We start from the raw sequence: 115,343 nt of genomic DNA on the forward strand, positions 1-115,343 counted from the left end.
AGACCACGACGAGCTTGGGCAATCTCCCTGCCGGTGTCGTTGGCAATCCGGCTGGCAATGCTGCCCCTAAGGTTGCCTCCGGACCTGTCAAGGCAGGCTCGGTCGGCTCGCCTGTAGCCGGTGATCCCGCCACTGGTTCCTCAAGCGGCGCGATCAACCAGACCACGACCAGCTTGGGCAGTCTCCCTGCCAGCGTGCTTGGCTATCCGGCCGGCAGTGCTCCTAAGGTTGCCATCGGAGCTGCCAAGGCAGGTTCACCCACCGACCCAATTTGCGTTGTCGCTGACAACGCACATAGCTCGGCGGTTCATGAACTCGCCTCGGAATCAAGTCAACTGAATCGTGCAGTGATGCCATCGGTGGATATAAAGGACCTGGCAAAGATCAAGGTGACACGTCCCGTCTACGACGTGCCACAGGCCGAGATCGATGCACAAGTCAAGCGGCTTGCCGAAGCAGCTCGCATCTACAAGTCCAAAGCCGGTAAAGCAGCCAGTGGAGACCGCATCACTGTCGATTATGTCGGCAAGCTTAGTGGCCCCCTTTCTGGTGGTACGGGTACCAATCAGCTAGTGGTGCTCGGCTCGAAGAATTTCATGCCGGACTTCGAGAACCAGCTGGTCGGAGCCAAGGCTGGTGATGCAAAGAAAGTCACCGTGACCTTCCCGAAGGACTATCGAGTTTCATATCTGGCCGGCCAAAAAGCGACCTTCGACGTCAATGTCAAGGACGTGGCCAAGCCTGAAAAACTCGAAATCAGCGACGCAACTGCTAAGGCTCTCGGCTTCGAGTCGCTGAAGCGGTTGAATGAGACGGCACGTAGCCAGATCGAAAGGCAGTTCGCTCCGGTTACGCGCCAAAAAGTGAAGCAGCAGTTGCTTGAGCAGCTCGTGACTTCTTATAAGCTCGACGCACCTTCGCAGCTTGTACAGGTTGAGTTCAACACGATCTGGGCACAAGTTGGTCGCGATCTCAAAGCGTCGGGAAAGACCTTCGCTGATAAAGGTACGACCGAGGAAAAGGCACGTGCTGAGTATATGCAACTCGCCGAACGGCGCATCCGTCTAGGGCTGATCCTCGTAGCGATCGGCAATAAGGCTGGCATCTCCGTTTCGGACGAGGATTTGCAACGTGGCTTGGTCGAGCAGATTCGCCTCCTGCCGGCTAATCAGCAGCAGCAGGTGCTTGCGCGCTATGGCTCTGATCCCGCCATGTTGCAGGCGCTGCGCGAATCGGTGTTCGAAGACAAGGTGATTAGCTACATTCTCAGCCAAATCTCCATCACCGACAAGAAGGTAAGCAAGGAGGCGCTGATGGCTGCGAACGTGCCACTCGATACCCCAGCTAAGGTGAAGCTCGCCAATAAGGCTACCATCAAGAAAGACTGATAGAATAGCTGGCTCAATTGCTTATAAAGGCCGCCTTCGGGCGGCCTTTTTTTGTAAGCGACACGCTGAGCGGGGCGGCGGCAAGCGCGGCCGTTCAGGCGTCATCGTTCCTCCCGGGCTCAGCGTCGCCGTCACTTGACTGGATGTAGTCCACCTCAGCGAAATTTTCTCCCTGGCCGTTCCCACCGCTCGCGCTGGGATCTGGAATCGTCGACCTATCTCAGCAGGGCGGCTCTAGACGTGGGGAAGAGGCTAGGGAGCGATGGGGTAGCAACCTAGCCGCGGCCACAACGTCATCGCTGCGTCCGTCAAAGAGCTCACGATGGAAACTCCAGATGCCATCTTAGAGCGGTTCAGCTTTTCGCGGAATCTCCGAGCCGCTCTATCTCTTTGTTTTCACGCAATTCCGACGGGAAACGGCTACGCACTTTTCCTGAAATTGCTTAGAATTGCCGACGACGTATCGTCTCCGCCAGCTCGGCAAAGGCTTCGGTAATTCCGCTGCCGGTTTTGGCACTCACCAATTTGACGTTTGGCTGCGCGAGCCCTTCAAGCGGTGCAGTCCCACCCGCGAGATCGATCTTGTTCACAAGGGCTTTGTAGGGTCTCCCCGGGAAGCGCGACTCGAAGTTGCTGGCTAACTCGTTCATGTGTGTAACCGTCTGGGGGCGCGTAGCATCCGACACTATAATCGCGGCGGAAGCGCCGGCTACGTAAACGGTATCGAAGATGCGCGTGCCGAAATCGCCATCCGTGTCCCAAAGCACCAGGCGTACCGGTTCACCTTCGCCAACCGTCGGTGCCGGGACATCGTAACTGAGAACCTCTACGCCGAGCGTTGTCTTGTATTGCCCGTCGAAGCGATCATGCACCAGCCGATACAAGATCGACGTCTTGCCAACACCCATATCCCCCAGCAGCATTACCTTTTTTGTGAGCATCATTGCGCAGGTTCAGTTTGAAATACGTTCTCGAAAGTGACTCGGCGATTTGCACTGCCGCCTGCATTCATTTTGTCAGAAATTGGCATTGCCGCCGAGCGGGAAACAACGAATAATCGCTCAGGCGCGATACCCAGGGCTTTCAATCTTTCCATCACTGCCTCAGCCCGCTTACCGGCGAGCGCCTTGTTACTTTGCTCCGATCCGCTCTCGTCGGCATAGCCGACGATCCGGATCCTCAGATCGTTGCCCGCAAGCAATTCCGCTAATAGCGAAACTTGTTGGGCGGCTTCTTCGGGATTGGCAAATTCGCTACCTCGCCCAAAAAAGATCGCGGTTCTAGCCATGAAGCGATCGAGCCGCTGGGCAGGAGAGTCGACAATGGTCTGCAGTGCCGCAAATTGCTGATTTCTGGACGTCGCTTCGGCTACAGTCGCGGTACGCGCTTCCTCGATACTTCTTTGCAAGCGAGATTGCAGATCGGCATATTGCTTGCTCAGGTTTGCATATTGCTGATCTTTGGATTCTGCAGCCGCGGTGGCTGCAGCGCGCATTTCCTCGTTGCTCGCCCGCAACCGATCGAGAGCCTCCTTGAGGGCCGCAACATCGGCATGCAACGTCGCAGACTGTTCCAGCCCGGGCACTATGCCCATTCGGTTAATGACCGTGTATGGGGCAGCCGCCTTGGCCAGAGCGTCGACGACGGGGACGGGATCCAAGCTGCTCGGTTCAATGCCGGAAATCGCGAGGCTGCGATTGGCGTGGTCGAATTGCAGCTGCAATGGAAACGACGCCAGCAGTGGCTGCTGCTCGACAAGCTCCTGCAAAGCCGCGTTGGTTCGATGCTCCAGACTCGTCCGGGTCACGAAGCCTGCGGCTAGCCAAACGAAGAGCATAACGGCGAGGGCGGCAACCGTCAGCAGGATCACCTTCCCGTTGGGACTCGTCTTTTTGTCAGGCTGAAGATCGGACTCAATGGCCGCCGCAAACGGGGCAAGCTTTGCAGCATCGCTGTCCGCACCGTTATTGATATTTTCGATCTCGTTGAAGAAAAGCGTACTGATCCGAGCTTCGTCGGCGGGACGTAGAAGGCCGGTGCATTCCGCCGCGAGGATGAAGCGCGGTGACGCGCTGAGCATGATTTCTCTTCCGCCAAAGTCGAGCTTCTGCAGATTGCCTTCGCCAGCCAGAGCGTGAACGGAAAACTCCAATATTGCCGCGACCATTGCACTCAGCAGATCCGCGCGCTCGTCGTGGGTTCCCTCCGGTGTCCATTCCGCCACGAGGCGCCCGGCGCCACGTTCGATCAGCAGCAGTCGGCTTACACGTGGCGGATTGGAATTTGCCAGCACGAATTCGCTGATCGGACGACCAGTCACTAGCGACTTGGCGCGTCCAATCCAAAGCTCCATTGAGGTTAGAGTGTTAAGACGCTGCTCCAGAAATGCAAGGAGCTGTTTGAAGGCGTTCGCTACCGCCGCGCTTACCATCCGCCCGGTAATGGGGTAAAGCGCTTCGACCATCATATCGCGCGAATTCGCAATTTCGCTCCTAATGGCGGAAACAACGGAGGGCGCGATGGCATTCGCAAGGTCGCGGGGGCGGTTAACTTCCGCCCGCTCTAGGGCCGCTACCAATATGTCGGCGGTTGCCGCCTCAAGACGGTCGGCGCCTCCAAGATACTGTTGCAGAAAATTGACATCCGCCTCCAAGGTATCGAGGCGGGCCTCTTCTGATTGGAAGAGCAATGTCTTGAGCCGCTCGATCTCACTGTTATGGCCGATGTTACGGGCCATGCTATCTTCCTGTGCTGCCGGATCCCAGCCTGCTGATCGTCGCGCCGAGTTCCGAGATCGCCGCCCCGACATCTCGATGCGAAGCGAGACGGTTCTCTTCTGTCGTCCGCTCGAGCTGCTGCAGCTTTTCACTCACCGATGCCAGCTCTTTTGAAAATTCCGCCTGAAGCTGCTGGATGACGGCCTGCATCTCTTCGCGCAAACTCGCCAAACGGCTCTCGATGGATCGCTGCGCTCCACCAAACAGGAGATCACGAACCTGATCGATCGTCGCTTCGGCGTTTGCCATCATTTCCTCCGCGCCGGCTGAAGCGGCACCATTCAAACGCTTGTCATTCTGTTCGCTTCTCGCCATGAGTACCCTCGTGATTTTATTTTCCCCGATTGAAGCTGCCGCGATTCAATCAATGCTAATCTAATATAAAAAGATAACTAATCCCAGCATAGTCAATTTGTAAAAACTGGCACGTGAAAAACAGCACTAAATTTCAGTTAATTTATTGTTTTCACAGCTAATTCAGTCCTGTTTCGAACGCCGCACTTATCTAGGATTGTGCTCACGTAATTCTTCACCGTTCCTTCCGCAAGATGCAGTTGTGTGCCGATCTCGCGATTGCTCTTGCCCGCGATAACGAGGCCGAGAATCGCATTCTCACGTTCCGTCAAAGTACCGCGAGCGGGCAAATTTGTCGGGTGGTTCCGTGGTCGCAGCCGCTTAAACTCATCGAGAATGCGTGCGGCCACGCTCGGCGAAAGCATTGCGCGGCCCTCTACCACTGCTCGGATCGTTGTCGAGATTTCGTCGATTTTCGCGTCTTTCAACAGGTATGCTTTCGCGCCGGCGCTGACCGCCTCAAAAATCAGGTCGTCGGTCTCGAACGTGGTCAAGACAACGATATTGACATTCGGAAACTCGCGCAGAATCCGGCGCGTTGCTCCGATGCCATCGATCCGGGGCATCTGCAGATCCATCAAAATGACATCGGGCCTGTATCGGCGCGCAAATTCGATCGCCTGCTCGCCGTCCGCCGCCCCGCCCACGATATCGAAATCGTCGTTCTGCTGGGCAAGGAGCGTGATAAGCCCCTCTCTGATCAAAGTCTGATCCTCAGCGATCAGCACGCGCAGCTTTTCCGTTACTTCAGCTTCTGCCGTCATTCTCTCCATCCCATGGTATTTCCACGCTGGCACCCGCGAGGCTGCTTGACGGTTGCGTCGTTGAGGAGAGGGTTGCGGGCAATGATATTCGCACCAGCGTACCCTTTCCGCGTTCGCTTTCCACAATGCAACTCCCTTTAGCAAGCGCCGCAAACTCGGCCATTCCGATCAATCCGAAATGCTCCGGCTTGGGAACCGCTGGATCAAATCCGGCGCCATCGTCGCGGATATCAATAACGAGCTTTTTGCCTTCTGCATCAGCCTCCATGGCCGCACGAAACTGAACATGGCGTGCTTTCGCATGCAGTTCGATATTGTGCAGCGCCTCATGCATGATGCGCTGAACCGTCGATCCGTGACGATGGAGCTCAGTCCGCACCTCATCATCGATATCGGCGGATATATCGATGCCGGTCTGTCTTGCGAAATCAGACAGTATGCTCTCGATGCCAGGCGCCAGCTCGAATTCGTCTGGCATCCGCAAACGGGCAATGGCGTTGCGCGCGCCGGCCAAGCCGCTGATAGCTGCCTGTTCCGCGATCGCAAGACTGTCAGCCAGGCGAGTGGGATCGGTCTCCAGAAAGTGTTGGGTCAGCCGGATTTGGGTCAGAAGCGCAACAATAGAATGGGCAAGAGTGTCGTGAAGATCGCGTGCGAGGCGAAGCCGGGTGCGCGCTATTGAAGCAAAGTGTACTTCCGAACTGGCGGCTTCGAGTTGCTGTTCTATCAGCCGTCGGCTGCGACGTTCGCTTTCGAGGAGGGTTTCGATTTCGCGAGCGGCAAAATCGGGTGTCACGACTACCACATAATGCAGTCGATCCTTATGCCAAAGGATAACTGCCGTCAGAGGCTGATCCAGTCCAGATGAAGCGTCACGCACCCGCGAAAAGGTGATGACACCCCGTCGCCCTTCGGCCAGCGCGAGCAATTCTGCTTCCATCCCCACCAACAGCATGCATTGGCAGCCATCTTCTCCAACTGCAGGAAGCCACTCGACCAGGCGCCCGAACTTGCGCTTAATCGTCCTGTCAGCCCCGATAATGGCAAGTCCGATGACATCGGCTTCGGCAGCCGACACTAACTCAGCTGTAAGGTCAATCATTCGTCCCCAAATCTGTGTGCAGATGGAAATTCAATACCTTAGGCAAATTTTGAGTTCGCTGCAAGCGACTATGACTTTCGTCACTATCGATTCTGACCTTCGCCATATGTGCACATTCTTGAAAGTGTCTAGGCTCGCAATTACTCATCTGCCCGCTGGGAGTTGCGCAATTTGATTCATGGCAAAAACAGAGTCTCTTCCGGCATGGCAGCTTGTCAAGGAGTAGAATCGCTCCATCGCATTCAGGCAATCAATGAAGGCATAAGCAATTCAGTAACAAACCACCGGAAGATGTAGCTAGAGCTTTCTGCGTTGGTGGGCGTCTGACAAGTGGCAGAAACGGGAAGACGTTCACAGCGCAGCTGTACCAATACTCGTTTGAGGAGGCATGAATATGGCTAAGTGGGATGAATTGATCGCAAAATATGCAGATGACCTGACGGGAAAGTGCGGCATATCGGTAGATATGGATCTGCTTGCAAAAGTGACCAAGGGTTGCGGCCCGGCGATCTATAATAGTGACGCGGCCATTGTCTCAGCCACTGACAAGGAAGAGATGGAGCGAATTAAAACGAATTTTCTCACGAAGAAACTCGGGCTGGTGCCCGATGCTGGAATGGAAGCAGGTATTGAAGCGGTGGTCGAGCAATATGGCCGCTCCAACCGCCACAAATACCGTGCTGTCTTCTACTATCTGTTGGTAAAGCACTTCGGGCGTGAGAGCGCCTATTCCTAGTCGCGTGGCGATGCCATCTCGCCACCCTTATAGGGAGAAAACTGCTTTCTAAGGATGTGCAATTGCCGATTTCGCTGTCGGTTTCTTCTCTTTACCTGCCGTCGCTGACCTTAAAGGACCTTGCAACAGCGGGTAGGTGAGAAAGCAGTTCCACTGCGGCATTTCAACAACGCCGTGGTCATTTTTTGATTTCGCCTTGATCTTCTTTGCGTTGGTCAAGGCGGTGGCGGTCCAGTCGGCATACGAGGTGCTGGCTGGGCCGACTACACGGACTAACCCATATCTCCGGCAGCTCCAGCTTCTCGTGGCATGCTGCAAATAGCGCGCAGCAATGTTGATACCCATTATATGCCGTTCAATGGTGAGAAATGAGGATGAGAAACAAGCCATCAATCGAAGAGATCAGTTCGAACAGTGTGTACGAAGCACGCTGGCTGCTTACGCCTATTCTTGCATTGGCTCTTATTGTCGCTGCCGTTGGCATTTTTGGATGATCTTTGGAATCATTGATGAAGAAGAATTCTACGGTGCGGGCTAAGATCAATCACCCAAGCAAAGATCCGTCGGAACCAGGATACGAGGACGAATGTGAATTCGCTCTGGAACCCTCTGTTTCCATGCTTGTTGATGAGGCTGTTGCTGCTGGTTGGCAGCTGCGCTATGTCGTATGCGCCGTCATCTTGGTGGCTGCCCAGCGCTTCTCCGAAGCTGAAGAAAAAGATGGGCTAGAGCACCTTCATTCCTGACTTATATTTGACCAGCAACAAAGTGTGTTCAGACTAGATTTGTGATCATCAATACTATTGCGATTTTTATCTATAATTCAAATCCAACATCAATGCGAAAGAGGCAGAAAGTATTGAAAAAGGGGAGATCCATTTGATGTATTTAGGAGCAAGTGTCACGAGCGTGAAGACCACTTAGATCTTTCTGCTTTAAGAAACACTGAAAAACCATACCCATGACCCGTTCACTTCATTAGCGAGAATTCCGTTGTCTGAAACTTATCCTCGACTGCTTGAACTCACCCGCAACGTCGTCTGTTCGTTCGTCGCGAATAATTTCATTGCGCACGACGAGATTCCCGATCTCATTGAAGCGGTCCATATAAGTTTGGCAGACATCATGGGTGCTGAAACCGCTAATGCAATTCCTAAAGAGCAAAAACCCGCCGTCCCAATCATCCATTCCGTAACGCCGGACTACATTATTTGCCTGGAGGACGGTCAAAAATTTAAATCGCTGCGTCGCCATCTCCGTGTCAAGTTTAACCTGAGCCCTGAACAATATCGCGCCAAATGGGGATTACCCCGCGACTATCCCTTAGTCGCACCTAACTATGCCGTCGTACGATCAAGAATTGCCAAGCAGACCGTGTCAGAGCTCACCTCATAACGGAATCTTCGTCCCATTGAAGATGCTCAACGGGGATCTCCTACTTCAATGCACCATATCTTCTGCGGCATGACGGCGGTTGCACCAACCGGTATCCGAGATGACCTTCGTCATGCCTAGCAATGACCTACGGCAGATATCGTACCGTCTCGACCGATGACAGACTGTTCCTTGTCGAAAGGTGATGACAGCGCTCGAGAAGAAAAGAGCTGCGGTTCTTGCTGAGTAGAAAGTCCGCGCTTCCGCTTATCTCACAGAATAGAAGCGCTATGCGGGAATGCCAAGGTTGACCAATCGGGATGGGCAACGATCATGACATGTGAGCATCAGATAATTTCCTTAGCCGACGGCGAATTTCCGGTAAAAGAGTTGCATGGCATGGGTCTTCTGGAGACCTGCCAGACATTGGGGACAAGTGCTGGTCGCAATTGGAAAAATATTTACGTTTCGACGCAGATCGAAGCTCCTTACGAAAGCTTTTTTCGGGCGAGCCCGCACCTCTTCGTGGGCTTGGTGCGATCGGGATCTGCAAAGATAACTTTTAACGTCAGTGGGGAAGAGGGAAGTACAAACCTGCGATCAGGCCAGGCACTCATCGTTCCACCTGGTAAGAGCTTCAAAATAAATCTAGGCGGTTATATCCATACAACGCATATCTACATCAGAAACTCCTTTCTGAATGAGGTCGTAGCCGAGATATACCAACGCGACCTAACATCGGTTGCCTTCAATACCGAAGAAATGATTCAGGATTCCTTGCTGGAGGGCTTGATCACCGCCATCAGCGATGCGGTGGAATTCGACCCTCGGCTGTCTGGCAGTTATGCGGAACATTTTGCCCGCGCGTTTTCCTGTCATATCCTCCATCGCTATTCCACATTGGGACCATTGCGCGAAGGGCCCGAGATCGTCATGAAACCTGGAGGAAGGCGCTTTGCCCATTTTCGGGCATTGATCGAGACGCACCTAAATCAGAAATTGTCCTTGGCCGACATGGCCGCCGGCACTGGAATGACTACGGGACATTTCGTACGGGTTTTCAAGGAATCGACCGGTATGACACCTCATCAGTATCTGCTGAACTGCAGGGTGGAGCGTGCAAGGCATCTTTTGGTCAGAACATCGCTACCAATTGTTCAGATTGCATCCGAATGCGGCTTTGCCGATCACGTGCATCTTACCAGGGTGTTCTCAAAGATGGTGGGACAACCGCCGGCGACGTTCCGCAAGACGATCGTGAACAGAGAATAGATCAAAGGTAATGGCAATAAGCGGCGCTGCAACGGCGCCGCTTTTATCGTGATGTCAATGATCGAAAGCTCGGTGAAGCATGTCGACAGCAGCATTGGATCTGGCTGTTTCGGTTTCAATGCTTCGGACGACGTTCATCCGTTTTGGAATCCAAGTTCTCTGCCCGACTATCTGGTCGGGCTGAACGCAGCGAGTCTCTTTACCTTGTAGCTAACCTCTAACACGGCTGGTTTAGACTTCGTGTTAGCGAAAACGTCCTGGGTTGGATTGCATCGAGGTAAAATGCTCATAATCATGGCATGTATCCTCGCCGGCGGCACGCGATTACATAGCAGCTGGCGTGTTGCAGCATTGATCGTCATTGATGACGGACGCAGCGATCATGGGGCCGCCGAGCGGACCTATGCCGTTCACTGTGACGGTGTCGCCGGGATGCACGGTGAAAGCGATCGAGCCCCTCAATTTTTGAGGCAGGCGGACCTGCGTGCCATCGATCAAGAGGAGACCGTCGATGTCGCCTCCAAGAGTGAACGTATATCGTGCCACCGTTCCATGGGTTATTGGCCGATGTAAATTGGAAGGTATTCTCGCAAGTACCCGCCGACTTCCCTGCCGCTCCGATCGGTATGCTTCTGCACGAAAACAGATAGCTGCGGCCGCGATTTGCATTGCGAGGGTCATAATGAAGGGGAATACGGCTATAAGCATAACAAAGCCTCCCACGTCGAAGAGTGCCAATTCGGCTTAATAAATCCTCTACCGGAATAAACTCCGATGTCTTTTAGACTACGATATCTCGGGAAATGCTGACACCTGACGAAAGTCAATATCGATAGTGACGAAGGGAACAAGCTTAGCTTTGCTATACGTGCGGCAGATATTTCTCAAAGAAAATCGAAATTATAATTTCGATCCGTGAGATCGCTCCAAGTTATATTTAATGGCGCCGAGCTTGGACCTGCCGTATTCATCATGCATCCTTGAAGAACGTTGCAGCAGTCGGTGTTGATTTGCGCTGAGAGCTGATGGAGTTGTCTAATCACGGCGGGGGGCTCTTTCCGACATCACCGTGATTTTCGCAACAGAGCCCTTATTGTTCGTATCCTCGACGAGCTGAGGACGCAACGGGTGCTATTCGGTCCTTCGGGTATGCGACGGTAAGCAGCCGAAAGTCTTTTTATATTCTCTTGAAAAGCGCCCGAGATGTGTAAAACCCCATTTCTTTGCCACTGCTGCAATAGAAATGGTTAGATCGTGGTTGAGTAGATCGCGATGGGCCGCCTGCATGCGCAGATTGGCTAGGTAATCCATGGGAGTTGTCATCCGAAAATCTCTAAAGCCCCGCTGAAGGGAGCGCACGCTGACCTGGCTGGCCGCGGCAATATCATTGATCGAAATGGGGCGTGAAAGATTGGATTGAATAAAGTCCATTGCTTTCTTGACATGTCGTGGCGCCGGCGCTGTGGCCGTCTTCTTCAGTTCGGCCGAGTAGCGATGTGGAACGGTTTCGAGTATGAGGCTGGTCACCGAGTTAAGAATGTTGGACTGGGTGAGGGGTGCGAGACCCAGTGTGGCATCACGGGCTAATCCCTCAAATGTCAACCCGACCAGATTACGCAGCAGTTGGCCAGGTCCCGATGCGAGATTGATCTCAGGAAGGAAGTCGAGGCGACCGTCAATCGGAACTTCCAGAATACTGGTGAGGTGATTGATGACCATCGTTCGATCAAGCATGACCACGAGATGCCGGCGCAATCCGTTGATGCTGACGTCGCAATGCGGCTCGCCGTCGTGTATGTGCGCATGCGAAGGACCCGAGCAGTAGTTTTGCTTATTTATGTCGATGTGCGCACCGCCATGAAGGGGAATGAACACAATGAATTTGCCGCAATCGGCTTGACGACTTAGTTTAAATTGACCGTCGTATTCGCAAGACCCAAACGATATCATGCCGGCCGACACAAATTCGCACCGGAAAGAAATTGGCCCTATAGACTGAGCTTTAACCAGTATGGGCGAAGTGGGTGTGGAAAGGGCATTTGACAAACTTTCGATATCATTCCCCGTATAAAAACGGACATCGGCGACAGGGGGTGGCCACTTACCTGATGATTGCATACTTGCTCCGTGTTTTAGTTGCCGGTCCTTGAGCGAAGTCTGTCGTCGGTAATTCAAAACGACATGCAGTCGCCTTTCGTAAGGTTATATAGTTTCCTTTCTAAGAGTGACCAGGGTGTTCGCAGGTTCCCTCCTGCTGATCGCAGGTGAAATGCGGAATTCGTTGAAAAGTACGTGATTACAATGGCTTAGATCTTGGCTCGATAGTGAAAAATTGATCAAACCTGCGATATGTTACCGGAGCAATGACAGTGTGACCTATAATGTCGTTAGCTCCAGAGTATCTTTATGGCCATTTTCGCGCGGTAGAATATACCACAAGGTGGGTTATGCGGAGCGGCGCAGCTAAAAAGAGCCGTTTCATATCTTAAAAGCACGCCAGGACTTCATAAATTTCTTCTAGTAGTTGTATTGTCGCTGGATATTGCATCATTTAGGAGAAAACAAACGCCCTCCCACTTGCCGTCGCTATGACAAATACGAAAACTCTGGCCACTTTGCGCCAACATTCAAGCTTTGGTTCTGATGTCATCTGGACGTGCCCTTATTGGGCCATATGTAGCCAATCGCGCATTAACAGGGCCGCATAGCTGCGAACAGAGGTATCTGTGATGGTTATTTGATGATCAAGTGCGTGATTGATTGATGAGTGTTTAAAGCGATTGGACTATCATAAGGACCTCCAATGTTGGATCTTCCTGTCGATAAATTGCGATCATCGACTTCCGGCCCCTTCGTACGCAAACCCTTTCTCTTTTCAAATAAACTATATGAGAAAATCCATACGTTCCTAAGTGGCAGAAGGCTGGAGGCATCAGCGTTATTCCTCTGTATTCTGCAATTATATTTGAGGCGATTTACAGTCGAAGAACAAATTTCGATCGGCTTTATCAAGTCGAAAAATACAGGCGACCGATGCGATTACATAGATCGGCTGTCCATAGACGATATGAAATTCGATACGCCTTATGATCTGCTTGAACATATTCAGGCGATTTTAAACGATCTTTCCAGAAAGAAATTTGTCGGAATATCAGTGTCGAATGTAGAGGAAACTGGCTCTACGCACACTCACGCTTCTGATGATTTGCAGGTTCTCTTTTCCTACGGGGTATATACCGCTGATCTCTCCGATTCATCAGGCATTCTCAATCGCGATTGCTCAAACACGTATGAACTTTACCTTGATGTTGTCGAGAGTGACAGTCAGTTTGTGCTATCTATCTGGTATGATTCAAGCCTTTTTAATGTCGACAGCATTGATAGAATATACGGTCAATATATAAACTTTCTGGAAGAAGTATTGGAAAATCCGAATCTCCATTCGGATGATTATTCGATATTACCACCTGCAGAGCTTTCGTTTCTGGTTCACGACTTGAACATGACCAAGTCCGATTATCCAGAAAACTTGTGCTTCCATGAGCTTTTCGAAGCTCAAGCCAGAGTGATACCCGACGTATCTGCTGTCATGTTCGAGGAGCAATCACTTACCTATAAAGAATTAAATGATCGAGCCACGTCTCTTGGAAAATGGCTGCAGCGAAGAGGGGTGGGACCTGGCATTCTGGTCGGACTTTGCGTCGAACGTTCCCTGGATATGGTCGTGGGGCTCTTGGGGATACTCAAGGCGGGTGGCGCCTATGTACCGTTGGGGCCGAATTACCCTCAGGACCGATTGACGTATATGGCGCAGGACAGCGGTATCGAGCTGATCCTGACCCAGGAGCATCTGATATCTCACGTTACGACATGGGCAGGTGAGCAAGCACAAGCGGTAGCGCTGGATCGCGACTGGAATGTCATCGTCGGTGACATACCGAGCAGTGAAGGCTTGCGAAAAGATGTGCGGCCTGACGATCTTGCATATCTGATGTATACCTCGGGAAGTACGGGCAGGCCGAAAGGAGTGATGATTCCGCACCGGGCGCTGACCAATTTTCTTGTTTCGATGGGTGAGCAACCCGGACTGAACAGCATAGACAAGCTTCTGGCAGTTACCACCTACTGTTTCGATATCTCGGGGCTAGAGCTGTATCTGCCTTTGTTGAAGGGCGCCCAGTGCTTCATTTGCAGCGAGGATGTTGCTCAAGACGGCAAGAGATTGCTGCAGGAAATACGCAGGATCCAGCCGTCCGTGATGCAGGCAACTCCCGCGACATGGGCCATGTTGTTTCACGCCGGCTGGAACAATGAGGAACGACTGAAAGTCTTGTGCGGCGGCGAGGCGCTTCCGGAAACGTTGAGGCGAAAGTTCATTGCCGCCAACTGTGATGTCTGGAATATGTATGGGCCGACAGAGACGACGATCTGGTCGACCTTGCGGCATCTCGGCGCTGATGGTCACGCCAATATCGGCAAACCGATCGCCAACACGCAGATCTATATTGTCGACCAGAAGCTCCGCGCGGTTCCCATCGGCGCTCCGGGCGAACTCTGCATTGCAGGCGATGGTCTGGCAAAGGGCTACTGGAACCGGCCTGACATTACCGCTGAAAAATTCATCGACAATCCCTTTCCCGGCAAATCGAAGCTTTACCGGACAGGCGATCTCGCACGCTGGCGTGCCGACGGGACCATCGATTATCTCGGTCGCATCGACCATCAGGTCAAAATCCGAGGGTTCCGGATCGAGCTTGGGGAGATCGAGGCGCGATTGAATCAGCATCCGGCGATCCGCGATGGTGTGGTCGTCGTGAAGACCCATGAAGAGACGCAGCATCTGGTATGCTATTACATGACGAAGACATCCGAGGAGCTGGAGCCGCAGTCATTGCGGAAACATCTCAAGGAACATCTTCCCGATTATATGGTGCCTCATCTGTTCGTCCACCTGCAGGCCCTGCCGCTGACGCCGAACGGGAAGACGGATCGCAAGGCGCTGATGGAGCGTGAGCTGGAGCTGTCGCGCTCCGAAACGACGCCGCCTGAATCGCCGTTGGAAAGGCGAATCTGGTCGATCTGGAAGGAAACGCTCCACATCGGCAACATCGGTGTGGACGACGGCTTCTTCGATATCGGCGGCACATCGGTCTCCGCCACTGCCCTGGTTGCACGGATTAATCAGGCTTTCGGCTGCGATATGACGCTGGCCACGCTGGTGTCCCACACGACAATCGCGGCGCTGGGCCGCTATATATCGAGTATCGCCGGAGATCAGGAAAACCGGGGTCAGCCGATTGTCCAGGAGAGCGAGGTTCGGCCGAACCCGGATGACGGGGATGTGGCGGACGCCATTGCGATCGTGGGAATGGCCGGGAAATTTCCAGGCGCGGATGATCTTGAGATATTCTGGGAGAATGTGGAGCAAGGCCGCAACTGTATCGTCGAGGTTCCCGAGACGCGCTGGCGCTGGCAGGAACATTATGGAGACCCGGTAAAGGAGAGGGGAAAGACCAGAATAAAATGGGGAGGATTTATCGAAGGCATCGATGAATTCGATCCGTTGTTTTTCGGCATCGCTCCCCGCGAAGCAGAACTGATGGACCCGCAGCAGCGGCTGCTGATGACCTATAGCTGGTTGGCCCTGGAACACGCCGGTATCGCGCCGTCCAGCCTGTCCGAGCAAACGACCGGGGTGTTCATCGCCGCGTCGGCTGGGGAATACCGGGATTGCATCGCGGTCGATGCGGAAGACAGCGCCTATGGCGTCACCTCCGAATCCACGGCAATGATCCCGAGCCGCATATCCTACACATTCAACCTGCACGGACCGAGCGAGCTATGTGAAACCACGTGTTCCTCATCGCTGGTCGCCGTTCATCGTGCCATCCAGTCGATGCGCAGCGGCGAATGCGAGCATGCCATCGTTGGCGGGGTGAACTTGTTGCTCTCGCCCAAGGGTTTCAGCCGCTATGAAGCCATGGGGCTGCTGTCGCCGCACAATGAAGTGAAATCCTTCCAGTCCGGCGCCAGCGGCTATTTGCGGGCCGAAGGCGTCGGCGTCGTGGTGCTGAAGCCGCTGAAGAAGGCGCTGGCTGATGGAGACGTCGTCTATGCCTTGCTGAAGGGATCGGGCGTATCCCACGGCGGCAGAGGCATATCGCTGACATCCCCGAATGGCGAAGGCATGAAGTCGGCGATGATCCGTGCCTACAGTGCGGCCGATATCGACCCCAAAAGCGTCGCCTATATCGAGACGCACGGCATCGCATCGCCGGTTGGCGACAGCATTGAAATCGATGCGCTGAAATCCGGATACAGGAATGTGGCTGACCGGTATCCGATGAGTGCCGAGGCCGCACCCGTCTGCTATCTCAGCTGCCTTAAACCGACCATGGGCCACGGCGAGATCGTCTCCGGCATGGCGGCCCTGATCAAGGCGGCCCTGGCTCTTCGCCACCAAGTCATTCCCGGTCTCGCACGCTTCACCGGTCTCCACGAAGGTCTTTCCCTTGCCGGAACGCCCTTCCAGATAAGCCGCCATAGCCAATCCTGGGATATCCGCTACGATGACGCCGGCAAGGCCATCCCTCGCCGGGCCAGCATCAACAGCTATGGCTTTGGTGCCAGCGCCCATCTTGTCCTGCAGGAATATCCCTCAGTGTCGGAGGAGGCAGTACCTTCGGCGGGATCGGCTTCCCCTGAAATCATCATTCTTTCGGCGAAGACCAAGGAGCGGTTGGCGGTGATGGCCGGCAATCTGCGAGCCTTCCTTCAAGCAAACCCAAAAACTGCTTTGCGCGATCTGGCCTACACGCTTCAGGTCGGACGCGAGGCTATGACCGAGCGTCTGGCAATTCTCGCGAAGGATGCGGATGAGCTGATACGCGGGTTGGCCAGCTTCGCCGAGGCCACCAATGCCTCGAACGTCCTGTCCGGCACCGCCCTTGACAACATTGGCAATCGTCGCGGCTCGGTAGCCGACGTGATCCGAGCCTGGTCCAACCGGGATCTCGGCGCGGTGGCACGCGCCTGGGTCAATGGCGCCGAAGTGTTATGGGCAAGACTGGAGCGGGATGGCAAGGTCCGCAAGCTGGCTCTGCCCACCTATCCGTTCGAGCGAAAAGCATATTGGGCAGGCAGGCAAAGCCCGCCGGCGGCAGAGGTGAGCGCCCCCATGAAAAAAGCCAGCACGAAGAAACGCATCTGCGTCGTTGGAGCCGGTCCCGCCGGACTGGTCATGGCCAAATCATTGCTCGAGGAAGGGCATGAACCGGTCGTCTACGAGGCCAGCAATACGTTCGGCGGCGTATGGAATCTGCGAGAACACAAGAATTCGGGCGCCTATAAGAGCACACGGTTTCAGAATTCCGCCGATACCAGCTTCTTTTCCGATTTTCCCCCGAATGCCGAACAGGGGCTTTTCCCGGGCGTCAAGCAAGTTCGCGCCTATCTGGAAGCCTATGCGGATAAATTCGGTCTGAAGCGGACGATCCACTACCGCAGTAAGGTCATAGCCGTCACCGAGGCGGGCGAACGGTGGCGCGTGGAGGTGGAGCGAGGAGGCGAACGCGAGGTCGACCATTTCGATGGCGTTGCCCTGTGCCATGGCCGGTATCACCACCCTGCCTTTCCCGCCGTGGAAGGGTTGCGCGACTTTCGCGGAGAGGTGCTGCACTCGGGGCAGTATTATGACAACCGCGTCTTCGAGGGCAAACGTGTCCTGGTGGTTGGCAATGGTGTCAGTGGTATGGACATCGCCGAGGAGGCCAGCCATGTCGCCAGCGCGGTCTATTGGTCGATGCGCTCGTTGAAGTTCGTCCTGCCGCGCATGGTCGGCTACCTGCCGAATGATTTCATCTCGCCGGCCAACCTGCTGATATCGCCGGATAACAGCATCATCCTGGAGCGCTTGAAAAATTCGATGCCCGATTACTACGCCGCTTATCGCAAGAGCGGCCTGTTCCCGGATGTCGAGGATTTCAGGGCAAATCCCTTCGTGCATGTCAATGACGGCGTCATCCAGCGCGTGGCTGATGGGGCGATCCGAACCTTCGTGGAAGACATAGAACGGTTTACCCCGAACGGATGCATGTTCAAGCGCTCGGGAACGGTGCTTGATGATCTTGACATGGTGGTGATGTGCACCGGCTACGACGATGAAAGGTCTTTCGACTATGTGAAGCAGTTCTCGGTGCAAGACGATTTTGCCATGGGGCTGTTTTATCGCCGCAATCCGAGCCTCGTGAATGCTTACGGCATTCAAAATGTCGGAACGACGGGCACCCTGCCATATCTGGAGATGGTGGCGCGTTGGTATGCGCAGATCATCTCTGGCAGGTATCAGCTCAGTCGCGAAGAACTGGATTGGCGGATCGACAAGCGGGATATCGTCGTCGCGCCGCTGTCAAATGTCATCATCGGACTGAAACTCGGCTTGCTGCCGAGGCCGGAACAGGAGTTTGCGGCGTTCTGGCGTTGTCTGAGCACGCCGTCTTTCCCGCCCATGTACCGTTTGCGCGGTCCGCACACCGATCCGCAGGCAGAGGCTGTAGTTTCCAGATCCATCCAGCGCTCCTTCATTCAGCAGGACGACCAGGACCCGGCGCTGCAGAAGGTGAAATATCGCTTGCTGGCCGGCCTGGGCGATCAGGCCATGCGCGATCTGCTGGGACGCCAGGAAATCACCGCCGACGATTATCGTCAGGCACAGGACTATCGGCACGATCCCATCGTGCTAACCTGGGATACGCAGTTCATCAAACCGGCCCATGGGAGCGCGGAGGCAGTCGAGGAACGATCGACCGCGAGCGATGTGGATGATGGCGCAACCGTCGATGCCGCCTTCTTAGACGAGATCAAGCGCCTCCTGGCACAAACGCTGAAACTCGAGCCGCAGCAGATCGGGTTCGAACAGAACCTCAGCAACTACGGATTCAGCTCCGTCACCCTGACTGCCTTTTCCCAGAAGATCACGGAGGAGTACGGCATTCGTCTGGCACCTGCGACCTTCATGGAGCATCCGACGCTGAAATCGCTGAGCGCCTTCATGTATCAGCGTTTGCCGAGCCGCGAAACCAACGAGCGTCCAGAGCCGCTTACGCCTCGCCCGGAGGACGTCCGCATGTCGGCCAAGGCCGAGCCAGTGCGGATATCCGCTCCATCTGTGCCCGGCACGCAGGATCGGGATATTGCCATAATCGGTCTGGGCGGCAAGGTGCCTGGTGCACGGGACCTGGGTGAATTCTGGCGCAATCTCCTGGCGGATAAATCGCCGATCACATCCATCCCTCGGGATCGCTGGTCCTGGGAAGATTATGACGGCGATCCGGAGCGGGCGGACAAAACGGATTGCCATCGTGGTGCCTTCATCGACGAAGTAGGCGATTTCGACCCCCTGCATTTCAAATTGTCCCCGCGAGAAGCGGTTTTCCTGGACCCGCAGCATCGCTTACTGCTGGAGGCGACCTGGGAAACCCTGGAGAATGCGGGCTATGCTAAGAGCGGGTTGTTCGGAAAGAAGGTGGGCTGCTTCATCGGCGTCGAGCGGCAGGATTATGCGAACAAGATCCGGGCTTTGGGCAATCCGGCCGACGGTTATTTGAACACCGGAAACAGCCATGCGATGCTCGTCAACAGGGTTTCGCATTATTTCGGCTGGAAAGGACCGACGCTGGCGGTCGACACGGCCTGCTCAAGCTCGTTTACGGCGCTGCACGTCGCGCTCGCAAGTTTACAGAACGGCGATGCCGAGCTGGCTTTGGCGGGTGGGGTAAACCTGGTTCTGGCGCCTGACGTTTTCATCTGCAATCGCAAACTGGGACTGTTCACCGGCGAAGACCACGTCAAACCCTTCGATCGGGACGCCACGGGTCATTTTTTCAGCGACGGTCTCGGTCTGGTCCTTCTGAAGCCCCTCGCTTCGGCTGAGCGCGACGGCGACCATATTTACGGCGTCATCAAGGGTATGTCGGTCCGGCATGGCGGACAGGGCGTGATGCTGACCTATCCCAACCCGATTTCGCATCGGGAAGTCATCGAGGAAGCATTGCAGCAGGCGCGGCTGCAACCCTCGGATATCGATTATATCGAGGGGCAGGGAACGGCCAATCCGGTGACGGATATCGTCGAGCTTAAAGCCTATCACCAGGTCTTCTGCCGGGACGCCAGGCCGGTGCCGATTGGGACGATCAAGGGTCAAATGGGGCATTTCGCCGGTGCGTCCGGAGTTCTCGCCATCATCAAGGCGCTGCTATCGCTGAAAAACAACCAGCTCATCAAGGTGGAGAATTTCGAGGCGCTGAATTGGGAACCGGAAGACGAACCGTTCTCATGCGAGGTTCTGAGCCGGCATCGGCCTTGGCCGTCGAAATGGATGCAAGGCAGACAGGTTCCTCGGCGGATTGGCGTTCATAATTTCGGTTTCGGTGGCGTAACCGGCCATCTGGTCTTGGAGGAGCATCTTTCTGCCGACGGTGACAAACCTCGGACCGACAGGGGCGAGGAGCTCGTCGTTCTGTCGGCCCGAAAGGCAGATCAGCTTGTTCCCATGGCGGAGCGTCTCCTCCATTACCTCGAAACCAAGGAGCATCGATATTTCGGACTGGAGTCCGTCGACCTTGCCGACATTGCCTATACGCTTCAGGTCGGGCGAGAGCCTTTGGCGAATCGCGTGGCGCTTCTGGCCCAAGACCTGCCGGACCTTATTCGGAAGCTGCGGCAGGTGGTCAAGGGCACAAATCCTCCGGATGATTGCTGGTGGGGTGTCTCCGAAGGGGAAGCCGCCCCCCTAGATGGCGCGGCACTTCGCCGAGCCGGCCTCAGGGAATTGGCGCAATTCTGGCTGCAGGGGCGGGCATTCGACTGGGGTCGATTGTACGATGCATCCACACGCAGAAGGATTGCCCTGCCGACCTATCCTTTTTCGAAGGCGAGGTATTGGGTTGAGGCACCGGATGCCGGTTTTGCAGCGCGATCTTCAAAGGCCCAGCCAGCGTCCACCGCCATGCCGGATGAGGTGAAGGGGATGATCCCGACGCTGAACGGCACGGGGACAATGACGAAACAGCTGCTTGCCTGCTCGGAAGCCTTCGTCGACTACGCCGGGCAGTGTGACGGGGAGGTCCTCGATCTGGGCTGTGCCTACGGAGGGGCGTCCTTGTCGGCACTTGAACGCGGAGCCTGCGTCTTCGCCGTCGACATGGACCCGCGGCATCTCGAAATCTTGACGGATCAGGTGGAAGGTAAGGCCAGAAGCCGGATTACGACGCAGCAGGGTATGCTCCCGGCCCTCGACCTCGAGGATAGCCGCTTTGCGGCAATTCATGCCGGTCGCGTGCTGCATTTCCTGAACCCTGAGGCGCTTCAGGAAACCATGGCCAAGCTGTTCCGGTGGCTTCGGCCGGGCGGGAAATTGTTCGTCACCTGCGATACGCCTTACTTTCCGCATTGGGCCGCGAAATTGGACGACTACGAGGCGGCGAAGGCGGCGGGGAATCCATGGCCGGGATATATCGCCGATCTTGAAAATTTCTTTTCCGAGCGCCACGGCGCGGGCGCCGCCCATGCCTGGGATTCCGGCAGGCACGCGGTGGAAGCATTGAAGGGCGTCGGATCGATCAATCTGATCGATCCGGACATTCTTGGCCGTGAAGCCGTCGCTGTGGGCTTTGAGGTGGAGAAGGTCGGATTCGAGGGCCTGGCTGTTGAAGTGAATGGCGTCAAAATGGCCGGCGGTTTCGAGCATGTCGGTCTGATCGCCGTCAAGCCCCTGACCGAACACGCGGTCGTCTCACAGGCTGAAGGACCGTTGGCGCTAGGGGAGGTCGCAGCCTCAGAGCGTGCCATTCAGATTGAACCTGCCGCGCTATCGAGGTCCATCAAGATCATGCTGGCCGCCGAACTGGGCATTCCAGAGGCCGAAATTCAGGACGAAACCAAGTTTTTCGATCTCGGCCTGAACTCAGCCATCGGGGTCAGCTGGATGAACCGGATCAACGAGGCCTATGGGCTGCCGGTTCCTGCCGCCAAACTCTTCTCCTATCCGACCTTGAAAACGTTCAGCCGTTATTTGCTGGACGAAGGAAAGAAACAGGGCTTGTTCAACAATGCGGCCGATGTCGCCGTATCGCGGCCCTTGCAAAAGGAAATGCCTCATCCTGTTGCGGCTTCAGCTGCCAGCCCCTCTGCCCGCAGGGAAACCGATATTGCGATCATCGGAATGTCCTGCCGTTTCCCGCAATCGCGCAATAAAGCCGAATTCTGGGAAGCCATCAGGAACAAGCGCGATTGCATCGGCGAGGTTCCGGAAAATCGCTGGTCCATGGCCGACTACTATGATGGCGATCGCGAAACACCGGGGAAGACGAATTGCCGGTATATGGGAGCCCTGACCGACGCGGATTGCTTCGATCCGATGTTCTTCCAGATATCGCCCCTGGAAGCCAGGCACATGGACCCTCAGCAGCGACTTTTCCTCGAGGAAGCATGGAGCTGCCTGGAAGATGCCGGCTATGCGACCGAGGAAATCTCCGGCAGTCGCTGCGGCGTCTTCGTAGGCTATGGCAATTATGGGCAGGATCAGATGGCTTCAGCCGTCAACGCGCAGCGCTTTATCGGTGCCAGCCCTTCGATCCTTGCTGCCCGCATCGCATATTTCCTCAATCTGCAAGGGCCGTGCCTGACCATCGACACCGCATGCTCCGCTTCTTTGGTTGCCGTGGCCCAGGCCTGTAACAGCCTGCTCCTGGGCGATAGCGATCTTGCTCTTGCCGGAGGCGTTTCGGTTCTGACCGGTCCCGCCATTCATATCATGGCGAGCAAGGCGGGCATGCTGTCCGATGACGGCCGCTGCTTCACCATGGACCAGCGCGCCAATGGCTTCGTGCCGGCGGAGGGTGTCGGCGTCGTCGCATTAAAGCGGCTGGCGGACGCGCAGAGGGATGGTGATATCATCCACGGCGTGGTTCGTGGTTGGGGCGTCAATCAGGACGGCAGCACGAACGGTATCACCGCGCCGAACCAGGAAGCACAAATCCGCTTGCAGCGGGAAGTCTATGACAAGTTCGGCATCGATCCTTCTGGGCTGCAATATGTGGAAATGCATGGAACCGGAACCAAGCTGGGCGATCCGATCGAGGTCGACGCGCTGATCCAATCCTTCCGGTCCTACACCGACAAGCAGGCATTTTGTGCGCTGGGATCGGTAAAAAGCAATGTCGGTCATACTCTGGCAGCCGCCGGTATCGCTGGCATGATCAAGATGCTGCTGGCGTTCCAGCATCGCCAGTTGCCGCCGACGCTTCATGTCGAGCAGGTGAACGAGCATATCAGCCTTTCGCACTCGCCTTTCCACATCAATACCGAATGCAAGGCATGGGACGTCGAGGCGGGAGAGAAACGCAGCGCCGCGGTCAGTTCATTCGGCTACAGCGGCACCAACGCGCATATTGTTCTCGAAGCCTATGATGATCCGCGTCCGGCGAGTTCCGGCGAGGCAAATGGGCCTCACTTGATCGTGTTGTCCGCAAAAAACCAGGCGCGGCTTCAGGAAGTGATCGAAGCGCTGCTTGCCCATGTCGTCGGCCATGAAATGCTGGATCTTGCCGACCTTGCCTACACGCTGCAGGTCGGCCGCATGGCCATGGACGAACGGATCGGTCTCATCGTCGATTCCAGGGCGGATCTCATCGAGACATGCAAGGCGGTTTTGGCCGGCGGCGAGCCTGCAAATGTCTATCGCGGACAGGCGAAGAAGCATGACGATGTTCTCGCGCTCTTTTCCGAAGACGAGGATATTGGAACGACGGTTGGTCTATGGATGCGCAAGCGCAGATATTCGAAGCTGCTCGCGCTTTGGATCAGAGGCTTCAAGATCGACTGGCGCCGGCTTTATGACGATCTCGCCACCGGCAAGCCCCGCCGGATAAGCCTGCCGACCTATCCTTTCGCCAAGGAAAGATACTGGCAGAACATGCCCTCGAATGTGGTTGCGGGCGAGGCTGCTCCAAAGCCGGCATATGACGAGAATAGCCATTCGGCACAGGCCGGGCGACGGCAGGATAAGGCAAATCCGGAACCCGTCGCGGGAGCAGAAATCGGGCACGGGAACTTTCGCTATCTGTCGAAACAATGGGAACCGGTTCCGGCTTTCCCAACCCCTTCCGTTGGCAAGAGGGTCGCAATCCTGGCGACCGAGGAAACGCAGGTGCTGGCCGCGGAATTGCGTCGGATGCTTCCGGAAAGCGAGATTCTCCATCCTGACGATATCCATGCAAGGCTGGAGCATGCGGAGCCGTCCGTCTCTGGTTTTGCCGGCTGCATCGACCTGATCGGATGCGGACGGGAACGGCACGAATCCCTGGAGTGGCTGGAATGGCTGCGGCGGCTGATTGCTGAAAAGTCCCAGGAACAGCGCATGCTGCTATGCGTCTCGCAAGGACTTGAAACGCATGGCAACGCCAAGGTCAATTTGTCAGGCGCATCGCGCGCCGGGCTGTATCGTATGCTGCAGAGCGAATATTCCGCCTTGCAAAGCCGCCATATGGATGCCGACCCTGAGCTGAACGGGCATGCGCTGGCCAAACAAATCGCCGATGAATTCCGCATTCGCGATCAGATAGCTGAAGTCAGTTATCGCAGCGGCCAGCGCTACAAGGCGGTGCTGAAGGAAGCGATTGCTGTTTCCGGCAGCGGAAAACCGAAGTTCTCAGCGCAGGAGGTGGTGTGGGTTACGGGTGGAACGCGCGGCCTCGGCTTGCTCTGCGCCCAGCACCTCGTCGAACGCCATGGCATCAAGCGGCTGCTCCTTTCAGGACAGGAAAAATGGCCGCCCCGGCATGAATGGCGCGATTGCATCGCGCAAAACCATCCGCGCGCCAGGCAGATGTCTCAGATCCTGGCGCTGGCGGAGCGGGGCGTCGAGGTTCGGGTGATGTCCATTCCGCTGACGGATGAAGCGGCGGTTCGTGACGGCCTGGCCGAGGTGCGCCGGGACATGGGGCCTATCGGTGGGTTGATCCATTGCGCGGGCATGATGGATATGGAGACTCCGGCCTTCATCCGGAAGTCGACCGACGGCTTCCGCCGAATTCTCTCTCCGAAAATCGCGGGACTGGATCTGATCCTGTCGCGGATCGACGTTCAATCCCTGCGTTGCGTGATCCTGTTCTCGTCGGTAGCCGGTATCATTCCCTCGCTAGGCGCCGGTCAAAGCGACTACGCCATGGCCAATGCTTACATGGATTACGTGGCATATGCGCATGCGAAGGCTTGCCCGATCATCAGCATTCAATGGCCTCATTGGGGCGAATCCGAAAAAGGCGAACTGAAAAGTGTGGCCTATGCAGTCACCGGCCTGCGCAGTCATACGCATCGGGAAGGGCTGCAACTTCTGGATCATATTCTCTCCTCCGGCATGGGACCCGTAGTCATGCCGGCTGCAGTTAATCCGGATCAATGGAGACCCGGACAGCTGATGGATCGCAGGATCGGGCAGGACGGGGCTTCTACGTCTCCGAGCTGGCCCGCCAGCAGGGAGATGCCGGCGGTGCAGGCTAGGTCTGAGTTGTCGTTGGAAGCCGTATGCGCTTGGCTGTCGGCGTTGTTTTGCAAGGAGCTGGAAATCCCGGCCGGAACAGTCCAGCCCGACACAGACTTCCATCATTACGGCGTGGATTCCATCCTGCTGTCGCAGCTGACGCGAACCATTGGCAAGGCGCTGTCGCGGCCGATGGACCCTTCCGTCCTCTTCGATCATTCGACCATAGACGCACTGGCTGCATGGCTCATGCAAAAGTATGACGAACCCTTGCGAAAAGTCCTTAGGATCGGGACTGCTGTCGAAACCTACCCGAACGAAGAGCGTGCGGCGACAGCGTCGGATAATGGCATTGCCGAAGCGTCTCGCCTCAGCGCACCCACATTGCGGACCGAAGCTGTGACCGACGTCCGGCCGAATGACATCGCGATCGTTGGCATGTCCTGCCGTTTCCCCGGCGCTCGCGATCTGTCTGCCTATTGGCGTCTCCTTTCCGAAGGCCGTAACGCCATCGCTCGGGTTCCGCGGGAGCGCTGGGGCTATACCTCCTCGTTTCATGCCGGGCTGCTGGAGTCGGTCACCCACTTCGATCCGGATTTCTTCCAGATACCCGAAACGGATGCCCGGCTGATGGATCCGCAGGCTTTGTTGGTCTTGGAGGAAACGCTCAACCTGTTCAGCCACGCAGGATATTCCATGGCGGAGATGAGAGGCACGACAACCGGGGTCTATCTGGGTGCCCGCAGCCGGATACAGGACCCGGACGCGATCGTGCGGCAGGCGAAAAGCCCGATTGCCGTGTGGGGTCAGAATTACATGGCGGCAAATGTCTCTCATTTCTTCGATCTGAGAGGCCCCAGTCTGGTCATCGACACGGCATGTTCCTCCGCGCTGGTAGCCATGCGTTCGGCAATCGACAGCTTGCGCAGCGGCGAAATCAGCTTTGCCGTGGTGGGAGGAGTCAACCTGCTGACGGATGATCTCCCGCACCGCATCTTCCAGCAGCGCAACCTGTTAAGCGCGGAGCCGGTATTTCATATCTTCGATCAGCGCGCGTCGGGCGTCGTGCTTGGAGAGGGCGCAGGTCTGGTCCTTCTGAAAACTAAGGCGCAAGCGGAGAGAGACGGCGATACGATCCACGCCGTCATCAAGGCGCTGGCTATCAACAATGACGGACGGACCGTCGGTCCGACCACACCCAGCATCCAGGCGCAAAAGGCCGTGATGCAGTCTGCTTTGGAAAAAAGCGGCAGGTTGCCCGGCGACATCAGCTTTATCGAGGCGAATGGTTCCGGGTCGGAGGTCACCGATTTACTGGAGTTGAAGGCGATGGAGACAGTCTATCGCTCTTCCGGTCAAGCTCCGTGCGGTCTCGGTTCGATCAAACCCAATATCGGCCATCCGCTATGTGCCGAGGGTATCGCGGGTCTGATCAAGCTTGCCCTGATGCTGAATCACAAGCAACACGTTCCGTTTTTGTCGGGAACGCATTCAATGACCCATTATTCGGTCGATGCCTCGCCGTTCTTCTTTCATCGAACAAACGAGCCCTGGTTCGGCGCCCCTCGCATTGCCGCGCTCAGTTGCTTCGCCGATGGCGGAACCAACGCGCACCTTATCATCGAGGAATGGCACCCTTCGGATGTGAAGACTGCCCGGCGCCACCCGATCCTGTCCCCTCAACTCCATAGAAAAGACCTTCGTCAACTGCCCACTGCGACTGTGACTACCGATAAGGACAAAAATTGGTGGGGCATGCCTTTGCCCGAGACTGCGTAAAGCCCGGACAGTGGGAGAGGTGTAATGGAAAAGCAATTTAATATCACCGGCAATCACCCCTTGCTGAAAAACCATAGAGTCTATGGGCAAAATATACTTTCCGGCTTGGCGTATATCGATTTCATCTACCAATTTTTCCGCGAAAAAGGGTTCCTGTATACACAGCTTGAGCTGCGAAAACTTGTGATCTATGCGCCCCTGCGCGTCGGCGATCAGGAGAGCGTCCAGCTGACGATCTGCTGCATCGAAGCCGGGGCCGGGATCTGGCGTATCCGTGTCGAGGGGCGAACACGTCCGGACGGCAGGCGCCCAGCCGGCGCACCAACGATCCATGTCACCGCAGAAATGCACCGCTGCCAGCCGGTCAGTTTCGAAAGCCGTCTGGATATCGAGTTCGTCAAGGCGCATGCGAAAACACAGACGTCCCTGGACGATGTCTATCGTCGCTTGAGCAGACGTGAGCTCTTCCACTCCGGTCTGATGAAGGCATCCGGGGTGATCTATGGTCACGATGGCGAACAGGTCGTGCAGGTTAGCCTGCCGACAGACGTCCCCGCCTACGCGGAAGACTTCATGTTCCATCCCACGCTCGTAGATGGCGGTGCCGTGGGTGCAGTCTCGTCCTTCCCGGATTTGGCCGAAGACGAGGAGCGCTTGTACCTGCCGCTAGTCTACAATTCCTTCCGGGCCTCTCAATGTTTTAGCGATATGTGCTTCGTCCGGGTGATGAAGGATACCGTCCAGCGTAGCGGCGAATTGCTGTCGATGGATCTGACCTTCTTCAACCGAGCCGGCACGAAGATTGCGGAATTGAATCATTTCGCGGTGAAATTGGTCCGCGATGCAGGCTTCATCGATCCTGAAAGAATGGCCGAAACCCGTCCGAGGGCCGCGGAAAGCCGTACGCAGGTATCCGCCGAAGGCCATTTTTCCGCGAGAAATGACGCCGAACAGGCTGTGATGGAAGCGGTCGCATCGGTCTTGGGCGGTGCGGCGGATGATATCGATCCGGCCCTGGACTTTTATGACATGGGCCTAAATTCGTCCGGCCTGTTGCATGTGGTATCTGCTCTGGAAGAAAGGCTCTCCAGCCAGCTCTCACCAACGCTGCTTTTCGAATATACCAGCGTCACGGCCTTATCGGGCCATCTGCTTGAGGCTCATGGCAACCGGTTCGAGCGATCCGATCAGAGATCAGTGGCGAGACCATCACATCCCCCGGTGCCTGAGGGGGCGAAAGCCCTTGCCTCGTCCGTCTCGAGGGATGCGACGGATATCGCGATCATCGGTATGTCGGGGCGTTATCCCGGCGCGAAGAACCTGCGGGAATTCTGGTCCAACCTGAAGGCGGGCAAGCACACGGTTTCCACTATTCCGGAAACGCGCTGGAACTGGCAGGTGCTCGAGGGGCTGCGTTCCGTTTCCGGCAGGAGCATGTCGAAGTGGGGAGGCTTCATCGATGATGTCGACTGCTTTGACGCGCCGTTCTTCAGGATATCGCCCGGCGAGGCCGAAACCATGGACCCGCAGGAGCGGCTTTTTCTCGAAGCGAGCTGGGAGGCGCTCGAGGACGCAGGCTATACGCCCGACAATCTCGTCGTGCCGGTCGGGCCCAACAAGCGCAAGGCCGTCGGCGTATTTGTCGGCGTCATGCACAATGACTACAGCTTTATCGCGGCCGAAGCCAACAACCAAGGCTATCCGCTACCCATATCGCTAAGCCTGGCGCCGATCGCCAACCGCGTCTCCTATTTCTGCGACTTTCATGGGCCGTCGATGGCGATCGACACGGTATGCTCGGCCTCGCTGACGGCGCTGCATCTGGCGATTGACAGCCTTCGGAAAGGTGAGAGCGAAGTCGCCCTGGCGGGTGGGGTCAATCTCTCCCTGCATCCCAACAAGTATCTGAGCTACGGTCTGGAAGACATGCATGCTTCCGATGGGGCCTGCCGTTCCTTCGGCGAAGGTGGGGATGGCTATGTCTCGGCCGAAGGCGTCGGCGCCGTCTTGCTGAAACCTTTGCACCGCGCCGAAGCCGATGGTGATCATATCTATGCCGTCATCAAGGGCAGCGCGGTGAACCACACCGGAAAAGCGAACGGCATGCATGTCCCAAGCCCCGTCGCGCAGGCTGACGTTGTGGCACATTGCCTGGAGCGCAGCGGCATAGACCCGCGCACCGTCACCTATCTGGAAGCCCACGGCACAGGAACCGCGCTTGGCGATCCGATCGAGATCCAGGGGCTGATCAAGGCTTTCGGCCGTTCCACGCAAGACAAGCAGTTCTGCGCGATCGGTTCGGTCAAATCGAATATCGGACATGCGGAATCGGCGGCCGGTATCAGCGGATTGAGTAAGATTGTCCTGCAGCTTCATCACAAGACGCTTGTTCCCTCGCTTCATGCCGATCCCGTCAATTCCTATATCGATCTGGAAAATTCGCCCTTTTATCTCCAGCGGGAAACCCGGCCGTGGGGGGAGCCCTCGCTTGCCGATGGCGCTCATGAACGGCGTCATCCGCGACGTGCCGGGCTGAGCGCCTTCGGCGCCACAGGCTCGAACGCGCATGTAATTGTCGAGGAGTATATTGCCGTGCCGCTGGCCGGATCCGGGCAGGAATATCCCGTCGGGCCGGTCATGATCGTGCTGTCCGCCAGGAATGACGACCGCCTTCGCGCCTACGCACAAAGCCTGCTTGCCCATCTCGATACCGATCCGCGCTATCAGGCGCAGGACCGGGAGTGGCAATTGCTGGCTGATCTTGCCTATACGCTGCAGGTCGGCCGTCGGGCGTTGCCCGAGCGCCTGGGCTTCGTTGCCGGCTCCCTGCACGAGCTGAAGCACACGCTTGGAAAATTTCTCACCAGCCTGGATGGGCCGACCGATGTTTATCGCGGGCAGGTCAGAGCGGGGCAATCCGCATCGTCGCCCTCGGGCAAGGCGATTGCGGATAATATTTCGATCTGGGCTCGTGAACATCGCTACCCGCAGATTCTGGAAGCCTGGGCGAAAGGTTTTCCTGTAGATTGGGAAGGGGTCTGGGGCGATGTAAAGCCAAGACGCGCCAGTTTGCCCACCTATCCCTTTGCCAGGGAGCGATATTGGATCAAGGACCGGCTCTCCGGTCCCGATGCTCCAGGCTTCCACAAACTGCCCTACCGTGAGCATCGGCAAAAGACGGCGCAGCCGGTCAGCATCAGCGCGAGCGCACAGGTGTCGCCATCCGTATCTGGGCCGGCGGAGTTCGGCGCGTCAGCCTTGAGCGGGAGGGAAAAGATTGCGCTGTTCTTGCAGCGAGTCATAGCAGGGCAGCTCAACACCGACGTCAATCAGGTCGATGTCGAGGCGCCGTTTTTCGATCAGGGCCTTAGCTCTGCCGGCGTGGTCGCATTGATCGCCGCGCTGGCAAGAGACGTGAAGATACAGCTTTCTCCCGCCCTGTTGTTTGAACATGCCACGATCGCGACGCTCTCGGATTATCTGGCAGCCGAGCATCCCGACAGATGCGATCATGTCACCGCTGGCGAATGCCAGTCGATGATAGCGCCGGAGGCGAGCGCATCGGCATCGCTGCCGCCGGGAAGCGATGAATCGCAAGGCGCAAGCAAGCCGCTATCCGAGGGACAGAAAGGATTGTGGGCGTTACAAAAGCGTTTCGCCGAGCTGAACGCTTACAATGTGCCTGTTTGTTTCCGCGTCCAACATCTCGATGGGCAGCTCTTTCGAAAAGCCTGCGGCTTTCTGGTCCAGCGGCATCCGATCCTGAGTGCGGTATTCCAGGTTTCTGGCGGCGCGGTTGGCTATGCCGAACAGCCGGAACGCGAACTTGTTTTCCATCAGGCGGATCTGCGCGGATATCAAGCGGAGCAGATTCACAAGACGCTCTCCGAAACGGCAAAGCAGGCTTTTGATCTTGAACAGGGACCGCTGTTTAAAGCGTCCCTCTTTTCGCTGTCCGACGACGAAACGATCGTTCTGATCAATGTCCATCATATCGTTTTCGATGGTCACTCGATCCTGTTGATGATGGACGAGCTGTTCAACACCTATCAAGACTTGATCGCAGGCCGCGAACCGCAACAGCTTCCGCTATCCGCCACCCATGACGATTTCGTGCGTGAACAGAACGAGTTGCTGGAGAGTGCCGAAGGCGAGACACGCCTGTCGTACTGGAAGGCGCAGCTGGCCGAGCCCTTGCCTGTATTGACCTTGTCCGCGGCACCGCGCCATGCACAAACCAACCCTTTTGCCGGCACCAGCCATACCTGCGTCCTATCTTCCGAGCTGAGCGCGCAGATCAAGCGATTTTCCGAAAGCCGGCGGCTCTATGCATCGACCGTGTTGTTGGGGTTGTTCAAACTGCTGCTGAGCCGCTATTCGGGCCAGGAAGACCTCATTGTCGGAATGCCTGTCAATGAGAGAAACCAGGGCCGCTACCAGGATGTCATCGGTTTCCTCGTCAATATGATTCCGGTGCGCAGTCAAGTCAGGTCCGACGAGACGTTCGAAGCTTTCCTCAGCGCACTTCAGGCAACGATGCTTGATGGGATGATCCATCAATATCCTTTCCCGGCGTTGGTGACGGCGTTAGGAGCGGGCGGTTCGGCGGAGACGGCACCCATCTTCCAGGCCGCCTTCATGTACCAGGACGTTTTGAAGGATATGGCCCGCTGGGACCATCTTTTTCAGTGGGTCGAGGGGATCAGACAGGAAGGCGAGTACGAGCTGGTTCTGGAGGTCGTCGAAGACAAGGAGCGGTTCGTTCTGCACTGGAAATACCAGTGCGAGCGCTATGAGGCGGATACGATCGCCCGCATGGCCGATCACTATGCCCAACTGGTGCAAGCGGCAATCACCGAACCGGCTCGGGCGCTCGACGAATACTCATTGCTGTCTAAGGCGGAAGAGAATCTTTTGCTTCATGACTGGAACGATACCGCCATCGCCTATCCCGCCACGAAGACCGTGGACGCGCTGTTCGAAGCGCGGGTGCGAGAAATGCCGACCGCAGTGGCGCTGGTCCACGGCGATCGCTCGTGCTCTTATGAAGAGCTGTCTCGCCGAGTTTCGCAAATCGCCGGATATCTGCAGGCGCAAGCCCCATCCGCCAACGGACGCGTCGCCATTTGCGTGGAGCGTTCGATCGAGATGGTAGCCGGGCTACTGGGCATTTTGCGAGCGGGTATGACCTATATTCCGCTCGATCCGGCCTTTCCGGAAGAGCGTCTGAAATACATTCTGCGCGATAGCCACGCCGATATCGTGCTGACGCAGACCGCCCTGAAGTCCAAGGTGGCGAAGCTGCTGAGCCCTGCAAAGCCGGAGGAAGCTCCGTCGACGGCGAAGGTGATCGTCCTGGATGAGCCATGGCCGACGCAGCCATCGGTTGTTTCTGGCCGAGAGGATGCCGCCGCCGCTCAGCCGTTGGCCTATATCATGTATACTTCCGGCAGCACCGGACGGCCGAAAGGGGTCATGGTCTCCCATCGAGCCCTCACCAACTTCCTGCTATCGGTCGCCAGGGAGCCCGGCATGACCCGGGACGATAGGCTCCTTGCCGTCACCACATACAGTTTTGACATTGCCGGTTTGGAGCTCTTCCTGCCGCTGATCGTCGGCGGTCAGTGCCATATCGCCGATACTGCGACGGTTCAGCATGCCGAACGGCTGAAGCAGCTGCTCCGGCAAACGAAACCGACGATCATGCAGGCCACGCCCTCCACGTGGAACATGCTGTTTCATGCCGGCTGGCGCAACGAAGAGAGGGTCAAGATCCTTTGCGGCGGCGAAGCCATGCCGACGGTGCTGAAGCAGCGTTTTGACGACACGGAAAGCGATGTCTGGAACCTGTTCGGTCCGACGGAGACCACAATCTGGTCGACTGTCAAGCGCCTGAAAAAAGATGAGCCCGTAAGCATCGGCAAGCCGATAGCCAATACGCAGGTCTATGTGCTCGACAGGCACAACCGTCTCAATCCCGTCGGCGTGCCGGGAGAGCTTTGCATTGCCGGAGACGGGCTGGCGGAGGGATATTGGAACCGGGCGGATCTTACCGCCGAAAAATTCATCGATAGTCCGTTCGCGCCGGGGGCCAAGCTTTACCGTACCGGCGATCTTGCCCGCTGGATGGCCAATGGAGAGCTCGAATATCTTGGCCGCATCGACTTCCAGGTTAAACTCAATGGCTTCCGGATCGAACTGGACGAAATAGAAAGCCACCTAAGCAAGCATCCTGCCATACAGGAAAGTGTGGTCATTCTACAGGACCGCGGAGATGTGAAGCGTCTGATCGCTTTCTACGTTTCGGCCCGACACTCTGGACAAGCGCCCGATTTCAAGACGTTTCTGCAGGAAAATCTGCCCGCTTACATGATACCGGCCTTTTTCATTCCGCTCGACAAGATGCCGATGACGCTCAATGGAAAAGTCGACCGGCGAGCGCTGATGGATCGCGATGTCCAGCTGCACAGAGATGTCCGGCCCGCACGGTCGCGTTCGGAGCTGGAGCGAGCCTTGCTGGAAACCTGGCGCTCTGTTCTCGGACTTGGCGGGATAGAGGTCAGCGACGCCTTCATCGAGCTTGGCGGCAATTCGGTGTCGGCGACCATCCTTGCCGAGCGGATCGCCACGGAATTCGAACGACCGTTCACTGTCACCGATCTGTTCAAATATCCGACGGTCGAGAAGATCAGCCAGTATTTCAATTCATCTTCGACGGAGGATAGCAGTGCGCGGGACGACGTTCACCATATGCATGCTCCCATCGTCTTCGCCGAGGGGCGGGACCGTGATCGCGACATTCCGGAATATTATGCGACGAGCCTCGCCATCATCGGCATCTCCTGTCATTTCCCCGGCGCTCCGGACCACCGGCAATTCTGGAGAAATCTACTAGACGGTAAGGAAAGCGTTACATTTCTCAGTCCGGACGAAGCCGCAAAATCGGTTTTTGACACCGGCATTCTGGATCATCCGGCCTATGTTCCCGTTGCCCTCAATCTCGAGGGGAAGGACTATTTCGATCCGGATTTTTTCCGGATTTCCCACGGCAATGCGACCCTGATGGATCCGCAATTTCGGCAATTGTTGCTCCATTCCTGGAAGGTGATCGAGGATGCCGGCTACACGCCGGACGATATTGCGAGAACCGGCGTGTACATGTCGGCCAGCAACAATCTCTATCACTCGCTCCTGCAAACGGATCTTCAGCGGGCCGCGGTCATGGAAAATGCCGAGGATTACGTGTCATGGATTTTCGCCCAGGGCGGCAGTATTCCGACGATGATCTCCTATCAGCTCGGGCTGAAGGGGCCGAGCGTGTTCGTGCACACCAATTGCTCCTCCTCTTTGACTGGCCTCCATTTCGCCTATCAGGCACTTCAGGCCGGTGATGTCGATTACGCGCTTGTAGGCGGCTCAACTTTATTCGACGCTTTCCAAGCAGGTTACATCCATCAGCCGGGACTGAATTTCTCAAGCGACGGACATTGCAAAGCCTTCGACGCCAAAGCCGACGGCATGATCGCGGGCGAAGGGACCGGCGTGATCATGGTCAAGCGAGCCCTCGACGCTGTCAGGGACAACGACAATATTTATTGCTTGGTTCGTGGTATCGCCATCAATAATGACGGCAACGACAAGGCTGGCTTCTATGCGCCCAGCGTGTCTGGCCAGGCATCCGTCATCCAACAGGTTCTGGAAAAAACGGGGATCAATCCCGAAACCATTCGCTATGTGGAGGCGCATGGGACCGGCACGGCGCTGGGCGATCCGATCGAGGTTTCGGCTCTAAAGGAATCGTTCGAGCGCTATACCGACAAGCGACAATTCTGCGGAATCGGCTCGCTCAAACCCAATATCGGGCATCTCGATACCGTCGCTGGTCTGGCTGGCTGCATGAAGTTGGCATTGAGCCTGCACCACAATAGGATTCCGGCGCAGATCAATTATAGCGATCCGAACCCGCAAATCGACTTCGAGCGCTCTCCATTCCATGTCCAGGAGCAGGAAGCGTCATGGGACGAGAGAAGTTTTCCGGCACGGGCTGCATTGAGCTCTTTCGGTATCGGCGGCTCGAATGCTCATGCTATCTTCGAGGAATATCGCCAAGAAACGGATCGGGTTTCCCGATATCCGGCTCCGGCGCGCATGATTGTTCCCCTGTCCGCGAAAAACAAGGACAGGCTCCGCGTGTATGCAGAGACGCTGCTCGCTTTCCTTCAGCATGAAACACCCGATCTGGCCAATCTGGCATATACGCTGCAGATCGGCCGAAAGACGATGGAAAGCCGCGTGGCCTTTATCGTGTCCAGCATAGAGGAGCTCGTTGACGGCCTCTCTCGCTTCCTTCGTGGCGATGAGAAGGATCAAGCGATATTTCAGGGAGAGACGGATAATAAGAATGGCGTGTTCGATCTCGTCGAAAGAGACGAAGATGCCAGCGAATTGATTGAACTATGGCTTCGCAAAGGCAAGCTGGATCAGTTGGCGAAGATGTGGGCGAGGGGCGTTCCGATGGATTGGCGCTTGCTCCATCAGGGACATGATCCGCGCCGCGTGTCACTCCCCACCTATCCCTTTGCGCAGCAGCGTTATCACCGCCGGCAGCAGGTTCAAAAGCGCGGCGATCCGCCGCGTGAACGTGGCGGCCTGCATCCATTGATACACAGGAACGTTTCCGACTTTTATCGCCAGCAATTCGCCTCAGTATTTAATGGCAAGGAATTCTTTCTGGCCGAGCATGTCCTGAAAGGAAGAAAAGTCCTTCCCGGCGTGGCTTATCTGGAAATGACGCTCTTTGCCGCACAAGTGGCCAGCAACCGCAAGGTCGCATCGCTGAATGACGTCGTGTGGATGCAGCCAATTATCATTGGCAACGAGGAGTGCCGTCTTTGCGTGAGCCTGTCTCCAGAGACAGAGCATATCCGCTACGAAGTCTTCAGCGAAGGGAGCGATCCATCAGCGCCTACGCTCCATAGCCAAGGTTTTCTGACATGCGGAGACGCACCGCATACCGAAGAGAAGATCGTCGATATTCAGGCGATCCGGTCCGTCTGCGATTCCGCTCTTTCCCGAGGTGAATTCTATTCCGTCCTCGAGGGGCTCGGGGCTGACTACGGCAATAGTTTCCAGGTGATTGAGACGCTCTGGAAGGATCGGAACCAGGCATTAGCAAAACTGCGGCTGCCGGAGCACCGAATTCCGGAAGCCGACGCCTATCATCTTCATCCCAGCATCATGGATGCCGCGTTTCAGATAACCGATAGTCTGATCCTGCAGCCTGGTGAGACCGGCGGCTATCTGCCCTTCTTCGTCAAGCGCATCGACGTCCACCGGAAAACGCCAGTCACCGGATATGCGCACGTCCGTTTCAGCGCTGGAGGAAAGCCGGAAGGCGCTGTCGTCAAGTATGACATCGACATCGTGAATGACGCGGGTGAAATCTGCGTTTCGATTCAAGAATTCTGCGCGAGAAAGCTCGTTGCTGCCGATTTCAGCGTCGGCAAAGCGGCGGGGCAGAAGCAGCAGGAAATGCTCTATCTCTCTACCGCATGGACCGACCAGCCGATCGATCCAGCTCTTGATCACAAACATCCCGCCTTCGGCCCATCTGAAGACACCCATATAATCGTCTTGGCAGGGATGGATCAGGGCGGGATCGATGCAGCCGGCATCGCGCCGCAATACCGGGTCCTACATCTCCCTCGGCTAGGCGCAGAGCCGGAGGTGGACGTTTCCGTCCTCGCGGCGAAGATACAGGAAAGCTTCCAGTTTTGCCTTGATCTCATCCAGCAGAACTCGAAGAACAGGCTTACCCTGCTTGTCCTGACGCCGGACGATAGTGAAGCCTGTTTCCATGCGACCTTGAAGGGGCTGTTTACAACCGCGCAACAGGAAAATCGGAAGTTCAAGGGCAAGCTCGTTTCCATCGAGCAGATGGAGCGGCAATCCGCCGAAGAGATCCTTGCGTTGGCAAAGCGCGAGATCGTGAGCGACTTCAGTCATACCCATGTTCGCTATACCACCGATCTTCAGCGTCGGGTGCAAAGCCTCGTCGAAATGTCGCCTGAGGTCGCTGATCCCGCCGATTTGATCAGGCAGGACGGCGTCTACTGGATCACCGGCGGCTCGGGGAAACTAGCGATGATTTTCGCGAAGGACATGCTGCGAAGAAAGCGGGTCAAGATCGTGCTCACCGGACGCAGGGCAATCAGCGCGACGCAGCAACGGGCACTGGACGAGCTTTGTACGGAAGGCTCTGTGGCCGTTTACTGGCAGGCGGATATCAGCTCTCCGGCCGGTGTAAGGCAGGTATTCGATCGGATCAAGCAGCAGTTTGGCGCGCTGAACGGCATCCTGCATTGCGCTGGCCTGCTTCGCGATGCCTTGATCGTGAACAAGACGGCCGACGATATTCGCACCGTCTTTGCTCCAAAGGTGAACGGAGTACTTGCTCTCGACGAGGTTACCAAGGATGAGCCTCTCGATTTCATTGCGCTGTTTTCCTCGGTATCCGGCATTTTCGGCAATATCGGACAGGCGGATTATGCCGCTGCCAATACATTCCTTGATGCTTTTGCCCACCATCGCGACACCTTGCGCAAACAGGGCAGACGCCATGGCAAGACGATCTCGATCGATTGGCCTCTGTGGAATGAAGGGGGCATGCGGACCGATGAGGACTATCATAAAGCGATATCGGACAGCACGGGCGTCAGCCCCTTGCAGTCGGCGTCGGGTGTCGACGCCTTTTACCGAGTGCTCAACGGTGGGGAGGCGCAAGTCGTCGTGTTGGAAGGCGACAGGGCGAAAATGAAAGCCACCTATCTGAAAGCGGCGGCGCCGCAAACTTCTCCCCTCGATAGAAATCGAACTCAAGTTTCGGCGCCTCTAAGCTCACAGGACCTGCGCAGACAGGTTTTCACGCAGCTGAAGGAAATTGCCGCACAACAGGTCCGCATGCGGCCCTCGGAGATCGATGAGAGCAAACCGTTCGGTGCCTATGGCTTCGATTCGATTTCCTTCACCACATTCAGCAACAAGCTCAATGACTTGTATAAATTGAAGCCCGGGAGCGCCGATGCGATCACCCCGACCATCTTCTTCGAATATAACAGCATCGACAGCCTCGCTGCCTACCTGCTCGAAGAATATTCGAGCCTGTTTCAGAGCTTCATTGGCGAAGAGGAAAAGGGTGAGCGCGAGGAGGAAATAGCTCTGATTGGCCAGAGCGATACAGCCGCCCATGTCGATGGGAGGGCCTCGGTAATACCGCCGCGGTCTCCGGCGCCTGATGCCACGCGCTTTTCGGATGACAGCATCGGAAATGTGCCAAAGCAGGAGGATGCCATCGGAGAGATCGCCATCATCGGCATGAGCGGAAAGTTCCCGATGGCGGAGGATATTGACGAATTCTGGAGAAATCTGGCTGACGGCCGTGACTGCATAAGTGAAATTCCGATCGAGCGCTGGAGCTGGGAGGAGTTTTACGGCAACCCCGCGACAGAGAAAAACAAGACCGACAGGAAATGGGGCGGCTTTATTGCCGGCAGCGGCGAGTTCGATCCCTTGTTCTTCGGCATTTCGCCTAGAGATGCGGAGCTGATGGACCCCTGCCATCGCCTGCTTATGACTCATGTCTGGACGGCGATCGAAGATGCAGGGTATGCGCCTGCCAGCCTTTCCGGCAGCAAGACGGCCGTGTTCGTCGGTATCGGAAATAGCGGCTATGCGGACGTGTTGGCGAACTCCGGCGCAGAGATCGGCGGGCAGACGGTCATTGGCACGGTCTCGTCGATCGCGCCGGGCCGCATCAGCCATCTTCTCAACCTCCATGGTCCGAGCGAGCCTATAGATACCGCCTGCTCCTCCTCCTTGGTCGCGATCCACCGCGGCATCAGCTCTATCAGAAGCGGCGAGGCCGATGTCGCGATCGTCGGCGGCGTTCAGGGCATGTTCTCTCCACAGGTCCATATCAGTTTCAGCAAGGCGGGAATGCTAGCCAGGGATGGCCGCTGCAAAACCTTCTCCAGCCAGGCGGATGGTTATGTCCGGGGCGAGGGCGTCGGCATCCTGATACTTAAGCCATTGTCGCGAGCCGAAGCGGATGGAGATCACATCTACGGTGTGATCAAAGCTAGCGCGATCAATCACGGCGGCCGAGCAAACACATTGACGTCGCCGAATCCGAAAGCACAGAAGGAGCTTTTGGTTGCGGCCATCAGGCAGGCAAATATCGATCCACGAACCATCGGCTATATCGAGGCGCACGGCACAGGCACGCCGCTGGGTGATCCGATCGAAATCAACAGCATGCAGGAAGCGTTCAGGGAATTGAACGCTTATCCGGCCTCTTCGAACGATGAGATGTCTGGCTGCGGCATTGGGTCGGTCAAAACCAATATCGGGCATCTGGAGCTTGCCGCGGGGGTGGCCAGCGTCGTCAAGGTGCTGCTTCAGATGAAGCACAGGACGCTGGCGCCGAGTTTGCATTGCCGCGAGGTGAATCCGCTCATCAATCTAGAGGGTAGTCCGTTCCATATCGTCAGTGAAACCCGGAAATGGGAGCGTATCACCGACGCGCAAGGCCGCGAACTCCCATTGCGCGCAGGGATCAGCTCGTTCGGCTTCGGCGGGGTAAACGCTCATCTGGTGCTTGAGGAATATATCCCTGCGCAGGCGCCGACAGCCTCGGTACGGGCAAATGAGACTCCCGTAATGATCGTGTTGTCGGCCAAATATCAGGATCGATTGAAGGCCTATGCGGAGAAACTGTTACAGTGGATCACCCGCAAGGCGGCGGGAACCGAGTTCACGCATGCCGATCTGGTGAAGCTGGCCTGTACGCTCCAGGTGGGCCGGGACCAGATGAAACATCGGCTGGGATTTGTTGCGTATTCGGTGGACGACCTGAAGAACAAGCTCGGCTTGCTGCTTAGCGAGGGACAGGATGCGGACGGCATTCATTGGAGCTCCAGCCAAAAGCCTGGCGATCGCCCGGAATGCTCCCTAGCGGAACTGCATGCGCAGGCTGATTACGACGTGATCCTGGTGCGATGGGTGAACGGCCAGGATATCGACTGGAAACGCCTGAATGGCGATCGCCTGCCGCAAAAGGTCAGCGTGCCGACCTATCCTTTCGCAAGGGACCGATATTGGGTCCATGCGGACCTGGTCCGCACGTCTTCGCCGGAAGCGATCAACGCACCGGATCCGTCAGTCTTTTCAGATGCTGACACAAAGCGACGGTTGCGTCGCGAATTTGAGAACTTGCTGGACGCGATAGGTGCCTCATAGCGCCTGTCGTCCGTCATTCACTGTTTCTGGTTCAACTAGGCAATAAAGATGACAAACGACTTTTCGCTCATCGATAATATTGTGAAAGACGTCTTTTCGAAGAAGATTGATCGGAACGAAGTAATCCGGCAATTCGAAACATTGTCGGGCGATGAAAAGGAACAGCTTCTCGCCAGGGTCAAGTCTAACTCTTCGGGGAAGAGTGCCGAGACAAAAGCAAGGGCCGGTACTATCGATAACGACCTGTACTACGGTGGGTCGGCACCGCTCATTTTCCAAGAATATTGGCAGGAAGTGCCACTAGTTACCTCTGAAACAGAGGTGCATGTTCAAGCATCCCATGCCCGACGGACGATCGTCTTCTCGGATGAGAATTGGCTGAACGAGCCGCCAGTTGATGCAAGTGCCCGACTTGCCGGCGATATAATCTATGTTATCCGCGGCGACCGCTTTCAGAAACTTTCCGATCGTTTGTATTGTTGCCGGGCCAACGACGAAGTGCAGCTGCAAACATTGTTCCGTCGACTCGTCGGCGAGGCGGATAAGGCCTGGTCGGTCGTCTATGCCTGGTCGAAAGGCAAGGGCGAGGTTGGTATCCATGAACTGTTCACCTTGTTCAAAGCCGTAAAGCCATTCGCCGGCCAGATATCGCAGCTGACGCTGCTGGGACACTACGATCAACAGTCCCCGGATTCATGCTGGGACTACGCCTGGATCGGTTTTCAGCGCACTTTGAAACCGCATTATCCGACCACCGTCATTTCGATCGTCTACAGCGAGAATATTGCGATCGATTTGAAGCAGGCAATGGCACTTTCGGCTCGTGAAAGCATAGCGTGGTTCAGGGGCGAGCAAGCCTACCGGCTTTCGGTTCGGGCGGTTGAGATCGAGCAAAAGGCCCAAGCCGCTGCATTGAAACAATATGGCGGATATCTGATTACCGGCGGCTTGGGTGCGTTGGGCTTCGCCTTCGCCTGCTATCTGGCCAGCCATTATCAGGCAAAATTGATGCTCGTGGGACGGCGGCCACTTACCGATGCCATTCGAAAGCAGCTTGATGAGCTAAAACAGCTCGGGGCCTGCGAGGCGGTCTACGAAGCGGTAGATGTCCGCGACGAAGCCGCTCTGAAATCTCTGGCTCTGCGGCTGCCATTTCGGTTGACAGGCATAATCCACGCTGCTGGCGTCGAATCCGATAAGGCGTTTTTCGAGAAATCCGCCGCTGACGTTCGGCAGGTAATGGGACCAAAAACGATTGGGACGCTGTTACTGGATCAGGCGTTTGGCCAGCAGCCTTTGGATTTCATTTGCTATTTCTCATCGTCTGCTGCGCTGCTCGGGGATTTTGGCGGCTGCGACTATGCCATAGCCAACCGTTTTCAGATGGGTTACGGGGCGTATCGCGAGCAAAACGAGGCTTTGCCAGGAAAGACGATTGTCATCAACTGGCCCCTATGGGACGGCGCGGAAGGAGGAATGGGCGCTCGCAACAAGGAGCGAGCCGATTTCTATCTGAAGACGAGCGGTCAGAGAGCTTTATCTGCCCGATATGGCGTTCCTCTATGGTGCGATCTCGTGCAAGCCGGTTGCGCCCAGGCGCTGGTCATGATCGGCGATCCACGCCGGATAACGTCCTTGCTGCAACGCTTCTACGAAAAGGCGCCTCATCAGCAGGTTACCGTGAGCCGCGAGAAACCGGTTGCAGTCGCTTCGCAGCCCAGTGCCAAGAAGACGATGGATGTGCCTGATGACGAGCTGAAAGCAGTTGTCGCGGCGGATTTGAAAAGGCTGATTTCCGACGGTTACAAGATCGCGATCGACAGGCTGGAAGAGGGAGTTCATCTCGCCGAATATGGTCTGGACTCGATCAACCTGACCGAGCTTGCGCAACAGCTGACCGCACATTTCTTGATAGAGATCACGCCGGCGCTGTTTTTCAGCTACATCTCGATAGATCAGCTCAGCGATTATTTCGTCAACCAACACCGGGATCATCTGCAGGCATTTTATCGTTCGGCGCCGAAGATAGGTGGGATGCAGGATACGGACCTGCTTCATGCGGTTGCCGCCGCTCCGTCCGAAAGACTTCCGGTTCGCCAAGTTCACGCGCCGGCCGAGGACCAAAGGCAGCGACGGGAGCCTATCGCCATCATCGGCATGGCGGGTCGTTTTCCCGATGCCGATACGGTCGATGAATTATGGACGCTGCTGGCCGATGGCAGGGACGCTATCAAAGAGGTTCCTGAAAGCCGGTGGAACTGGCGCGATTATTTTATCGCCCCCGGCGATCCCGACAATAAAATTACGACCAACCGCGGCGGCTTCATCCGAGATATCGAGCATTTCGATCCACTGTTCTTCGATATCTCGCCCCGGGAAGCGCAAGATATGGACCCGGCGCAGCGATTGCTGCTGATGGAATGCTACCGGGCGATCGAGGATGCCGGCCTGTCGCCGCAATCAATCAGGGGATCGAGGACGGCTGTTTTCGTCGGCATGGAGGAAAGTCAGCACGAGATGCTGGTCGGGTGGCGCGGAATCACGACTGGCGGTGCCGCGATGATCGCCTCTCGTCTTTCCTACTTTCTGGATCTTCACGGTCCGGCGATTGTCACCAATACTGCCTGCTCCTCCGGCCTGGTCGCGCTGCACCAGGCCGCAATGAGCTTACGGCAGGGCGAATGCGATACGGCCCTCGTCGCAAGTGTTGCTCTGACACTCTCGCCTCACAGTTATGTCACCATGAGCCGCGCCGGTATGTTGTCATCCGACGGACAGTGCCGCAGCTTTGCCGCGAATGCCGATGGCATAGGCGTCGGGGAAGCCGTGGTATCGCTGATGCTGAAGCCGCTGGCGGCGGCGATTGCAGATGGAAACCCTATTCACGGCGTCCTGAAGGCCAGCGGCATCAATTTCGACGGCAAGACCAATGGTGTCACGGCCCCGAACGGCAAGATGCAGGCCGAGCTTGTCGGGCGGATCTATGCTGACCACAGGATCGACATCGACAATATCGGCCATATCGTCGCCCACGGCACCGGCACCAAGCTTGGAGATCCGGTCGAGCTGAATGCTTTGCATGATGCGTTCAAGATGCTGCGCGGCAGGAAAGAGCCGAGGGCAGAGCCCGGCAGTTGCGCCATTACGAGCTGTAAAGGCAATCTCGGCCACACGATGGCCGCTTCCGGGCTGGTCAGCGTTGTCAGCTTGCTGCAAAGCATGAGGCATAATCGAATACCGGCCAGCCTGCATTGCGAGGAGGAAAATCCTCATTTCAATCGAGCGAATGGTTCCTTCTACATCAACAAGTCCGTCCGGGAGTGGCATCGGACGCAAGGTAAACCTCGCCTGGGCGCCGTTAGCGCCTTTGGCCGCAGCGGGACCAATGCCCATGTGGTAATCGAGGAATATCTGCCTGCCGAACATATCGGAGAGCTCGCTTCTCGGCGCGACCAGCCCGCCAAAGTGGCCATTCTGCTATCGGCCCGCACGGCGGAGCAGCTACGGCAGAAGGCGAACGATCTCCTATACGCGATCAGCCGGCTGCAGGTGGGTGGCAATGACGGAAGCAAAGTGGAGCTAGCCGATGTCGCCTATACGCTGCAGACGGGCAGAGATGCCATGACCCATCGTCTGGGTCTCATCACTGCCTCCTTCGGTGAGTTGAAGGCAAAGCTGCGTGCCTATCTTGACGATGCAGGGGATGTCGCAGACCTCTTCCGAACGGATGCCAGACCCGATCCGCAGCGTGCCAGGGCTCTCGCTCGCGACAGCGGAACAATGGCAGCCGTCAAGGAATGGCTTGCCGATCGAAAGCTGTCGGAATTGCTGCAGCTTTGGGTCGATGGGCTCGATGTGGACTGGCAGCGCCTTTACGGCGACGATCGGCCGCGGCGCATCAGCCTGCCCGGCTATCCTTTTGCCGGAGAGACATACAGGCATGCGGTCGCTCCGATAGGCCGTGGCCATGCAGCCCGCGAAGGCGATAGGGATGAGACGTCTGGCGACGGCAAGATCGTCGTGTCGTCATCATCAGCCAAGCCTATTGCAGCGTCCGGTCAGCCCCCGCTGGTGATCATCGGCGGGGCGGGGCTATTCGGGCTCTGCATGGGCGTGTTTCTGAAGAAGGCCAACATTCCCTTCAGGATTATAGAGAAGAACGAGGATGTCGGCGGGGTCTGGTATGTCAATCGCTGGCCGGGATGCGGCTGCGATATTCCCATGCTGGCCTATGCCTATTCATTCGAGCATTTCACCGGCGACATCTGGGCCAAGCAGCCCGACATTCTGGAATATCTCCAGACGGTTGCACGCAAATACGATCTGTACTCCCACATCACCTTCAACAGGAAGATCAAAGAAGCCGACTGGCAAGAAGACTCCGGACAATGGCTGCTGACCTTCGAAAATGACGAAACGATAGCTGCCAAATATTATATTCATGCGGCGAATGAAGGTCAGGGTCACGTCGGCAACATCCCGAACATTCCGGGAATGAAGGAATTCCAAGGCTCCCTGATGCATGCGCTGGAATGCCGCGCAGACGATTGGGATTTCAAAGGCAAACGGATTGCCATCATCGGCAACGGCACGACACAAATACAGCTGGTGGAAGCGCTGCAGCCGATAGCAGAAAGGCTGGTCGTCTATGCCCGCTCACCCAAATACATCTATCCAAGAGCCACTTATGGTCGGCCAACCCAGCAGAAACTCGGCAGCGATTATCAATTCTGGCTGAAGCATCGAAGTGAATACCTGGCGACGGCCGATGAATTCTACGCCGTTTCCAACGATCCTGTTCAGCTCAATCCCTTCCATCCGGATACGCAGGTCGAGCGGTACTTCTCCCGCGACATGAATGAGGACTGGCGCTCGTTTTATCAGTGGCTGCGTGAGATCGATATGGTGCCGGATTACTCGCCCGGATGCAGCCGGCCCTGCATGTCGCACACCTATCATCGCCAGATCCGCGCCGACAATGTCGCGCTGAAAACCGTGCCTGCCGTGCGAATTACTGCCACCGGCATCGAGACGGAAAACGACGCGGAAGCCTTCGACATCATCCTGTTGGCCACCGGTTACGATCTCAACCAATTCAAGCCGAGGATCACGGTACGGGGACGCAACCAGCTGGAGCTCAACGACTATTTCGGCAACTTCCCCAAAAGCCATGCTGGCATCGCCGCGCCTCATTTTCCCAATTTCTTCCTGGGCTCAGGGCCGAATTCGGGCACCAATGCGACCTCGATCACGGCGATATATGAGCATAGCTGCGAGAACCTGCTGGAGATCATCCGCTACTGCGAAGCCAATCACGTGAAGTCCGTGGAGGCCAGGGAAGCCGAGGCCGAGAAATTCGTGGCGTTCGTCAGGGAAAGGAATCGGATGGGATCGTTCTCGAGCGGATGTTCGTCCTGGTATCAGACCAAACAGGGTGAGAATGTCGCGGTTTTCCCCGGCACGCTGGAAGAGCTGAAACAATGGCGCAACTTCAATCCGGAACAGTATCATTTCGAATATGACGGCAATGGCCTGAGAAAAGGCGTTGCGGCAGATTTGCGTCATCCGGAATCCGGCTCTCCCATTGTACAGCAGCAGCCCGCACACGAAATATCGACCGATCGTGCAGCCCGGCGACCGGATTTGCCCGTCGTCACCGGGCAAATGGCGATCGATCATGTACAAGGGGTCATCACGGAGAAGCTGTCCGCCGCACTGGAAATCGATCCGGACCTGATCGACTATGATGCATCCTTCGCGGATTACGGCATCGACTCGATCATGGGTGCGGAACTCGTCCAATCCGTCAACGCCATCCTCCGGGTCGAGCTCGAAACCAATCACTTGTTCGATTACGGCTCGGTCGAGAAGCTCAGCCATTATGTGCTGTCCGTCTGGGGCGCGGCGATTGCAGCGCAGTTAACGCAAACGCGGTACACGGCCGAGCAAGCGAAGATCGAAGGTATCCCGGCAGCTGCAGGCGCGACGGCGGATCGGGTGCATGGCTTCGCGCATGAGCCGATTGCCGTCATCGGCATGAGCGGTCGCTTCGCTGAATCGGAATCGGTCGATGCCTTCTGGGAAAATCTCAGGGACGGGAAGGACCTGGTCAAGGAGATATCCCGCTGGAACAAGAGCGAATGCATCAGTCCCGGCAGCACGGAAACCGCCTATTGCAGCAGGGGCAGCTTCGTGGATTCCGTCGATCTGTTCGATCCGGCATTCTTCAAGATCTCGCCGCTGGAGGCCATGTACATGGACCCGCAGCAGCGCATATTCCTGGAGGATTGCTGGACGGCGCTGGAATATGCCGGCTATGCCGGCAAGGGCATGGACAAGATGCGCTGCGGCGTTTTCGCCGGCTGCAGCCGCTCGGAATATGCCGAGTTCTTCTCCGATGAGCCGCCGGCGCAAGCCTTCTGGGGTAACGCGCCATCGGTGATCCCGGCGCGGATCGCTTATTATCTCAACCTTCTGGGACCGGCGATCTCGGTCGATACGGCCTGCTCCAGCTCGCTGGTCTCCATCCATCTGGCTTGCCAGAGCCTTTGGTCGCGCGAGACCGACATGGCGCTGGCCGGCGGCGTGTTCCTGCAGCTGAAGCCCGATTACCATCAGGTCACCAATCGTGCCGGCATGCTGTCTCTCGACGGCAAATGCCGCGCCTTCGATGCCGGCGCCAATGGCTTCGTGCCGGGCGAGGGCACCGGCGTCGTCGTCCTGAAGCGCTTGCAGGATGCATTGCGAGACGGGGACACCATTCATGGCGTGATCGCTGGCAGCGGCATGAACCAGGATGGCAGTACGAACGGGATCACCGCCCCGAGCGCGCAATCGCAGCAGCGGCTCGAGCTCTCCGTCTATGAGCAGTTCGATATCAACCCGGAAACTATTCAGCTCATCGAAGCGCATGGCACAGGCACGCGAATGGGCGACCCGGTCGAGTTCAAGGCGCTCACCGACGCGTTCCGGCAATATACCGACAGGAAGCAGTTCTGCGCGATCGGTTCGGTCAAAGCCAATATCGGCCACGCGACGCTCGCGGCCGGTATCGCCAGCGTTCTCAAGGTCCTGATGGCGCTGAAACATCGCCAGATTCCGGCCCTACTGCATTTCGAGAGGGCAAATCCCGCCATCGACTTCCCATCCAGCCCCTTTTATCCCTGCACGGAATTGTCGGACTGGCATGTGGCCGAGGGCGAGCGCCGGCGCGCCGCCATCAGCTCCTTCGGCATCAGCGGCACCAATGCCCATATGGTGATCGAGGAAATGCCCGAGACGCGCCCGGCGGCGATCGAGGCCCCGGGCTATTTGGTGGTGCTTTCCGCGCGCACGGCTGAACAGCTGAGGCAGCAGGTGGGCAATCTGCTGGCGTTTTGCCGGCAGACGCCCGACGTGTCGGTGAACGACATGAGCCACACCCTGTTTGTCGGCCGCATGCATCTTCCTCACCGCTTCGCCTGCATCGCCCGCAGTCCGGCGGAGTTGATGCAGTTGCTGGAGCAAGGGCTTGCGGTAACGGGAAAGCCCGCCCGTGACAGCCGGATTTATGCGGCCCTGCCGGAAGGCAAGGTCCGGGAGCAGGCATCGCTGAAGAAATACGGAAACCAGTGCATTCAGGAATGCAGGAATAGCTCCGACGACCTTCGCTATCTCGAACATCTCGCCACCATCGCGGAGCTCTATGTCCAGGGATACGAGCTGGACTTCCACGCATTGTTCGCGCCGGGCTCGAAGCGAATTGCCTTGCCCACCTATCCGTTCGCCAGAGAGCGGCATTGGGTGGATGCGGCGGTCGAGCCGCGTCCGGCGAAGGCCGCAATCGCAACCGAGGTCCTGCATCCGCTATTGCACAGCAACACCTCCGATCTGGCGCAGCAGCGCTACACCTCCGTCTTCACGGGCGAGGAGTTCTTCCTGAAAGATCACGAGATCAACGGGCGGAAAATCCTGCCGGCCGTGGCCTATCTGGAAATGGTGCGCGCCGCCGTCATTCAGGCCATGCCCGAGCGGCCGGAAGCCGCCGTTCTGGACCTGCGGGATACCGTCTGGCTGCAGCCGCTGGCGGTGGCGGCCAGCAAGAGTGTTTCCATCGATCTGTCCGTCATGCCGTCTCCGGATGGCCGCGAGCTCATCGGCTATGAGGTTTACAGCCTGGAGGCGGATGAGCGGATTGTCCACAGTCAGGGGAACGTGACCTTCGGCCATCAGACGGGATCGTCTCCCGCGGATATCCGCCAATTGCAAGCCGGAATGAGACCTGAACATATGACCGCCGACGATCTTTACGCGGCTTTCGCCCGAGCCGGCGTGAATTACGGGCCTGCTCATCAGGGGGTTGCCTCCATCCGGTTAGGGCACCAGCAATGCCTTGCCCGGCTGACCTTGCCTGCCGTGGTGGAAAACGACCATCGGGTTTACGAGCTGCATCCCAGCCTCATGGACAGCGCGCTGCAGGCTTCCGTCAATCTTCTCGCCGATCTCGCCGACGTTCCGAACCAGGTCTCGCTGCCCTTCGCACTGGAATCCCTGCGCGTGCTGGCGCCGTGCACCAGAGAGATGTTCGCTTGGGTGCGCTTCGCGGAGGGAAGCCAACCCAAGGACAAGGTAGCCAAACTGGATATTGATCTGATGGATCAGGACGGGCAGCTCTGCGCGCAGATCCGGGGGCTTTCGTTCAGGGCGCTCGGCTCCAGCCAGAATGCGGGCATAACCTCCGGACGCATGGGCAGCCTGCTTGCCGTGCCGGCATGGGAGCCGCGCCCGGCGCCGGCGGGCAATGCCGTCTGGAATGAACACCATGTCATTCTCTGCGAGATACCCGGCATCACGCCGGCCGATATTCAGAGACGCCTGCCTGACAGCCGTTGCGTGCTGCTTCAGGCCACGGAAGGCGAGGATGTCGCGGAGCGCTACAGCCGATACGCGCTGGCCTCCCTCGAACAGATCCAGAGCATCCTCAAGGGCAAGCCCCGAGGCAAGGTGCTCCTCCAGGTCGTCGTCCCCGATCATCCCGAGCGGATGGTGTTTGCCGGTCTGTCCGGCTTGTTGAAGTCGGCGGCGCTGGAAAATCCGCTGATCGCCGGTCAGCTGGTCGTTGTCGATCCCAAGGCCGGCGCCGAGGATCTGGCCGATCGCCTGCGCGAAAACCAGCGCGCCTCGTCAGGGACCGTCGCCCGCTATCGCGACGGCGTCCGGCATGTCTTGCGCTGGCGGGAGGAGCAGCCGGCGCAGGCGGGTATCGGCGTCGTGTTCCAGGATCAGGGCGTTTACCTGATCGTCGGGGGACTGGGCGGCCTGGGCACGATCTTCACCCGGGAGATCCTCAGGCAGGTTCCGAATGCTCAGGTTGTTCTGACCGGACGCGCGCCGTTGACGCAGGAACAGCGGATCGGGCTCGAGGCCCTGTCTCCCCGAAAGGATGCGATCGATTACAGGCAGCTGGATATTTGCGATGCCGAGCAGGTGACTGCCCTGCTGAGCGCCATTCAGGGCCAATACAAGCGCCTGAACGGCATTCTGCATTGCGCCGGAATGATCGCCGATCAATTCATCCTCACCAAGACCGCGGAGGAATTCCGCCGTGTTCTGGCGCCGAAAGTGACCGGCACCTGGCATCTCGATCAGGCGAGCCGACATCTCGATCTGGATTTCCTGGTGCTGTTCTCCTCGCAGGCATCAGCGATGGGCAGCATGGGCCAGGCCGATTATGCCGCCGCCAACGGCTTCATGGATCAATTCGCCGGCTACCGGAACGGGCTGGTGGCCAAGGGTGAAAGACGTGGGCGAACCCTGTCTGTCAATTGGCCTCTTTGGCAGAACGGTGGAATGACGGTGGACAAAGCCGCCCAGCGGCAAATCCGCGAGACGATCGGCATGCATCCGATGCGGACCGAGATCGGATTGCTGTCCTTCTACCAGAGCCTGAGCTCGGGCCATGCGCAGGTCGGCGTCATGGAGGGTGACCTGGCGTTGATCCGTCAGGTGCTGTTTGACAAAGAGATACCCGCGCGGCCGCCGCTCGCTGAAGCCGCGCCGGCACCGACACCGGCCATGTCGCCCGCGCCGACGACACTGCCTGCGTCCGACAGTCTGCAGGAGAAAATGCAGGATTTCCTTGGCAAGCAATTGTCAGCGCTCTTGAAGCTGCCGGCCTCGCGCATCGATCCGCAGGCGCCGCTGGAGCAATACGGGATCGATTCCATTCTGACGGTCAATCTGACCAATCAGCTAGAGAAGACCTTCGGGCCTCTGTCGAAGACGCTGCTGTTCGAATATCAGACCATTCGCGAACTGGCCGAATATTTTGTTAGCGCGCATGCCGACAAGCTGGCGGGATTGTTCGCGCCGGCGGATCGCCAGCCGGCCGAAAAGCAAGCCGAAAGCCGCACGGCGGCGGTCGCAACGCCCAATGTTTCGAAGAGAACACCACCGCCGTCGCTGTCGAGCAGACGTCCGCTGCAACAAGTTGCTCCGGCTGTGATCACCTCGCTCGCGGCCGTCACTGACGAGCCGATTGCCATCATCGGCTTGAGCGGCCGCTATCCGCAGGCCTTCGGTATCCGTGAATACTGGCAGAACCTGCGTGACGGGAAGGACTGCATCACGGAAGTGCCGAAGGAGCGCTGGGACTGGCGGGATTATTTCAGCGAAGACCGCAGCCAGATCGGATACCACTTCAGCAAATGGGGCGGCTTCATCGAGGGCGTCGATGAGTTCGATCCATTCTTCTTCAACATGTCGCCGAGGGAGGCCGAATATACCGATCCCCAGGAGCGGCTGTTCCTGCAGCATGCCTGGATGGCGGTCGAGGACGCGGGTTATACGCGGGCCGGCCTGCAGCTGGCCGAGGAGGAGGATCTGGCAGGGCAGGTCGGTGTCTATGTCGGCGTGATGTACGGGGAATATCAGCTCTTCGGGGCCGAAGCGAGCTTGCGCGGCAATCGCATGGGCTTCGCGGTCAGCCTGGCCAGCATCGCCAACCGCGTGTCCTATGTCCTCAACCTCCATGGTCCCAGCATGACGCTGGACACCATGTGCTCTTCCTCGCTGACGGCCATTCACCTGGCTTGCCAGGATCTCAAGCAGAGGCGAACCAGCCTGGCGATTGCCGGCGGCGTGAACACGACCGTTCACCCCAACAAATACCTGATGCTCAGCGCCGGACAATTCATCTCCAGCGAAGGACGGTGCCAGAGCTTCGGGGTTGGCGGCGACGGCTATATCCCCGCCGAAGGCGTCGGCGCCGTGGTGCTGAAGCGCTTGTCCGACGCGCAAAGGGATCAGGACCACATTTACGGCGTCATCAAGGGTAGCGCCCTCAATCATGGCGGCAAGACCAATGGCTACACGGTGCCCAATCCGCAGGCGCAAACCGCCGCGATCCGGCGCGCATTGGCGGAATCCGGCACCGATCCGCGGCATATCAGCTACATAGAAGCGCACGGCACCGGCACGAAGCTCGGCGATCCCATCGAGATTGCCGGACTGACCAAGGCATTCGGCCAGTTCACCAAGGATACCGGCTTCTGCTTCCTTGGCTCCGCCAAGTCCAACATTGGCCATGGTGAGTCGGCGGCGGGCATTGCCGGGCTGACAAAGGTCCTCCTGCAGATGAAACATCAGGAGATCGTTCCCTCGCTGCATTCGTCGGTATTGAATCCCAATATCGATTTCGATCGCACGCCCTTCGTGGTCAACCAGTCGCTGAGACATTGGGAAGCCCCGGTGATCGACGGCCGGCGGATACCCAGGATCGCCGGGATATCGTCGTTTGGCGCAGGCGGTTCCAACGCGCATCTCATCATCGAGGAGTATCTCGACGACCGCAGCGAGGGCCGTCAGGCTGCCGCGTCGCGGGATGCTGCAAGCGTGATCGTGCTGTCGGCGAAAAACGAGCCGCGCCTGCGGGAGGTGGCTGAAAATCTCCGAACGTTCATCGCGGACAATCCGACATTGGTTCTGTCTGACCTGGCCTATACGCTTCAGGTCGGCCGGGAAGCCATGGAGGAGCGGCTGGGCTTTCTGGCCAGTTCCCTCGAGCAGCTGTCGGATACGCTCCAGGCGTGGTTGGCCGACGAGCAGGGTTTGGAAGATCTCTGGCATGGGCAGGTCAAGCGAAACGACGAGACCATCGCGCTTTTCTCGGGCGATGCGGATCTGCGGGAAACCATCGATCGATGGATCGCGCAGGGGAAATATCCCAAGCTGCTCGAACTGTGGGTGAAGGGCCTCAACCCGGATTGGAGTAAGCTCTATGGCGAGGACAGACCTCATCGTATCAGTCTGCCCGCCTATCCTTTCGCACGTGATCGCTATTGGACGCCCGAAGGCAGTCTTGACTCCTCCGGGGACGTGAAATCCGGCGGGCAAGGCAGCTTGCTTGCGAAACTGCAGCACTCGATGTCGATCAAGGCATTCCCGACCGTCGACGGAACGGCGGTTGCCGGGATTACAAACACCAAGGACACAAAGCCGCAGGACACCGAAAGCTCGTCCTGGGATCAAGTCAGCTATCGTCCAGTGTGGAATGAACAGCCTGTCTCGCAGCCTGTCCGGCAGGATCGTCCAATCAGGCAAATTCTGCTCGTATATGGAGAAACCTCACTCCAGTTGGAAAAGGATATTCTGACGGAGTGCCGGAGAAGTCATCCTGACGCGAACATAGTCCAGATTCGTCTTGGTCAGGCAACACAGCGCGTTTCGGATACGGAGTGGACCTGCGATATCGATGATGCCGATGGCTTTCATATGTGCCTGAAGGATGCGCATACGCCCGACCGCATTTTCTTCCTAGCCGGGACCGGAACTTTAGCCGAGAAGGACGACCGGCAGATCCAGTATTCCGCCGTCAATGAAATCCAGCTGCTGCGCCTGGTGAAAGCACTGCAACAGTACAATAAGGCCGGCACGGCGGCCGATTGCTTCATCCTGACGCTGGACAACCATCAGCCGGATGACGCGCCGAGCGAGCCTGAAGGTGGCGGACTGTCGGGGCTGGCCTACGCGCTGGCTCAGGGAGACCGTCGCTTTCTGGTCCGAAACATCGACCTCACCCGCAGCGATTTCGCCGATGATGCGCTGCGGCGGGCGGCGTTGAAGATGATGCTCGACGAGGCGCCGTCCGACCGCGGAACGGTGATCAAGATCAAGGCGGGCCGCCGCTATCAGCAATCCTTCCTGAAATGGCAGTGGGACCCGGAAAACAGCTCGCCGGGATTGAGGGAAGGAGGCGTCTATCTGATCGCCGGCGGTTCTGGAACAGTCGGCCAGATCGTCACCCGCCACCTGATCGAACGGTATCGTGCCAAGGTGGTGTGGCTGGGCCGCACGGCGGAAACCGATCCGGCGCTGCAGGCGAAGCTGGCGGGCTTCCAGCCGCTGGGAGCATCTCCCTGGTACGTACAGGCGGATGTCACCGAGGCGGTTTCGCTGAGGCAAGCCATCGACAAGGTGAAGCAGAAATATCCGGTCCTGAACGGCGCGCTCTTTTCCAGTCTCGTGTTTCATCCCGAGAATTCGATCGCCGGAACGACCGAGCGGGAATTTACCGATATTCTGGACGTCAAGATCACCGGCAGCCGGCAATTTCACGCCGCGCTGCGAGACGAACCGCTGGACTTCCTGTGTTATTTCTCGTCGGTCCAGTCCTTCTCGTTCCTGTCCGCCAAGGACAGTGCCGGTTACGCGACCGGTATCACCTTTGCCGATGCGGCGGCCAGGTCGCAGCGCCATCAAAGCCGGTTCCCGGTCGGCATCATCAACTGGGGATATTGGGAAGCGACCGTAAAGGGGACGCCGCTTGAAGCGCCGCTATCCGCGAGATTCGGCCTGATCCAGGACGAGGTCGGCACGCGCTTCTTCGATCGGTTCATCAGCCAACTGCAGAGGGGCGGCGCGGACCAGCTGCTGTGCATGCCCGCATCGCAACCCCTGCAGGAGATGATGGGCCTGAGGCAGAACGAAGTCAGCTATCTCTCGTCGCAAGCGAATCCCTCTCTCTTTGCCCGTTTGAAGGAAGAATATTATGAGCAAGCTTAAGGTGGATATTCTCTCGAAGCCGAATCCCCTGGAGGAGCTGGATCAGTGGATATCGAAACGCTTGTTCTTGCAGATCCGTCAGCTGGGGGTTTTCACCGGACCGGACAATTCGTCCGGATCGGTCGAGGATCTCCGCGCGAAGGCCGGAGTGCTGGATAAATATGCCCGCTGGTGGAAGGAGTGCTGCCTGGAGATCCTGGAGCGGCATGGCTACGTGCGCCATGAGAACGGGCAGGTCGTATTTTCCGGCTATACGGCTTTCGATAGCCGCGACGCCGAACAGGCGTTCCTGGTATCGTGGGAAGCACGCAAGACGTCCTATCTTCAGGACCCGCAAAGCCGGGCGGTCGTTCGACTGATCGACGAATGCCTGCAGCATCTGCCGGACATCTTGCGCGGCGCCGTTTTGGCAACGGATATCATCTTCCCCAATGCGTCGCTCGACAAAGTCGAAGGTATATACAAGCACAACGAGCGGGCCGATTTTTTCAATATGCAGGTGGCGGAAACGGCAAAAGCCTATCTGGCCCTGCTGGTGGCCCAGCGCCCCGAAGGCGACATCCGCATCATCGAGATCGGCGCCGGCACCGGCGGGACGGCAGCCATCGTTCTTCCCCATATCGCCCAGTTTCAATCCCATATCCGCGAATATTGCTATACCGACATTTCCAACGCTTTCCTGGTGCATGGCAAGACACAGTATGGCGCCGACTATCCCTTTCTGGCGTGCAGGCTGTGGAATGTTGAAGAACCGCCCGCACAGCAGAATATCGATCTCGGAGCCTATGATGTCGTGATCGCGACCAATGTGCTGCATGCCACGAAGAATATCAGGGAGACCCTCCGCAATGCCAAGGCGGTGATGAAGAAGAACGGCATTCTGCTGCTCAACGAACTCACCGAGAAATCGCTCTTCGGCACGCTGACATTCGGTCTGCTGGATGGATGGTGGCGGTATGAGGATGAGGAATTGCGCATCCATGGCTCGCCTTTGCTCGATGTCGAAAGCTGGCGGTCCGTTTTGCGCCAGGAAGGTTTCGGCTCCATCTTCATCCCCGAACCGGACGCCGGGCGCCTCGGACAGCAGGTTCTGGTCGCCGAAAGCGACGGCGTTATTCGGCAAAGGGTCGCGCCGCATCAGGCAGAAGAAACGGCGATCAAGCGTCTGCCGGTCCACCAGCCAGAACCGCAACGGCAGCCCGCGCCGGTGAAAATTGCGGATAGGCCGGTTTCGCCCATCTCTGCAGCGGTTTCGGCCGCTGACATCGAAGTCCATGTCTTGAGCGCTCTGGCCGACGCGCTGAAGGTGTCAGGGGAGAGTATCAAGAAGGACGTACCCTTCGCCGACTACGGCGTCGATTCGATCCTGGGCGTGAACTTCGTCAACCGGCTCAAGGATGTCTTGGCGGTCTCGCTCAACACCGCCATCATTTTCGACTATTCGACCGTTGACCGCCTGACAAAATATATTCTGCAGAACCATCGGGACGAAATCGCCGAACGGCTCGTCCGGGCATCGGCACAAACGGCCGGACCGCATGACGACGCTCCCGTCGACAACGCACCGTACGACATGGATCAGGCAGCTTCCGCGACCTCCATACAGTCCGCGCCTTCAAGCGCTTGGGAGGAGCGAGCGCCTCAGGCGGATGTTTCGGAGACAACGGCGGCCGGCAACGCCGCAAGCCGGCCGGACGATATCGCGATCGTCGGCATATCCGGGCAATTTCCGGAGGCCGAGGACGTCGAAAGCTTTTGGCAAAACCTCATCGAGGGCCGCGACGGCGTCGTGGAATTGCCGGCCGAATACCTGGATCGAGAGCGATATTTCAGTGAGGTAAGGCAGTCCGGCAAGACCTATTGCCGATGGGGCGGGATTCTGAAGGACAGAGCCTCCTTCGACCCGCTATTCTTCTCTCTTTCGCCTCGCGAAGCCGAATCGATGAACCCGCATCAGCGCCTGATCCTCCAGGAAAGCTGGAAGGGGTTGGAGGATGCCGGATACGATCCGAAGACATTATCCGACCGGCAGGTAGGCGTCTTCGTCGGTGCCGAACCTGTGCGATACGCCTCGAGCAATTTCACCGGCGCCTCGGAGGCTCTGGTCGCCTCGCGCCTGTCGTATTACCTGAACCTCAAGGGGCCGGCGCTTGCCGTCAACACCGGCTGCTCGTCCTCGGGCGTTGCCATTCATCTGGCATGCGAAAGCCTGCGCAACCATGAAACGGACATGGCACTTGCGGGCGGCGTGCATGCGGCACTGGACCGCCTGGCGCTCGTCAGCACGTCTGAAATCGAAATGCTCTCCCCAAGAGGGCGTTGCCATACGTTGGATGCATCCGGCGATGGCACGGTCCTGTCGGAAGGGGTGGGGATAGTCGTCCTCAAGCGCCTCAACGACGCGGTTGCCGACAAGGATCATATCTATGGCGTGATCAAGGCTTCCGGCATCAATCAGGACGGCGCCAGCAACGGGATCACGGCGCCTAACGGTGCCGCGCAGGAAGAGCTGATCACCAGCGTCTACCAGCGCTACCAGATCAACCCGGCCGATATCGGCTATGTGGAACTGCATGGCACCGGCACGAGGCTTGGAGACCCGATCGAAGCGAATGCCCTGGTGCGTGCTTTCAAAAAGTTCACCGCAGACCAGGACTATTGCGGTTTGGGCAGCGCCAAATCCCATATCGGGCACGCCTCAGCGGCGGCGGGGGTCATTGGCCTGATCAAGGTGCTGCTGTCCATGAAGCATGGCCAATTGCCGGGATTGATGCACTTCAAGGAGCTCAATCCGTTGATCGATCTCAAGGGAACCGCTTTCAACGTCGTCAGCCAGACCAGGCCCTGGATTGCCAAGAATGGCAAGCGCCGGCTGGCTGCGCTCAATTCCTTCGGCCATAGCGGCACCAATGTGCATCTGGTGATCGAAGATTATCCACGACCGGACGTATCTGATGCTCATGACGGTCAGGTTCTGATCCCGCTTTCGGCAGCCAATGCTGATCGGCTGAAAGCCTATGCGCGCAAGCTCTTGGCGTTTGTCGGCAAAGACAACTTCGGCCCGGCCGAGCTGCAACGAACCGCCTATACGCTCCAGACCGGGCGCGAGATGATGAGGCACCGGGTCGCTTTCGTCGTCGGCACAGTGGCGGAACTGATCGAAAATCTCACCCGTTTCGTGAGCGCTGGAGAGAGTGCTGGCGATTTTCTCTATGCCGATATCAAGAATCCGCCCGCTCATCTGAAGCTGTCCCTGTCGGATGACGATGCCGGCGACATGATCCGGAAATGGACGGCGAAGCGGGAATTGAAGAAACTGGCGCAGATCTGGGTCGCAGGCGCCACGATGGATTGGCTGTCGCTTTACGACGGGCGCCGGCTGCAGCGGATGCCGCTGCCGACCTACCCGTTTGTCAAGGACAGGTACTGGCGGACCGCCGAAGATGCGCCGCAGCCGGTGGTGGCCGCCCCGCAACCGGCGGTGCTGCATCCGTTGCTGCACACGGATGTTTCGAGCGGCGACCGTCAAGGCTATCGTTCGACTTTCAGCGGCCAGGAACTCTTCCTGGCCGATCACAAGATACAGGGCAGGATCATTCTGCCGGGTGTCGCGCATCTGGAGCTTGTCCGAGCCGCGATCGAGCACGCCGCCGGCGCGCATGGCAACGGCCGGTTCGTTCAGCTGAAGAACGTCGTCTGGATACAGCCCATCGTCGTCGAAACGCCCAGGCAGATCAGTGTTGTCCTATCGTCCGCGCCGCAGGACCAGATCGACTTCGAGATTCATAGCCATGACGGGGAGCGCAAGACGGTTCATTGCCGTGGACGAGCTTCGACCGTCGCCGGGCCGCAACCGGATGCGCTGAGGCTGCAGGAGCAGCTCGCCCGGATGCGGCCGAGCGGCATCGACATGGAAGATTTCTATGCCGCGTTCCGGCGGGTTGAAATTTTCCACGGCCCATTTTACCGGGGCGTTACAGGCCTGTACCGTGACGACGCGCATGTTCTCGCCAAGCTGGCGTTGCCGGCAGTGGTCGCCGATAGCCAAGGCGATTACGTGCTGCATCCGAGCTTGATGGAAAGCGCTCTGCAGGCCGCCAGCCTGCTCATCGCCGACAGCAAGCAGCACGCGGGTGGTCCTTCGCTGCCCTTTGCCCTTGAATCCATCGATATCCATGGTGCGTGCACCAGCGAAATGTATGCATGGGTGCGCTACGCCTCCGATTACCCGCAGAATGGAAACGTCATCAAACTCGACGTCGATCTGACCGACATGCAGGGCCGCGTCCGCGTTCGCCTGCGGGGGTTTTCGTTCCGGCGTCTCGGCGAGGAGCCCGCGATACCATCGCAGTCGACCGACAAGGCCGCCGGCCTGATCCTCGCGCCGGCATGGCGTGCAGCATCGCCGGCCACCGGGCAGATGGCGCATTCCTATGCCCGGCGTCACCTCGTGCTCTGCGACATGCCAGAGGCGGATGCTGCGCAATTGCAGGCATCGCTGCCAGACGCGCGGTGCCAGGTTCTATCATCTTCGCAACATAATCTGGCGGAGCGTTTTACCCAGCACGCACTTGCCTGTTTCGAGCTGATCCGATCGGTCGCCGCTTCCAAGCCGGAAGGAAAAGTGCTCGTGCAGATCGTGGTTCCCAACGATGGGGAAAGCCGCGCTCTTGCTGGATTATCGGGACTGCTGAAAACGGCGGCGCTGGAGCACCCCTTCATATGCGGGCAGATCCTGCTGACGCCACCCGGCGTCGCGGCGCGGGATCTGGCAGAGCAGTTGCAGGCCGGCGCGGATGCGCCGCAGGACGTTGTGATCAAATATCGGCAGGGTCAGCGCCTGGTGCTGGACTGGGAAGAGGTACCGCCGCAGGGGACCTTGTCCAATATTCTGCTCAAGGATCAAGGCGTTTATCTCATCACAGGCGGATTTGGCGGCATCGGTCTGATCTTCGCCAGAGACATCCTCCGGCAGACGGCCAATGCCAGGGTGATATTGACCGGACGCAGCGCATTGAACCCCGAAAAGCAGGCGCAGTTGGCGGGGCTGCAGAGACAGTCTAACCGCATCGACTATCTGCAATCGGATGTTTCCGACATCGGGCAAGTCCGGGCGCTGGTCGAGCGGATCGGCAAGCAGTATCGGCAGCTTAACGGCATCATTCACAGCGCCGGCATCATTTCCGACGAGCTGATCGGCAAGAAAAGTGCAGCGGAATTCGAGAAGGTCCTCGCCGCCAAGGTGACCGGCACCGTCAATCTCGATTTGGCAACGCAGGATTTCGGCCTGGATTTCCTGGTGCTGTTTTCGTCCATGAGCGCCGTGTTCGGCAATCCCGGACAAGCCGACTACGCCACCGGCAATGCCTTCATGGATGCGTTCGCGGCCCACCGAAACGAGCTGGCAAATGAAGGGAAGCGGTCAGGCCGAACGCTCTCATTTAATTGGCCCCTCTGGGAAGAGGGCGGCATGGCCTTGAGCGACACGCATAAGGCCTTGATGCGGCAAACGATGGGAGCGTGGCCCTTGCCGACACCAGACGGTTTGACGGCTTTTTACCACGGACTCAATTCGGGCTACGGACAGCTGCTGGTGCTTTACGGCGCAACGGACAGGCTGAAGAAATTTGTTTCTCGTGGCGAAGCACCTCAACCAGTTCCTGCAGCCATCGCGGCTGGTGCGACAACGGAAAAGACCACCGGTAGGCCCGGCAGCCTGCATGATATCCAGAAGCTACTTGTCGAGGAGGTTGCCGGCGCGATCCAGCTTGCTCCCGATAAATTGGAGCTGGATGTCGAGTTCAGCCAATATGGGTTCGACTCCATCGTCCTGATGGATTTCGTGCGGGATCTGAACCAGAAATACGGGCTGGAGCTAATGCCCACCGTATTTTTCGAATATTCGACGATCAATGCTTTTGCAGCCTATCTTGATCGGGAACATCGCGACGTGCTGGCGCGACATTTGGCGATCGCCGCGGATGCCGAACCGCCGGCCGTATCCCAAGTCGTTCAGCCGGCCCGCTCTTCGCCCGCGGCAAATTTCGGCTTCGATCCGCATGCGCCCGCCGCTGCATCGGAATTCCCCGGACGCTTTCAGGATATCGCCATCATCGGCATGGACGGAACCTTCCCGGAAGCTGCAGGTGTCGATGCCTTTTGGGAGGCCATCAGAACCCGCAAGGACATGATGAAGGAAATTCCGCTGGATCATTGGGATTACAGGCCCTGGTTCGAAGAAGACAGGGAAATCGCGGACAAGACCTATTGCAAATGGGGCAGCTTCATCGACGGCGTCGATCGCTTCGATGCCGAATTCTTCAACATTTCGCCCAAGGAAGCGGAATGGATGGATCCGCAAATGCGGCTACTCTTGCAAAGCGTTTATCGCTGCGGCGAGGATGCCGGGCTCATCAACGAGATCCGTGGCAGCAAGACCGGCGTTTTCGTCGGGGCGTGCTCACATGATTACATGGATCGGATCGCCGAGTTGAATGGGCCTATCAACCCGCATCAGGGTGTCGGCAACGCGCCAACGGTGATCGCCAACCGCGTATCCTTCCTGTTGAACTTGACCGGCCCTAGTCTGGCCTTCAACACCGCCTGCTCCGCCTCGCTGGTCGCCCTGCACGAGGCCTGCCATTCGTTGCAGCGCCAGGAATGCCAGATGGCCTTCGTCGGCGGCGTGAATCTGCTGCTGTCCTCGCATCACTATCGATATTTCTCGAGCATCGGGGCCCTTTCTCCCACCGGCCGAAGCTATAGTTTCGATGCCAGGGCGGATGGCTATGTGCCCGGCGAAACGATCGCCAGCATATTGTTGAAGCCGCTTGCCCAGGCCGTCCGGGATGGTGACCGGATCTACGCCGTGGTCAAAGGATCGGCTGCCCTGCATGGCGGGTTCACGCCTTCGATCACCGCGCCCAGCGTGTCGGGAGAGAAGAATGTCATCGTTTCCGCCTGGAAGAACGCCGGAATAGATCCGTCGACCCTCGGCTATATCGAGGCGCACGGCACCGGCACCAAGCTTGGCGATCCAATCGAAGTCTCCGCGCTTACGCAGGCCTTCCAGGAATTCACGCCGCAGACCGCGTTTTGTGCGCTGGGATCGGCGAAGGCCCATCTTGGGCATACCGAAGGCTCGGCGGGAATCGTGGGCGTCATCAAGGTGATCGAGCAGATGCGTCACGGGGAAATCCCGGCCATGCCGTTCTACGAGGAGCTCAACCCCTATATCCAGCTTGGAAACTCCGCCCTCTACATCAATCGTGAGAATATCCGCTGGGAGGCGCCACGCAATCATCCGAGGCGTGCTGGCGTCAGTTCCTTCGGGTTTTCCGGCGTCTATGCCCATGTCGTGCTTGAGGAATATATCGACCATCGGCACGAGCAGCGCTCCCCATGGAAAGAGGACGGTGGTCCGAACCTGATCGTGCTGTCGGCGAAGACCAGAGACCGGCTCGACGCCAGGATCACCGATCTTCTCGATTTCCTCATGCAGGACGGCACGGCATCGCTAACGGAGATTGCCTACACCCTGCAGGTAGGGCGCGAGGCGATGAAGGAGCGCCTGGGCTTCGTGGCGTCTTCGAAGGAAGAACTTCAGCGGACGTTGCAGGCTTGCCTCGACGAGCAGAGGCAGCCTGACGGCGTTTACAGAGGAGTGGCGAAGGGAAACTTGCGTAGCCTCTCCAACGGGATCGGCGCCGAGGAACTGGACCGGCTGATCGGTCAATGGACGAACCCCGCGGCGTCGGCGGAATTGCTGCGATCATGGGTGAACGGTCAGCCTGTCGAGTGGGAGAGGCTCTACGGCGTGCCGAAACCGAGACGCGTCCGCCTGCCGGCCTATCCATTCGTCGGCGAACGCTACTGGTTGGAGCCGGTATCGGCCGATCGTCACCTCCCGCAAACTGTCTCCACGGCGCAAGCGCCTGTTCCATCCCCGGTACGCAAGCTCGAGCCCATACCGGCTGCCGGCCGGCCGGATCTGCAGCAGCATACGCTGGCTGTGCTTACGGGGCTGATTTCGGAAGCGACCAAGATTCCCGCGCACAGGATCGGCGCCGATGCCGATTTCGAGGAACTGGGGCTCGATTCGATCCTCATCGCCGCATTGAACAAGCAGCTGGAAAAATGGACGGGCAATACGGACGCTACGCTGTTCTTCAAGTACAAGACCCTCGCTTCGCTGGCCGACCATCTGAGCGTCAGGCACGCTGCCACTATCGAGGATGCGAGACCGGAAGGAACGCGGGCGACCACTCCGTCCGTTGTTGCTGCCGGGGCCGATCCAGTTCGCAGTCCTGCTGCTGACACCAAGCCGGCCGTATCCGTTTCACCGCAGCCCAGCCAACAGCCGTCGGCGGATGACGATATCGCAATCATTGGGATGAGCGGCCGATACCCGGGCGCCAAAGACCTGAAAACCTTCTGGCAGAACTTGTGCGAGGCAACCGACAGCATTGTCGAGATCCCAGAAGAGCGGTTCGACTATCGCCCGCTATTTCATTCGGAAAAAGGCCTACCGGGCAAGCTCTATTGCAAATGGGGCGGGTTCATCGACGACGTCGATCAGTTCGATGCCGGCTTTTTCAAACTCTCTCCCCAGGATGTCCGTTTCATGGATCCGCAGGAGCGAATTTTCCTCGAAACGGCCTGGGACTGCTTGGAAACGGCAGGGCATATCGGGCCGCAATGGCAGCGGAAGGCGCGAAATATCGGCGTTTTCGCCGGGGTTACATTCAACAATTATCAGCTGATCATGGCCGAAGCCGCTGAAGCCCCGGCGTATCTGGCAAATTCGCAAACCTTCTCCATCGCCAATCGGGTTTCGTATTTCTTCAACTTCACCGGCCCGAGCTTTACTGTCGATACCGCCTGCTCCTCGTCGCTGCTGGCTATTCACCAGGCGTGCGAGAGCCTTAAGCGCTCGGAATGTGAGCTCGCGCTGGCGGGTGGCGTCAATCTGTCGCTTCACCCCAGCAAGTATCTCACCCTTTGTGCCACCAGCTTCGCTTCCAGTGATGGCCGTTGCCATGCATTCGCCGCCAATGGCGACGGATATGTGCCGAGCGAAGGGGTCGGTGCAATCCTGCTGAAACCCTATCGGCAGGCGCTGGCAGATGGTGATCCCATTCTGGCGATCATCAAGGGAACCGGCGTAAGTCACGACGGCAAAACCCAGGGCTACACGGTGCCAAATCCGGTTGCTCAGTCCAAGGCTATCGAAGTCGCGCTTCGCCAGGCCGGCATTAGCCCGGAACATATCAGCTATGTCGAGGCCCATGGCACCGGCACGACGCTCGGCGACCCGATCGAGATCCAGGGGCTGATGGATGTCTATTCTCAGTACACCGACAGGACGCAATATTGCGCCATCGGCTCGGTGAAGTCGAATATCGGGCATGGCGAAGCTGCCGCCGGCATCGCGCAGCTCACGAAAACGGTCCTGCAGCTACAGCATAAGACGCTGGTACCTTCATTGCTGCATGATCGCCTAAACCCGAATATCGATTTCGAACGTACTGCGTTTTACGTGCAGCGGGAGAAAGCCGCCTGGGCTCAGCCGATAAATGAGGGGAAGGCTCATCCCCGATATGCCGGCATCAGCTCTTTCGGCGCAGGTGGAGTGAACGTCCACGTCATTCTCGAGGAGGCGCCCGAGCAGAGCGCTCCGTCCGAGGCGCTCGATCCCGGCAGGTCGCTGGTCATTCCGCTTTCGGCCCATATGCCGGAACAGTTACCACATCTGGCCGCCAATCTGTATCGCTGGTTGCTGGACGAGGCAGAGCATGATTGGCGGTTCGAGGAGATCGCCCATACTCTGCAAACCCGCCGCGCCTTGTTCCCCCATCGCCTTGCCTTCGTCGCGGCCGGGAAAACCGAGCTGCTGGCAGTCTTGAAGGCCTATCTCGAGCGCGATGGAGACGTGACTGCCGGACAGGATTGGTATGAAACCTCCGTTGGGCAAGGTAACGGCTTCGATCTCGATCTGAGTGCTGAGGAAGATCGGGATTATCTGCGCAGTTTGCTGAACAGAGGACGGCCCGAGAAATTGGCTCTCCTCTGGGTCAATGGCACCAATATACCCTGGGAAGACCTCCATGCTCGGGAGGCGGGCCTGCGATGCGTGCCGCTGCCGGCCTATGCTTTCGCCAAAAAGCGCTATTGGATCGGCCGGGATGTTCCGGAAAAGATGGATGCCAGCCCCGATCCGGTCCAGGATGGCGTGGCGGTCGAGACGCTGATCAGCGACGCCGTGTTCGACGTGCAATGGTTCGCAATGGCGCTGGATCGCGATCTGGTCCAGACCCAGATTCCCATTGGGAATCTCATGGTGATCTCGGAAGATCCGGCAATGTTCGAAACCCGCCAATGGGGTAGGGTGAGGATCCAGACCTGCCTCATCGGGGACGATGTTCAGCAAGGCGGGCAGTATGATGTCATCCTCGGCAGGCAAGGGCTTGACTATCGGGGCCTTCTGGAGCGGATTCGCTCTGGCGGCATCGGCTGCTTGGTTTATGTGCCATCCCGCATCGATATCGAAACCTGCAGTTACGAGGAGCTGGATCGGCATCTTCGCTGGGAAAGCCAGAAGCTGCATCGCTGGATGGCATTTTTGATCGGTAATCTAGTCGAAACGCCGCCGAAGGTGGTTTTCCTTTCCTTAGCGCAGCCTGCGGAGCAGGACCCTGTTCACGCGCTCCTATCCAAGTATTTCAGCTTCCTGCGCTACGAATATCCGGAATTCCAGGCATCCATCATCAAGGTGGATAGCCTGAGCCCAGCGATCATGGAGCAGGTCCTTGCCGAAATAGGAAGCCGAAGCGACGAAACGGAAGTGGCGTTTCAGGGACAGGAGCGTCAGGTCCAGCGATTGATCCCCATAGCACTCGCGGACCCCGAACGCGACTTCGACGCTTCCGGCTGCATGGTTATCTCCGGAGGTTTCGGCGGTATCGGCTTCAAGGTGCTGCAATGGCTGGTCGACAAAGGGACCACCGAGCTGATCGTCATCGGACGGAAGCCAGTGACGGCAATCCTGCAGCATCCCGATCTCGATGCTCCCATTTCCATCGAGGCGCTGACCGACAAACTCGGTAGGCAGGGCGTGATGTTACATTACATGCAAGTGGACATCGACCAGCCGGATCAACTTGCTGAGACCTTCGACAAGGTCAGGAAGAAGCTTCGGCAGCCGATAACCGGTGTTTTCCATCTCGCCGGGATTACTACGGATGCCATCCCGCTTTCCGATATGACAGAAGACAGGCTCATCGAGGTCATCAGTCCGAAGTTCGTCGGAGCTTATGCGTTGGATAGAGTCACGGCGGACGACCCCTTGCGCTACTTCTGCCTGTTTTCGTCCACCTCTTCGGTCGAGGGAATGCAGGTCAACGGTCTCGGGGCCTATGCTGCCGCCAACGCCTCGCTGGATGCAGTTGCGGCGTTGCGCCAGCGGCGGAACCAGCCTGTTCAGTTGATTCACTGGACCGACTGGGATGAGGTCGGTATGGCTGTTGCCCACGGCCATAAGGCGTTCATGGACGCTGTCGGCATCCACATGTTGTCCCCCTCCGCCGGCCTCGGTGTCCTGGAGGCCATGTTGATACGATCGATCCCTTCCAGCACGGTGTTCCATGTCGACTGGGAAAAGTTTTCCCGGATCAACCGAGCCATCCGCAAGCTGCCCTTCTTCGCGGAATATGTGCGGGCGATGGACCGGCGCCACGCTCCGCGGACCGGGAAAGCCGCATCTGTCGCAAATGGAGAAGCTGACAAGCCGATCGACATTGCAGCAATTTACCCCAACACGCCGGCCAGCCGCCAAGGTCATGCAAGCCGGGAGGCGCTGGTCGCCCGTCTAAGTGGAAAACTGGCTGCCATGATGGAGGTGAAGGCGGTTTCACCTGAGGCGAACCTATCCGATCTCGGCCTGGATTCGATAAATTCGATCCAGTATTTCAAGGAGGTGTCGGCGGAATTGGCGATGGATGTTTCTCCCTCCGTCACCTTCCGTTACCCGACGATTTCCAAACTGGCAGACTATTTGCTGTCTCAGATCCCGACACGGCATCTGGACGACGCTCCCGCCGAAGACGCTGATTTTTCAGTCGCGCGCCAGCTGCAGGCAGCGCTGCGGCGCTCTGAAAAATTGCTGACCAGCACCGAATGAAGGCCGGTATCATGGATCAAGATAGATTACTGCAAGACGCGCTCGTCACGATCAATCATCTGAATGCCCGGCTGGAAGCATTGGCATCCGGTCCGAAGGAGAACAATCGCGACATCGCCATCATCGGCATGGCGTGCCAGTTTCCCGGCGCGGCCAATCTGCCGCAATTCTGGAACCGGCTACTGGATCGTTTCGATGCCGTCAGCCATTATCCTCGTTCAAGGCTTGCCTTACTTGATCTGGACGAGCGCGATCTTGGTTTGGATATCGAGAAAATCCATGGCGGGTATCTCGAAGATATCGATTTGTTCGATCCCGCCTTGTTCAACATTTCCCCCAGGGAAGCCAAATGCATGGATCCGCAGCAGCGCCTGCTGCTGATGAATGCGCATCAGGCCCTGATCGATGCCGGCATCTTGAAACATGCCAATTTCAAGAACACCGGCGTCTTCATCTCCCACTATCCGAGCCAGTATCTGGCCATGGACCGTCAGCACAACCCCGAAAACAGCCTGTTCATGGCAACGGGGAACGCCGGCTCGATCTCGGCCAACAGAATTTCCTATCACTATGACCTTGAGGGACCGAGTCTTGTCGTCGATACGGCCTGCTCATCCTCCCTCGCTGGCCTGGACATCGCTTGCCGCTATCTGAACGATGGGCGGATCGATTTCGCGCTGGTGGGCGCGGTGAGCCTCAACCTCAACATGGAAGCCACCAAGCTATTACAACATGCGAACATGCTGTCGCCGGACGGGCGGTGCAAGACTTTCGACGAGCGGGCGAATGGTTATGTGCCGGGCGAAGGCGTGGGCGTCATCGTATTACAGCGTTTGGCCGATGAGAGACATTCCGATAGAAAGATCTACTCGGTCATCAAGAACTCCAAGGTCAATCATGATGGCAGAAGCAACGGGCTGACTGCACCCAACGGCCTGGCTCAGGAGGCGGTCATCAAGGAAGCCTGTGCTGAAGTCAGCATCCGCCCCGAAGCGCTGGGCTACGTTGAAACCCATGGGACCGGAACCTTTCTGGGCGATCCTGTCGAGATCGAAGCGCTCGGCAACGTCGTCGGCAAGCATAGAGATCCGCACGCGCCCTGTGTCCTCGGCTGCCTTAAAACGAACATCGGTCATCTGGAGCCGGCGGCAGGCATCGCCAGCATCATCAAGGCGTCGCTGTGTATTCATCACGGCCTGATCCCGGGAAACAATCATCTGAACCGCGTGAATCCGCTGTTGAAGATGGATGATTATGCATTTCTGCTGCCGGAACAGCCGGTCGAATGGGCTGCAGATGTGCGGATGGCCGGCGTCAGTTCCTTCGGCTTCGGCGGCTTGAATGGATTTACCCTTCTGGCGAGCGCTCCGGCAAGTACCGCGGGTGCACAGACGGATTTGCTGGCCGCTTATCCGCTTTTCGATTTCACTCTCGATTCCTATTGGACGGATCGCTCGATCGCTCCGCAATTATCGACGCGCGGCGAGGCTTCGAAGACGAAGCAAGGTTTCCTGAGCTATCAGCGGATCGACTCGCCAACCGATCTTTTTCGTGCCTCGTTTAATATCGATAGATGGGAGCTGGCCGGTATCGAGGATACGGGAAATTTTCATATCGGCTTCTATATCGAAGCCCTCTACAAGGTCTTTGCGGATTACTTCAACAATCGGGCCATCCTTATCGATCATCTGGCCTTCCTGCAGCCGTTGCAGATTTCGAAGCAGGTAAGCACCGACATCCAGATCGTCGTCAGATCGTCAGACAGCCGCTTTTATCAGGCGGATATCTATTTCAAGTATGCAACGGAGGGTGCTGGATGGGTATTGGCTGCGCAGGCCACGGTCGATCCGAAAATCGATGCGCTTCCGCGGTCTTTCGTCGATGCGAACGCGGACGGACTGGTGGAAAAGAGACTGGAGGGCGATGAGTTCTACCGGCGCTACGAAGCCATGGGAATGCCGGGCAAGGGATTTGTGCGGGCGATCGAAAACAGCCGTGTCAACGCCTCTGCTGCATACTCTGCCCTGTCGCTCAGCTTCGATCCCGCTGCTTACCGGTTGGGTGCCCATCCCGGATTTCTCGACGCCGTCGTACAGCCCGCTTTCATGATGCTCGATGCGGCCAATGCCCCTTACATGACGACGGCTTTGAAGGGCATCACCATCTACGGACCGCTCGGCGGGAATCAGACATACAGCCTGCGTAATCGGTTGCTGTCGGTCGGTGATCCCGAGGCCAGTCATTTCTTCACGTCCTGGACGGTTTATGATTCAGACAGTCATGTCCGTATCGACTGCGAAGCCGCACGGCTGCAGAAAATAGCGCATAGGGCTGAAATGCATGCTCCATCGGAAGAGCTGCTTCAGGAGACCGGATCGAAGGCGTTGCTTCATTTCATTGCCGACAGGTTGGATACGAGCCCCGAAAAGGTAAGGCGCAACGTACCTTTGCCCGAACTGGGAATGGATTCCCTGATGATGATGCGCATCCGGGCGATGATGGACAGCATTAGCAAGCCGGTTCATGATTTGTTTAACGTCACCGTCGGCGACTTGCTGGGCATGATCGGCGATGTGGGCGAGGAACATGGTCCTGAGTTGGTCCGGGCCGAAAATTTTTCGCATTACGACCAATATGTTCATCAGGTGCGGCGGACGCTGAAACCCTATTCCCGAGACAGGCAAAAATGGCTGCGCGGCAGGGCCGATAAGACGTCTGGATTGCGTCTTTATTGCTTTCCCTATGGGCATCTTTCCTCGCCTATCATATTCAAGAACTGGGTCGCGCAATTCCCCGATCATATCCAGGTCGTGCCGGTCGAAATGCCCGGGCATGGCGATCGGATCGACGAGCGCCCTATTGAATCAGCTGCCGAAATCGCTGAAACATTGACCGAAATTCTGGGGGCCGAACTCGACCATCCCTTCGCCCTGTTCGGGCATAGCTCGGGTGCGCTGATAGCCTATGCGTGGGCGCTGTACCTGCAAAAGACTAGGATGCCCTTGCCTCAAAAGCTGATCGCTAGCGCCTTCACCGCGCCGACGATCACGCCCAATCCGGTGATCAGGGCAGCCGCGCAGGATTACGAGAAAGGCGGAATTCATCATATTCCGACCTTGAACGAAGTGCTCGACCCGGCCAACGATGCGCTCGTTGCGAAAATCATAGCGTTGCATCATCGCAGAACGGCGCAGATGGGATTGATCGATCTGCCCCCGGACTTCATCGCGGCTCAATTGCACACCATTGTCTCGATCATGCGGACGGTGAGCACCTTAGATCCGGCCGCGGTCGCCCCCCTCTCGGTGCCGATCGTGGCATGCCATGGAGAAAATGATCGGCAGGTTTCGTATAGTGACATGCAGGCCTGGAAAGCGCTCACCACCGGTTCGTTCTCGATACCGGTTTTCCCGGGCGATCATCTGTTCATCCATCCAGACCAGAGTGAGGCACTCCTCATGTCCAGTGTTCAGGAAATGCTGCATGGATAAATTTCTTTCCAATGCCAATCCGGTATCGTGGTTTGCCAATCGCGCACTGTCGATCTTCCAAACCGATTTCGATGCCGATCACTATTCGGACGCACTTATTGCCCGTGTGAACGACGGCTATCGGACATTCATTCAGAACGCCGTGGTGAAGCGAAAGTCGGAATTCATAGCTGGCCGCTATTGCGCTCATCGGTCGCTGGCGCCCTGGAATATCCCGGATGGAATTATTGGTATCGGCGAGGGTCGCAGTCCGGTCTGGCCGGCGGGTATCGTCGGATCGATCAGCCATTGTCACGCTTACGCCGTAGCGGTGACAGCAAGAACCGACGATCTGTTTGCCATAGGGCTCGACGTCGAGGACATTGTGGCTGAAGAGACGCGCAACAATATTCAGAGCGCGGTGGTCAATCAGAACGAGATGGTCCTGCTTGCGCAATCTCCGCGGCCGGATATCGTTTTCACGCTCATCTTTTCACTGAAGGAAAGCTTTTTCAAAGCGGCCTATCCCCACCTCAAATTCTATTTCGATTTTCCAGCCATTTCCCTCACGCATATCGATTGGGAGCAGGGGAGGGTTCTCTTCGCGCTAAACCAGCAGCTCGGAACGCTTTTCGCGGCAGGAACGGTTTTCTCCGGACAGTTCAGGATTCTTGCAAGCAAAAGGGTCGTGACGCTGTTTCAAATTGCGAACCAGGAAGCATATTCGAAAGCCACGGCATGAAAAATCCTTGTGTGTCCCATCGTTTGATAGAGCGTGAGCGATAGAGAGATGCGGGTGTTTGCATTGTCCGATATCCATCTCGACTATGAAGAGAACAGGCTTTGGCTCTCGAACCTGTCCGATGCCGACTACCGGTCCGATATACTCATCCTTGCTGGCGATATCTCAGATGAAACGCGGCTTATCGAATGGTGCTTCATTTTGCTGCAACGCAAGTTCCTGAAAGTGTTCTTCGTGCCCGGCAATCACGACCTGTGGGTCAGCCGGAACCAGGGCATGACATCCATCGAGAAGTTTCAGCTCATAGGCCAGCTCGCCAGGGATCATCGGATATGCATGGAGGCCTATCATTATGGACCTCTGTCGATTGTGCCGTTGCTGGGCTGGTACGATTACTCCTTCGGGCCGCCGAGCGAGCAATTGCTGCAAAGCTGGGTCGATTTCCAGGCTTGCCGCTGGCCGGACGGGATGACGGCCGACGATATCACTCGGCATTTCCTGGATCTCAATCAACCGGTGCTGTCGGTTCAGAACGACGTGGTCATCTCGTTTTCACATTTCGTGCCGCGCATCGATTTGATGCCGGACTATATCCCGGCGCATTACCGCTACATCTACCCAGCTTTGGGCAGTGCGGCACTGGACAGGCAGTGCCGCAGGCTGGGCGCGCGCAGGCATTTGCATGTTTACGGTCATAGCCATCTCAATCGCGGCGTCGTTGTCGATGACATCGAATATATCAACAACGCGTTCGGCTATCCTTCAGAGCAGCATATTTCAAGAAAGCAGCTGCTCTGCATCTACGAGCAGTGAGTGAATTCATTCGGATATATTCAGCAGGAGCATCACATGAAGACATTTATATTCCCCGGTCAGGGATCGCAGGCCAAAGGAATGGGTGGCGAACTCTTTGATGCATTCAGGGAGCTGACACAAAAGGCCGACGATATTCTCGGCTACTCCGTCAAGGCGCTGTGTCTGGAAAATCCCAATCGCGAACTGAACCAGACGCAGTTCACCCAGCCCGCACTCTATGTTGTCAATGCTCTGTCTTACTATCGGAAGCTGGAGGAAACAGGACGTAAGCCCGATTATGTCGCGGGCCACAGCCTAGGGGAATATAATGCGCTTCTGGCGGCGGATTGCTTCGATTTCGAAACCGGCTTGAAGCTGGTCAAGAAGCGCGGCGAGCTGATGGCTCAGGCACCGGAAGGCCGCATGGCGGCCATTTTGAACGCCACGAAGGCGGAGGTCGCCGCCATTCTCAGGGACAATGCGCTGCACAACATCGATGTCGCGAACTGCAATACTCCCCAGCAGATCGTCATCTCCGGCGGGGCGGACGAAATCGAACGGGCGCAGGCGTTCTTCCAGCAGGGAAGCATGATGTATCATCCGCTCAATACCAGCGGCGCATTTCATTCGCGCTTGATGAAGCCGAGCAGCGAAGAGTTCAGGCGGTTCCTGGACGGGTTTACATTCTCGCCCTTGGCTATCCCGGTCATCGCTAACGTCACGGCCAGGCCCTATAGGAATGAAAGCGTTGCCGACACCCTGGCGGCTCAGCTTGCCGGCAGCGTGCTGTGGTGTGACAGCATCCAATATCTGATGGCGCACGGCAACGCCGGCGACGAGATGACATTCGAGGAAATCGGGCATGGTGAGGTGCTGACCAAGATGCTTCGCCATATTCCGAAGGACACCGGCTTGGTCATCGACTATCGGGCTGAAAACACGAATAAGCCGGTTCCGGCAGCTCACGTCGCCCACATGGCGGACAATCGTCCTCCGCTCGCCGCGAGCGATATCGTCAACGCCTGGAATGCGAAGCATCCCGTCGGCACGAAGGTCCGCTGCACGCTCCATGACTATGATGAGCTCGAGACGCGGACGGAAGCCATTGTCCTCTTCGGCCATCGCGCGGCAATCTACATGAAAGGCTATAACGGCTATTTCGATTTGAACGAAGTCGTACCGGTGCGCGCATAGGTCAATCCGAGGGCGTCATGCGAAGGCCGATCATTTTTATGTTTTCAGGCCAGGGCTCGCAATATTTTCAAATGGGCCGCGAGCTCTATGATCATCATCCCCGGTTCAGGCTGTGGATGGATTATTGCGATGTCCTGGTCAAGGATGCGACAGGTCAGTCGCTGACGGCAACGCTTTACGGTGGGCACGACCGGATGGACAGGTTCGACGATATTCTCCTGACCAATCCGGCGCTGCTTTCCATCGAATTCTGTCTGGCCAAGCTTCTGCAGGAGGCCGGCATATGTCCCGATTATCTCTTGGGCTACAGTCTGGGCGAACTGGCAGCCTGCGTCGTTGCCGAAGTCCTGTCATTGGAGCAGGGGATACGGCTCGCGACGGAATTCGCACAATTGCTGAAGAAGAAAAGCCCGGCAGGGGGAATGTTGGCCATCCTTGGCAATGAAGGGATGATTGACGATCACCCCGACGCTTTTGCCCGTTGCAGCATATCCGGCAGGAACTTCGACACCAATTTTGTTGTCAGCGGACTGGAGGGAGAGATCGCGAAACTGCAGGCCCATCTCGGCAGCTTCGGTATCGTTACGCAGCGACTGGCGGTCAATTTCGCGTTTCATTCGCCCGTGATCGAGCCGTTGAGGCCGTTTTTCCTGCAGATGTCGGGATCGTTCGATTATGCGCGGCCAAGGATCCCCATAATTTCCGCACAGAAAGGGCAGGGGATCGCCGATGTCGATGAAATGCATCTTTGGGAGGTTATCCGGGAGCCGGTGGATTTCCAATCGACCATCGCACAACTTGTGTCCCGGCAGGATTGCATGTTCGTCGATGTCGGCCCCAGCGGTACATTGTCGACGGCTGTCAAATATCTGTTGCCGAAGAATACGTCATCGATCTTCCTCCCAACCCTGAACCAGTTCGCCCAGGACCGACCGACATTGAATAAAGCGATTTCGCGTCTCTCCGACGCGATGGCCCTAACGTAGATTTCGCGCGATGCCCGTGAGCGTCCGGTGAGCGGATCTTGCTGAAGGAGCCTGTTAGGTGATGTCAGGGCGTGCCCCAGACACTGCTCGGCGAAAGGGTCTGGATCTACATGGCGCAATGGGGCCGCGCGTTCGGGGCCGCGGCGGAATTCGTCGTCGTGCCCTCCGTGCAGGCCGTCAGGCTGGCCGGCAACGTGTCCTTCGAGATCGGAGCGTCGCTCGGTGCGCCAGCGATGACCGCGCATCGCTGCCTGTTCGCCGACGGAGACCTGCGGGACAAGCGGGTCCTTGTCCAGGGAGGAGCAGGTGCCGTCGGCAATGCGGCGATCCTTCTTGCGAAATGGGCAGGGGCGTTGGTGGCGGCGACGGTGAGCCGCGAGGAGCAGGCTGAGGTCGCGCGAGCGGTCGGGGCCGATCTTGTGCTCAACCGGCACGAAGAGGATGTCGCTCGAGGCATACGATCGGCGACCGGCGGCCACGGCGTCGATCGCATCGTAGACGTCGACATCTCCGTCAACATCGACGTCGCGATTATTTGTCTGGCCCGCGACGGAGTCGTCTCGGCCTACTCGACGGAATCTCCGCAGGCCAGGCTGACGATCCCGTTCTTATCAGGCGATAACGGCTTTCGGTTCCAGGAACGCCTCGAGGCCGAACACGCCATACTCGCGACCGATACCCGACTGCTTGAAGCCGCCGAAGGGAGCGAGCGGCTCGTGCGGCGCGCCATTGACGACCACGCGGCCGCACTCCAGTCGATCCGCGAGCGTCTGCATGCGTGCGGCGTCGGTGCCGTGAAGATAGGCCTGAAGCCCGTACTGGGTGTCGTTCGCGATGGACACTGCCTCGCCCTCGTCGCTATAGGCGATAACCGAAAGGACCGGACCGAATATCTCTTCGCGCGCAATGCGCATCCGGGCGTCGACATTCGTGAATATGGTCGGCTTCGCGAACCAGCCACGATCCAGTCCGCTAGGCCGTCCAAGACCGCCCGTCAGGAGGCTGGCGCCTTCTCGTGTCCCCAGCTCGATATAGGACTGGACGCGGTCGTACTGCTTCTGACTGACCATTGGCCCGATCATCGCGTCCGGATCATCGGGAGCGCCGACCTTGAACCTCTCAGTCTCCTGCTTCAGCCTGGCCAGCACTTCATCTAGCCGACGGTTCGGAACCAGAACGCGGGTGCCGGCGATGCAGGACTGGCCGCTGTTGATGAAGCCCATCCGCAGTACGGCGGGGATGGCCACATCGAGATCGGCGTCGTCGAGAATGATGTTCGGACCCTTGCCGCCAAGCTCCAGCGTGACGCGCTTGAAGGTGTCGGCCGCGCTACGCAGGATTTCCCGGCCGACCGCAGTGGATCCGGTGAAGGTCACCTTCGCGATATCCGGATGCCGGCTGAGTTCCGCGCCGACGACATTGCCGAGCCCGTTGACGATGTTGAACACGCCTTTCGGCAACCCCGCTTCATGCAGGCATTCGACCAGGACCTGCGTCTGTATCGCGCTCATCTCGCTCGGTTTGATGACGATGGTCGAGCCGGCGGCGATGGCGGTTGCGAGCTTCGAGGTGATGAAGCCGATGTTGCTGTTCCATGGCGTGATGGCGGCGGCGACACCGACCGGCTGCATGACCACGCGCGCTCGACCCATACGGCGCTCGAACTCGTAGCCCTCCAGAACGTTCGCCATGGTGAGAAAGCTCGAAGCAGCATGGGGAACGGCGAAACGCGTGAAAGTCTGCGGAGCGCCGTATTCGAGCGCCATCGCTTCGGTGAGATCGGAGACGCGGGCGGCAACAGCGGCATTCAACCGCTTCAGCATGTCGATGCGCTCGCCCTTCGTCGTATGTGAAAACGCGGGGAAAGCACGTTTCGCCGCCGCAACGGCCTCCTGCGCGTCTTGGAGACCGCCGAGGCGGACCCTGCCGATCTTCTCTTCCGTGGACGGATTGTGGAGATCGGCCGTCTCGTTCCCCTGCGGCGTGACGAACTGGCCGTCGATATAGATTTTGTCGATGTCGCGCATTTCTAACTCCTTTTGACTGTTGAGGCATATCTGGCATTTCGGGATTGTCCTGATAAGCTGGCCAAAAGTGCTCAGGCTGATAGGAAATTACGGACAATGATGCGTGGCTCTCTTGCCGAACTCGAGGCGGTCCTCGCCGTTTCTTCCCAAGGTGGTTTTCGAGCTGCGGCTCGCGAACTGGGAATTTCCTCATCATCTCTCAGCCAGCAGATCGCCGTGCTGGAGACGCGCATGGGTGTCAGACTATTCAATCGCTCGACGCGGAGCGTGGTCCTTTCAGCAGCAGGCGAACAGTTCGTAGCAAGCGTCGGTCCGGCGTTGGAGGCGATCCGTAGCGCCGTCGAGCATGTCGACGAGCACCGAGCGGAAGCGACGGGCACCTTGCGCATCAACGCCTCGGTCGGTGCGATCCGGATGATCCTAGCGCCGCTGATCCTGGAATACATGCGCCGGAACCCGCTGATGTCGGTGGAGATCGTCACCGAGGGCGCGCTGGTCGACGTCAACGCAAAGGGCTTCGATGCCGGAATAAGGATCCGGGAGGCCGTTCCCCCTGACATGGTGGTCGTTCCGATCGGCGACAGCATCCGCCCTGCCATTGTCGGATCGGTCGAATACTTCCGACGCTATGGAAAGCCACAGGTTCCGGTTGACCTTCACGATCACCATTGTATCCGCGCCCGAATGGCGAGCGGCGCGATCTACCGCTGGGAGTTCGAGCGAAGGGGGGAGACTTTCGCGCTCGACGTTCCGGGCAAGCTCACGCTTGATGACAGCGATTTGATGCTCCGGGCGGCCCGCGATGGAGCCGGACTTGCCTATCTGAACGAATGGCAGATCGCCGACGATGTGGCCGCTGGAAGGCTGGAGCAAGTCCTCGCCGATTGGACCCCGCCATACCCGGGGCTGTGTCTCTACTATCCGGGAAGACGGAACATCCCGGCGAAACTCCGGCACTTCGTCGACTTGATCAAGGCGCTGCGGGAAAAAATGGACGTTGAGAGACCTTCTTCAATTTAGGGGATCGCTCATCAGGGTTGGTGCGAAACCCACCTGTCATCTCGGCGGTTCCGCCACTGTTTCATGCAGCGTAACGGTCCAATGTCAAACATGAATATTCAGCTGGCCGATCGCTCGTTGCATCCTGTGCTCACGGATCGGGAATGGACCCGGTTTTAAATCAGGAGCGACCATATGAAACTTTATCACCATCCGTTGTCGGGCCACTCGCATCGCGCCAGGCTCTTCCTTTCACTGATCGGACTTCCGCACGAGCTGGTCGAGGTCGATCTGAAGGCTGGCGCTCACAAGCAGCCCGACTTCCTGAAAATGAATCCCTTCGGGCAGGTCCCGGTTCTGGCGGATGGCGATGTCTTCATTTCGGATTCCAACGCGATCCTAGTCTACGTCGCCAAGAAGGCAGGTCAGGCGGCATGGCTTCCTGAAGATGCAAAAGGAGCGGCCGACGTTCAGCGGTGGCTTTCGGTTGCAGCCGGTGAGATCGCCTACGGTCCGGCAGCCGCTCGTCTGGTGACGGTCTTCGGTGCCAAGTTCAATCCGGAAGAGGTCATTGGCCGTGCACACACCATCCTTGGCCGGATCGAGAGCCAGCTGCAAGGGCGGGAATGGCTGGTGGGCAACGGCCCGACGATCGCCGATGTCGCGATCTACAGCTATGTCGCGCGCGCTCCGGAAGGCAATGTCGACCTTAGCGCCTATCCCTCCATCAATGCTTTGCTGGCTCGCGTCGAGCAGCTTCCGGGTTTCGTCGACTTCGTCAAAACGCCCGTCGGTCTTGCCGCCTGAACCTCGATAGGGCGTGCGGCACCTCGCACGCTCTCGGCCTCTTTTTCTGGAGAATGCAGATGTCCATGAAGCTTAAAAAACTGCCGGCGTGGCATGAAGGCGAGACCTTTATCCAGGAAAAGCTCGGCGTAAAGGAACGCATGGCCGCTGTGGGCCAGCGCGTCGTTCGCGATTTCATGCCCGACCAGCATCGAGACTTCTACGCCCAACTGCCTTTCATCGTTCTTGGCAGCGTCGATCGAGCCGGTGACGCCTGGGCGACTTTTGTCGAAGGCCAGCCGGGTTTCATGTCGTCACCCTCTCCCGTCGTTTTGGACATTGCCGCGACCCGAGATCCGAGCGACCCAGCAAGCGAAGGACTGGCCGAGGGCTTGCCGATTGGTCTTCTCGGTATCGAGATGCACACGCGTCGCCGCAACCGCATGAATGGTTTTGTCTCGACGATCGATGGCGGTTTCCGCGTCGATGTTGACCAGAGCTTCGGAAATTGCCCGCGCTACATTCAGCTGCGCGACTTCGCGTTCGAACGCCAGCCGGGAACCTTGTTTCAAGGTGAAATTGAGGAGCTGCCTGCACTTGATGATCAGGCACGCACGGTTATTCGAGAAGCTGACACGTTTTTCGTTGCCTCCTACGTCGATCGCGAAGACCGGCGCCAAGTGGACGTCTCACATCGCGGTGGAAACGCCGGATTTGTTCGCGTCGGTGACGACGGCATCCTGACGATCCCCGACTTCGATGGAAATCTCTTCTTCGCGACGCTCGGCAACATCCTGCTGAACGGAAAGGCGGGACTTCTGTTCGTGGATTTCAAAACGGGCGATATGCTGCAGATGACGGGAAAAGCCGAAGTCATTTTCGACTCGCCCGAGATCGCCGCCTTCCGGGGCGCTGAGCGCTTTTGGACATTCAAGCCGACACGTCTCGTTCGTCGCCGCAATGCACTGGCTTCGAGATGGGCTTTTCAGAAGGATGGCTGGTCGCCGAGTTCCCTGATGACGGGGACCTGGCAGCAAGCGGCGGACCGTCTTCTCGCCACAGAGATTGCCACAAGCTGGCGGCCAATGACCGATCGCTGAAGCGGATCGCAAGTCTCGTTGGCCGCTTGGCCGCCGGCCGGACGGCCATCCGGGGTTGAGCGATTTTGGATTTTAGCCCGCACATCGGGGAGATTGAAAATGGTCGGCTCGTCAATTGATCCACGGGTGAGGCTTTCAATAGAGCTTGCTCTTGCCGGAACCAGTGCGGGCCAGCCCTTACTCGGGAAGCAGGAGGAAGCCGGTCGTGCCCCCGGCATGACTGGCGCTGAGATGGACGTTGCAAGGCGCGGTTCCAGCTTCGATTTCAAGATCTCGGTGGCGATCTCGCTTGTGCTGGATGCCTGCCAGGAAAGCCGCCAGCGCGCATCATACGCTGGCCTTTCCGTGGAAGCCTGTGCGGAAATAGAACGCATTGCGCAAGCCATCCGCGCTAACGTAATCAACCTTGATATTCGGCATGATGCCCCTTGAGGCTTGGGTTTCGAGCACTTAAAGTATTGGAAAACCGAGTGCTTTGGGGGAGTGGATGGACCGTTGGCAGGCAATGCGGATTTTCGTGAAGGTTGCTGAAACCGAAAGTTTCGCAGATACCGCTCGCCAGATGTTCATGAGCGCCCCGGCTGTCACTCGTGCAGTCGCGTCTCTGGAAGACCTGATCGGAGCTCGTCTCTTTGTCCGAACAACCCGCTCGGTGAAGATGACCGAGGCCGGAGCGCGTTATTTTGACGATTGCCGCCGGATCCTGGCAGATATAGCAGAGGCGGAAGCGGCGGCCGGTGGTTCGTACGCCACGCCGACGGGGACTCTCTACATTACAGCATCAGTTTTATTTGGTCAGATGTATGTGCTTCCGATCGTCACGCGCTATCTCGACACATACTCCACGGTGAAGGCGAAGACGCTTTTCGTCGATCGGCCAGTTAATATCGTGGATGAAGGCATTGATGTGGCCATTCGCATTGGTCATCTCCCGGATTCAGGCCTTACCGCTGTCAAGGTGGGAACTGTTCGTCGCGTGATGTGTGGCTCGCCCAAGTACTTCGAACGCTACGGTGTCCCGAAATCGCCGGCCGATCTCAAAGACCACCGCATTGCTGCATCGACTGCAGCTTGGGCATCGCCTGAGTGGCGGTTTGCCGATGATCAGCGTGTGACGGTTGAGCCGGTTCTGCAATGCAATACCAACGAAGCTGTCATACATTCAGCACGCGAGGGATGGGGCCTCACAAGAGTGCTTCATTACCAAATTGGGCCCGCATTGATGGCGGGAGAGTTACAGATCGTGCTCAGCGAGTACGAAGAACCGCCCATGCCCATTCACATACTGCATCCCGAGGGCCGGCATGCTCCTGCGAAGGTTCGAACGTTTGTTGATATGGCTTCGGCCAGCCTCCGTGAGAACAGGCTTCTCAATTAGCCCTTTAAGTCACCGGAATAGACCTAAATCCAACTGAGCTGAATGCCCGGTCTCATCGCCGATTTGTGCTGGATCAACATTGGAGCGGACATAAGAGCCCGGTTATTACTAAGCGCAATTGTTGCATGGGCAAGCTGATCGCATTGGCTGCGATCTGGCCGAAAGGGACGTTCACCAACGCCGGCGCAACTGTCACGGTTCATCCAAATAACCGCTCAACCCGGCCACTCATATCACCAGACGTAATAATCCCTTGTCCAATACGAACATTCTTCTTCTACGCCGAAAGAGCGATGTTGATTCCAGGCAATAAGCCTGTCACCCGCCATTGAGGAGAACCACAATGTCCCGCACCCTTGCCGCCCTGCTTCTCGCATCCGCCAGCATCTTTGTTATCGCCCCCGCAAGCAGAGTCTTCGCCGAAACACCTGCGATCGCTCAGCAAGTACCTGCGACGGTCCATTATCGCTCCGTAAAGATCGACGGCGTGAACGTGTTCTATCGCGAAGCCGGCCCAGCCGACGGCCCAGTCGTCGTCCTGCTTCACGGCTTTCCGACGTCGTCTCACATGTTCCGCAACCTGATCCCGCTGCTCGCTGACCGCTACCGGGTCATTGCCCCTGACTATCCGGGTTTCGGTCAGAGCGACGCACCCGATCACACCAAGTTCGAATATTCCTTCAGCCACTATGCCGATATCGTCGATACGTTGCTGACCAAGCTCGGTGCCGCCAAGTATTCGATGTATGTCATGGATTATGGCGCACCTGTCGGCTACCGGCTGGCGCTCAAGCATCCGGATCGCGTCACGGGACTGATTGTCCAGAACGGCAATGCCTATGACGAAGGCATTCGCGATTTCTGGAACCCGATCCGCGCCTACTGGAAGTCGGGGGCGAAGAAGGATCGGGCAGCGCTCTCGGGGCTCGTCGCGCTGGAGACGACCAAGTTCCAATATACCGATGGCGTCAAGGACCTGACCCGCATCAGCCCCGACAACTGGGTGCACGACCAGGCGCTGCTCGACCGGCCGGGGAACAAGGATATCCAGCTCGACCTGTTCTACGACTACCGCACCAACCTGCCGCTCTATCCGCAGTTCCAGGCGTTCTTCCGTGACCGCAAGCCGCCGACGCTGATCGTCTGGGGCAAGAACGACAAGATCTTCCCGGAAGAGGGCGCGCATCCCTATCTTCGCGATCTTCCCGAAGCAGAGTTCCATCTCCTTGATACGGGCCACTTTGCGCTTGAAGACAAGCTGGACGAGATGGCACCGTTGATCCGGAGTTTCCTCGATCGCAATATCGCGAAATGAAAAAGCACGGGCTTCCTGCGCCAGTCGAGAGCGAGCTCAGGAAGCCTCCAACGGGGGAGGAGCATCACAATCGTGATGCACTTCGTTCACTGGCTCGTCTCCACCGAACGGGTTGTCACACGCGTACCTGTGCCGTTCTTCCGTATCGTTATCGGTCTGGCCGGGTCTGCAGGCAGCTGGCGGTTCGCTTCCGAGGCACATGCCGGCTTTTCCGGAGAGCAAGCAGCTACTCGCGAAGAAGAATTTGCGGCAAATATAGCCAATGAAAGACGGGGTCGTCGGTTCGATTCCCATCAAGAGCAAACTGTGACTACTGGAAGCGACTACCCTCCTCTTGTCTTGCGTCGTCGCGCTCCCAACCCTGAACGGCCTCCGACGTTATTCAAAGGGTCAGACTGCCACGTTGACGCAGACCCGCATCATACTCCGCCCAGTTCGTCACCTTGAACTTCATCTTGCCGATGTGATGACGGCGAGTGGCGTTATGTTTGTGTGGCATCGATGATCAATCAAGCTGTTTTCACTCGCAGCTGCATAGGCGGAAACTGTTGAAATTTGATCCGTGCACCTGCGCTCTTTGATGGAAATAACTTCGCCGATATTCCACGCGAATGGATTGTTCCTTAATTTATATGGGCATGCTACAACGAAATCGGGAACTTTATAGAAAAATTCCGATCCATTACTGGATATATGGCTGAATGTCAGAACAATAGAAATGAAATCGACCACATTAAGCTTCATGCAGCTCGCATCTTGCTTACGAGGAGATCCATCGGGTGTGACCGATTGGGACGCGGTATTGGCACTTGCGAACAATACTTTGCTGACGCCGGCAATTTGGTCGGCCATATCGGCGAACGACCGTCAAGACCTCCTGCCGGAAGACGTGCTTTCGTTCCTGGGTTTCATCCACCGCTGCAATAAGGTGAGAAATGCACGGCTGCTGGCGCAACTGGAGGAGCTGGTTGTCGCGTTGAACGTTGCAGGGATCGTACCGACGCTCAACAAAGGCACAGCGCTCCTCGCACTTACGTGCGTGGATCGCATCACACGCGACATCGACGTCACCGTTGCCGACAATGAAAAGGAATTGGCGCAAAAGTGCCTCCTTCAGCTTGGATATCTTCCGATCGAGGCCCTTGGTTGGGGCAGATCCAAGGATGTCGGGGCTGTCGATCTGCATTATCCGCCAGGCAGATATCCGCAATATTGGCCTTCGGACACGCGCCTTTCGAAACATTCCGAGGAAATCCGTGTCGGGTCGGGAAAGGCACGCATCCTTTCGCCGACACTTCAAGCCCAGCACTGGATTGTGCACGACATGCTGAAGGACGGGCATCTTTGGGCTCTTCATATCGACCTGCGAAATCTTTTCGAGCTTTACCGGCTCGCAAAAGCGCCCAAAGGGATCGATTGGCATGAATTGGATGCCCTGCTCTCGGACTCCTTAGGCCGAGCAATGCTGGACACACAATTATTGGCGCTGCGTTCGATTTTCGGAACCGATATCGTGCGAGACAGGCCAATTCCAGCATGGATAAAGTGGCATCACGGTCTGCGATCCCGGGAATATCACCCCTTGCTGGGAGGTGCCGTTCAGGCCGTCGGCCGCACCGCTTGGGGCATCCGCATTTTGCAGATCCGCTGGCGATTTCGAGGGCCATGGAGCGAACTGCCCGGACGCATTATGCGCAAAGGACAGAAAGCTCTCAGAACCCGCGCCTCAAAGAGCGTCAAAGATCCCGTATGATCTCGACGGCTTGCCCGAGCGGGCCGACCTCCATTTCATATACGCGGGAGATGTTGACGGCCTTGCTCAGCGCGGCGAACGCCTGATCCGTCAGCCGGCGAGTGGGCGCAGCCGCTTCAGTGAGCAATCTTTGAAAGGCCAGAAGAGGCGACATCCTCGACAATGATTGTCGCCGCGCAACATTCTGACGCAGAAAGATCATTGTCGTCGAGCGAGCCGGCGCAATATGGTCGCTATCGATATCGCCGTGAATGAATCTGACTTCTTTTCCGTCGGAGCGAACGTAAGTGGGGCTTGACGCAACTTCAGGTTGGAAAGTCTGCAAAAGGGTCCAGCTTCCCCTTTTTACGGCAGCCGGAAACGGAATACCTCGAAGCGCGCCCTTTTCGTCAACGATGACGATATCATCGCCGAGCAGCGAGCACCCATTCTCGGCCGAGAGGGCAAGTGCGAGCGTCGTCTTGCCTGCTCCGGGGGCGCCGGCAATTAACAATTGCCTGTCTCCAAGCCGCAGAAGAGCCGCATGCAACGCGAGCGTGAAATCGGTCTGCAGCAATGCCTCGGTCAGAAAGGCTTTTATTGTCGGGATAATTTCCGCCCGCCCGACCACGCCTATGCTTTTGCCGGCCGCAGTCAGCTCATATCGATCCGCATTGAGCCTGATGACGAGATGTTCATGCCTGCATCCGGGCTCCATTGGAATGGCGATGCCGCGAAAGAGCTGCTTCAATTCTGCGGATAAGACATCGGGACACTCGATCATCCATCTGGAGTCATTCAGAGCAACCGCGAAAATGGATGCCGAGCCCTGGCATACGTGAAGGATACCGAGCCCGACATAGCGATCGAGCAAGGCTTCGGCGTCCGGCCTTGCCAGCTTGCATTCGGATGAAAATTGCGCCGACAATTGGCTCCAGCCTATACCCGCGGCACAATTTGAAACCTGCTGCCAGGTCCAAGCCGCAAGACTGTCGACTTCATATAAACGCTGCTCTTGGCAGTTGAACAAGGCAAAAGCATCGCCCAACTGCGCAATGAGAATGTCCCTACCCGGCAGCAGTATCATGTTCCGGGCAAATCGATCAGCGATCGATGTCTTCCTTGCCGGAATTACCCGGCACGCCATCATCGCCGCCATTGCCGTAGCCATTGTTGCCTTGGCCGGATTTGGCGATCGCGCCCGAACTCAGTGTGGTTGAAAGTAAGAAGGTCAGAACAGGTGGTGCCACGACCGCATATTTTCCACACCCTTCGACAAATTCTCGCCGGCTCGGGCCGATATTTTCTGATTTATCATGCCTGTCCATGAAAGACTCCCCTCCTAGTGTGATTATTGCAAGTACTATTCATGAGAAAGTATGAATGTTAACTCAGAGATGCATATTTTATGCTCACATCTTTGCAAAATATACATTGTCACAATATGATGAAACTTGCAACAAGGTTGAAGCCATCAGATCGGCAACCTTCCATATCGCAGCCCGCCGCTAGTGGATTGATGCCAACGTTTGGTGCCCGCGGTTGACTGCGGCCTCGCTCACTCTTACCGAGTTCCGGCTACTCGCCCATATGGCCAGGGCGCCCACAAGGGTTTTCACACGCGGTGAACTCGTGGATGCCTGCCTCCGGGCAGCGATGCGCTCGACCGCACCGTCGACAGTCACGCCAGCAAACTTCGCAAGAAGTTTGAGCTGGCGGGCACGCATGGAATGATGTCCGGTGTTCGTGGCGTTGGTTACAGATTGTCGGCGGAATCCTAAACCCGGAACGACGGGGATCCTCGACGCAGGCCAGATGAATTGCTGCCTCTCGCTTACCAAAGGATGTTCCATAGTAGAACCTTATCCCACGAAACGCATATGGTTCAGTAGGTTAGATAAATTTCAGAAAAGGTCGTTGGTTCGACTCCTCTCAAAAGCACAGATGTTCTCTGTTCTGATAACAGCCAATTTGTTTCGCTTCTTCAAAGGTCGCGGTATTCCATGCGCTGCTTTGGTTTTATCTGCCAGGCATTTATGCGTTCGTACCCGGCAGGCTATAGGCCTGTTGGAAATAACGGCGGAAGGCAAGCATGGGCGCGCTGAACTCGACATTGGCTCGCCAGGCGAGTCCCACATCCATGGGCGGAACCGGGTCCTGTATGTTGACGGTCTCGATGCGCCTTCCTTCCAGCGACCAGGGTCGGTGCACCATGTCCGACAAAATGGCGACGCCGAGGCCGTTTGCCACCATCGACCTGACAGCCTCGATCGAACTGGTCCTCAGGAGCACCTTGGGCTGATAGGAACTCTGGCTCCAGTAGCGCAACGAAGAATGTGCCGCCTCATCGACCGTCAGCATGATGTAGGGCTCTTCGGCGATTTCACGCAGACCTATCCCGTCGCGGCGTTGCAGGTCGTGGCCGGCTGGCAACCAGAGGCGCCTGACCGAACTTAGAAGCGTCTCGGTCGTCAACATCGGATTGAGGATGTTGGAAGTCAGCAAGACCGAAATGTCGTAGCGATTGGTCAGCAAGCCTTCTTCGATCGACTCGCGATTGACTTCGTAGAGCTGGATTTTCAGCTTCGGATAGAGGCGGCGGATACGCTCGATGTGCATCGGCAGGAAATAGCCGATGACGGTGTAGGTCGCTGCGACGACGAGCTCGCCTTCGATGTCGCTGCTGACGAGGTTGAGATGGGTCGCCTCGTCAACCTTCGCCAGGATCTCATAGGCATGGGACAGGAATTGCCGGCCTGCTGTCGTCAGGTCCATGCCCTGTGGCGTGCGGTTGAACAGAGAGACGCCGACCGTGAGTTCGAGATCCTTGATCGCCGCAGTGACGGCAGATTGGGAGATCGACAGGCTGACGGCCGCATGCGAGATCTGTCCATATTCCGCCGTTGCGACGAAGTAGCGAAGCTGCCGCAGGCTCAAGCTCATGAGGTTCTTCCCATCTATTTATCTGAAAACATCTGCTGCGATTCAGATTTCATGGATCTAAAACGAGCTGATTTTCGATAAAACCGTACGCAACTTTAATATGCAGTTGATATTACAAGATATTTTCTGATGCTATTTTAAGCATAGATATCAGTTTATCAGATATCATGGCTTTAAAAATTGTATTTTTCAACGGCAGCCTTTGCCTCTAGCGTTCACATATCGGTCCCGATTGGGATGCAGGTGCGAGGGAAGGCATTTGAAAGAAGCTGTCGATATCAATTGCGACATGGGGGAGGCCTTCGGTCGATGGCGGATCGGCGATGCGCATGACGAGGAGCTTATCTCGCTCATCAGTTCGGCCAATATTGCCACCGGGTTTCACGCCGGCGATCCCAATCTGATGGATGAGACCGTGCGGATGGCCGCCGCCCACGGCGTCGGCGTCGGAGCTCATCCCGGCTATAACGATCTCCAGGGCTTCGGACGACGCAAGATCAACGGCACCAGCCGCGAGATCGTCAACGATCTGATCTATCAGGTCGGTGCGCTACGCGAATTTGCCAGACGCCATGGCGTGCCCGTCCAGCATGTAAAGCCGCATGGCGCTCTCTATATGGAATTGGCGGCGAACGCCGATCTCTCGCAGATCTTCATCCAATATATGCGCACAGTCGCACCGAACATGTTTGTGTTCTGCATGGATGGCTCAGCAACCTGCCTTGCTGCGCAGGAGGCGGGCCAACCTGTCGTGCGCGAGTTCTATGCCGATCGCGACTACGGTGATACGGGCTGGATCGTCTTCACCAGGGACGCCGGTCGCCCTGATCCAAAGGCAATTGCCCGCAAGGTCGTGAGAGCTTGCACCGAAGGCGTCGTGCGTACCGTCAGCGGTGCAGATATTCCGATCGCCTTCGATTCCATCTGTTTTCACTCCGATACTTTGGGTGCGCTCGATATCGTGCGCCACATGCGCGAGGCCCTCATTGCCGAAGGCATAAAAGTTGCACCCGTTTCACAGATTTTGAACAGCAACGCAGCGCGGAGGTCCCATGAGCAGGCTTGAGATCAGATCACCCCTTCCTGGAACCTTCTACCGGGCTTCCTCTCCGGATACGCCGCCCTTCAAGGCTGATGGCGATGCCGTTGCCGCCAGTGATACGATCGGCCTTATCGAGGTCATGAAAACCTTCCAGCAGATTCCGGCCGGGCTCGACGGCAAGAACATCACCTTCCTCGTCGACAATGAAGAGCCTGTCATGGCCGGGCAAATCATCGCGGAGGTGGATCCATGACGATCCGCTCGGTCCTCATTGCCAATCGCGGCGAAATCGCTGTCAGGATCATCAGGGCAGCCAAGGCGCTCGGCATTCGTAGCGTGCAGGTCTATAGCGCTGCGGATGCTGACATGCTTGCGGTCAAGCTCGCGGACGAGGCGATCAATATCGGCTCGCCGGCTCCTAAGAAATCCTACCTGAACATCGAAGCCATCATCGCTGCCGCGCGGGCTGCTGGTGTCGATGCGGTCCATCCGGGATACGGGTTTCTGTCGGAGAATGGAGATTTCGCCGATGCCGTGGTGGCAGCGGGCATGATCTTCATCGGACCGAGCGGCGAGGCCATCCGGCTGCTTGGCGACAAGGTGGCAGCCCGCGAAATTGCGAAACGGGCGGGTGTTTCGACAGTTCCCGGAAGTGACGGCCGCGTGGCGGATATTGCTGCCGCCGAGGCGATTGCCGAGCGCACGGGTTTTCCCGTGATGATCAAGGCGGCAGCCGGTGGCGGCGGGCGCGGTATCCGCATCGTTCAGTCGCTGGCCGAACTTCGAGAGCAGTTTCCACTTGCCTCGGCGGAGGCGGCGGCCGCTTTCGGCGATGGCGGCCTCTACATGGAGAAGGTCATCACCCGCGCCCGGCATATCGAGGTGCAGATTTTCGGCGACGGGCGGAACTTCGTGCATTGTTTCGAGCGCGAATGCTCGCTGCAGCGGCGCCGCCAGAAGGTGTGGGAGGAAGCGCAGGCTTTTCTTCTTCCTGATGACATCAGGCAGCGCCTCTGCGCCAGCGCCGTCGCGCTTGCCGCGGAAGTCGGCTATCGCGGCGCGGGCACGGTCGAATATCTCTACGACGAGGATAGCAGGCAGTTCTATTTCATCGAAGTGAATACCCGCATCCAGGTCGAGCATCCGGTAACCGAAATGATTACCGGCATCGATTTGGTGCAGGAAATGTTCAAGGTGGCGAGTGGCGCTCCCTTGTCGCTGTCGCAGTCCGATATTCGGGCACGCGGTCATGCTATCGAGTGCCGGATCAATGCCGAAGACCCGGCCAAAGGCTTTCTGCCGGCGCCGGGCACCGTGACGCGGCTCTCGATTCCGGAGGGAGAAGGCATCCGTTTCGATACGATGCTTTATGCAGGCTATACCGTGCCGCCCTTCTACGATTCCCTGCTCGGCAAGCTGATCGTCTGGGCCGAGGATCGCAATGCCTGCCTCGACAGGTTGGCTGCCGCCCTTTCCAATCTGACGATTGAAGGCTTGCCGACGACGATCCCTCTGCACCTCGCGCTCGCCAGCGACCCGTCGGTGCGCAAGGGAGCATTCCATACGCGTTTTCTCGAGTCCTGGCTGGAGACCGATTTTGCCGCGGTTGACGGCATTTCGGCGGAGGTTGCCTGATGTCTGCTCGCTTTACATTCGGAGGTGACGAGCATCTCTTTATCGAATGCAGCGACGAGATGTCGCTCGAAGCCTTCTTCAAGAGCCTGTCGATGTCGAGAGGGGTGCGTGAGAGCGCCATACGAGGTGTCACCGAGATCTGCCCTGCCAACGCATCCTTCCAGATCAAGTTCGATCCCGATATAATCAAGCCGGACGATCTCTTGCGCGAGGTCAAGGCAATCGAGGGCGCTGCCGAAAAGGCCGAGCCGGTCATTACCACTCGCATCGTCGAAATCCCGGTTTTCTACAATGATCCCTGGACGCATGAGACGCTGATGCGCTTCCGCGAGCGACATCAGGAACCAACAGGCACCGATCTCGACTATGCCGCCAGGATCAACGGCTATGACGCGGTGAAGGACTTCATCTCAGCCCATGCCGGCTCGCCCTGGTTCGTCTCCATGGTCGGCTTCGTCGCGGGCCTGCCGTTCATGTATCAGATGGTGGCGCGGCAACGGCAGATCGAGGTGCCGAAATATCTGCGCCCTCGCACTGATACGCCGCGGCTGACCGTTGGGCACGGCGGCTGCTTCGGCTGCATCTATTCGGTGCGCGGCGCTGGCGGCTATCAGATGTTCGGCATCACGCCGATGCCGATCTTCGATCCCACGCAAGCGACGAGTTATCTCCGCGATTTCATGGTGTTCTTCCGTCCCGGCGACATTGTGAAGTTCCGGCCGATCGATCGCGACGGCTACGACCAGGCAGTCGAGGACGTCGACAAGGGTCGCTTCACTCCACCGATCCGCGAGGTCAGTTTCGATCTTAGGCAATACCAGGCCGATATCGACGGTTACAACACCAGGCTGGAGGACGCGCTGCATGGCCATTAAGGTTCTTCATCACGGCCTTTCCACCACCATTCAGGATCTCGGACGGCCCGGTTATTTCCATCTCGGCATCCCCATAGGCGGCGCCATGGATCGCTATGCGATGCGGGCGGCAAATCTTCTCGTCGGCAATCATGAGAGTGCTGCCGGGCTCGAGGCTGTTTTCATGGGGCCAAAGCTCGAATTTCTCCACGACGCGCTGATTGCCGTTACCGGCGCCGACATGCCCGTCAGGATCGATAGCGAGCTGCAGCCGGGATGGACGGCGCTCAAGGTCAGGTCAGGGCAGACCGTAAGCTTCGACTTTCTGAAGGCCGGGGCGCGGGTCTGCATCGCGGTGTCCGGCGGCATCGATGTTCCCGAAGCGCTCGGCAGCCGATCGACCTATGTGATCGGTGCCCTCGGTGGCCTTAACGGTAAGGCCATCGCCACCGGAGACGAGCTTCCCGTCGGTTCCGGTTCCATGACGAATGAGGGACTATCCGTTGCCGAAGAGCTGCGCCGCAAGCCCGGCACGCCGGCCGAGCTCCGGGTTTTGCCTGGGCTCTATTGGGATCGGTTGACCGAACAGACAAAGAGCAACTTCTTTGCCGATCAGTGGAAGGTGGCGCCGGAAGCCGATCGCATGGGGTATCGCTTCCGCGGCGGCCGCAAGCTTGAATTCGTCGAGCGCAAGCAGCCCTTCGGCGCAGGCTCGGATCCGTCGAATATCGTAGACAGCTGCTATCCCTATGGCTCCATCCAGGTGCCCGGCGGAACGGAGCCGATCATCCTGCATCGCGATGCCGTCTCGGGCGGCGGCTATTTCATGTTGGGAACGGTGATCTCGGCCGACATGGATCTGATCGCCCAACTGCAGCCGCATACGCCGACGCAATTCGTGGAGGTCACCATGGATCAGGCACTGGCGGCGCGGGCGGACCGGCAGGCATTGCTTGCGCGCCTTCGCGCTGCTCTGGCGTAGGGGATCAAGCGGATGGCTGCTTCTTCGATCCACCGCTTTCGGTACGCATGGAATGGATCAGGGATCGCCAGCGTCTCATTCGAGAACGCGGGTGAGATAAGCGGCCGTCACGCCAGGGCCGGGAATGATGGCGACGATCTTCATTTGCGCGATCGTGCGGTCGACCGAGGCTTCGAGATGGTTCTCCATCATCGCCGCCGCCGCCTTGACGGCACCTCGCAGCAGCAGTTCCGCGATCAGGCGCAGTTCCGTGATGATGGCGGGATCGCCGGGCAGCCCGAGCCGCCGCAGCAATCTTTCCGTCGCCGTGACAGGCAGCAGATTGTTGCGGATGGATTCCTTCAGCCGCTCGTTCGGCGTCGCGAGAATGCAAATTTCGATGAAGTCGGCATGGATGGCTTCCAGCACCGCAAGGTGGTCGGCCGGTTCGTGCTGCTCGAGATCGGAGAGGCGCTGGAACAGATCGTTCAACCGTTCCCGGTTGACGCGGCTGGCCCCAGCGACCAGCGCCTGCGGCTCCAGCATGCCGCGCAGGCCGTAGTGATCCTTGATCATCTGCGCCGTCAGCGGGCCGGCGATCCAGTGGGAGGATTGGTTCTTGCGCACAAGCCCGCGTTCGCGCAGGCGTGTCAGCACGTCACGCACCACGGTGCGGCTGACGTTGAAATGGTCGGCGAGCTCGATCTCGATAATGCGATACTGGCCGAAGACGACGCAGCCGGCTACATCGGCCTCGACGGTATTGTAGATCCGCTCCCAGGAGGCGCGGCTCTGCAGGGCCTCGTCGGCGTGGCGCGGAATGGTCAGGCCGAGGGTCTTGATATCAGTGCGCTTCGGCTCGATGCCCTGGCCGGCGGGACCGACGAGATAGCCGCGTCCGTTGAAGCGATGCACCAGTCCTTCGCTCTCCAGCGTCTGCAGCGCCCTCTGCACGGGCGCGCGCGAAATCTGCAGGATATCGGCGATCGGCCCTTCGAGCAGGACCACGCCGCGCGGCAGCGTGTTGTCCTCGATATTGCCACGCAGAACATCCTCGGCGATCTCGTAACGCTTTTGCGCATTCGGGCGCGCATGGTTTTCGGTCATCTGATGCAATGGACTCACGTCGTTCTGATGCCTCACTCTTACGCGTTTTGTAATTCTAACATAGCGCAAAAATAAATGACTATTGAATACAAAATATGTTTTCTGCTCGCGGATGCAGTGAATCTGTTTTCGCTGATTGTTGACGCGTAGTGCAGCGATTGGCGCTATTTGCTGAGTGATGCCGGATGCGGCGTGTCACGTTGTGGCGGCTGCAATAGCCATTTTGTCGCCAATTCTATGCGTAGGGCAGGGGTGGTCGTCGATATCGCCGCCTTTCGCCAGTCGTCCCTCAATCAGTTGTTACCTCGGGGTTCGATATTTTCGGAAAAAGTCTATTGAATACAAAAATCATTTATGTAATGCTCTCGACATCAAGGCGCTCGTCAGAAGCGTCGCAGGTGGAACTCTTTGAAACGCCAAGGAACATCTCTTTGACGCGCACGTGATCATGCGCGAATGCAGGCTGACGTCTGACCGTCCGGATCAATGCGATCCAGACGAAAGCGGAGCTTTGCCCGAAGGATAGTCCTTGCCTTGAAACTGGTGGGAATTCGGTGTCGACCGTTCTTCAGCTCAGCCAAGTCACCAAGTCCTATGGCGCGTCAGCCGCGCTGGACGGGATAGATTTCTCTTTGCCTGACAATGCCTATATCTCGCTGCTCGGCCCCAGCGGCTCCGGTAAGACGACACTTTTGCGTGTCATCGCCGGCTTCGAGGAACCGGATGCCGGTTCGATCCTTTTCCACGGCAAACGGCTCGATGGCGTGGAGCCGCATGATCGCGGCATCGGCTTCGTCTTTCAGAACTTCGCTCTGTTTCCGCATCTTTCCGTTGCCGAGAACGTTGCCTTCGGCCTGCGCAATCGCAAGGTCGATCCGGTGACGGATGCACGCGTCCTGGCGAAAAGGGTTCAGGACATGCTGTCGCTGGTTGGCCTCAGCGGATTTGACGACCGCGCTGTCACGCAGATCTCCGGCGGCCAGCGCCAACGCGTCGCCTTGGCACGTACACTGGTGACCGAGCCGAAGATGGTGCTGCTGGACGAGCCGCTCGGTGCGCTCGATGCCAATCTGCGGGGCCGCATGCGCAATGAGCTCAAGATCATCCGCGAACGCTGCGGCGTAACCTTCCTGCATGTCACGGGCAGCGAGAGCGAAGCCCTGGCGATGGGGGACCTGGTGCTTGTGCTCGATCGCGGCCGCATCGCGCAGGCCGCCGCCTCGGACGTCGTTTACAATAGCCCGGCAACGGCCTCGGTCGCTCGCTTTCTCAATTGCTATAACCTCTTTGCCGGCGATGTCGTCGCGGATGCTTTCGTCGGACCGGCCGGTCGCTTCCCTTTGAATGGTTCGCGCCGAAAGGCGCCGCAGCCAGCCTATGCGATCCGCTACGACCGCGTTTCGATCCGCTCCCGCGATGCAGTGCTATCGGATGACGAAGTGCGCATCGAGGCGGATTTCATCGCCAGCGAATATTCCGGCGCAGCGGTCAATTCCTTCTTTGCGCTCGATGGCGGCCACGTCTTCGAGGTCGAATCCCATTTGAGCCACGCCCGTCCGCCGGCCTTTGTCGAAAAGGACCGCTATGCGCTCGTTTGGAAGAAGGAGGATGCCCTTGTTTTCGGTTGATGTGAGCCCTTCGAAACTTTCCACCGGACCCTCCAAGGAGAGCGAGAGATGACCATGGTCGCGACATCAGAGGAAGCCGTGCAGGAAGGCGCAGCCGTGCGCCGGAGATCGAGCAAGACATTCTGGCTTCTTGCGCCGGGCATGATCTGGATGGTCGCCTTCCTCGTCCTGCCGATGCTGATGATGGTCTACGTTTCCTTCTGGACGCAGACGACCTTCAAGATCGAACCGACGCTGACCTTGCAGAGTTGGATCACCTTCCTGACGAGCGCCACCTATCTCGACGCGCTCTGGACGACGATCCGCATCTGGCTGCTCGTGCTGGTCGCGACGCTCGTCGTCGGCTATCCGGCAGCACTCTTCGTCGGGCTTCTCATCAAGAATAAAACGCTGCAGACCGTGTTGCTCGTACTCTGCGTCATCCCGTTCTGGACCTCCTTCCTGATCCGCGTGCTTGCCTGGCGGCCGATGCTCGGCACCGAGGGCGCCATCAACATGATCCTGATGAATCTGGGCGTTATTCGGCAGCCGATCGAGGTGCTGTTGTTTTCGGAACTGTCCGTCATTATCGGCATGACCCAGATCTACTGCGTCTTCATGGTTGGGCCGATCGCCTTTATGATGGGTCGTATCGACGCCTCGGTCATCGAGGCTGCCCAGGATCTTGGTGCCGGCTTCTGGCGCATCTTCCGCACGATCATCCTGCCGCTTTCGATGCCCGGCGTGGTGGTCGGTGCGATCTTCGTCTCCGTCATGGTTCTGGGTGAATTCGCGACCTCCGCCGCCCTGTCCGGCCGCAAGGTCAATCTGCTGGGCAATATCATCGTCACCCAGGTCGGCTCGCTGAAATGGGCCTTTGCCGCCGTTGCCGGCGTTGTGCTGACGATCATCATGGGTGCTGTTGTCGCAGCCCTGCTCAAGGTCGTCGACCTCAGAAAGGAGCTCTGATCATGAATGCTGGCGGTATCAAGCTCGGCCTGGGCGTCTATACGACCTTCTTTCTGATCTTCCTCTACGGCCCGCTCGCGGTCCTTGCGATCCTGTCGTTCCAGACCGGTCCGGAGGGTGGTCCGCAATTCCCGATCATCGAATGGTCGACCTATTGGTATCGGCATCTCTTCGGTCTGACGCCGCCGTCGCGCATCGCGCCCCTGCCGATCGATCAGGCGCTGATCCGCTCGCTCTTTCTGGCGCTGATGACCATGATCGTCTCGACAGTGCTCGGTGTCATGTCAGCGCAGGCCTTTCGCCGCAAGTTCCGCGGTTCGGGCGTGGCCTTCTATCTGATCGTTCTCGGCATGATGGTGCCGGGCGTGCTCGTCGGTCTCGGCATGGCGCTTGTCGCCAACGCCTTCGGCATCGACCGTCACTGGTGGAGCACCGCCTTCGTCCTGCATGTCGTCTACACCTTCCCCTTCGCCTTCCTCGTCATGCTTGCCATCTTCAACAGGTTCGATCCCAGCATGGAGGAGGCCTCCTGGTCGCTCGGCGTTACCCCGGCACGCACCTTCCGCAAGGTCACGTTCCCGCTGATCTTTCCGGGCGTGCTTTCGGCCATGCTCTTCGCCTTCACGCTCTCCTATGACGAGTTCTCGCGGACACTGTTTGCCTCCGGTCGTGAGCTGACGTTGCCTCTGGCCATCTACGGCACCTTCTCGGTCGAGGTGCATCCGAACGTCTTCGCTTTCGGGGTGCTGACCACGCTCTTCTCCTTCGCCCTTCTCGGCACCTACGCGATCCTGATGGGCCTGTCGGTGCGGCGCGCCAAACGTGTCCGCATCCAGGAGGACGCATGATGGCTGAGAAGGCTTCCGCCCCGATCTCCGCCCCCCTCTCCGCCATTGTCACCGGCGCCGGCTCCGGTATCGGCCGTGCCATTGCGCTCCGCCTTGCCGCTGACGGCTATGCGGTTCTGGTCAATGACCTCTCCGAGGAGCGCGCCAAGTCTGTTGCCTCGGAAATTATCAAGGCGGGCGGAGCGGCGGCCGCGGTCGCCGGTGATGTGGCGCGGCCGGAGGATGTGGCGGCGATCCATGCGGCTGCCAAGGCCTCGCACGGCGACGTCGCCCTTCTCGTCAACAATGCCGGCATTGCGCATCAAGCGGCATTCGAAAACCTCGAGCTTGAGGATTTCGACCGGATGTTTGCGGTGCATGTGCGCGGCACCTTCCTGATGACCAAGGCCGTCTTGCCGTCGATGCTGGCGCGCGGCGAGGGCGTCATCGTCAACGTCGCCTCCCAGCTCGGGCAGATCGGCGGCATCGAGCTTGTTCATTATTCCGGCGCCAAGGCCGCGATCATCGGCATGACAAAGGCGCTCGCCCGCGAGGTCTCGAGCCGGGGCGTACGGGTCAATGCGGTAGCGCCGGGACCGATCAATACGCCGCTGGTGCTCGGTCTTTCCGAGGAATGGCGCGAACGCAAGAAGCGCGAATTGCCGCTCGGCCGGTTTGGCGAACCGGAAGAAGTGGCCGCGACCGTGGCGTTCCTGGCCTCGCCGGCCGCGAGCCTTTTCGTCGGCCAGACGCTCGGGCCGAATTCCGGCGATGTGATGCTCTGAGGGAGACAAGCAGATGGACAGTTTAGAAAAGCGGGTCGTCATCGTCACGGGTGCGGGCATCGGTATCGGCCAGGCAACGGCGAAGGCTTTTGCAGCGCTCGGCGACCATGTCGTCGTCACCGATATCCTCGAGAAGGAAGGTGAGCAGACGGTTCGCGACATTCTGACCGCCGGCGGCTCGGCCGAATTCCACCTTTACGACGTGCGCTCGACGGAAGCGGCAAACCAGCTAGTCGCCGATGTCGAGGCGCGTTTCGGCAAGATCGACGTCATCGTCGCCAATGCCGGCATCGCCCATCGCACGCCGCTCGGCGAGCTTACCGATGACAAGTGGGACCTGACCATGGATGTCGATCTGAAGGGCATCTTCAAGCTGGTGCGTGCTGCCGTACCCGGGATGCGCGCCCGCAGATCCGGAAGCATTGTTGCGCTCTCCTCGATCATGGGCGTCGCCTATGGTTGGGACGAGCATGTCCATTATTCGGCGGCGAAATCCGGTGTCGTCGGACTGGTGCGCGGGCTCGCCGTCGAACTGGCGAAGGACGGCGTCAGGGTCAACGGCATTGCACCGGGTTATATCCGCACGGCTCAGCTCCTTTCGGAAGAGAATTCGCTAGGCCCCGCAGGCGCGGAAAAGGCTGCCGAATTCATTCCGATGGGCCGGCTGGGTGAGCCGGAAGACATTGCCGACGTGATCGCATTCCTCGCGTCAAACGGTGCGAGATACATGACCGGCCAGGTTCTGGTCGTTGATGGTGGCCTCCTTGTGGGGCGGTACTGATCGTCATCGTCCGGCGATGGCTGGGTAGGGGCGATACGGCAATGAAGAGGCCCAACAAGGGCCAAGGGAACAGCAATCAGCACTGGAGAACAAAAATGTCCAAAATGGAATTGAACAGACGCTCTCTGTTGAAGCATTCGGCCGGCGTTATGGCGCTTGCAATCGGCGGCGGCACGCCGTTCCTGTCGTCGCGAGCGGCCTACGCACAGGCTGCCAATCTCGCCAAGGAGCAGTTGCGAACCATCGGTCTTTCGGTCACGGTCCAGGAGCGTATCCTCGATGACTTCCGCAAGGTGAGCGGTGTCGGGCAGACCTCAGGTACTGCGGCGACCTTTCCCGACGCGCAGACCAAGATCCTGTCCGGTTCCAAGGATTACGATTGCTGGGAGATCATCGGCGAGCGTCTGCCCTCGATCGTCATGACCAACAATGTCGAGCCGGTTCCGGCCGCTTCCCTGAAGAACTGGGCCAATATCCGCGAGACTTTCACCACGCCCTCGGACAAGTGGGAGCCGAAGCAGCAGATCGTCGGCCAGATCTGGGCAGATGACGCCAAGACCACGCTGAACATGGTGCCTGCCGTCTATAACTACGACTCCATCGGCTACAATCCGGACGTTCTCTCCGCCGAGGAAGCCAATACCTGGGCGGCGATCTTCGATCCGAAGTTCAAGGGCAAGTCCGGCCTCAACACCGATCCGCTGATCGCTTTCGGTCAGGCGATCATGGCGATGAACACGCTTGGCCTTCTGAACGTGAAGAATCCCGGCAACCCGAGCACGGCCGAAATCGACGAAGCGGCGAAGTTCCTCGTTTCGAAGAAGAAGGACGGGCAGTTCCGCGCGCTGTGGGGCGATTTCGGCGAGCTGGTCAATCTGATGGCATCGGGCGAGATGGTCGTCTGCGACGCCTGGCAGCCGGCCGTCATGGCGGTCAAGGCCCAGGGCAAGGCATGCAAATATGCCGTGCCGAAGGAAGGTTATCGCGGCTGGGCGATCGGCCCGTCGATGATCGCTGGCACGCCGAACAAGGAAGCCGTGATCGCCTATGCCGATTACTGGCTCTCCGGCGAGCCCGGCATCACCGTTTCCGAACAGGGCTATTATTCTCCGTCGACCAATATCCAGAAGGTCATGGCGCCGGACAAATATGCCTTCTGGTACGAGGGCAAGCCATGGGTCGGCGCTCCTGAGCGCGGTATCAAGGAAGGGGACCTGCGCGATGGCGGCTCGCTGGCGGAGCGCGCCAAGAACGTCGCTTATTGGCACCAGTGGCCGGATGAATACGACCATCTCGTTCAGAAATGGGATGAATTCCTCAATGCCTGATCCGATGGCTGCTGCCGGCCATCCTATGCCGCGCGGGGAGGCGATGTCCGCCTCCTCGTCCACGCCCGGAGATCTCTCATGATATATGATTTGGAACTTATCGATGTCGGCAAGGTCTATGACAATGGCACGCCCGCCGTCATCGACTTCAATCTTTCGATCAGGAAGGGCGAGTTCATCGCCTTTCTCGGTCCGTCGGGCTGCGGCAAAACGACGACGCTCCGCATGATCGCCGGCTTCGAAAGCATTTCCTCCGGCGACATGATGATCAAGGGCGAGCGCATGAACGATGTCAGGCCGCAGAAGCGGCCGACATCGATGATCTTCCAGAACTATGCTCTGTTTCCGCATATGACTGTCCGGCGGAATGTCGGATATGGTCTCGAGGTCAAGGGCATGGCGAAGGCCGAGCGGGATGCGCGGGTCGATCGTATCCTCGCGACACTTGGGCTGGAGGATATTGCCGAGCGCAAGCCGGACAAGCTTTCCGGCGGCCAGCGCCAGCGCATCGCGCTTGCTCGCGGCCTCGTGGTCGAGCCGGATGTGCTGCTTCTTGACGAGCCGCTGGGTGCGCTCGATGCCAATCTGCGCAAGGCGATCCAGAACGAGCTGAAGCTGCTGCAGAAGAAGCTCGGCGTGACCTTCGTCTTCGTCACGCATGCCCAGTCTGAAGCGCTGGCGCTGTCCGACCGCATCGTCGTCATGAACCAGGGCAGGGTGGAGCAGATCAGTCCGCCGGCTCAGCTTTATACGCGTCCCGATACGCCATTCGTGGCGCAGTTCATCGGCCGCAATACCATCTTCGAAGGCGAGGTCGCCGGCACGCAGGCCGACAGCACATTCGTCTCCACATCCTTTGGCACGCTGTCGGGCTGCGCCAATGGCGGCCTCAGCAGCAAGGTCAACATCGTCATTCCTTCGGAGGCGATCGAGGTTCACGCGGCGAGTGGCTCGGCGCGCGAAGATCTCATCCGGGCTTTCAGCGGCAATGTGGTCGGCGCCCGCGTCGAGCGCTTCGACGTGGTCGGCCATATCTCGCAGATCGGCATCAGCCTGCCCGACGGTAGGGGCCTGGCGCTGGAAGCCCATGTCGATAAATACCGGCCCGGCGCCTTTCCCTTAGGCGCCGAGGTCATGCTTACCTGGGATCCGGCCGACGCGACCGTCATCCCGGCTCACTGACTACAGAAAACTCAAATTGAAGGAGGTCATCCCATGGCAAAGGAAATCTTGTGCAGTTTTGGCGTCGACGTCGATGCCGTGGCCGGCTGGCTCGGCTCTTACGGCGGTGAGGATTCGCCCGATGATATCTCGAGGGGCCTTTTTGCCGGCGAAGTCGGCAGCCCGCGGCTGGTGAAGCTCTTCGAACGCTTCGGCATCAAGACGACATGGTTCATTCCCGGTCACTCGATCGAAACCTTTCCCGAGCAGATGCAGGCTGTGGCCGATGCCGGCCATGAAATCGGCATCCATGGCTACAGCCATGAAAATCCGATCGCCATGACGCGCGGGCAGGAGACGGAAATCCTCGACAAGTGCATCGAGCTGGTCACAAAGCTTTCCGGGAAGCGCCCGACCGGTTACGTCGCGCCCTGGTGGGAATTCTCCAACGTGACGAACGAGCTGCTTCTGGAGCGCGGCATCAAGTACGATCACTCGCTGATGCACAATGACTTCACGCCCTATTATGTGCGCGTCGGCGACAGCTGGACCAAGATCGACTATTCGCGCAAGCCGTCGGACTGGATGGTGCCGCTGAAACGCGGCCAGGAGACCGATCTGATCGAAATCCCGGCATCCTGGTATCTCGACGATCTACCGCCGATGATGTTCATCAAGAAATCCCCGAACAGCCATGGCTTCGTCAATCCGCATCATATCGAGCAGATGTGGCGCGATCAGTTCGACTGGGTCTATCGCGAGATGGATTACGCCGTCTTCCCGATCACCATCCATCCCGATGTCGCCGGCCGGCCGCAAGTACTGATGATGCTGGAAAGACTCTATGCACATATGGTCAAGCATCCCGGCGTGAAGTTCGTCACGATGAACGAGATCGCCGACGATTTCGCCGCGCGCTTTCCGCGCAAGAAATAGCCGGCTAGGCTGAAGTATCGAAGCATCAGGTTGGAGGTGATTGCCATGTGTTCACTGTGCGGCGTGCTCGGCGGCAATGAGCATTGGACGGATGCCGCGGCACGGCCGGGCGTCTTCACCCGCAATCACGCAAGCTTCGACCGGCGGCGCGAGCGCGCCGAGCGCGTGCGTGCCGCCAACGTGATGCTCTCGGGTTTCGGCCTTGTCCTTTCCGATTGGCAGGGCGCGTCCTTCGTGCTGTCGACCAGAACGGGCAGGAGCGAAATCATCGAGGATCTCGGCCATCTCTGGTCGGCGGCCGAAAGGCTCGTCGGCCGGTACTGCGATCCGCTTGACCTTGCCTTCGTCGCCAGGATGGAGAGATGCCATGTCGGTTGAAGCAAGCGGCTTCCTGCCGATCAATCTGCTGACCGGCTTTCTCGGCTCCGGCAAGACGACGCTGCTCAAACGCATCCTTGCGGACCCGGCCTTTGCCGATACCGCCGTGCTCATCAACGAATTCGGCGAGATCGGGTTGGATCATGATCTCGTCGAAAGCGTCGAGGGCGAGATGGTGCTACTGCGTTCCGGATGCGTCTGCTGCACAGTGCGTGGCGAACTTGCTACGGCACTCAAGGAACTTTATTCCCGCCGCGAGCGCGGGCTCTTGCCGCCATTCCGGCGCGTCATCATTGAAAGCACGGGTCTTGCCGATCCATTTCCGGTGCTGTCGACCATCAAGGCCGATCCGGTGCTCAGGCATCATTTCTGCGCCGGCAACGTGATTACGACTGTCGATGCGGTAAATGGGCTGCGCCAGCTCGACACTTATATCGAATCCAACAGGCAGGCAGCGGTCGCGGATCGCTTGATCGTGACCAAGACCGATCTTGAAGCCGACAGTAAGGGAGATTCCCTTCGGGCTCGCCTTCGAACGCTCAATCCCGATGCTCCAATCCTGACAGCGGCCGATCCGGATCTCGATCTCTCCTCGCTTGTTGCCATCCAAAGCGACGTCTCGCCAAGCGGCAGCCTGTCGCAGAGCGGCTTTTATTGCGAGGAGCCGGTGCAGCTCGTCTCATCGGATGGCGTGCCGCATCAGGCCGCCATTTCCTCGATTTCTCTCAGTATCGACAGGCCTGTCGACTGGACCGCTTTCGGGCTCTGGCTGACCATGCTGCTCAATCGGCATGGGGAGCGCGTGCTGCGGGTAAAAGGTATTCTCAATCTCAGCGGCGAGGAGCGCCCGGTCGCTGTTCATGGGGTTCAGCATCTGGTTCATACGCCGGTGCATATGGATGGATGGCCCTCGGAAGACCGCAGCTCGCGGCTGGTCTTCATTCTAGATGGGCTCGACGGCACTCTCTTGAAACGCTCCTTCGAAGCCTTCACACTGGCGCACGTGCCTGCCACGCCTTACCCGATCGCAGCGGCGCGATGAGATAACCGGTATCCCCATGAACAAGCATGAATCCGTCGCCAAAAGCATATCTGCTCCCGCCTTGCATCTGAAGGGCCGGCCGCGCCTACGCGTTCTCGGCACCGCGATCTCGCTGCTGGAGGAATTGCGCCTGCGCGCGCAGGACGATCTCGGCATCGATGTCATCTTCGACAACAACGATTTCCTGACGACTCAATACAAGGCGGCCCGCGAGCCGGAGACCTACGATATCTACGACCAATGCTTCCACAATCTCGATATCGTCTGGCATTGGCGTGCGATCCAGCCTGTGGACACCCAGCGCATCGTGCTCTGGGATGAGGTCAACGATCTGACGAAGACCGGCCACATCGGCCCCAATCCGCGATTGGGGCTCGGCGACGTCCCGGCGAAGAAGCTCTTCGTGCAGCCGAACCTCGCCTTGGGCGATACGCCGTCGCGCTTCATCTCCATGCTGCCGACGACGCATAATTTCGACAGCTTCGCCTATCGGACCGATCTGGCGCCCAATGGTGTCGGCATGCATTCCTGGGGCGCGCTCTTCGACGACCGCTGGGCGGGGAAGGTGGCGCTGGTCGATGAGCCCGCTATCGGCATTTTCGATGCGGCGCTCGCGGCACAGGCCGCTGGCCTCATGTCCTTCGACGATATCGGCAATATGTCCATTCAGGAGATCGACCAGCTGATCGATCTCCTGGAGCAGCGCAAGAAGGCTGGCTTCTTCCGGGATTTCTGGAAAACTGCCGAGGATGCGGCCCGGCTGATGATCGCCGGCGAGACCAGCGTCCAGAGCATGTGGTCGCCCGGCATCGGCATCCTGAATTCGAAGGGCGTGCCGGTCGAGCAGGCCGTCCCCGCCGAAGGCTATCGCGCTTGGCATGGTGGCCTGTGTCTTTCGAAACAGTTGAGCGGCCGCCTCCTCGACGTTGCCTACGACTATCTGAACTGGTGGATATCGGGATGGCCGGGTGCCGTGGTCGCGCGGCAGGGCTATTACATTTCGACACCGCAGCGTTCGCGGCAGTTCATGACCCAGGCCGAATGGGACTACTGGTATGAAGGCGCGGCGGCCACCGAAGACTTGCCCGGCCCGGATGGCCAGATGCGGATCAGGAAAGGATCGGTGCGCAGTGGCGGATCCTATTGGCAGCGCGCCAATTGCATTGCCGTCTGGAATACGACAATGGATGAGCACAATTATCTCGTGCGCCGCTGGATGCAGCTGGTTGGCTGAGAAGGAGAGCAGGACCTGTGACAAAGACACATCTCGGCAAATCGATCGCGCAACTCTCGGTCCTGATCCAGTCCGGCAGTCTCGACCCTGTCGCGCTGGCCGAGGAGACCTTCGATGCGATCCGGACCTACAAGGATCAGGCGATCTTCACGCAGCTTTTGGAGCGGCGCGCGAAGGAGGAGGCGGCCGCTTCGTCCAAGCGGCTGCGTGAGGGGCGTTCGCGCGGGCTGCTGGATGGCATTCCCGTTGCCTGGAAAGACCTCTTTGCCATCGCCGGGCTGCCGACGACGGCCGGCTCGATCGTGCTTACGGATGCCGCGCCCGCGCCCGACGATGCCGATGTCGTCAGGGCCCTGCAGGCGGCGGGCATGGTGGCCGTCGGCCGGGTCAATATGAGCGAATTCGCCTTTTCCGGTCTCGGCCTCAATCCGCATTACGGTACGCCGCTAAACCCGCTGGCAACGGATGTGCCGCGAATTCCCGGCGGTTCGTCCTCAGGTTCCGCCGTCGCGGTTGCGGCCGGTCTCGTGCCGGTGGCGATCGGCACGGATACGGGCGGCTCGGTGCGCATACCGTCTGCTTTCAACGGCCTTGTCGGCTATAAGGCAAGCCATGGCCGTTACAGCATGGCCGGCGTCTTTCCGCTGTCGACGAGCCTCGACTCGCTAGGGCCTTTGTGCCGCAGCGTCCAGGATGCGATCTGGGTCGATGCCGCAATGCGCGGGCGCTTTGTCCCCGAGGTGGAGCGCGCCGAAGCCGCTAGGCTTTCCATCGTCGTGCCGACAAATATCGTCATGGATGATGCGCAGGATGGTGTTCTTGCAGCTTTCGAGGCGACGCTAGTGAGGTTGAGTGCCGCTGGCGTTAAGATCCGGCGAGCTGCCTTTCCGGCATTCGAAAGGCTCTTTGAGCTGATGGCGGAGTATGGGCCGTTGGTTACTGCCGAGGCCTTCGTGCTGCATCATCGTCGCTTGGCGGGGCCGGAGGCTCAAGCCATGGATCGGCGTGTTGTCGCGCGAACGCGCCTCGGAGAGAAGACGACGCTGGTCGGCTATCTGGAAACGCTCAAAGTGCGTGAGCAACTGATCAAGGAGGTTGCCGCAACGCTTGGGCCGAATGAGTTTATCGCCTATCCGACGGTTGCCCATGTCGCGCCGGCGCTTGGCCCCCTGGAGGCCGATGACGAACTGTTCGTAAAGATCAATGGCAGAACGCTACGCAATACGGCGATCGGTAATTTTCTTGACTGGTGCGGCGTTTCTCTGCCCTGCGGGGCGGGCGAGGCCGGCATGCCGGTCGGCTTTCTGCTGTCGGCTCCCAAGAACCATGATGAGCGATTGCTGGGGGCCGCTCTGGCGCTGGAAGAGGCAATAACGACTGTCGGCTGTTGAAGAATGTACTGATGAAAACAACCGATGTCGGGGCTGCGGCGCGATGCGGCTCTGTAGTCGCCCTGGCAGTGAGGTGGTTGCCGGCGCCGTGCCTCGGCGGGTCGCATCTCTTCTCAGTCGACGAAGCGGATAGTAGTCCCGGCAGACCGGTCTTGATCCAGGTCCGTTGCGCCCTGTGTCTTTAACGGACCGATCAATAGCCAGTGCTTTCGAGCCTATGTCGAACGCCAACTCCTACCTGTTCTCAAATCTGGCGACGTCGCCATGATCCCTAGAGGCGTTGCAGTTGTTCGTCCACGCCACCTTGCTTCTCATTTCATGTCTCTCCTGCCAGCTATCGTTCAAATCTCTTCAAGACTTCAGCCAGCGAGACTATTGCCCAAAAATCAATGATACTCTATATGTAGGTACTTACCTACATGGAGGTTGCTTATGAGTATGACGAGTTTGTCCAGCAGAGAGGTCAATCATGACGTCAGCAAGGCTAAAAAGGCCGCTCAGCACGGTCCCGTGATTATCACAGATCGTGGCAAGCCATCGCACGTCCTGATGACCTACAGTGAATTCGAGCGTTTGTCAGGGAAACGCAGGAACCTCGTTGACGCGCTCGCTATGCCCGGCCTTTCGACTATTGAGATGGATACGCCTAGAGCCAAAATCGCGACACGCGAGGTCGATCTGTCTTGAAGTATCTGCTCGATACGAACGTCGTCTCCGAGCTGCGGAAGGTTGGGGATGGCAAGGCAGATGCAAACGTCACGCAATGGGTTGCGTCGCAGGATGCCCGTGAACTCTTCATCTCCGCCATCACGATCATGGAGATCGAACGCGGTATCTTGAGTGTTCAGCGCCGCGATGCGTCACAAGGCGCTCGATTACGAGAGTGGATGGATAGCCGCGTTCGCCCGGAATTTGTGGATCGCATTCTGCCCATAGACGATGCCGTCGCTACGCGCTGTGCTCACCTTCACATTCCGGACCGTCGCAACGAGGCCGATGCCTTGATCGCTTCAACGGCGCTGGTCCATGGTCTGACTGTTGTCACGCGGAATATCAAAGACTTCGATGGAACTGGTGTGATCATCGTTGATCCATGGCAGGGCTGAACTTCTAGGGGCAACCGAGAAAGATGTAGCTCAGCCGCAGCAATGGGTGAATGGAGATCTTGTTGGCGCATAGATCCTGATCGGTGAGCTGCCAGCGTGCCGGCGGTTCGTGAATGGCGGAAGATTCTTAGCGTCTTGAATAACATCGCCGTGGCGGGCCGGGGTTCTCTGCAGAACATATGACGCCGGAAAATAGGGAACTTGCCCTACGCGCAATGGAATTCGTAGAACAGCCTCAGGATGCTCTGCCCGCCGAGACCTTCTCCACTGAAAAGATTGATATTTATTCGAAGATCTATAGCGGCGCCTTCGCAGGAAGTTGGGGTCTTCGCTGGCCGATCTGTGCGACGCCGGAACAGATGGAGATAGCGGCGAATGAAGGCCTCTTCGATTTCATTAATATGTTAAGTATTTGATTGACGGACCAGAAGATCTGTAGCAGTCTTCCGCAGTGCTGACACTGTTGGGAGGCGGAGTTGGACCTGTTGCAAAATCGCAGTCTGGTTGACCGGACCTGGTCACCGACGCCCTACGATCAGTGGGTTGACGACCTTCAAAGCATTTGCGGCAACTTCAATCCGCACAGTATGCAGCGCGGTGATAGCGTCATCGGCACGGCGAGCCGTATCGACGTCTGCGGCATGGAGTTTGCTCATGTTTCCAACGATCTTGATTATGTCCACCGCGATTGGGAGGACATTCGCCGTGATGCCAATGAGCATCTGTTTCTGATCCTGCAGCTGGAGGGCGTCTGCGGTGTCGAGCATTCCGGCCAGCAGAACATTCTCGATGTCGGCGAATGCATTCTTGTCGATTCGACGCGGCCGACCACCTTCTATTTTCGCGGGCACTTCTCCAATCACCTGTCGCTGCATCTGCCTCGGCAGCTAATGTATTCGAACAGCAAGATCGATTTTGACGTTGCGCGCAAGCTCGAGGCGAGCGACCCGATGGCCATGATGCTACGTGCATTGATCGCCAAGATGATGACCACGCCGGATAATGAAGCAGCTTCACCTTATCTTCGTCAGCTGATGTTCGATACAACCCGTCAGGCATTCCTCTCCACAGGCGCCCAGACGGCAAGCCTGAATTCGCTGCATGAAAGTGCCAGTAAGCGCATGCAGATGGTCGATATCCTCATCGACAAGCATCTGACCGAAAGCGATCTCAGCGCCAAATGGCTGGCGACACGGCTCGGCATTTCCATCCGCACTCTGCAGCAGGATTTCCAGGGCATGGGCATGACCTGCACGACGGTCATTCGCGACAAGCGGCTGCGCTTTGCGCGGGAAAAGATCGAGCAGCTGAAAGAGCAGCGCAACCCGGCGACGATAGCCGAAGTCGCCTATTCGGCCGGGTTCAACGACATCTCCTATTTCAATCGCAGCTTCAAGGAGCTGTTCGATTGCGCGCCGAGCGAGCTGCTTCGCGCCGCCGAGCCGGCCCATAGGTTGGACTGAAGCGCGAGACTGCGTTCCAGTCCAAGACGAGGCGCGTTTCTCCCCAAGACGGGTTTTAGGGCAAGGGGCATAGTCCTCTCGAAAGTCACGGGAGGAAAATGTCGTGAAGCAGTACACCCTGCTTATCGGTGGCGAACCTGTTGCCACATCTCATCATGCACCGGTTAAAAATCCGTCGAATGGTGACATTGTCGGCCATATGCCGCTTGCCAGTGAAGCGGATCTCGACCGCGCGGTTGCCGCGGCCGCCGAAGCCTTCAAGGGCTGGTCGCAGATCTCCAGCGAGGAGCGCGCGGCGGCCTGCCGCGCCGTCGCCGAAAAGATCGGCGAGCACGGTGAGGAACTTGCTCAAATCCTGACCCGCGAACAGGGCAAGCCGCTCAATGGTCTTGGCTCTCGCTTCGAGATCGGTGCCGCGCTCGCCTGGACGCGCCATACTGCCGAACTCGATCTGCCAGTGGAAATCCTGCAAGACGATAATGAAGGCCGCGTCGAACTGCATCGCAAGCCTATCGGCGTCGTTGGTTCGATCACGCCCTGGAACTGGCCCGTGATGATCGCCTGCTGGCATATCGCTCCAGCGGTGCGCGCCGGCAACACCGTCGTCATCAAGCCGTCGCCGTTGACGCCGCTGTCGACAATCCGTCTGGTGGAAATCATGAATGAGGTTCTGCCGTCCGGGGTCGTCAATGTCGTCACCGGCGAAAACAGCATTGGTGCCGCTCTTTCCGCCCATCCTGATATCGCCAAGATGACCTTTACCGGCTCGACGGAAACGGGCAAAAAGGTCATGGCCTCGGCAGTCGCCACCTTGAAGCGGCTGACGCTGGAACTCGGCGGCAATGATGCCGGCATCGTCCTGCCGGATGCCGACCCCAAGGCTATCGTCGAAGGCCTCTTCTGGGGCGCCTTTATCAACAACGGCCAGACCTGCGCGGCGCTGAAACGGCTCTATGTGCACGACAGCCTCTATGAGGAGGTCTGCCGCGGGCTGGCGGAATATGCCGGCAAGATCACCGTCGGTGATGGGCTGGATGAGGCGAGCATTCTCGGTCCGGTGCAGAACGAGATGCAGTTCAACAAGGTGCGTGAACTCGTCGACGATGCGCGCGCGAATGGCGGTCGTATCCTGACCGGTGGAGCGCCGATGGATCGCCCGGGTTATTTCTATCCGATTACGCTCGTTGCCGATGTCGACCACGGTATCCGCCTGGTCGACGAGGAGCAGTTCGGTCCGGCCCTGCCGATCATCCGCTACAGCGACATCGATGAGGTGGTCGCGCGCGCCAACCAGAACCCGGCTGGCCTTGGCGGCTCCGTCTGGTCCTCCGATGCGGAGAAGGCGAAGCGCTATGCGCTGCAGCTCGAGTGCGGCTCGGTCTGGATCAACAAGCACGGCACGATCCAGCCGAATGCGCCTTTCGGCGGTGTGAAGCAGTCTGGTATCGGCGTCGAATTCGGCGCCGAAGGGCTGAAGGAATTCACGACAATCCAGACCGTATTGAGCTGAGTCATGACGACTTACGACTACATCATCGTCGGTGGCGGTTCTTCGGGTTGCGTGCTGGCAAACCGGCTTTCGGAAAATCCGGCGCACAAGGTGCTGCTGATCGAGTCCGGTCGCCGGGATTCCGATCCCTGGATCCATATCCCCGCCACTTTTTTCAAGGTGCTGGGCAAGGGCATCGATATCCACCCCTATGCATCGAATCCCGATAGGGGCCTCAATGGCCGGCCCAGCATCGTGCCGCAGGGAAATGTGCTGGGCGGCGGCAGTTCGGTGAATGCGATGATCTATATTCGCGGTCATCGCAACGACTACGATACCTGGGCGCAAATGGGCTGCCAGGGCTGGTCCTACGAGGATGTGCTGCCGGCCTTCCGCTCGCTTGAGAACAATGAGCGGCTGAATGGCCACTACCACGGCAACAAGGGCGGCCTGCGCGTCTCCGACCCCCGCCATCGCCATCCTTTAAGCGAAGCCTTCATCAAGGCGGCGACGGAAATTGGCATTCCCCACAATGACGATTTCAACGGCGCGGATCAGGCCGGCGTCGGCTTCTATCAGAGCACGACCTATGGCGGCCGTCGCTGGAGTTCGGCGCAGGCCTTTTTGCGCGAGGCGGAGAAGCGGCCGAACCTGACCGTGCTCACGGAGCGCAAGGTTGCCCGTATCCTGTTCGAAGGGCAGAAAGCCGTCGGCGTCGAGCTGCTCGATGGCGCGATCTTCAAGGCATCGCGCGAAATCGCGCTCACCGCCGGAGCCATCGCAACGCCGAAGATTCTGCAGCTGTCGGGTGTCGGCGACGGCGAACATCTTTCCTCGATCGGCATCAAGGTCGTCGCCGACCTGCCGGGTGTCGGCAGCAACTATCAGGACCATCTGGAAGTGCCGGTGCAGGGCGAAACACGCGAGCCGATCTCGATCCTCGGCCATGACAAGGGGCTGCGGGCGGCAGGCCATATGCTGCGCTATCTGACGGCGCATCGCGGGTTGCTGACGTCCAACGTTGTCGAATGCGGCGGTTTCATCGACACCGCGGGCACCGGGCAGCCGGATGTGCAGTTCCATGTCCTACCTGTCTTGATCGGCTTCGTTGATCGCGATCCGGAGCCGGGTCACGGTTTGAGCATCGGTCCATGCTATCTGCGGCCACGGTCGCGCGGCTGGATACGGCTGAAGAGCAAGAATCCGACCGAACAGACGGATTTCAACGCCAACCTGCTGTCCGATCCGGCCGATCTCGAAACCCTGGTGCGTGGTGTCGAAACGGCGATCCGCATTCTCGATGCACCGGCGCTTGCCAAGCTGGTCAAGCGCCGCCTGCTGCCGAAGCCCGGCATCGAGAAGGACCCTGAAGCGCTGCGCGATTACATCCGTCAATCCTGCAAGACCGTGTTCCATCCGGCGGGCACGGCGCGCATGGGCCGCGCAGACGATCGCATGGCCGTCGTCGGGCCTGACCTGATGGTACGTGGGATCGAGGGGCTGCGCGTCTGCGACGCCTCCGTCATGCCAACATTGGTTTCCGGCAACACCAATGCGCCGACGATGATGATTGCGGCAAAGGCTGCGGCCTTCATGACTGGAAAGGCGATTTCCGGGTGAGCCGGAAATCGGGGAAGCAATGAGCCCGTGGGGAACGGGACAACAAATTGGGAGGAGACTATGCCTATTAATCTAAGAGGGCTGGTGATCGGCCTTTTGCTGACGCTGGCATCAGCATTTAGCGCCCATGCGGCCGTATCCTGCGGCGACAATAGCGGCAAGCCGGCAACGGGTGAACCGATCATCATCGGCGCCATCACCGGCAAGACCGGACCGGACGACTTTTCCAATTCCACCAAGGCGGCGAAGGCCTATTTCGATTGCCTCAACGCCAACGGCGGCATCAAGGGCCGGCCGGTCAAATATCTGGTCGAGGATGACCAGTGGAACCCCGAAATTGCGGCGCAATTGGCTGCAAAACTCGTCAATGACGAGAAGGCGGTACTTATGGTTGGCAATTCCAGCTATGTCGAATGCGGCGCGAATGCCGATTTCTATAAGAAGTCGGGCATTCTTGTCGTCGCCGGCGTCGGTGTGCCGCGTGAGTGCTACTTCGCTGAGAATTATGCGCCGACCAATGCCGGGCCGCGCGTCTCGATGCTCGGCGCCATGGGTTATGCGCTCGACAAGCTGAATGCCAAGTCCGTCGTCTGCATCGGTCCGAACATCCCGAATGTCGGCACCTGGTCCTGCGATGGTGTGATGCTGCTCGCGAAGGAAAAGGGCTTTGCCGCCCAGACGATTTTGATGGATCCCGGCTCTGCCGATGCGACATCGATCATCCTGCAGGCTGCTTCGAGCAAACCGGATGTTATCGTTCTTGGTCTTTCCAAGGGTGTTGCCGTACCGTTGCTGACGGCTGCCGAAGAGCAGGGCCTCAACCAGACGATCACCTTCCTGAGCGCCGCCTCCGCCTATGATCTCTCGGTTCCGTCGACCATCGGCTCCGGTTGGGATGGCAAGTTCTACGTCAATATGGAATTCAATGATCTCGAGGCAACGACGCCGGACAATCAGAACTGGCTCGCTGTCATGGATCAATACGGCCAGAAGTCCGACCCGCGCGATACCTTTGCTCAGGCAGGCTATCTCGCAGCTCGCATCGCCGAGAAGGCGCTGATGACTCTCGATCCGGCCAAGATCAACCGCGAGACCGCCTCTGCCGCCGTGCGAGAGATCAAGGACTTCAAGAGCGATATCTTCTGCGCTCCCTGGTACTTCGGCGATGGTCAGCCGCGCCATAACGCCAATTCGACGACGCGCATGGCCGTTGCCGAGGGTGGAAAGTGGAAGGTCGTCTCCGATTGCGCGCCGTCGCCGGATCCGGAGCTGAAGGATATCCGCGCCTTTGAAAAGTCCGCCGGCATCAACTGAGCTCTCACACTTGCAACCGGTTCCGCGGCAAATCCGCGGGACCGAACGACCCCACGCATCGGCCCGGAAATCGGGATCGATTTTCGGAAAGCTCGATGCGCTGATCTAAAGTGTTACGGCGTCCCTTGCGCGTCTGAAGACGCGCCGCGCCGTAGAGGATTGATCCATGAATCTTCTACCCTTTGTCATTTCCGGGCTAGGCATCGGCGCCGTCTATGCGCTGTCCGGTGTCGGTCTTGTCGTCCTGTTTCGGGCGACGGGCGTTCTCAACTTCGCATTCGGAGCCTTCGGTGCGATCGGAGCCCATTGCGCCTGGCAACTGCTGGAGTGGAAGATGCCGCTCGCCGTCGCCATCCTCGCTGCCGTTGCCGTTTCGACAGCGATCAGTTTCCTCTATGGTTGCGTCTTCGCGCCCATGCTGTCGCATCGCGATATCGTCGTGCGCGCTGTCGGCACCTTGGCGCCGGCGCTGGTCCTGATCGCGATCATGGGCGTTATCTGGGGCGAGCTGCCGCGTCGCCTGCAGTTCCCGACCGACCAGATGTTCGTTTCTCTCTTCGCGGTGCGCCTGACCTATACGCGCATCATCGCCATCGTCCTCGCCATCGTCATGGTCGTTGCCATCACGCTGCTGCTCACCCGGACGCGCCTTGGTTTGGATATGCGCGCACTCGCCAATGATCGCGATCTCAGCGCCGTCCTCGGCGTACGCATCCTTTACACAGAAACAGCCGCCTGGATCATGACCGGCATCTTCTCCGGCTTTGCCGGGCTCTTGCTTGCCGATCTCGTCCGGTTGCAGGGCACGTTTTTGACTCTGCTGGTGATCCCGGCAATCGCGGCGGCGATCCTTGGTCAACTGCAGTCGCTTTGGCAAACAGCCGTTGCCGGCATCTTGATCGGGATCGCCGAAGCCGTGCTGACGCCGATTGCGTGGATATCGCCCTATCGCGCAGCAGCGCCTTTCATCATCGCGCTTATCGCGGTCACCATTCTGGGAGGCACGGCGCGCGCCGCGTTGAAAGATCGATGACCATTCAGGAGCAAACAATCGCCCCAACAGCCGAAAGCATATCGATGGTGCGTCTGCCCAAGCAGCTTCTTCATGTGCCCGTGACGATGGCGATCTTCTCGCTCGTCGTTGCCCTGCTTGCCAATTCCTTCTGGCTGTCCGCGGCAACATCGGCTGTCGCTCTGTCGCTGTCTGTTGCCGGACTTGCCATTCTCTACGGCCAGCTCGGTCTCGTCTCCCTTTGCCAGTTCGCCCTTGTCGGGGTTGGCGGTTGGGTGACGCTTCGCGTGGGCCACGCCTTTCATCCGCCATTCGAGTTGAGCCTGCTTGCCGGCGGCATCGTCGCTTCGGTGGTGGGGTTGGCATTCGGCGTACCGGCCTTGCGCCTGCGCGGTCTTTATCTCGCTCTCGTGACGCTGATGCTCGCGGGCGCCTTCCAGATCGTCATCAGCGCCTGGGGTTTTCCGGATGGCGGTCCCGGCTTCCTGGGTCGAGCCGACGGTTCAGGTCGCGCAATGCTGGCGAGGCCTGTCCTTGCCGATGGCGAGGTCTCCTACTTTCTCTATGTCTGTGCTGTGGCGGCAATCGGCCTGCTGATCGCACAATGGCATAAGCTTGCCCGTCCTGGCCGGGCATGGGCGCTGATCCGCAAGGGCGAGACGGTTGCGGTTGCCAGCGGCGTCAATGTACTGATCTATAAGGCCTGGGCGTTTGCATTGAGCGGCTTTCTCGCCGGCCTTGCCGGCGGATTGCTGGCGGGCAATGTCGGCCAGCTCGATGGGCGCGCCTTCGGCGCTTTCGAAAGCCTCAATCTCTTTGCGCTTGCCATCGTCGGCGGTGTCTTCAACTGGTATGGCGCCGTCATCGCCGGCCTTCTCTTGCGTGCAGTGCCGGCGCTGCTCACCGATCTCGGCATTGATGGCTATGTCACGATCGGGATCTTCGGCGTCGCCCTGTTCCATGCGCTGGCAACCGCGCCAACCGGCGTTGCCGGGCAGATATCGGCTCTCATCATCAGGCTGAATGCTGCCCTTTCCCGGGGGAGGGCGCGATGATCAAGATCGACAATCTCATCGTCCAGTTCGGCGGTATCAGGCCGATCAATGAATTGAGCGCGGTGCTGACTGCACCCGTCGCCGGTCTCATCGGCCCGAATGGCGCGGGCAAGACCACATTGCTCAATGTGCTTTCCGGTTTCGTGAAGCCTATCCAGGGCTCGGTTTCGCTCGGCGAGCGGGCGCTGCTGCCAATGACGCCGCTACAGCGGGTACGCGCCGGCTTACGACGCTCGTTCCAGACGGAGCAGGTGGTGGAGGACCTGACGGTTGCAGGCAACATCGCCGCAATCGCTGATCATGTCGTTGGTGCTGGACATCATGCCCGTGCGGTCAACCAGGCTCTTGCTTTTGCTGGCTTGGCCGATGTTGCCGAGAGGCTCGGCCAATCCCTCAATCTCTTCCAGCGCCGCCTTGTCGAACTGGCGAAATGCGTCGTCGGCGAGCCGAAGCTCATTCTGCTCGATGAACCGGCGGCCGGGTTGACTGAAGAAGAAGGTAAAGCCTTTCGCGAGCTGGTGCTGCGCATCCCGGCGGAATTCCGGGCGCAGATTCTGATTATCGACCACGATGTCGATCTCATCCGCTCCATGTGCAGCGAAACCATGGTGCTCGATTACGGCAAGCTTCTGGCGCTCGGCCCGACGCAGACCGTGCTGGCCGATCCCAATGTGCGGCGCGCCTATCTGGGAGAGTTCTGACATGGACACCAAATCCGAAATCCGCGTCGAGAATCTCGTCGTCGAGCGCGGCGGCAAGCGCGTCATTCATGATGTTTCTTTTTCGGTCGCAGCCGGCAAGATCACGACGCTTCTCGGCGCCAACGGGGCGGGCAAGTCGAGCACGGTCATGGCGATGGCCGGCGTCCTGCCGCGCGGCGGCTCGGTGCGACTTGGCGATGCGGCGCTCGAAGGGTTTTCACCCGACCGCGTTCGCCGCACCGGTCTTGCGCTGGTACCGGAAGGACATCGCGTGCTTGGGCAGCTTTCCGTCGAGGACAATATCCTCGTGGCGGCCCTTGAAGGCTCGGCGACTGCGCGGCGAGAGGGTTTGGCTCACGCCTATGAGATATTTCCCGAGCTATCGGAGCGGCGGCGCCAATCGGCATCGGATCTTTCCGGTGGCCAGAAGCAGATGGTGGCCATGGCCCAGGCCTTCATCGCTAAGCCGCGGTTCATGATCGTCGATGAGCTGTCGCTCGGCCTAGCGCCGGCCGTCGTCAAACGTCTGGCAGAGGCGCTGAAGATCGCCGCGGCCCGCGGCATCGGCGTTTTGCTGATCGAGCAGTTCGCCAATCTCGCACTCGATCTCGCCGACCAGGCTCTCGTGCTGGAACGCGGGCGCCTCGTCTTTTCCGGCGCCGCTCCGACACTCAAGGCCCAGCCGGACATTCTGCACGGCGCTTATCTGGCAAGCTGAAGCGATAAAAAATATTTCGCCCTTTTGAGGACATCGATCATGGCTGCAGCACTTCACCGGCATGTCGACAGCGCCAGCGGCAGAGCGTTTGCGGGGCTGGCACGCAATCTCTTCGGCAATGTTCGGCTCGATTTCGGCAGCGCTGACGAGGAGAAGAGCCGGATGACATCCGCCATGCTGGGTACATGCCGGCTGACGCGCCTGGAAGCGGACCGACATGTCGTCTTCGGCGATCATGTGACGGCGGCGCCCGACGATCCCGACGCGATCAAGCTGATCGTGCAGACGGAGGGCAGCGCCGCGCTCACGCAGGGTGGACTGCATGCGCCCATCTCGCGGAATGCGCTTGTCATCTACGATCCCAGCCGTCCCTACATGCTGACGAACAGCACGCCGGTCCGCCAGCTGCTGCTGCAATTGCCGCGTCACGCGCTGCCTGCAACAGCGGTGGAGCGACTGGCACGGCCTTTTACGGCGCATGCCGAGCAGGACGGCATGTGCCGGATCCTTCTATCCCTAATGGACTCGACCATTCATGAGATCGATCATCTTGATGAGGCTCGGCGTATAAGTGTCGGCCAGACCATAATCGAGCTTGTGCGCACCATGATCGGTTCTGATCCGCCGCAGCCAAAATCCATCGCCAATCCGCTTGGCGTGCTGCTGCAGCGAATCAAGGACTTCATCGATGGCAACCTCGAACGACCGGACCTGACCGTGGCGGTGATCGCGCGCCGCATGGGCTGCTCGGTGCGATACGTA

The 115,343-nt window shown here is 58.2% G+C and carries 61 protein-coding genes and 8 pseudogenes (1 of these 69 running past the window's edge); 55 read left to right on the forward strand and 14 right to left on the reverse strand.

Annotated elements, in window-relative coordinates; all coding sequences use genetic code 11:
• Positions 1–14: 14 nt before the first annotated feature.
• Positions 15–1,382: pseudogene (gene tig, locus AC13RE_RS13985) on the forward strand (trigger factor); the annotation flags it as partial.
• 449 nt (positions 1,383–1,831) lie between these two features.
• Here tig and AC13RE_RS13990 read toward each other — a convergent pair.
• The 5 genes from AC13RE_RS13990 to AC13RE_RS14010 form a co-directional block, all read right to left on the reverse strand.
• Positions 1,832–2,332, reverse strand: a complete 501-nt coding sequence (locus AC13RE_RS13990; protein WP_488563357.1) for a Rab family GTPase — start codon at positions 2,330–2,332, stop codon at positions 1,832–1,834.
• Complete coding sequence (locus tag AC13RE_RS13995) at positions 2,329–4,125, reverse strand: OmpA family protein (protein WP_488563358.1); 1,797 nt, start codon at positions 4,123–4,125, stop codon at positions 2,329–2,331. The genes AC13RE_RS13990 and AC13RE_RS13995 overlap by 4 nt, the downstream gene beginning before the upstream one ends.
• A gap of 1 nt (position 4,126) precedes the next feature.
• Entirely contained in the window at positions 4,127–4,480 is a 354-nt protein-coding gene (locus AC13RE_RS14000) for a hypothetical protein (RefSeq protein ID WP_488563359.1), read from the reverse strand.
• Positions 4,481–4,617: 137 nt separating this feature from the next.
• Complete coding sequence (locus tag AC13RE_RS14005; RefSeq protein WP_488563360.1) at positions 4,618–5,283, reverse strand: response regulator transcription factor; 666 nt, start codon at positions 5,281–5,283, stop codon at positions 4,618–4,620.
• On the reverse strand, positions 5,267–6,385 hold the full coding sequence (locus tag AC13RE_RS14010; RefSeq protein WP_488563361.1) for a sensor histidine kinase: 1,119 nt from the start codon (positions 6,383–6,385) through the stop codon (positions 5,267–5,269). The genes AC13RE_RS14005 and AC13RE_RS14010 overlap by 17 nt, the downstream gene beginning before the upstream one ends.
• A gap of 394 nt (positions 6,386–6,779) precedes the next feature.
• Here AC13RE_RS14010 and AC13RE_RS14015 point away from each other — a divergent pair, with 394 nt between their 5' ends.
• Positions 6,780–7,121 carry a DUF2853 family protein gene (locus AC13RE_RS14015; RefSeq protein ID WP_132721160.1) on the forward strand — a complete coding sequence of 114 codons (342 nt, stop codon included), beginning with the start codon at positions 6,780–6,782 and terminating at the stop codon, positions 7,119–7,121.
• 48 nt (positions 7,122–7,169) lie between these two features.
• Here AC13RE_RS14015 and AC13RE_RS14020 read toward each other — a convergent pair whose 3' ends face one another.
• Entirely contained in the window at positions 7,170–7,466 is a 297-nt protein-coding gene (locus tag AC13RE_RS14020) for a hypothetical protein (RefSeq protein ID WP_488563362.1), read from the reverse strand.
• A 164-nt stretch (positions 7,467–7,630) separates the two neighbouring features.
• Between AC13RE_RS14020 and AC13RE_RS14025 the strand changes: the two genes are divergently transcribed.
• From AC13RE_RS14025 to AC13RE_RS14035, 3 genes are all read left to right on the forward strand, one after another.
• On the forward strand, positions 7,631–7,867 hold the full coding sequence (locus AC13RE_RS14025) for a hypothetical protein (protein ID WP_132721164.1): 237 nt from the start codon (positions 7,631–7,633) through the stop codon (positions 7,865–7,867).
• Between the two features lie 247 nt (positions 7,868–8,114).
• Positions 8,115–8,516, forward strand: a complete 402-nt coding sequence (locus tag AC13RE_RS14030) for a MucR family transcriptional regulator (protein ID WP_132721166.1) — start codon at positions 8,115–8,117, stop codon at positions 8,514–8,516.
• 312 nt (positions 8,517–8,828) lie between these two features.
• Positions 8,829–9,767, forward strand: a complete 939-nt coding sequence (locus AC13RE_RS14035; RefSeq protein WP_132721168.1) for a helix-turn-helix domain-containing protein — start codon at positions 8,829–8,831, stop codon at positions 9,765–9,767.
• Between the two features lie 324 nt (positions 9,768–10,091).
• Here the strand turns inward: AC13RE_RS14035 and AC13RE_RS14040 are convergent, their stop codons facing one another.
• Both AC13RE_RS14040 and AC13RE_RS14045 read right to left on the reverse strand, forming a co-directional pair.
• Positions 10,092–10,313: a hypothetical protein gene (locus tag AC13RE_RS14040; RefSeq protein ID WP_488563363.1), complete on the reverse strand. Its 222-nt coding sequence runs from the start codon at positions 10,311–10,313 to the stop codon at positions 10,092–10,094.
• 585 nt (positions 10,314–10,898) lie between these two features.
• Positions 10,899–11,885, reverse strand: coding sequence for a helix-turn-helix transcriptional regulator (locus AC13RE_RS14045; RefSeq protein ID WP_488563364.1), 987 nt, complete (start codon positions 11,883–11,885; stop codon positions 10,899–10,901).
• Positions 11,886–13,269: 1,384 nt separating this feature from the next.
• Between AC13RE_RS14045 and AC13RE_RS14050 the strand changes: the two genes are divergently transcribed.
• The 11 genes and pseudogenes from AC13RE_RS14050 to AC13RE_RS14100 all read left to right on the forward strand — a co-directional run.
• Entirely contained in the window at positions 13,270–27,084 is a 13,815-nt protein-coding gene (locus AC13RE_RS14050; RefSeq protein ID WP_488563365.1) for an amino acid adenylation domain-containing protein, read from the forward strand.
• A 21-nt stretch (positions 27,085–27,105) separates the two neighbouring features.
• Positions 27,106–29,478, forward strand: a pseudogene (locus AC13RE_RS14055) (beta-ketoacyl synthase N-terminal-like domain-containing protein); the annotation flags it as partial.
• A 243-nt stretch (positions 29,479–29,721) separates the two neighbouring features.
• Positions 29,722–40,380 carry an amino acid adenylation domain-containing protein gene (locus tag AC13RE_RS14060; protein ID WP_488563520.1) on the forward strand — a complete coding sequence of 3,553 codons (10,659 nt, stop codon included), beginning with the start codon at positions 29,722–29,724 and terminating at the stop codon, positions 40,378–40,380.
• 321 nt (positions 40,381–40,701) lie between these two features.
• Complete coding sequence (locus tag AC13RE_RS14065) at positions 40,702–54,420, forward strand: SDR family NAD(P)-dependent oxidoreductase (RefSeq protein WP_488563366.1); 13,719 nt, start codon at positions 40,702–40,704, stop codon at positions 54,418–54,420.
• The gene (locus AC13RE_RS14070) at positions 54,407–66,598 is read left to right on the forward strand and encodes an SDR family NAD(P)-dependent oxidoreductase (RefSeq protein ID WP_488563367.1); all 12,192 of its coding nucleotides are present in this window, start codon (positions 54,407–54,409) and stop codon (positions 66,596–66,598) included. The genes AC13RE_RS14065 and AC13RE_RS14070 overlap by 14 nt, the downstream gene beginning before the upstream one ends.
• 11 nt (positions 66,599–66,609) lie before the next feature.
• Entirely contained in the window at positions 66,610–70,089 is a 3,480-nt protein-coding gene (locus AC13RE_RS14075; RefSeq protein WP_488563368.1) for an alpha/beta fold hydrolase, read from the forward strand.
• Positions 70,082–70,810, forward strand: a complete 729-nt coding sequence (locus AC13RE_RS14080) for a 4'-phosphopantetheinyl transferase superfamily protein (protein ID WP_132721182.1) — start codon at positions 70,082–70,084, stop codon at positions 70,808–70,810. The genes AC13RE_RS14075 and AC13RE_RS14080 overlap by 8 nt, the downstream gene beginning before the upstream one ends.
• Positions 70,811–70,858: 48 nt before the next feature.
• Entirely contained in the window at positions 70,859–71,623 is a 765-nt protein-coding gene (locus AC13RE_RS14085) for a metallophosphoesterase (RefSeq protein ID WP_488563521.1), read from the forward strand.
• A gap of 36 nt (positions 71,624–71,659) precedes the next feature.
• The gene (fabD, locus tag AC13RE_RS14090; RefSeq protein WP_488563369.1) at positions 71,660–72,799 is read left to right on the forward strand and encodes an ACP S-malonyltransferase; all 1,140 of its coding nucleotides are present in this window, start codon (positions 71,660–71,662) and stop codon (positions 72,797–72,799) included.
• A 38-nt stretch (positions 72,800–72,837) separates the two neighbouring features.
• Positions 72,838–73,785 (forward strand): acyltransferase domain-containing protein, encoded by a 948-nt coding sequence (locus AC13RE_RS14095; protein ID WP_488563370.1) that lies wholly within the window; start codon positions 72,838–72,840, stop codon positions 73,783–73,785.
• Positions 73,786–74,018: 233 nt separating this feature from the next.
• Positions 74,019–74,309, forward strand: a pseudogene (locus AC13RE_RS14100) (zinc-binding dehydrogenase); the annotation flags it as partial.
• Positions 74,310–74,396: 87 nt separating this feature from the next.
• On the opposite strand, the gene AC13RE_RS14105 reads toward AC13RE_RS14100, so the two are convergent.
• Positions 74,397–75,812 (reverse strand): aldehyde dehydrogenase family protein, encoded by a 1,416-nt coding sequence (locus AC13RE_RS14105; protein ID WP_488563371.1) that lies wholly within the window; start codon positions 75,810–75,812, stop codon positions 74,397–74,399.
• Positions 75,813–75,911: 99 nt separating this feature from the next.
• Between AC13RE_RS14105 and AC13RE_RS14110 the strand changes: the two genes are divergently transcribed.
• The 7 genes and pseudogenes from AC13RE_RS14110 (at position 75,912) to AC13RE_RS14140 (ending at position 81,390) form a co-directional block, all read left to right on the forward strand.
• Positions 75,912–76,832, forward strand: coding sequence for a LysR family transcriptional regulator (locus AC13RE_RS14110; protein ID WP_488563522.1), 921 nt, complete (start codon positions 75,912–75,914; stop codon positions 76,830–76,832).
• Positions 76,833–77,006: 174 nt separating this feature from the next.
• Positions 77,007–77,618, forward strand: a complete 612-nt coding sequence (locus AC13RE_RS14115; protein ID WP_488563372.1) for a glutathione S-transferase family protein — start codon at positions 77,007–77,009, stop codon at positions 77,616–77,618.
• A 59-nt stretch (positions 77,619–77,677) separates the two neighbouring features.
• A pseudogene (locus AC13RE_RS14120) lies at positions 77,678–78,688 on the forward strand (FAD-binding oxidoreductase); the annotation flags it as partial.
• Positions 78,687–78,773 (forward strand): annotated as a pseudogene (locus AC13RE_RS14125) (DUF1348 domain-containing protein); the annotation flags it as partial. The pseudogenes AC13RE_RS14120 and AC13RE_RS14125, both read left to right, overlap by 2 nt.
• Positions 78,774–78,796: 23 nt before the next feature.
• Positions 78,797–79,129 carry a hypothetical protein gene (locus tag AC13RE_RS14130; RefSeq protein ID WP_488563373.1) on the forward strand — a complete coding sequence of 111 codons (333 nt, stop codon included), beginning with the start codon at positions 78,797–78,799 and terminating at the stop codon, positions 79,127–79,129.
• 55 nt (positions 79,130–79,184) lie between these two features.
• Positions 79,185–80,075, forward strand: coding sequence for a LysR family transcriptional regulator (locus AC13RE_RS14135; RefSeq protein ID WP_488563374.1), 891 nt, complete (start codon positions 79,185–79,187; stop codon positions 80,073–80,075).
• A gap of 343 nt (positions 80,076–80,418) precedes the next feature.
• Positions 80,419–81,390: an alpha/beta fold hydrolase gene (locus AC13RE_RS14140; RefSeq protein WP_488563375.1), complete on the forward strand. Its 972-nt coding sequence runs from the start codon at positions 80,419–80,421 to the stop codon at positions 81,388–81,390.
• 385 nt (positions 81,391–81,775) lie between these two features.
• Here the strand turns inward: AC13RE_RS14140 and AC13RE_RS14145 are convergent.
• A pseudogene (locus tag AC13RE_RS14145) lies at positions 81,776–81,889 on the reverse strand (IS5/IS1182 family transposase); the annotation flags it as partial.
• Positions 81,890–82,108: 219 nt separating this feature from the next.
• Between AC13RE_RS14145 and AC13RE_RS14150 the strand changes: the two are divergent.
• The gene (locus AC13RE_RS14150) at positions 82,109–83,143 is read left to right on the forward strand and encodes a nucleotidyltransferase family protein (RefSeq protein WP_488563376.1); all 1,035 of its coding nucleotides are present in this window, start codon (positions 82,109–82,111) and stop codon (positions 83,141–83,143) included.
• Here AC13RE_RS14150 and AC13RE_RS14155 read toward each other — a convergent pair.
• Both AC13RE_RS14155 and AC13RE_RS14160 read right to left on the reverse strand, forming a co-directional pair.
• Positions 83,127–84,050 (reverse strand): transporter, encoded by a 924-nt coding sequence (locus tag AC13RE_RS14155; RefSeq protein ID WP_488563377.1) that lies wholly within the window; start codon positions 84,048–84,050, stop codon positions 83,127–83,129. The two genes, AC13RE_RS14150 and AC13RE_RS14155, sit on opposite strands and share 17 nt — an antisense overlap.
• Before the next feature lie 175 nt (positions 84,051–84,225).
• Positions 84,226–84,450, reverse strand: a complete 225-nt coding sequence (locus AC13RE_RS14160) for a hypothetical protein (protein WP_132721204.1) — start codon at positions 84,448–84,450, stop codon at positions 84,226–84,228.
• Between the two features lie 229 nt (positions 84,451–84,679).
• Here AC13RE_RS14160 and AC13RE_RS14165 point away from each other — a divergent pair.
• A pseudogene (locus tag AC13RE_RS14165) lies at positions 84,680–84,903 on the forward strand (winged helix-turn-helix domain-containing protein); the annotation flags it as partial.
• A 253-nt stretch (positions 84,904–85,156) separates the two neighbouring features.
• On the opposite strand, the gene AC13RE_RS14170 reads toward AC13RE_RS14165, so the two are convergent.
• On the reverse strand, positions 85,157–86,065 hold the full coding sequence (locus AC13RE_RS14170) for a LysR family transcriptional regulator (RefSeq protein WP_488563378.1): 909 nt from the start codon (positions 86,063–86,065) through the stop codon (positions 85,157–85,159).
• 259 nt (positions 86,066–86,324) lie between these two features.
• On the opposite strand from AC13RE_RS14170, the gene AC13RE_RS14175 reads away from it, so the two are divergent.
• The 5 genes from AC13RE_RS14175 to AC13RE_RS14195 are packed head-to-tail and all read left to right on the forward strand — an operon-like array spanning position 86,325 to position 90,578.
• On the forward strand, positions 86,325–87,131 hold the full coding sequence (locus tag AC13RE_RS14175) for a 5-oxoprolinase subunit PxpA (protein WP_488563379.1): 807 nt from the start codon (positions 86,325–86,327) through the stop codon (positions 87,129–87,131).
• Positions 87,118–87,360: an acetyl-CoA carboxylase gene (locus AC13RE_RS14180; protein WP_112339376.1), complete on the forward strand. Its 243-nt coding sequence runs from the start codon at positions 87,118–87,120 to the stop codon at positions 87,358–87,360. Before AC13RE_RS14175 ends, AC13RE_RS14180 begins: the two co-directional genes overlap by 14 nt.
• Positions 87,357–88,742, forward strand: coding sequence for an acetyl-CoA carboxylase biotin carboxylase subunit (locus AC13RE_RS14185; RefSeq protein ID WP_488563380.1), 1,386 nt, complete (start codon positions 87,357–87,359; stop codon positions 88,740–88,742). The genes AC13RE_RS14180 and AC13RE_RS14185 overlap by 4 nt, the downstream gene beginning before the upstream one ends.
• On the forward strand, positions 88,742–89,617 hold the full coding sequence (locus tag AC13RE_RS14190; RefSeq protein WP_488563381.1) for a 5-oxoprolinase subunit B family protein: 876 nt from the start codon (positions 88,742–88,744) through the stop codon (positions 89,615–89,617). Before AC13RE_RS14185 ends, AC13RE_RS14190 begins: the two co-directional genes overlap by 1 nt.
• Positions 89,607–90,578, forward strand: a complete 972-nt coding sequence (locus tag AC13RE_RS14195; protein WP_488563382.1) for a 5-oxoprolinase subunit C family protein — start codon at positions 89,607–89,609, stop codon at positions 90,576–90,578. The genes AC13RE_RS14190 and AC13RE_RS14195 overlap by 11 nt, the downstream gene beginning before the upstream one ends.
• Before the next feature lie 75 nt (positions 90,579–90,653).
• Here the strand turns inward: AC13RE_RS14195 and AC13RE_RS14200 are convergent, their stop codons facing one another.
• Positions 90,654–91,664: a GntR family transcriptional regulator gene (locus tag AC13RE_RS14200; protein WP_488563383.1), complete on the reverse strand. Its 1,011-nt coding sequence runs from the start codon at positions 91,662–91,664 to the stop codon at positions 90,654–90,656.
• Positions 91,665–92,218: 554 nt separating this feature from the next.
• Between AC13RE_RS14200 and AC13RE_RS14205 the strand changes: the two genes are divergently transcribed.
• The 25 genes and pseudogenes from AC13RE_RS14205 to AC13RE_RS14325 all read left to right on the forward strand — a co-directional run.
• Positions 92,219–93,292, forward strand: coding sequence for an ABC transporter ATP-binding protein (locus tag AC13RE_RS14205; RefSeq protein ID WP_488482246.1), 1,074 nt, complete (start codon positions 92,219–92,221; stop codon positions 93,290–93,292).
• Between the two features lie 48 nt (positions 93,293–93,340).
• Positions 93,341–94,240, forward strand: a complete 900-nt coding sequence (locus AC13RE_RS14210) for an ABC transporter permease (RefSeq protein ID WP_488563384.1) — start codon at positions 93,341–93,343, stop codon at positions 94,238–94,240.
• 2 nt (positions 94,241–94,242) lie between these two features.
• The gene (locus AC13RE_RS14215; protein ID WP_488563385.1) at positions 94,243–95,088 is read left to right on the forward strand and encodes an ABC transporter permease; all 846 of its coding nucleotides are present in this window, start codon (positions 94,243–94,245) and stop codon (positions 95,086–95,088) included.
• Positions 95,088–95,852 carry an SDR family NAD(P)-dependent oxidoreductase gene (locus AC13RE_RS14220; RefSeq protein ID WP_488563523.1) on the forward strand — a complete coding sequence of 255 codons (765 nt, stop codon included), beginning with the start codon at positions 95,088–95,090 and terminating at the stop codon, positions 95,850–95,852. Before AC13RE_RS14215 ends, AC13RE_RS14220 begins: the two co-directional genes overlap by 1 nt.
• Positions 95,853–95,865: 13 nt before the next feature.
• Positions 95,866–96,633 carry an SDR family NAD(P)-dependent oxidoreductase gene (locus tag AC13RE_RS14225; RefSeq protein WP_488563386.1) on the forward strand — a complete coding sequence of 256 codons (768 nt, stop codon included), beginning with the start codon at positions 95,866–95,868 and terminating at the stop codon, positions 96,631–96,633.
• 95 nt (positions 96,634–96,728) lie between these two features.
• Positions 96,729–97,961: an ABC transporter substrate-binding protein gene (locus AC13RE_RS14230; protein ID WP_488563387.1), complete on the forward strand. Its 1,233-nt coding sequence runs from the start codon at positions 96,729–96,731 to the stop codon at positions 97,959–97,961.
• Between the two features lie 78 nt (positions 97,962–98,039).
• Positions 98,040–99,143, forward strand: a complete 1,104-nt coding sequence (locus AC13RE_RS14235) for an ABC transporter ATP-binding protein (protein WP_488563388.1) — start codon at positions 98,040–98,042, stop codon at positions 99,141–99,143.
• A 33-nt stretch (positions 99,144–99,176) separates the two neighbouring features.
• Entirely contained in the window at positions 99,177–100,058 is an 882-nt protein-coding gene (locus AC13RE_RS14240) for a polysaccharide deacetylase family protein (RefSeq protein WP_488563389.1), read from the forward strand.
• Between the two features lie 45 nt (positions 100,059–100,103).
• Positions 100,104–100,436 carry a hypothetical protein gene (locus AC13RE_RS14245; RefSeq protein ID WP_488563390.1) on the forward strand — a complete coding sequence of 111 codons (333 nt, stop codon included), beginning with the start codon at positions 100,104–100,106 and terminating at the stop codon, positions 100,434–100,436.
• Positions 100,426–101,478, forward strand: a complete 1,053-nt coding sequence (locus tag AC13RE_RS14250; RefSeq protein ID WP_488563391.1) for a CobW family GTP-binding protein — start codon at positions 100,426–100,428, stop codon at positions 101,476–101,478. Before AC13RE_RS14245 ends, AC13RE_RS14250 begins: the two co-directional genes overlap by 11 nt.
• 16 nt (positions 101,479–101,494) lie before the next feature.
• Entirely contained in the window at positions 101,495–102,712 is a 1,218-nt protein-coding gene (locus tag AC13RE_RS14255; RefSeq protein ID WP_488563392.1) for an ABC transporter substrate-binding protein, read from the forward strand.
• Between the two features lie 17 nt (positions 102,713–102,729).
• Positions 102,730–104,103 carry an amidase gene (locus tag AC13RE_RS14260; protein WP_488563393.1) on the forward strand — a complete coding sequence of 458 codons (1,374 nt, stop codon included), beginning with the start codon at positions 102,730–102,732 and terminating at the stop codon, positions 104,101–104,103.
• Positions 104,104–104,271: 168 nt separating this feature from the next.
• Positions 104,272–104,373, forward strand: a pseudogene (locus AC13RE_RS14265) (IS630 family transposase); the annotation flags it as partial.
• Between the two features lie 162 nt (positions 104,374–104,535).
• A complete protein-coding gene (locus AC13RE_RS14270) occupies positions 104,536–104,790 on the forward strand; it encodes a type II toxin-antitoxin system Phd/YefM family antitoxin (RefSeq protein WP_132721546.1) in 255 nt (84 codons plus the stop codon).
• Positions 104,787–105,209, forward strand: a complete 423-nt coding sequence (locus tag AC13RE_RS14275; protein ID WP_488563394.1) for a PIN domain-containing protein — start codon at positions 104,787–104,789, stop codon at positions 105,207–105,209. The genes AC13RE_RS14270 and AC13RE_RS14275 overlap by 4 nt, the downstream gene beginning before the upstream one ends.
• A 179-nt stretch (positions 105,210–105,388) precedes the next feature.
• Entirely contained in the window at positions 105,389–105,625 is a 237-nt protein-coding gene (locus AC13RE_RS14280; protein ID WP_488563395.1) for a hypothetical protein, read from the forward strand.
• Positions 105,626–105,685: 60 nt separating this feature from the next.
• The gene (locus AC13RE_RS14285) at positions 105,686–106,672 is read left to right on the forward strand and encodes a helix-turn-helix domain-containing protein (protein WP_132721540.1); all 987 of its coding nucleotides are present in this window, start codon (positions 105,686–105,688) and stop codon (positions 106,670–106,672) included.
• 103 nt (positions 106,673–106,775) lie between these two features.
• Positions 106,776–108,182: an aldehyde dehydrogenase family protein gene (locus tag AC13RE_RS14290; RefSeq protein ID WP_488563396.1), complete on the forward strand. Its 1,407-nt coding sequence runs from the start codon at positions 106,776–106,778 to the stop codon at positions 108,180–108,182.
• A 3-nt stretch (positions 108,183–108,185) separates the two neighbouring features.
• Positions 108,186–109,781 (forward strand): GMC family oxidoreductase, encoded by a 1,596-nt coding sequence (locus AC13RE_RS14295; protein WP_488563397.1) that lies wholly within the window; start codon positions 108,186–108,188, stop codon positions 109,779–109,781.
• Between the two features lie 60 nt (positions 109,782–109,841).
• Positions 109,842–111,095, forward strand: a complete 1,254-nt coding sequence (locus tag AC13RE_RS14300) for an ABC transporter substrate-binding protein (RefSeq protein ID WP_488482260.1) — start codon at positions 109,842–109,844, stop codon at positions 111,093–111,095.
• Positions 111,096–111,261: 166 nt separating this feature from the next.
• Positions 111,262–112,128, forward strand: coding sequence for a branched-chain amino acid ABC transporter permease (locus AC13RE_RS14305; protein ID WP_488563398.1), 867 nt, complete (start codon positions 111,262–111,264; stop codon positions 112,126–112,128).
• Positions 112,125–113,162: a branched-chain amino acid ABC transporter permease gene (locus tag AC13RE_RS14310; protein ID WP_488563399.1), complete on the forward strand. Its 1,038-nt coding sequence runs from the start codon at positions 112,125–112,127 to the stop codon at positions 113,160–113,162. The genes AC13RE_RS14305 and AC13RE_RS14310 overlap by 4 nt, the downstream gene beginning before the upstream one ends.
• Positions 113,159–113,863 carry an ATP-binding cassette domain-containing protein gene (locus AC13RE_RS14315; RefSeq protein ID WP_132721528.1) on the forward strand — a complete coding sequence of 235 codons (705 nt, stop codon included), beginning with the start codon at positions 113,159–113,161 and terminating at the stop codon, positions 113,861–113,863. Before AC13RE_RS14310 ends, AC13RE_RS14315 begins: the two co-directional genes overlap by 4 nt.
• Before the next feature lies 1 nt (position 113,864).
• On the forward strand, positions 113,865–114,581 hold the full coding sequence (locus AC13RE_RS14320) for an ABC transporter ATP-binding protein (protein WP_488563400.1): 717 nt from the start codon (positions 113,865–113,867) through the stop codon (positions 114,579–114,581).
• A gap of 39 nt (positions 114,582–114,620) precedes the next feature.
• Positions 114,621–115,343, forward strand: the 5' portion of a protein-coding gene (locus AC13RE_RS14325) for an AraC-like ligand-binding domain-containing protein (protein WP_488563401.1). The gene runs 222 nt beyond the window's last position; the window shows 723 of its 945 coding nt (coding positions 1–723); its start codon is at positions 114,621–114,623; its stop codon lies off the right edge, out of view.

Source organism: Martinezella sp. CNPSo 3959, from assembly GCF_057784355.1.

What these genes read in the sequence shown, in the direction of transcription:
- AC13RE_RS13990 (WP_488563357.1), bottom strand. Translation starts at nt 2,332, where the DNA reads ATGATGCTCACAAAAAAGGTAATGCTGCTGGGGGATATGGGTGTTGGC.
- AC13RE_RS13995 (WP_488563358.1), bottom strand. Translation starts at nt 4,125, where the DNA reads ATGGCCCGTAACATCGGCCATAACAGTGAGATCGAGCGGCTCAAGACA.
- AC13RE_RS14000 (WP_488563359.1), bottom strand. Translation starts at nt 4,480, where the DNA reads ATGGCGAGAAGCGAACAGAATGACAAGCGTTTGAATGGTGCCGCTTCA.
- AC13RE_RS14005 (WP_488563360.1), bottom strand. Translation starts at nt 5,283, where the DNA reads ATGACGGCAGAAGCTGAAGTAACGGAAAAGCTGCGCGTGCTGATCGCT.
- AC13RE_RS14010 (WP_488563361.1), bottom strand. Translation starts at nt 6,385, where the DNA reads ATGATTGACCTTACAGCTGAGTTAGTGTCGGCTGCCGAAGCCGATGTC.
- AC13RE_RS14015 (WP_132721160.1), top strand. Translation starts at nt 6,780, where the DNA reads ATGGCTAAGTGGGATGAATTGATCGCAAAATATGCAGATGACCTGACG.
- AC13RE_RS14020 (WP_488563362.1), bottom strand. Translation starts at nt 7,466, where the DNA reads ATGGGTATCAACATTGCTGCGCGCTATTTGCAGCATGCCACGAGAAGC.
- AC13RE_RS14025 (WP_132721164.1), top strand. Translation starts at nt 7,631, where the DNA reads ATGAAGAAGAATTCTACGGTGCGGGCTAAGATCAATCACCCAAGCAAA.
- AC13RE_RS14035 (WP_132721168.1), top strand. Translation starts at nt 8,829, where the DNA reads ATGACATGTGAGCATCAGATAATTTCCTTAGCCGACGGCGAATTTCCG.
- AC13RE_RS14045 (WP_488563364.1), bottom strand. Translation starts at nt 11,885, where the DNA reads ATGCAATCATCAGGTAAGTGGCCACCCCCTGTCGCCGATGTCCGTTTT.
- AC13RE_RS14050 (WP_488563365.1), top strand. Translation starts at nt 13,270, where the DNA reads ATGACCAAGTCCGATTATCCAGAAAACTTGTGCTTCCATGAGCTTTTC.
- AC13RE_RS14060 (WP_488563520.1), top strand. Translation starts at nt 29,722, where the DNA reads ATGATCGTGCTGTCCGCCAGGAATGACGACCGCCTTCGCGCCTACGCA.
- AC13RE_RS14070 (WP_488563367.1), top strand. Translation starts at nt 54,407, where the DNA reads ATGAGCAAGCTTAAGGTGGATATTCTCTCGAAGCCGAATCCCCTGGAG.
- AC13RE_RS14075 (WP_488563368.1), top strand. Translation starts at nt 66,610, where the DNA reads ATGGATCAAGATAGATTACTGCAAGACGCGCTCGTCACGATCAATCAT.
- AC13RE_RS14080 (WP_132721182.1), top strand. Translation starts at nt 70,082, where the DNA reads ATGGATAAATTTCTTTCCAATGCCAATCCGGTATCGTGGTTTGCCAAT.
- AC13RE_RS14085 (WP_488563521.1), top strand. Translation starts at nt 70,859, where the DNA reads ATGCGGGTGTTTGCATTGTCCGATATCCATCTCGACTATGAAGAGAAC.
- fabD (WP_488563369.1), top strand. Translation starts at nt 71,660, where the DNA reads ATGAAGACATTTATATTCCCCGGTCAGGGATCGCAGGCCAAAGGAATG.
- AC13RE_RS14095 (WP_488563370.1), top strand. Translation starts at nt 72,838, where the DNA reads ATGTTTTCAGGCCAGGGCTCGCAATATTTTCAAATGGGCCGCGAGCTC.
- AC13RE_RS14105 (WP_488563371.1), bottom strand. Translation starts at nt 75,812, where the DNA reads ATGCGCGACATCGACAAAATCTATATCGACGGCCAGTTCGTCACGCCG.
- AC13RE_RS14110 (WP_488563522.1), top strand. Translation starts at nt 75,912, where the DNA reads ATGCGTGGCTCTCTTGCCGAACTCGAGGCGGTCCTCGCCGTTTCTTCC.
- AC13RE_RS14115 (WP_488563372.1), top strand. Translation starts at nt 77,007, where the DNA reads ATGAAACTTTATCACCATCCGTTGTCGGGCCACTCGCATCGCGCCAGG.
- AC13RE_RS14130 (WP_488563373.1), top strand. Translation starts at nt 78,797, where the DNA reads ATGGTCGGCTCGTCAATTGATCCACGGGTGAGGCTTTCAATAGAGCTT.
- AC13RE_RS14135 (WP_488563374.1), top strand. Translation starts at nt 79,185, where the DNA reads ATGGACCGTTGGCAGGCAATGCGGATTTTCGTGAAGGTTGCTGAAACC.
- AC13RE_RS14140 (WP_488563375.1), top strand. Translation starts at nt 80,419, where the DNA reads ATGTCCCGCACCCTTGCCGCCCTGCTTCTCGCATCCGCCAGCATCTTT.
- AC13RE_RS14150 (WP_488563376.1), top strand. Translation starts at nt 82,109, where the DNA reads ATGAAATCGACCACATTAAGCTTCATGCAGCTCGCATCTTGCTTACGA.
- AC13RE_RS14160 (WP_132721204.1), bottom strand. Translation starts at nt 84,450, where the DNA reads ATGGACAGGCATGATAAATCAGAAAATATCGGCCCGAGCCGGCGAGAA.
- AC13RE_RS14170 (WP_488563378.1), bottom strand. Translation starts at nt 86,065, where the DNA reads ATGAGCTTGAGCCTGCGGCAGCTTCGCTACTTCGTCGCAACGGCGGAA.
- AC13RE_RS14180 (WP_112339376.1), top strand. Translation starts at nt 87,118, where the DNA reads ATGAGCAGGCTTGAGATCAGATCACCCCTTCCTGGAACCTTCTACCGG.
- AC13RE_RS14185 (WP_488563380.1), top strand. Translation starts at nt 87,357, where the DNA reads ATGACGATCCGCTCGGTCCTCATTGCCAATCGCGGCGAAATCGCTGTC.
- AC13RE_RS14190 (WP_488563381.1), top strand. Translation starts at nt 88,742, where the DNA reads ATGTCTGCTCGCTTTACATTCGGAGGTGACGAGCATCTCTTTATCGAA.
- AC13RE_RS14195 (WP_488563382.1), top strand. Translation starts at nt 89,607, where the DNA reads ATGGCCATTAAGGTTCTTCATCACGGCCTTTCCACCACCATTCAGGAT.
- AC13RE_RS14200 (WP_488563383.1), bottom strand. Translation starts at nt 91,664, where the DNA reads ATGACCGAAAACCATGCGCGCCCGAATGCGCAAAAGCGTTACGAGATC.
- AC13RE_RS14210 (WP_488563384.1), top strand. Translation starts at nt 93,341, where the DNA reads ATGACCATGGTCGCGACATCAGAGGAAGCCGTGCAGGAAGGCGCAGCC.
- AC13RE_RS14215 (WP_488563385.1), top strand. Translation starts at nt 94,243, where the DNA reads ATGAATGCTGGCGGTATCAAGCTCGGCCTGGGCGTCTATACGACCTTC.
- AC13RE_RS14220 (WP_488563523.1), top strand. Translation starts at nt 95,088, where the DNA reads ATGGCTGAGAAGGCTTCCGCCCCGATCTCCGCCCCCCTCTCCGCCATT.
- AC13RE_RS14225 (WP_488563386.1), top strand. Translation starts at nt 95,866, where the DNA reads ATGGACAGTTTAGAAAAGCGGGTCGTCATCGTCACGGGTGCGGGCATC.
- AC13RE_RS14230 (WP_488563387.1), top strand. Translation starts at nt 96,729, where the DNA reads ATGTCCAAAATGGAATTGAACAGACGCTCTCTGTTGAAGCATTCGGCC.
- AC13RE_RS14235 (WP_488563388.1), top strand. Translation starts at nt 98,040, where the DNA reads ATGATATATGATTTGGAACTTATCGATGTCGGCAAGGTCTATGACAAT.
- AC13RE_RS14240 (WP_488563389.1), top strand. Translation starts at nt 99,177, where the DNA reads ATGGCAAAGGAAATCTTGTGCAGTTTTGGCGTCGACGTCGATGCCGTG.
- AC13RE_RS14245 (WP_488563390.1), top strand. Translation starts at nt 100,104, where the DNA reads ATGTGTTCACTGTGCGGCGTGCTCGGCGGCAATGAGCATTGGACGGAT.
- AC13RE_RS14250 (WP_488563391.1), top strand. Translation starts at nt 100,426, where the DNA reads ATGTCGGTTGAAGCAAGCGGCTTCCTGCCGATCAATCTGCTGACCGGC.
- AC13RE_RS14255 (WP_488563392.1), top strand. Translation starts at nt 101,495, where the DNA reads ATGAACAAGCATGAATCCGTCGCCAAAAGCATATCTGCTCCCGCCTTG.
- AC13RE_RS14270 (WP_132721546.1), top strand. Translation starts at nt 104,536, where the DNA reads ATGAGTATGACGAGTTTGTCCAGCAGAGAGGTCAATCATGACGTCAGC.
- AC13RE_RS14280 (WP_488563395.1), top strand. Translation starts at nt 105,389, where the DNA reads ATGACGCCGGAAAATAGGGAACTTGCCCTACGCGCAATGGAATTCGTA.
- AC13RE_RS14295 (WP_488563397.1), top strand. Translation starts at nt 108,186, where the DNA reads ATGACGACTTACGACTACATCATCGTCGGTGGCGGTTCTTCGGGTTGC.
- AC13RE_RS14300 (WP_488482260.1), top strand. Translation starts at nt 109,842, where the DNA reads ATGCCTATTAATCTAAGAGGGCTGGTGATCGGCCTTTTGCTGACGCTG.
- AC13RE_RS14305 (WP_488563398.1), top strand. Translation starts at nt 111,262, where the DNA reads ATGAATCTTCTACCCTTTGTCATTTCCGGGCTAGGCATCGGCGCCGTC.
- AC13RE_RS14310 (WP_488563399.1), top strand. Translation starts at nt 112,125, where the DNA reads ATGACCATTCAGGAGCAAACAATCGCCCCAACAGCCGAAAGCATATCG.
- AC13RE_RS14315 (WP_132721528.1), top strand. Translation starts at nt 113,159, where the DNA reads ATGATCAAGATCGACAATCTCATCGTCCAGTTCGGCGGTATCAGGCCG.
- AC13RE_RS14320 (WP_488563400.1), top strand. Translation starts at nt 113,865, where the DNA reads ATGGACACCAAATCCGAAATCCGCGTCGAGAATCTCGTCGTCGAGCGC.